The sequence below is a fragment of the Pragia fontium genome (assembly GCF_900638655.1).
Lineage (GTDB): Bacteria > Pseudomonadota > Gammaproteobacteria > Enterobacterales > Enterobacteriaceae > Pragia > Pragia fontium.
Map to the genome: position 1 here is coordinate 3863988 of NZ_LR134531.1, position 115343 is coordinate 3979330.

Consider the following 115343-nt stretch of genomic DNA (forward strand, 5'->3'; position numbering starts at 1 on the left):
GCAGAACGCAGCAAACTGACACCCATCCAGCATAAATAGGCACCACCACACACCACAATCAGGCTATGTAACCAGGCCATTTGTTGCAATAAAATATGCAGTCCCAACAGCGCGATCGCAGCCCATACCATAACACCACTGAAAATTCCCATTGCCGCATACATCGCTTCTTTACGGGAGCGGCTAACTGCGGTTTGCGAAACAAAAAAGAAATCAGGTCCGGGTGTGGCTAATGCAACAAGCTGCACCACCGCAACGGTTAAAAATAGCGTCATGGGATTCTCTTTAACTTAAAGGTTTTTCAAATTATTTTGACTACGCTGGCGACAAACCATCACCATACATAATACGGCCGTATTGTACGCTTACCTTCAAAAGATAACAGACTCGCCGGGTTTTGAGCAGCACCTTGAGCTGTACGGTAATCTTGCCAGTTTACACCGACATATCTTCAATCGCAGAAGCAGCTTTGTTGTGTACATCATGGAATAGAATGATGTACACAACAAAGTAATATCAGGCCTCTGGATTGATAATTATCTTATTCCATCGAACGATGGAGGACTAATGAAAAATGAAGGATGGTGATCAAAAAACGCTAATCTGGGCTGACTAAATGATCGCGAATCAACGTCAGGAATGGTTGCCCAAACCTCTCCAGCTTGCGATAACCCACTCCATTTACCGATAACAGTTCACTTTCACGGGTTGGCTGTTGCTCTGCCATTTCTAACAAAGTGGCATCATTAAACACCACGTAGGGCGGAATATTCTCTTCGTCCGCGATCGACTTGCGCAGCTTGCGTAATTTGGCAAACAGCTTACGGTCATAGTTGCCAGCAAAGCTTTTCGAGGCAGAACTGCTACGTGATTTAAGATTCAACAACCTCGGCACCGCCAGTTGCAGTGGCGTTTCACCACGTAAAACCGGACGCGCGGCCTCAGTAAGCTGTAATGCAGAAAACTGGGCAATATTTTGCGTCAGCAATCCCAAGTGAATCAGTTGACGTATCACGCTAACCCAGTGTTCATGACTCTGATCTTTACCAATACCGTACACCGGCAGTTTATCGTGGCCAAACTCGCGGATACGCATGTTATTAGCCCCACGTAGAATTTCCGCAATATAGCCAATACCAAAACGTTGACCCACTCGGTACACGCAAGAAAGTACTTTCTGGGCATCCACCAAACCATCATAGCGTTGCGGCGGATCGAGACAAATATCACAGTTGCCGCACGGTTGCTGCTTACTTTCACCAAAGTAGTTCAGCAGCACCAATCGACGACAGGTCTGTGCTTCGGCAAAGGCGCTCATTGCATTCAGCTTATGCCGTTCTATGTCCTGTAATGCCCCTTCCGGTTTTTCATCCAGGCAGCGGCGCAGCCAAACCATATCCGCTGGGTCATAGAACAGGATAGCCTCAGCAGGTAAGCCATCGCGCCCCGCGCGACCTGTTTCCTGATAGTAGGATTCAATATTGCGTGGGATATCAAAATGCACCACAAAGCGCACGTTAGGTTTGTTAATCCCCATACCAAACGCTACGGTAGCCACCACAATCTGTAGGTCGTCACGCTGAAAGGCTTCCTGAACCGCCTCTCGGCTATCGTTATCCATTCCGGCATGATAGGCCGCCACGCTGAGGCCTTTAGCCTTCAATCGTGCCGCCGCATCTTCTACTTTCTTGCGGCTATTGCAGTAAATAATGCCGCTTTTACCGCGCTGATCCTGCACATAGCGTAATAGCTGATCGGTAGGTTTAAACTTCTCCATTAGGGTATAGCGAATATTGGGACGGTCGAAGCTACTGATATGAATCAGCGGATCGCGTAAATCCAATAAGCGATTAATATCCTGACGGGTCGTTTCATCCGCCGTTGCCGTTAAGGCTATAAACGGTAGGTTAGGAAAATGTTTGCGTAAGGAGCCAAGGGCACGGTATTCCGGACGGAAATCGTGCCCCCACTGGGAAATACAGTGAGCTTCATCAACGGCCAGTAACGATGGATTCCAGCCACTAAGCTGTTCAAGAAAGTTATCCATCATCAGTCGCTCAGGGGCGACGTACAGTAGCTTCATCTGACCACTACGGCAGGCGGAGATCACCTCATACTGTTGCTCTCGCGTCTGACTGGAATTGAGGCAACCGGCAGAAACACCGTTTGCCCGCAATTGATCCACCTGATCCTTCATCAGGGAGATCAGCGGAGAGATAACCAGCGTTATACCGTCCAGCAACAGAGCCGGAAGCTGATAGCATAGCGATTTACCGCCGCCGGTCGGCATCACTACCAGACAATCGCGCCCCGAAACGGCCTCACAGACAATCTCCTGCTGACCTGGACGAAATTGATGATAGCCAAAGGTGTCACGTAATACCTGTGCGGCTAAAGCTTCCGAATTGATAACAACCGCAGTTGACACCTTAATCCCCTGTTACTGGTAATGGGGGGTATTTTAGGCTGATTCGCGGCGTTTGTCGTCCCTAATGGAAAGTAAAAAAATAAAAAGCAACGTACGCCGCAATATTCAGACAAAAAATATCACCGCCATACTTAAAAAGAGGGAACTAACCTGCAATTAACATGCTTATACATAAAGGATTTTAATCAACAAGTGATAAGCAGCATCGCCATACTGCGCTCAACAGATATCAGACGATATTTATAAAAATTTTCGCCATATCTCTACTCATTTATCCTATAACTCACCCAAATTTCAGTCATAAAAAAATAGGAAAAATAGGGTACACTAGCAAATTCTACTCTCTGTATATGCAAACAAGGTATTTCATGGAATCGCAACAAACTCGCCAAGGCATACTATTCGCTTTAGCCGCTTATTTTATTTGGGGAATCGCCCCCGTTTACTTTAAGTTGATTGAGAATGTTCCCGCCAATGAAATACTCACCCACCGTATTATCTGGTCATTTTTCTTTATGTTGCTGCTTATCACTTTCGGACGACAGTGGGGATCAGTTCAGCAGCTATGGTTAAACCATAAAAAGAAAATATTAATGCTGGCCATCAGCGCTGTGGTGATTGGCTGCAACTGGCTAACCTATATTTGGGCGGTGAATAACCATCATATGCTGGAGGCCAGTATGGGATACTTTATTAATCCGCTGGTCAGTATGCTGCTGGGTATGATATTTCTTAAAGAGCGATTTCGACGCATGCAGTGGGTCGCCGTAGCGCTGGCTTTTACCGGCGTTGCCATTCAGCTTTGGCAATTTGGCTCAATTCCCTATATCAGTCTGATATTGGCTTTTTCCTTTGGTTTTTATGCATTGATTCGGAAAAAAATTGCCGTGGACTCGCAAACCGGTATGTTGTTTGAAACGCTGTGGTTGCTTCCCGTCGCCATTATCTATTTGTTCTTTATTGCCGATACGCCAACCAGTCACTTAAGCCAAAATACCTGGTCACTGAATACATTGCTGGTTTCTGCTGGGGTGATAACCACCATTCCACTGTTGTTCTTTACCGCAGCAGCCACCAAATTACGCCTGTCGACGCTAGGGTTCTTTCAGTATATGGCACCAACAATGGTGTTCTTTCTGGCGATTGTTTTTTACGGTGAAACCATTGGCGCGGAAAAACTAATTACCTTCGGCTTTATTTGGGCGGCTCTGGCCATATTCGTACTGGATGCGTTGTACCATCAAAGAAGATTACGCTAATGGATCGGGCCGTCTCTGCGCGTGGCGGGAAATAAACTTCGCCATCGCCGGGCCGGTCATCAAAATACTAAACAAGCGTAGCGTCTGCATCGCCATCACAAAAGACATATCAGCCCCACTACCGGCAGCAATAATCGCCACGGTATCCAGCCCACCTGGGCTAGTCGCCAGATAAGCGGTCAAGAAATCCATATCCAATACTTTGGTCAACGCCAGCGCCATCAGGGCACATAACGACATCAGCCCTAATATTGATATGACGATTTGCGGCAGCGTTCTCAACGCCAGCAAAAAAACCGCGCGGTTAAAGCGCAACCCTACGCTCCAACCAATAAAAGCGTAAGCCATTGCCAGTAACCATTCCGGTAACTGTATCGTTAAAACATCACCGGCATGCAACCCCGCCCCAATAAGCATCGGAAACAGCATCGTTCCGGAAGGAAAACGCAACCGACGTCCCAACCACCCGGCGATTCCTGCCAATGCCAGCGTCGCAGCGAAGTCCCAGCTTAAAGGAGGAAACCAAACTAACTCCTGCACAATCTCCTGAGCGTTTCCCCCCATTGAGATACGCACCACCAACGCCGCAGAACCCGCCACAAACAACACTCTCAGGTATTGCATAAAGGCAACCAGACGCACGTCAGCGCCGTAATCCTCAGACATGGCGACCATAGCCGCAGCGCCACCCGGTGATGAACCCCACGCGCCGGTGGTGCCCGGTAAATGGCTAAAACGTACTAACAGCCAGCCAGACAAGCCGCTGGCGAACAACGTTGCCAACAAAATAAATAAAACAATCGGCCAATTAGCAGCGAGGGAGACCAGAATAGAGGAGGAAAGGTTTTGAGCAATCATGCAGCCAATAATGGCTTGGGAAGAGATAAAAAATCGATTATCGATACGCACCGTTGCGCCACAGAGGCTCATTGTCACCGCGACCACCATTGGCCCAAGCAGCATCGCGGCCGGTATATGAAACCGCAGCATAACCAATGATAGTGATAACGAAAGGACAAACAGAATAACCCATTGAAAAACGGACGAGCGCTTTGCCACGGTTACAAATCCCAATAACTAACGAACACGACGGTTATAACGTCAGCGGTATTACCAAAATAAAATTACCGCCGATCAATATCAAGCTGTTTTATACAAACCAACTTTAATACTCATCGTACGGTAATTCTTTGACAAAACAGGGTATCAGAGCCAATTACGACTTTTAAAATAAAGATAAGGTGCAAGTGCCGCAGCAACCATTAAGCCAATCGCCGCCGGATAACCAAATGACCAGTCCAGCTCTGGCATAAACTTAAAGTTCATCCCGTAGCTTGAAGCCACTAACGTTGGTGGCAGGAACACCACCGATACCACCGAGAATATTTTAATAATGCGGCTTTGTTCGATATTAATAAAGCCCATTGCCGCCTGCATCAAGAAGTTAACTTTCTGGAACAGAGATTCATTATGCGGCAGCAGCGATTCGATATCTCGCAACACTTCACGCGCCTGATCGAGCTGATTTCCCGGTAACCGCGCTTTACGCACCAGGAAGTTTAGCGCGCGCTGGCTATCCATCAAACACAGGCGAACTTTCCAACCGGTATCTTCAAGTTCAGCCAAGGTAGAGAGCGCTTCATCGTAACCCTCGCCCGGATGGCCTTCCATAATCACCCGACTCAGAGACTCCAGATCGCTGTAAATATTTTCGATTTCATCCGCCAGCTGTTCAATTTTCGTTTCAAACAGGTCGAGTAATAACTCATAAGCATTACCGTCAACCATCGCCCGATTACGGGCGCGCATACGGTAAAGACGAAATGCCGGCAGATCCCGCTCACGCAAAGTAAACAGGCGACCATCGCGGATGGTAAATGCCACCGTGGCGTTACCGCCGCGATCTTCAGCATCTTCATAGTAAAAGAAGGAGTGGATATGCAGACCGTCTTCGTCTTCAAAGAAACGTGCCGATGCTTCGATATCGTCCAGTTCTGGCCGCGTAGCCAAAGACTGGCCAAGCTCATTCTGAACCCGTTCCCGTTCTTCATCCTCGGGTTCCACCAGATCGACCCATACGGAATCGGTCAGCTTGTCACCTTCGTCCAGTTCTAAACGGGATAAATAGCACTTATTTAATTGAAATGCGCTTAACATCGCGTCATCCCTCTTTTGCAGTGGTGAAATGGACTACGCACATTGAACAATCTGAAGTGACGGCAATAACCGAGTCAATCAGACCTAGACTACATCTAGCTCACTAGCGACGGGATAATATTAGAGGTCGCTGACAACCACGAAGGCTATCAGCAAAAAGGGATAGCCTTAGAAGTTGAACTTAATTAAAAGATCATTGAGCCAGTATCGACTGGGAATGTCCAAAGCTGTTGCCCCTATAGGAAAATAGTGCGCGCATGTTACGCCTTCCGGAAAAACTCTGTCAACTACCGAACAACTTTTCTTGTACATTCATGCACCAAACTCAGTATATATCATAACCAGATAATATAATTTATCCATCAACTAATTAATTTATAAAGAATTTGCAGTGTAAATCACTGATACACATTAAATAGAATAAAAATAGGTGTGATTACGCTGAAGCTCGGGTATGAAAAAATCAAGAGAGGAAAGAAAACAGCGATCGGCGCCGTACCACGACGCCGATCGCCAAAACTACAGCACTTCCAGTCGGGCGTATGACGCCACCAGCCACTTAATGCCTTCACCCTGAAAAGCAATTTGCAGACGAGCATGTTCACCACTGCCTTCCAGATTAATAATTGTGCCTTCACCAAATTTAGGATGGTTAACCCGCTGCCCCAGCTTATAGCCACTATCATTCTGGCTGATTGGTGTGCCCATTCTGCTATGGCTAACCGGACGCGACACACTGGCACGCAGACGGACTTCTTCAATACAGTCTTCCGGCAGTTCACCAACAAAGCGCGATGGGCGGTGATAAACCTCTTTCCCGTACAGACGGCGAGTTTCCGCGTAAGTCAGCGTTAGCTTCTGCATTGCCCGGGTTACCCCAACATAGGCCAGACGGCGTTCCTCTTCCAGTCGGCCGCCTTCATCCAGCGACATCTGACTTGGGAACATCCCCTCTTCCATACCGACAATAAACACCTGTAGAAACTCCAGCCCTTTAGCCGAGTGTAATGTCATGAGCTGAACCGCATCCTGATAGGCATCCGCCTGACCTTCTCCTGCTTCCAGCGCAGCATGGGAGAGGAATGCCTGTAACGGCGACAGATCCATATCTTCGTCCTGAAAACTGAACTGACGGGTTGCCGTTACCAGTTCCTCCAGGTTTTCGACCCGAGTTTGGCCTTTCTCGCCCTTCTCCTGCTCATACATCTGACGCAGACCAGAATCTCGAATCACTCGATCGGTCTGAACATGCAGAGGCAATTCACCGGTTTCATTAGTTAACGCTTCAATCAGTTCAATAAATCGCTGAATTGCCCCGGCAGCCCGGCCCGCAAATACTTTCTCCTGCAATAAAGCAACCGAAGCCTGCCATAGAGTAACCTGACGATCGCGAGCCGCATGACGGATAACGTCAAGAGACCGATCGCCAATGCCGCGGGTTGGCGTATTTACTACGCGCTCAAAAGCCGCATCATCATTAGGATTGGAGATTAAACGTAAATACGCCAGCGAATCTTTGATTTCCTGTCGCTCGAAGAAGCGCATACCACCATAAATACGATAAGGCGTCGAAGCCTGCAATAACGCTTCTTCCAGCACCCGCGACTGTGCGTTGCTACGGTAGAGGATCGCGCAATCATTTAAAGCACCGCCGCCATCCTGAAAAGTCTTAATTCGATTAACCACAAAACGGGCTTCATCCAACTCATTAAACGCACAGTACAAAGAAATAGGTTCGCCCTGCTCACCGTCAGTCCAGAGTTCTTTCCCTAATCGACCGTCATTATTGGCTATTAGCGCGTTAGCCGCCTTCAGTATATTACTGGTTGAACGGTAGTTCTGTTCCAAACGGACGGTGACAGCACCGGGAAAATCATCCAGAAAACGCTGAATATTCTCTACCTGAGCACCGCGCCAGCCATAAATTGACTGATCGTCATCACCCACGATCATTACTTTGGAAGTGTCTCCGGCTAACATGCGGATCCAAGCATATTGGATGCGGTTAGTATCCTGGAATTCGTCCACCAGAATATTGGTGAAACGCTCCCGATAATGGTTGAGTATCTGAGGTTTATGCAGCCACAGTTCATGGGCTCGCAGCAGTAATTCGGCAAAGTCTACCAAACCGGCACGATCGCAGGCTTCCTGATAGGCCTGATAAATGCGTAACCAAGTACCTTCCGTCGGGTTGCCGTAAGTATCAATGTGCTGAGGTCGCAGGCCATCGTCTTTTTTATTGTTGATATACCACATGGCCTGACGAGGAACCCACTGTTTCTCGTCCAGATTCAGCGCTCGAACAATACGCTTAAGCAAGCGGTGCTGATCTTCACTGTCCAGAATCTGAAAATCCTGCGGTAGATTGGCATCAAGATGATGAGCCCGCAGCAAGCGATGAGCCAGACCATGGAACGTCCCGATCCACATTCCCCCTTGGCTGGTACCAATCAGCTGTTCAATACGATGACGCATCTCCGCCGCAGCCTTATTGGTAAACGTCACCGCCATAATGGAATAAGGAGAACAGTGCTCAACCGATAGCAGCCAGGCAATACGATGTACTAATACTCGAGTTTTCCCACTGCCCGCACCGGCAAGCACCAGCATATTGGTACGGGAAGCCGCAACGGCTTCGCGCTGTTTGTCATTTAAACTGTCTAGCAGGTAGGAAACGTCCATTATTAGGCCATATACTGGTAATTTATACAGATGAATGGATAGATTATATCAACCGACACAATGAATCCAACCGAGAAATTTCAATATGCGGTAATAAACAGCCAGTGGATTCATGCATCAGGTTACGATTTCGGTCATTAATCCAGCATGCCTGAAGACCGTGGCGAATCGCACCGGCCACATCGGTGATTAAATCATCCCCAACGTGAAGTAAATATTCTGGTGCCAGCTTTAGCTGGCTAGCGGCGTTTAAATACATATCACCAAAAGGCTTAGCGCGACCATCCGGACCGGCCCGCAGCACTAATTGGAAATAGTCTCCCAGACCAAACAGCGCAGGGTTAGCATTGCCGTTAGTGACTGCCACCAACGGATAACGCGTTGCCAATAGGCTTAAGGTGGTATGGGTGGATGGTGGTACTTCAATGCGGCTACGCCAGTAACTGAAGTGATCCATCGTCAACGCCGCACCGTCAGCCGCATCGCTATCGCTGTAACCGTAAAGCCGTAAAGTGACCTCAAATGAACGTCGCCGCCATTCGCTGACGTCATGATAAATATCCGGTTCCTGCTCCAGTAGCTGTGCACGGATTTTGCTAAACCCTTCGCGATCCATATCGGCCAGTTGGGGAAACTGCTGCCGCAGAAAGTTAATCACTTCTACTTCAGTACGTTCAATAACCGGACGGTTGTCGTAAAGCGTATCATCAAGATCGAAGGTTAAGGCCTTAATCGGCCCCAAAGGCCGGTAAAAATGCATCAGGGCTTCCCTCTTTTAGCTCGCGGATGAGCAGCATCGTAAACCTTAGTTAAATGCTGAAAATCCAAATGGGTATAGATTTGAGTGGTTGTCAGGTTCGCATGTCCCAACAATTCTTGTACTGCGCGCAGATCACCGCTGGATTCCAGCATATGAGTAGCAAATGAGTGTCTGAGTTTATGTGGGTGAACATGACTACTTATGCCCTGCTTAACGCCCCATTCCGCAAAGCGCTTTTCAACATTACGGGCGGAGATGCGGTTGCCGTGTTTAGAAACAAACAGCGCATCATCGTCGGGAGCATAAAATTCACGCATCGGCAGCCAACGGTTTAACCAAGTAACCGCCATTCGTCCAATCGGTAGCTTGCGTTCTTTACTGCCTTTACCCACCACTCGAATTTCACCCGCATCCAGATTAACCTGACGGCAGTCCAGTCCAATCAACTCTGACAGTCGCAGTCCGGCACCATACATCAACTCCAGCATGGTGCGATCGCGCACCGCTAATGGGTCATTAAGGTCAATATCCAGCAGATGATTAACTTCATCAACATCCATATTCTTGGGTAAGTGCCGACCTTTACGCGGGGTAGAAATACCTTTAGCCGGATTAGCACCGATTATCCCCTGACCAACTAGCCAGTCTAAAAAGCTACGCAGGGCAGATAGCCTGAGCGCCAGGCTGGCTGACTCCAAACCTGAACGCTTACTGCGTGTTACCAGCATACGCACACCTGCCGCATCCAACTTAGTCCAATCGGTGAGACCAATATTCACCAGTAGGTCAATAAGTGCCGCCAACTGTCGCTGATAGCTTTTTAATGTGTAGGGGCTAAGCTGGCGTTCAACCCTGAGATAACGCAGAAAGTTATCGACGGGCTGTTGTAAAGAGGGGCAGGTTAATGGTTCAGTTCGTTCACTCATATCGGCTCTATCCAACGGGACAGCAAGCCGGGTAAAAAAAGACTCAACTGATCGAGAATCAGTGTTCCCATACCTTGCTGATAGTGCTGAGGATCGCGGCTGGTAAATATCACCATTCCCTGAGAGCCCCACTTACCCAACAAAGACAGCGCGACAGAGCCCACCATTTTAGCTTCTGGCATTAACAGTAGGATTTCCGGGCCATTAAGCTGCCCGAGATATTGATTGCGATTACCGAGCCGCTGAATTCTCATGGGCTCAAATGCCTGCTGAGAAATCGCCAAATGAGTAAAGTCGGAAGGAGCGCCCAATTTCCATTTATCACTGAACAAACGGATAGTCGCATCCGCCAGACCGAGTGAACGCGCCCAATGCTGTAGGCGATAGAGCAAGTTTTGCAGGCTGTCTGCCTGTACTAATTCACTCTGTAAATTGATCAGACGAGTAAACAAAATTTCATTGGCACTCGCCTGCTCCATCAACAGCGTAATCTCTTCTTCCAACTGCTGAATATGATTGCGCTGGCGGCTTAGTTGCCATTCAACTAAGGAAACGCTATCTCTGACTGGATGCGGCACCCGCATTTGCTCTACTTGCAAAGCATTGCGGATAAAAAAATCTGGATTATTCAGCAAAAACTGGCTGACCTGCTCATCACTAAGGCAAACCGACTCCGTTCCTGATGCTGTTCCATCTTCTTTTATTCCATTACTCATAAGTGAATAAACCCATCATAAACATGCGTTGCAGGACCAACCATATAAAGCGGATGTCCGGGGCCTTTCCAGGCAATCTGTAGGCTGCCCCCAGGAAGTTCAACATTCACTTTATCATCTAACAGCCCTTGGATCATTCCCACCGCCGCCGCTGAACAAGCGCCACTACCGCAGGCTTGCGTCTCTCCGGCACCGCGTTCATAGACTCTTAAACGAATGCTGCCGCGATGAAGAACCTGCATAAAACCAATATTTGCGCGTTCAGGAAAACGTTCATGGTTTTCCAACAGTGGGCCAAGCTGCTCGACATTAGCCAGATCCACATTCTCCACCTGCAATACGCAGTGTGGATTCCCCATCGAAACAACACCACCAAATACCGTGTGCTCTGCTGCCCGGAGAATATAAGTTTTTTCCATTTTAGCCGCACGGAATGGAATACGAGAGGGCTCAAAGTCAGGCTCCCCCATATTAACGGTTACCAGTTCATCTTCACTGACCGATAACGTCATACGGCCATTTTGGGTGCTAACCCGAATATCCCGTTTATTGGTGAGTCCTTTCAAGCGAACAAAACGAGCAAAACAGCGAGCGCCATTACCGCACTGGGCGACTTCGCCTCCGTCGGGATTAAAAATTCGGTAATGAAAATCCAAATCAGGATCGTAAGGCGCCTCAACAACCAATAACTGGTCAAAGCCGACGCCATAATGGCGATCGGCCAGACGGCGGATTAGCTCTGGTGAAAAATAAACGTTTTGCGTCACCGCATCGACAACCATAAAATCGTTGCCTAAGCCATGCATTTTGGAGAATTGCATTTCATACCCCACTTGCGACAACGTTATATCTCACCGATTGTCGCCGATTAAATTCTCGTCTTGCCGGGCCTGCTATCCTTTAGCGCGAAACCAGAAAACGTACTTCTATTTATATATTATTTCACCAAATGCTCACCGCGCCATAAATCTTCAAAGCGTTCGCGCTCGCGCACAAGGTATGCTTGATCGCCATCAACCATAACTTCAGCCGCACGACAGCGGGTGTTGTAGTTTGAACTCATACTGAAACCATAAGCGCCCGCGCTGCGTACCGCCAGTAAGTCTCCCTGATTTAAACTCAACTCACGCTTTTTACCCAAGAAATCACCGGTTTCACAAACCGGGCCCACAACATCATAAACCTGACGCTGTCCGGCCCCGTTTTCAATAACCGGAATAATCTTCATCCAAGCCTCATAGAGAGATGGACGAATCAGGTCATTCATTCCAGCATCCACAATGGCAAAATGATGGTCGTCCTGATCTTTCAGATATTCTACTTGGGTCACCATAATGCCAGCATTCGCTGCAATGGCGCGACCAGGTTCAAAACACAGTTCCAGATTTTCACGCCCTTTCAACTTCTCTAGCAGTGCAGTCGCGTACTCCATAGGTTCAGGCGGCGTTTCATCGTCATAGCGTACGCCTAACCCTCCCCCCAGATCCAGATGGTGAATAGTGATACCATCTTCAGCCAGCTGGTCTAATAGCACTAACATGCGATCGGCAGCATCAAGGAAAGGAGAAAGCTCAGTTAATTGTGAACCGATATGACAGTCTACGCCTTGTATATTGATATTTTCCATAGTACTCGCCAAGCGGTAAGCTTCACGAGCCATCTGATAGCTAATACCAAACTTGTTTTCTTTCAGACCGGTGGAAATATACGGGTGAGTTTTGGCATCAACGTCTGGGTTAATCCGCAGAGAAATCGGTGCCTTAAGCCCCATATCACCAGCCACACTATTCAAGCGGTGTAATTCGGGGATCGATTCCACGTTAAAGCAGCGAATCCCTACTTCCAGCGCCCGACGCATTTCCCCTTCGGTTTTTGCCACCCCAGAGAAAATAACTTTCGCGGGATCGCCACCGGCAGCCAGTACTCGTTCCAGCTCGCCCTGAGAAACGATATCGAAACCGGAACCTAAACGCGCCAGAATATTTAAAAAAGCCAGATTACTATTTGCTTTAGTAGCATAACAAATCAGATGTGGGTGGTTAGACAAAGCATTGTCAAATGCATGCCAGTGCCGCTCAATCGTCGCTCTGGAATAAATATAAAGCGGTGTTCCGAAGCGCGCTGCTAATTCAGCTACCGGCATATTTTCAGCGTATAACTGCCCATCTTTGTAATTAAAGTAATCCATAATGCTTTGCCTAATCTGTTTTATACTACGGGTATTACCCGAAATGCTTGTCTGTCGCCCTGTCCGTTAACAACTCCACAAGAATTAACCCATTGCTGATACTTGTTCAGCACTTATTTTGCAGAGGCGTTACCAACCTGAGTGTTATTTTCAGTTTGTTCAGGTTTCGGTTGCTCCGCTTTTAACGGAGATTCTTTTTTAGGCGGCTCATCGGATGGCATATATAACGGCCCCTTTAGACCACATCCGGCAAGCCAAAAGGTTGTTAGTACTACTAATGAGCAACGAAAAAGTGTATTCATTGAAATAAGCCTGTGATTCATTTTGTTTAGCCCTCTATAATCGCAGCTAGATCACGAAAAGCAATAGGAATTCTGAATATGAATGATACTGAGTTTCACCAATTGGCTGAGAAGCTAATGCACAACATCGATGAAGCGATTGATAATATTGACAGCGATGCCGACATTGATTGTGAAATCAATGGCGGGGTTATGTCACTTTCCTTTGATAATGGAAGTAAGATTATCATTAATAAACAAGAGCCTATGCATCAAGTATGGCTGGCAACCAAAAGTGGCGGATACCATTTTGACTATCGTGACGGTCAGTGGTTTTGCGATCGCAGCGGTCAGGAATTTTTCGCCGTACTGTCGGAAGCCTGTACTGAGCAATCTGGAGAAAATGTATTTTTACGCAATTAATCCTGCCACCATTCAGTATGATGACTGCCTGATAACTCAATGAGGTATTGGGCAGATTAAAACGTGTGACTGAGGATGATGTCTTTCTTGGTAACCGGTACCGTTGGCGCACTCAACGGAGAAATTGAGTTACTATTGAAAGGAACAATGCGTGATTCGCCATTTTCCTGCACAATTTGAGAGAATTGCGGCAGGTTAAAGTTGACTGAACCGGAGCCATAAGTAAACCGTTCATGGGAAGAGGCATAGAACCGGCTGACGTCACATACCAACTCTTCAATACATCCCTGACAGTTCAAATACACTTCAACCCGATTTAACTCATCAAGAATATAAATATTGAAGCCTTTCTCCGTATCTTCAAAGAAAAACTGAATAATCCCTTCACTGGCAGAACCATCAATAATTTCAGGTAGATGTTCTTCGCCGGTTTTTAGCTGAATCGGAATACCGTTCAGCTTATTGTTGGAGATAGCACCGTAAAATTCCACTGCATTCTCCAGCTTTTGTACCGATACGCTTAAACGTTCAAAAAACAAACCCCAGGTTTGGCCCGATAACCTTAACGCCTTAAAACGGTTTGGCTCTTGGCGATTGCTGGATAAACGTAGGCTAATACATTCAGAAACCAGCTGCTGTAGACGAGTCTGAATCAAACCTCTGAGATGCTGGCTGTAGCAGAAAACTTCAACTGATTCTGGCTGTTCGGCATCCTGATGCATTTTACCCAAAATCGTTTTCAGCGCTTCAATCACCGCCTGACTGCCGCTAAAGTGAAGAGTACGAACTTCATTCCATGAGTTACGATACAATAAATCTACACTACCAATCAGGCACTGTTCCTGTTTACCGAAGCTAAACACATCTAACTTACCCAGATCGAACGGCTGCGCGTCCTGAAACAGTGATTCAGTCGGATCGTTCTCAAGGTTAACGATTAGCGCTAAATGGCGAATCTCACAGGGGCTATACAACGCCTTAGGCGTGGATGCCGGCACTCTTAATGGGAAATGACGGGCAATATCAGCCACAAAAGCCTGTAGCTTCTCGGTATGACAGTATTGGCTATTCTTAACGTGTAGCTGGGTCTCTGGCGTTAGCAGGCCGTTAAAGTAGCTCCAGGCCACTAACTTACTTAGATAGCGGTTATATTCCAGAGGTTGGTGACCGATGATTGCATCCACCGTCGGCGCCTGATTATAAAGATACCAGCCTGCCCGATTCGCACGATCGATAGGCACCTGAATAAACGTCAGGTTTTTCTCTGATAAGTCAGGTGATATTTGGGGGTTAACCAAGGTCACTTTGCCCGGAAGCGCCTCAAAAGCCGCATACAACTTACGGGTCAGCACACCAATGTCCTGTGGACTTGCGCTCACGCTTAAATTGTTACGGCGGGCAAAGCGAATAAGATTGCGATAGCTTTGCATCAGGGCATCCAGCAGTTCGTTGTTGGCTTCTCGAACCCGCTCTATTTTCCAGTTTTCCCGATTATCCAATATCTCAAGACATTCGGAACCCCAGCCCCAGTCGTTGGTCAGCTGATTCAAAATTTCCCGCCGCCAGTTACCCTGGACAGGAATCACTGCAACGGGTTCAGACAAACGCTCACACACTTTCAAATAGAAACAACGGCGAACCAGATCCAGACGAACATCATCACCAATCGCCTGCAAATAGGTAGTCACCCGCTCCAGCATCATGTAGTAAGCATCCAGACTAAACGAGTCCAGCTCACCATTGTGCAACCTTCTTTTTATTTCCAGCGCCAGCAATTGAGACTGTGGGTATTCCCATGAATAAGTCTCCAGCAACAGCGTTTTCAATACCGCTTTATAAGGTGAATCTATACTTTTATACAGCTGCCATAAACTGGCACCAAAATACTCTTCGGCGGACAATGCGCCGAGACCACCAAGGTCAATCCACTCATCGCGCTTAAGTGAACCATCGGTAAACAGTTCTGAAACGTACTCTTCGTAGTCCATTTCACGATCGGCGGGAACCACATTCCATAATATCGGCTTACCGGCTAACCGCACCGCACTGCGATAAAACTCATCCAACAACAGAATATGTAACGTTGAACCACAGTCTTCGCTGTCCAATTTACCACTTAGATTTTGACGGAAGCGATTTTCATCAATCAGGAAAAAGTTAACTTCAATCCCTAAAGAAGCCGCCCACTGCTCAAGCAGTAAACATTTCGCCTGCAAAATAGTTAGTTCATTACTATTTAGCCATGACTGGTGGCAAATCCAGATATCCAAATCGGAAGATTGGCTTTGGCCCACAGAAGAAGTACTGCCCATACTGTAGACGCCAGTAATGGGTAACGCCTGGGTTGAATGGGGAGCCAGAGGAATATCATTCATCCGACAGAAATCTGTCAGATACAGCGCTTGAGCTTCGTTAGGAATATAAGCACAGATACCATGTGGCACGATGCCATCCTGATAACCAGGCATTTTCGGGTGATGATAATGCAGAAAAATAGGCAGCAGCGTATATACCTGCTGAAAAGCAGACCCCATATTCGCCATAGCACGATCGATACGCAATTGATTTAACGCATCCAACCGCTGTTTTAATAAAGTTATATTAGGGTGCAAGACGGTTTGCCTGATTAATTCCTACGCTGATTAAAGGAACCACATTCTGGTTGCTCATCAAATAGCAAAAACAATCGATCACTGATTGCCAAAAACGTGATCAATTTAACACCTTGTGAGGAAGGCGTAAAGATATTGGCACCTTGCCACATCAATTCCTACGCTATTTTTTGCATAGTTCAATACAACATTAGAGGTAAATTTCATGCCTTCGTGCTGAATAATAAATAGTTTCAGCAAAACTCCCTGATTTCAAAGCGTATGCAAATAGTGATAATTATTTAGGTGCGCTGACACTCCTGACACCAACTGATAGAATAACGCCATAAAATAACAAGGTAACGATAAAGCATGTCTAATAATATTCTCCGCATAGCAACCCGTCAGAGCCCTTTAGCGTTATGGCAGGCACACTACGTCCGGGATCGTTTACTCGCCTGCCATCCTGGTCTTACCGTTGAATTAATCACCATGGTCACCCGTGGCGATATCATTTTGGATACACCGCTGGCTAAGGTTGGCGGCAAAGGGTTATTTGTTAAAGAACTGGAAGTAGCCATATTGGAAGGTCGTGCCGACATCGCCGTTCACTCCATGAAAGACGTTCCTGTTGCTTTTCCTGAAGGGTTGGGCTTAGTCACGATCTGTGAGCGTGAAGATCCACGCGATGCGTTTGTTTCCAACCATTTCAACTCACTGGATGACTTGCCTGCAGGCAGCGTAGTTGGAACCTCCAGCCTGCGTCGTCAATGCCAATTACGTGCTCGTCGTCCAGACTTAAAGATAATCGACCTGCGCGGCAACGTAGGTACGCGTCTGAGTAAGCTGGATAATGGCGATTACGATGCCATCATTCTGGCAGCGGCTGGCCTGAAACGCCTGAAGATGGAAGATCGTATCAGCAGCTATATGACGCCAGAAGAATCTCTGCCGGCAGTCGGTCAGGGAGCCGTCGGTATTGAATGCCGCCTGAACGATGAAGTGACCCGTAAACTGCTGGCACCGCTGAATCATGCGATAACGGAAGTACGCGTTATGGCCGAGCGAGCAATGAATGAGCGTCTGGAGGGTGGTTGTCAGGTACCTATCGGCAGTTATGCTGAGCTGGATGGAGACATTCTTTGGCTGAGAGCATTGGTGGGCGATCCCGACGGCAGTAAAGTTATTCGCGGTGAACGTCGCGGACCAGCACTGGATGCCGAAAAAATGGGTATTGCTCTGGCTGAAGAGCTGCTGAGTCAGGGTGCAGATGAAATCCTACAGCGAGTTTATCAGGATAACGCCACGAAATGAGTATATTGATAACTCGCCCTTCACCTATGGGTGAGGCGTTAGTTAAACAACTCATAGAACAAGGGCGAGAGGCTTATCACACGCCGCTGATCACCTTTAGCCCAGGTCGCGAACTGGATAAATTACCTGATTATCTGGCCAATCTCCGGGAAGATGACATTATCATTGCCGCTTCTCAGCATGCGGTGCACTACGCACACGATTTACTGAAGCATAAACAGCAAAGTTGGCCTGAAAATTGTCGATATTTTGCCATTGGCTATAAAACAGCAACTGAATTACAGCAAGCCACACGCTTCACGGTTCATTGGCCTGAAGGTCGCGAAATCAGTGAGCAACTGCTAGAGTTACCTCAATTACAGCACGTGGCAGGAAAGAACATCCTGATATTACGCGGGAATGGCGGTCGTCAGCTTTTGGCTGAAACCCTGCAAAAACGCGGGGCGAGCGTAACTTTTTGCGAGTGTTATCAACGTAATCCAATCGCTTATCATGGCGACGATCTTTGTCAATATTGGCAACAGATAAGTATTAACATACTGGTAATTACCAGTGGAGAAATGTTACAACAACTGTACGAACTTGTTCCTACAGGTTATCGTAACTGGTTACTCAATTGCCATTTACTGATCGTCAGTGAACGGCTTGCCGACCAAGCCAAAAATTTAGGCTGGACGCAATGTCACATTGCAGATAATGCAGATAATGATGCGCTACTTCGCGCACTACAACAAATTTAACTATGGGATGTGCCAAGATGACGGATTCAACGACCCCATCAGCACCAGTTGAGCATAAGAAAGTGTCAACTGAAAAAGAAACGAGCACCAAAACACCTCCAGCTAAGCAGGGTAGCCGCTCAGGTGTTGCATTAGGCGCGATTGCTATAGCGTTGGTTATTGCGCTCGGCGGTGGACTCTACTATCACGGGCATCAACAGGCCATATCCCAACGAGCAACTATTCAGCAATTACAGGCTCAAATCGATGCTCTGAAATCAGGACAATCGCAAGAAGACAGCCGTCTGGTGACTGCACAAAATGAACTGACTCAACAATTAAAAGATACCGAGCAGAAATTAGCCACTCAGACCGGCCAACTCACTGCCCAGTCTTCAGTTCTGCAAGAATTACAAAACAAAGTCAGCGCAATTGCCGCCAGTGATGCCAAAATATGGCATTTATCGGAAGCGGATTTTCTGGTCAAAATGGCAGCCCGTAAATTATGGATTGATCAAGATATCGCCACCGCGGCTAATATGCTGAAAAGCGCGGATAAGTCGCTGGCAGAGATGAATGATCCTAGCCTGAATGAAATACGTCAGGCAATTATTCAGGATATCAACGCCATTTCTAACGTTAGTCAGATTGATTTTGATGGTATTGCTTTAACGCTGAACGAACTATCCGATCAGATTATGAACCTGCCATCTGCCAGCACCGACTGGGATAATACCCCACTGGAGCAAGGTGCAACTCAGGTTAGTGAGAATATTAAAGACTGGCGCCAAAATCTGAAGCACAGTTGGAATAACTTCATGTCCGAATTTATTACCATTCGTGCCCGTAATGTGCCGGATAACGAGCTGACCAGCCCGCTATTAACTCCGGATCAGGACACCTATTTAAGAGAAAACCTACGCTTAAAGCTGCTGATTGCCGCCCGCGCAGTTTCTCGTCATCAGGGTGAAATTTATAAGCAATCCCTGGAAAGCGTATCGACTTGGGTTCGCGCCTATTTTGAGCCAGATCATCCATCTACCAAAGCATTTTTGAGCCAGCTTGATGAGCTTAGCCAACAATCAGTGAATTTGGATTTACCTAAAGAATTAAAGAGCCTAAGGCTACTGGATACGGCAACCAGAAATCGTACCCGCGATATTTCCCCTGCCGCTCCGGCACCAGAGCCAGCAGCAGCAACTCCTGCTCCAGCCAGTAATCAGGAGGGTTAAGCATGTTGCGACTACTCTTTTTACTGTTAATACTGGTTGCAGGCATAGCGTTGGGCCCCATGTTGGCCGGACATCAGGGCTCGGTACTGATTCAAACCGATAACTACGATATTAAAATGAGCGTCACCGGTCTGGCTATTCTCATTGCGATACTGTTTATTGCTCTGTTTTGTCTGGAATGGGTTTTACGCCGCGTATTCCACACCAGTTCACGCACTAAAGGCTGGTTTATTGGCCGTAAAAGCACTCGGGCCCGTAAACAAACTCGTGCAGCGATGTTAAAACTCACTGAAGGTGACTTTAATCAAGTAGAGAAGTTGCTGACGCGCAACGCCGATCATGCAGAACAGCCAGTGGTTAACTATCTGTTAGCGGCAGAGGCTGCTCAGCAAAACGGTGATACCAAACGAATTAATGATTACCTGACCCGCGCAGCAGAACTGGCCGATACTGACCAGTTACCGGTCGATATCACCCGCGTACGCATTCAGCTGGCGCAGGGGGAATACCATGCCGCACGCCATGGTGTCGATCAGCTCTTAAACGATGCCCCACGCCATCCTGAAGTTCTGCGTCTTGCTCAACAGGCCTATCTGAAAACCGGTGGCTACGCTTCCCTATTGGAGATTATTCCCTCCATTGAGAAAGCCAAGCTTTACGATGAAGATACGTTGGAAACATTACGCCTTGATGCTTATATCGGTTTAATGAACCAAGCGATATCTGAAGGGGGCAGCGAAGGTCTAAAACAGTGGTGGAAAGATCAGCCTCGTAAAGTCCGCAATAACCGAACCTTACAGGTTGAACTTGCCTCGCACTTTATTGATTGCGATGACAATGAACAAGCCCAAAAAATCATTCTGGACGGTCTGAAACATCAATATGATGAAAAACTGGTACTGTTAATTCAGAAGCTGCACACGGGTAACCCTGAGCCATTAGAGAAAGAGCTCAGAATGCAGATTAAAGAACATGGTGCCACACCATTATTAAACAGCACGCTGGGGCGGTTACTAATCCAGCATGGCGAATGGCAGCAGGCTAATCAAGCGTTGAAACAGGCTATTGAACAACAGCCAAATGCTAAAGATTTCGCCTTACTGGCTGATACCTTCGATAAGCTTAATCATCCCCAAGAAGCCGCTCAAATGCGTCGACAGGGGCTAGCGTTAACGGTTAAATAAAACACCAGAGCGGGCTATTCAGCCCGCTTTTACTTTTCTGCCTTCCTCTAAAATTTCCCCATCAATCTGATAAAAATCACAGTGTTGCTGAATTTCAGGCAAAAAAAACACTTGCCTATTTAGGCAAGTGTGAGAAAAAAATCAGGTCAAAGGACAACATGGCGGTGTCTCACTCAACGTTATGTCTAATGTTTGATGACAATGTCATCATAAGGCTAGACGATAGACACCATTACTCGGCTCTGCATCATTCGATAGGCTTATGAAGCGATCCTTAAATCGACTATCATAAAAAGGTGAATGAGCATCTACAAACTAGATATTGCATGGTTCGTGCCAGTTTTCTCATTATTTATAATTTTCCCTGAAAAAATCATATAACAAATTGATTAATAATGATTAATTCTTTATCTTCATCCAAGAAGAAATTATGGTGTTTGTCATACCATACTATCGGAAGAATAAATAAGTCGTCTCCGTTTAGAGACAGCGTATAATCATTATATATTTTTCATTTATAATCAATACGTTAAATGTCTTTAACCGGCGACAATTCAAAATAAAAAGCATAAGGATCAACGACACATGAGTAAACCGACTCACCCATCCTTCGATAAAGGAATAATGCTTTTTGTTGCTGTCTTTGCCCTTGTTATCGCGGTAAGTTTCTGGCTTGGCAAAATTCCTGTCACCCTGCTCTTTTTATATATCCTTTCCAGCCTGCTGGCTTTTATCTTTTATCTCAGAGATAAAATAGCTGCAAAAAACGATGAATGGCGGGTAAAAGAAAGCACGCTACTATGGCTTGGGCTTATTGGTGGATGGCCGGGGGCCCTGGTAGCTCAGCAGATATACCGTCACAAAACCAGTAAAACCAAATTCCAACTGCTGTTCTGGCCAACGGTGATTATCAATTGTCTGGCGTTGGCCTGGTGGATAATACAGCAGCCGATGGCGGGATATTAAAGTAGGTTTTCTTGAATTGATCGGTGGGAGAGGATTCACTCGTATCATCCTGATACTCGCCCTACGGGCGTCACTACGTGACGTGCAAATCCGTTCCCAACGGATTTGTCGACCTCCTTCCGGAGCTTCTCATCCTCAATAAACCACAGACGTAAAAAAACCTGCTATTAAAGCAGGTTTTCTTGAAATTGGTCGGCGAGAGAGGATTCGAACCTCCGACCCACTGGTCCCAAACCAGTTGCGCTACCAAGCTGCGCTACTCGCCGATTCTGTTACTTCTTTTTCTTTCTTATTCATAAGAATCTAGACATTCGTGTGGTGCGAAGAGAGGGACTTGAACCCTCACGTCCGAAGGACACTAACACCTGAAGCTAGCGCGTCTACCAATTCCGCCACCTTCGCAATAACACAAAAATATCTAACTCTAACAAATAATGGGGTGGCTAATGGGACTTGAACCCACGACAACTGGAATCACAATCCAGGGCTCTACCAACTGAGCTATAGCCACCATAAATTCTTGCTCAACCCGGTATCCAAACCTCGGATATCATCTCAGCCCTGTGCACTGTTTTATGGTGCGCCCGACAGGATTCGAACCTGAGACCTCTGCCTCCGGAGGGCAGCGCTCTATCCAGCTGAGCTACGGGCGCGCAGTGCGCCGTTGCGGTGAGGATAGTACGGATTTCAGAACCATCTGTCTAGCCCTTTTTTCAGGAATTTTATTAATTGCTCACTTCATCAACGATCCGGCCATTTTTTTATCATAAAACAAAGCCAAACCTTCCTTTTTAGATAATTAATTTATCATTATGACTAATTTTACTTCCAGAAAGCGTCAACCTCTTTTAAAGTCTGCCCTAGCGGGTAAAAAAGACCATCCGCATAACTTATAAAAGCAAACACACATTTCCCGTCAGACAATATCACCCTTATGCGGTGCTGAAATGTTATTGACTATAAAATCTGTCGGGAAGTATAGGCTTAGGAAATATATCTTAGGGATCCATCCATAGTGAGTACTTTAAACAAACCATTACGCTTTCTTCGCGGCAGCCTCGTTACCCAAATTCTAATCGGACTACTGGCAGGTATAGCTTTATCGCTGCTATCTCCCTCCACTGCTCAGTCAGTTGGTCTTTTAGGTAGCCTGTTTGTCGGTGCCCTGAAATCCGTAGCCCCCATTCTGGTTTTTATATTAGTGGCGTCCTCCATTGCTAATCATAAGCAAGGACAAAAAACCAATATGAAACCCATTGTCGTTTTATATCTGATTGGTACCTTTTCCGCCGCCCTGATCGCGGTACTGGGCAGCTTTCTGTTTCCATCTACGCTAATTCTGGCCAATACTGAGGCCTCTATCACACCGCCAGGCAGCGTAGTAGAAGTTCTGCATGCAGTCCTGTTCAAAATGGTTGATAACCCGATTAGAGCCCTGCTAGAAGCAAACTATATCGGCTTACTGGTTTGGGGAATCGCTTTAGGCGTCGCACTACGCCATGCCTCCGATTCAACAAAACTGGTGGTCAGCGACCTCTCATACGGCATCACCTTTATTGTCCGTCTGGTTATTCGTTTTGCGCCAATCGGGATTTTTGGTTTGGTTTCAGCGACGCTGTCCGATCCAGATACCGGCTTCTCCGCGTTTCGCGGCTATGCTCATCTGCTAGCTGTACTTATTGGCTGTATGGCAGTGGTTGCCCTGGTGCTAAACCCGCTGATTACTTTTGTCATTACCCGTCAAAATCCTTACCCACTGGTACTAACCTGTCTGCGCGATAGTGGTATTCCGGCATTTTTTACCCGTAGCTCCGCCGCTAATATTCCAGTGAATATGACGTTATGTAAGAAACTGAAGCTAAAAGAAGAAACCTATTCCGTTGCCGTACCACTGGGCACGGCAATTAATATGGCTGGTGCAGCAGTGACTATCACTGTGTTAACCCTGGCAGCAGTTAACACATTGGGCATTGAGGTTGATATTCCAACGGCGCTGTTATTAAGCATCATCGCTTCAATATGTGCCTGTGGCGCATCGGGCGTTGCCGGTGGTTCTCTACTGCTTATCCCAGTCGCCTGTAGCATGTTTGGTATTCCAAACGAAATTGCTATGCAGGTTGTCGCCGTTGGCTTCATTATTGGCGTACTTCAGGACTCTGTAGAAACAGCGATTAACTCCTCCACCGATGTGGTATTTATCGCCGCCGTGTGCATAGCTGAAGAACGCAAAGAAGCTGATGCAGCATCCGTGAACTCGGTTGAAGTGAAAGAAAGCTGATTTATTCTGGCAATTCAAATCTGCCGCTCTCTATTCGGTGAGAGCGGCAGGTCTTTCATCTAAGATCCAGCAAATATTCTGCCAAACTTTTATGACCCCAATATCCAAAAAATTAATGACAAAGTCCTCATATTCTCAACCTGAGGGAGAGGGTTCTGTTGGGGTCGTAGCAGCTTTAGCTGCCGGAGTGCCCCTAAGAAACCTAGGCCCGAAGCACTCTGTAGCCGAAATATACGCTTAACCGGTCGCTCGTGATGATCATATTTCTCAACATAAGTGACGACCGGAATATTCACTACATCTGATTTAAAAAAAAGGCCCTATGGCCTTTTTTATTATATTTAATAGCAAAATTACAAACGATTGGTGTAGTGATAAACCACATACTTAAGTAGCTTAAACTGACGACGCCAGCGCGTTGGTTGCGACAATAAACGATAAAGCCACTCTAACCCCATATTCTGCCAGGCTTTCGGTGCGCGTTTTACATGACCAGTAAATACGTCATATGTACCGCCAACGCCCATATATAAAGCATCCGGGTACACTTTGCGGCAGTCTCGCATCCACATCTCTTGTTTTGGCGAGCCCATTGCTACGGTTACAAATTTAGCGCCACTGGCCCAAATTCGCTCAAACAGGGCATCACGATCTTCTGGCTTAAAATACCCATCCTGACTACCAACGATATTCACATTCCATTGGCTTTTTAGCTTCTGTTCGGTTTCTGCCAGTATTTCCGGCTTACCACCAACCAGAAAAACCGGTATCCCTTTTTGCCCCGCACGCTCCATTAGCGCTTCCCAGAGATCGGCGCCGGCAATACGTTGCAGGTTTGCATCCGGGTACTTACGACGGATAGAGCGAACAATACTAATGCCATCGGCGTATTTATATTCTGCAGCATCAATTAACTCACGTAAGGGCTTATCCTGCTCGGCTGTCATGACTTTCTCTGCATTTATCGCCACCAGCGTGCCATTTTTCATATCGCCATCGCTAAACAGATAATCGACAAACTGGGACATATCGCGAAAGCCCGATATATCAATACCGCGAATACTATACTTAGTGATATTCACACCCTTCTCCTAAACGACTTTCGCCTTATCAATCTTCACCTGTCTGGCATTAACCGATTTACTGACCCGCTGACGAATCATTCCACAGGTATCAAAAGCCCAATACAGCAATTTAGCCAAGATCAAACATAGCCCAAAAATTAATGCAAAAAATACCACCCGTGAGACAAATGAATCCACTCCCTCACGCGTTAAAACAATAATATTAAATACCGCACCGAAGCAGAAAGCCTGCATGATGGCGCCTTTATAACGGTTTGACTCAGCTTTTCCCTTCTCGTAGACCCAATCAAACCATTTAATAATTAAACCGACTAAAACAGCACCTAAAGGAATAAACCACACGCCGCCCATCACAATCAGTGAACCAATTAACGTTGGCGATATTGCTAACCCGGAATGATAATCCAGCACTTCCCAAGTAAAATAGTTCGCGGTATTCACCACTAGATTCGGTCTGTCCGGCCATACCCAGCTCGGAATAAACACATAAAAATCACGAACAATCGGTGCTAATCCCTGAAACTCAATCTTGTCGTAATTTTGCAGTAACAGCGCTAAATTCTCCCATGGAGAGAAGGTATCGCGCGTTAAATAAAGGAAAGTATAGAACGCTTCTGCGCCGGATACATTCATGCCATAGCGTTTTAATGCCAACCAGAACATACCAACTACACCAGCAACGCCGGCCATAACCAGCATCCATAGAGTAATATGCCCTCGAGCTATACCTATAAATAAAAATAAAGAGAAGGCAATCAGGATATTGGCTCGAGTGCCTCCCACAACAACATAGGTCAAAACACCAAATGCCACCGTGCTGATTAAAAACAGGAACCAACTACGGGTATTTTCTTTTAGGAAATAAACAATCAGCATCGCTGGAATAAAGAAATAGAAGAAACGCTTTAATGCCACCCCGGAAACATCGCTGGAAAAAATCTGGCTGTATTTTTCTAATTTAAACAGTAAGAAACCGTTTTGCAGGAAGAAAATCCCGACGGTTGAAATTGCCACTAAGGCCAACAATATCCAAGTCAGGTTAGTCTCTACCCGATTCATGGTGAATAATGCCGGACGAGGTGTTGCGTTAGCTTTTATCAGTCGGGTTTTATAGCAAATATAGTAAATGGCATAAAAACAGGTAGCGGACAGTAGCGCATTAAGTAATGAATCAACTTCAACCACCTGTACATCAAACTGAAAAACCAACAAACAGGTCAACGGAAAACCAAAGTAAAAAGTTAATAAATAAAGCAAAGAAAACAAAACGTTAAAATTGAAACGTACTCGCCGAAACTCTTTATAAGTTAGGGTCAAAATGAATACCAGCGAAATCAGGTAAACAACAAATAAGCCAGCAAACTGTGTGGGCTCCATTATTTACCCTCCTCAGCGGCAATACGCAAAGCCTGCTTCCAACCATCAATATAGTTTGGATTAAAGAAAGCGATCTGACTTTTATTCATAGCAGCCAGCTTTGTTTGTGTCTCGCGTACAACGTCTGTATCCACTTTATCTCCGTAGAACAGGAAAGGAATCTGCTGTTCCTCAAGATCGTGCCAAAATGGGTTTTTACGACTGACAACAAAAGGCACCCCGCTTTGAATCAGTAAACAAAGGGTGCCAATACCCTGCTGACGGTTAAAAATGAAATAACCTAAATCGCAGCCGGAAAGAATGGTTAAATACTCATCAAAAGGAATCTGCTCGGTTAATAGAGTAACCTGACCCTGTGGAAATAACGCCTCGGCTTTCGCGCGGATTTCAGCAATATAAACCTGATTATTCGCTGGATAGCCTAGCGGAATAATGATGTTGATATTGTCGGTGCCAAACTTCTCGTAAATTTCCTGCAACGCTTCAATGTGCCGATTAGTACGGTCACCAGAATTCCCCAACAAAATAGTCAACGTTTGCCGAGGGTACCTATCGCTGGTTTCAGGACGATAATTCGCACCCATCCGGGTTGGAAAATAAAGCAGAGTGCATGGGACATTCGCATGCCGCTGTTGATAATGAATCAGATCGCCGCGGGTAGCAAAAACATGCCCCACTTTTCCCTGAGCAAAACGACGTAAGCGGTAAAAAAGGCGAAACTTCCAGTTGGTTGAATCCTCGTACAGATCCGCCCCCCAAACGTGCCAGCTAACACGCTTGGTATCCATTTGATTAAACAACAGCGCTAACCACAGTTTAGTATTGAATTGACCATGGAATAAGAAACGGGTTTCACGATCCGCTTTACTTCGCTCAATGACCGCCTTAGCGAGTGCGCTTTTATCGGCATAGCTTTCTATCTTCAACTGATTAAATACATCAAATTGCGCGCTATCCCGTGCGGCTACCATAAAATGTTTCGCAGACTCAGGCTCTGTCTGTGATGACAAAACATCATTAAAAAAACGCAACACCGTCAAATTATGATGGGGGATATCCGAACCTAATATATGAATCAACATTGTTATGATCGTCTACGATAAATAAGGAAAACGCAGCTACAAAGCACAAAATAAATAATATAACTGGCCATATAAGATTGAGCTGCTCCCAAGGCACCATTCTGCGGTATTAACCAGTGGGAAAAACCGGTCAACAATGCAAACTGACTCACCTCAGTCAAAATATAGAATCTGAGTGATGCCTTCGCGATAACTAAATAGCCAAAAACATAAGAACCGACTTTTAACACATCGCCAACCAGCTGCCAGGCAAACAAATCACGCATAGCTACAAATTGACTGGAAAACAGCAGCCAGATAGCAAAGTCACGCAGTAGCCAAACGCAGAAACTTACCGCAGCCACCACAGGTAACACAAAACGCAGTGAGCGGAGAATTTCTCGAGACAGCTCCTGCTTGCTGGTTAATCGTGAAAGGGTAGGCAACAAATAAACGGTAAACGATGCGGTAATAAACTGCAGATAAGCATCAGAAATACTGCTTACCCCTTGCCAAATACCCACATCACTCCAACTATAGTGTTCGGCCAGTAAATTACGCATCATCACATAAGCCACCGGTAACGTTACCGATGTAATCAACGCCATAATGGTAAATTTACCCAGATTGCTCGCGATAGCCTTATCCCACATCGGCTTCAAATAAGCCAAAGGCATCGTTTTTCTACGCCAGAGTATCAAGCCAGCGGGAATAACCACCAGAGCAGGTACTAAAGCCAACCCAGCCAAAGCACCTTCATAACCGCCCAAATAGAAGCAAATCAGATAACCCGCAACGCCAAACAAACTCCCGCCAATCACCCCCAGGGCATTACCTACCGCATCACGATAGCCTTTAAGAATAGCCAGAAAGAAGTTGGCATAAGCAATCCCCATTTGAATAAACGCTACCGCACGGACAACGCTCTGATATTCAGTATGATCAAACAGGGCAAGACTTATCTGCTCAGAAAAAAGCAGAAAGACCACCGCCAAGAGCGTTGAGAAGCCCAGAATAATGCTGGCAGAGGTTCCCACCGCTTTACGCAACTGCTGTGGTTCCTGATGATATTGAGAAACATAGCGAGTAATACCGTTAAAAATACCGGCGCCGGATAACACGCCTAAAACGGTAATCAACTGACGAAAGTTACCCGCCAGACCAACACCACTAGGTCCGAAAGAAACAGCGAGCAGCTTCACGATCAACAGCCCTACGCCAATCTTAATCAGCGTAGAGCCGGCAGTCCAAATTGATGCTTTAGCCAGAGACATATCAGGCAAAGTAGCTCAGGATGGTGCTGATAACCGTGCGTTGATTAATATCCGTCATGTTATAAAACAGCGGTAGACGAACCAGACGATCGCTTTCTTTGGTGGTATAGCGATCTTCACCGTGGAAAACGCCGTATTTCTCTCCAGCAGGACAGGCATGCAGCGGGATATAATGGAATACCGCCATGATTTCAGCCTCTTTCAGATAGCTGATAAAGTTAGTGCGGTCTTCAACATTTTTTAACTTAACATAGAACATATGCGCATTCTGACGACAGTTAGCCGGGATAACGGGTAACTCAATACGTCCACTATCCGCTAGTGTCTTAAACGCCTGATAATAATTATGCCACAGCTCCAGACGACGCTGATTAATCTGTTCTGCAACTTCCAGCTGGCCCCACAGGTAAGCGGCCTGTAGATCTGCCATCAAATAGCTGGAGCCGATATCGCGCCAGGTATACTTATCAACCTGACCGCGGAAAAATTGACTGCGGTTAGTCCCTTTCTCACGAATAATTTCTGCACGCTCAATCAGAGATGGATCGTTAATTAACGTTGCTCCACCCTCACCGCCAGCAGTGTAGTTTTTAGTCTCGTGGAAGCTAAAGCAACCAATATGACCAATAGTGCCTAACGCTTTACCCTTATAAGTCGACATTACGCCCTGAGCAGCATCTTCCACCACATAGAGGTTATATTTCTTCGCCAGCGCCATAATGGTATCCATTTCACACGCTACACCAGCATAGTGAACAGGGACAATCGCTCTGGTTTTGTCGGTAATGGCGGCTTCAATTTTAGTCTCATCGATATTCATGGTATCCGGACGGACATCAACAAACACCGCTTTAGCACCGCGTAGAACAAAAGCATTGGCGGTGGAAACGAAGGTAAAACTCGGCATGATCACTTCATCGCCAGGCTTGATATCCAACAGCAACGCGGCCATTTCCAACGATGCGGTACAGGATGGTGTTAACAGGACTTTATGACTGCCGAAATGTTGTTCCATCCACTGCTGACAACGGCGAGTAAAGCCACCGTCACCACATAACTTACCGCTACTCATGGCGGCCTGCATATATTCGAGTTCTGTACCTACAACCGGAGGAGCGTTAAACGGAATCATCTTTCTCACCTTACCTGTATAACCAATATGCTGTGCCATGAATTGAGGCACCACTACGAACATAAAGACGTAAAGCCGCCATATTTCCCATCTGGGTCGCGACGTAAAGGCGATTTAGCCCTCGTTCTGCACACCAGCGTTTAGCTGCCTTCATCAACTTAAGACCCACACCTTTATTGCCACATCCCGGCCAGACGGCTAATAAACCAATACGTGCCTGCTGTTCATCAAGATGACGCAATGTTACAAAACCCTGAGGGTTTCCCTGTTCATCTTCCAATATCAAACATTGATGATCAAAGGTGCCCAATACCGCCTTCTCTACCCATAAAGCATAAAAACGACCGCTATCACCAGGCTGATACCAGGGAGCTCTAAACCGACTTAAACTAAAAACGTCTGACGCCGTGTTGCGTAACGCCGGAATATCGCTTTCTGCTGCTAACCGGCAGGAAAACGTCGGCGCTAAAGCACTTTCTATCGCAAGATCGATCGATAAAATAAAATCGACCTCTCCTTCAACCAGTTGAAAACCTGCTCGACTTAAGGCATCAACCACATCTAACCGCTGAGCAGGTACTTTCGCCTGAACCAGTTGAAATTGGCCAAGGGCGTCTTCATCGGGCAACGTCGTTACCGACTCAGCAAAACTCAACTTAGCCGTAGAGAGAGCAAAAAACTCGCTCTCCCACTCAAGGCGATCAATACTGGCGCGGGCGGACATTCAGTAAATCCTGTAAATACTTACCGTATCCGGTTTTTGACAGTATGTTTGCCGTTTTCAATACGCTGGCATCATCTAACCATCCGTTACGCCAAGCAATCTCTTCCAAACAAGCAACTTTAAAGCCTTGTCTTTTTTCCACCGTTTGTACAAAGGTGCTGGCTTCAATCAGGCTATCGTGAGTTCCGGTATCCAACCAAGCGAATCCCCTACCCAGCAACTCAACATTCAGGGTACCCTGTTCAAGATACATCTGATTAATACTGGTAATCTCCAGCTCACCACGCGGGGATGGCTTAACCTGTTTTGCCAAATCCACTACTTGGTTATCATAGAAGTAGAGGCCAGTAACCGCCCAGTTTGACTTCGGCTTCGTTGGTTTTTCTTCAATCGATAAGGCTCTAAAATCCTGATCAAACTCAACCACACCAAAACGCTCTGGATCCATTACCTGATAACCAAACACCGTCGCCCCTTGTTCACGCGCAGCAACACTACGTAACTTAGGGCTAAAGCTTTGACCAAAAAAGATATTGTCACCCAAAACTAAACAACAGGCTTCACCGTTAATGAACTCTTCACCAATCAGGAAAGCCTGTGCTAACCCATCAGGGCTAGGTTGAGCGGCATAGCTCAACTTAATACCAAATTCATCACCGGTTCCCAGTAAACGTTGAAAAGCCGGTAGGTCATCAGGGGTGGAAATAATCAGAATATCGCGAATGCCCGCCAACATAAGAACGGACAACGGATAATAAATCATAGGCTTATCGTAAATCGGCAGCAGTTGCTTCGAAACACCGCGCGTTATCGGATATAAGCGCGTGCCGGAACCGCCCGCAAGAATAATGCCTTTCATTGACTTCACCATTTTATTTAAGAGTGATGGCTAAATGCCAACGCCCTTAAAGCTAATGTTAATAAAAATAAGTGGGTACATGACATCATCAAGTACCCAGTCTATTGCAGAATTAAAGTGACGACTTAAGCCCAATTCGCTCTCGGGCATAAGAGCCATCCAGAACTCGTTGCCACCAAACCTGATTTGCCAGATACCAAGATACGGTTTTACGCATACCTGACTCGAAGGTTTCCTGCGGTTTCCAGCCCAGTTCACGCTCTATTTTGCCAGCGTCAATGGCATAACGCATATCATGTCCCGGGCGATCGGTGACATAGGTAATTAAATCTTCATATTTTGCTACGCCAGCAGGTTTTGATGGTGCTAACTCTTCCAGCAGTTGGCAAATGGTATGCACAACTTCAATATTTTTGCGCTCATTATGACCGCCAATATTATAGGTTTCACCGATAACACCCTCGGTTACCACCTTATAAAGAGCCTTGGCATGATCTTCAACAAATAACCAATCACGAATTTGCGCACCATTACCATAAACCGGCAGTGGCTTGCCTTCCAGAGCATTAAGAATCATCAATGGAATCAACTTCTCCGGGAAGTGATATGGGCCATAGTTATTGGAACAGTTAGTCACAATGGTCGGGAAACCATAGGTACGTAGCCAGGCACGTACTAAATGATCGCTGGACGCTTTAGACGCTGAATAGGGGCTGCTTGGTGCATAAGGCGTGGTTTCTGTGAATAGATCATCAGTACCATGCAGATCGCCATAAACCTCATCGGTCGAAATATGGTGAAAACGAAATGCCTGCTTGCGCACGGTATCCAATGCCATCCAATAATGTCTGGCCGCTTCAAGCAATGTATAAGTACCAATAATATTGGTCTCAATAAATGCTGACGGACCATCAATGGAACGATCGACGTGACTTTCCGCGGCCAGATGCATCACAAAATCTGGCTGATGCTTGGCAAACACCTCATCCAATGTAGAGCGATTGCAGATATCGACCTGTTCAAAGGCGTAGCGTTCATTGTCCGCAACATCAGATAACGAATCGAGATTTCCCGCATAAGTCAGCTTATCGACGACCACTACGCTATCTTTAGTGTCTTCAATAATATGCCTTACTACCGCAGAACCAATAAAACCTGCGCCGCCGGTAACCAGAATTTTTCTCAACGCCATACTCCTTTCGTATCGACAATCCACTGCTGTTTCACCTGCTCCGGACTCACAACCTTAAACTGACGATGGTCAACCAACATCACAATAATATCTGCGTCGTTAAGGGCATCGGAAACATCCGCTAACACCGCTTTATTCATTAAAACTTTCGGCACTTCATGGATATTAGGTTCAACAACTAATGTTGTTCCTACATGCCAGTCGGCAATCATATGTGTGATTTCTAATGCCGGACTTTCACGTAAATCATCAATATCAGGCTTAAATGCCAGACCAAAGCAGGCGATTTTGACTTCTGCAGCGCGTTTACCGCTCTCTGCCAGACAGTCCGCCACAGCACTCTTCACTTTATCCAGCACCCAATAAGGCTTGCCGTCATTCACTTCTCGGGCAATTTTAATCAGGCGAGCTTCCTGCGGGTTTTGTGCCACAATAAACCATGGGTCAACGGCAATACAGTGCCCACCAACGCCAGGACCAGGTTGCAAAATATTGACCCGCGGATGGCGGTTAGCCAAACGAATCAACTCCCAAACATTGATCCCCTGATGGTCACAAATCAGCGACAGCTCATTGGCAAATGCAATGTTGACATCACGGAAGCTATTCTCGGTTAACTTACACATTTCAGCGGTGCGTGAGTTGGTGATAACACACTCACCGTTTAAGAAAATTTTATATAGTGCGCTGGCACGTTCTGAACAACGAGGGGTCATTCCACCAACCACACGGTCGTTTTGAATCAGTTCAACCATCACTTTACCCGGCAGTACACGCTCAGGGCAGTAAGCAATATTAATGTCCGCAGACTCACCTGCCTGCTGTGGGAATGTCAGATCCGGGCGAGCTGCAGCTAACCATTCAGCCATTTGTTCCGTTGCACCAACCGGAGAAGTCGATTCCAGAATCACCAGATCGCCTTTTTTCAGCACCGGTGCAATGGACTTAGCCGCCGCCTCAACATAAACCATATCGGGTTCATGATCGCCTTTAAACGGGGTCGGTACCGCTATCAGAAACGCATCAGCGGGTAATGGCTTAGTCACAGCCCGTAAACATCCCGCCTCAACGGCATCTTTAACCACTTTGTCCAGATCGGGTTCAACAATGTGAATCGCTCCGCGGTTAATGGTGTCTACCGCATGTTGATTAACATCCACACCAATAACCTGTTTTCTACACGATGCAAATGCTGCCGCCGTAGGTAAACCAATATAGCCCAGACCAATAACTGAAATCGTTTCAAAACTCATAGCTTCACCAGATTATTTTTTCAAAGCATCGAGAATACGCTGACAGGCTTTGCCATCACCGTAAGGATTATGCGACTTGCTCATTAAGTGATATTCGTTTTCATCCGTTAATAAGCGACTCACTTCTTTAATAATTAATGCAACATCTGTGCCAACCAATCTCACCGTACCGGCTGCTAAAGCCTCTGGACGTTCAGTGGTATTACGCATCACCAAGACTGGCTTACCAAGAGAAGGAGCCTCCTCCTGGATACCACCCGAATCGGTTAATATCAAATAGGCGTGATCCATCAGATAGACAAACGGTAGGTAATCCTGAGGTTCTATTAAGGTAACGTTATCAATATGGCTTAAAATGCGCTTAACCGGTTCACGAACGTTAGGATTAAGATGGACCGGATAAATAACCTGAACATCAGGATGAGTACGAGCTATATCCGCCAGCGCACCGCAGATACGCTCGAAACCATCACCAAAACTTTCGCGTCGATGCCCGGTCACTAAAATAATTTTTTTATCTTTTTGTAGGAAAGCGTAACGTTGTTCCATTTCCTGACGCAGTACAGAGTCAGTACGGATCCGATCGCGTACCCAAAACAGCGCGTCAATAACGGTATTACCGGTAACAGTAATCTGTTTGTCGGCTATCGCTTCAGCTAACAAATTTTGTTTTGAGGTTTCCGTTGGAGCAAAATGGTACATCGCCAGATGACCAGTTAACTTCCGGTTCCCCTCTTCTGGCCATGGGGAATAAAGATCGCCAGTGCGCAAGCCTGCTTCAACATGCCCTACCGGAATGCGCTGATAAAAAGCGGCCAGACTGGTTGCCATCGTGGTGGTGGTATCACCATGAACCAAGACTACATCCGGCTTAAACTCTTCCAATACTGGCTTTAGCCCTTCCAATATACGGCAGGTAATTTCGGTTAGCCCTTGCCCTGGACGCATAATATCTAAATCGTAGTCAGGCTTTATATTGAACAAATGCAGTACCTGATCCAGCATCTCCCGATGCTGGGCCGTCACACAAACTTTTGATTCGAAATAATCATCGGCCGCCAATGCATGCACCAGCGGCGCCATTTTAATCGCTTCAGGTCGTGTGCCAAACACAGTTAACACTTTCACAAAGCTATCTCTTCAGTCAATTATCACGACAGTAAACTGCCATTCAGGTACGCGAGAGTACCTGGCCTTAATTATTATTCTGACGTCTACGGGTTAACGCAATACCAGCACCAACCAAGCCACCGATACCACCCCACATAATCAACAAAAACATTCTGCGAGGTTTATCGCGAGTAATTGGATCTTCCGGCGTCCGTAAATAACGGTAAGTTTTAAATTGGGTATCCAGTTTTACACCATCATCCAATGAGGAAAGTACCGCACGATCGTGATCGTAATCGTTATCAAAGTCGGGACCGCTAGCTTGTAAGGTCTCATATCGAGCCTGCAGCATTGGCTTGCCAAGTAAAAATAGCTCTGAGTTGGGTAGCTGATCGACGGGCACGTCAGTCTGTGAACGAGTGATACCTTGCTGCTCTGCAATACTCAGGGCGTGCTGAACACGCTTGAGTTCACGCTGATAAACGGCATTAGCAATCTCTTCCTGACGTTTCAGTTGATTAGCTAAGGTTGTTTTACGCACAAGCCACGTCCCCTCCAGCTCTTCATTCAAGCCAGATACCGCTTTTTGGTTGGTAAAATTAATATATTGACGTAAAAGCTGATTAGCATCGCTTGGTGTTTCAGCCGTCAACTTAATACTGTCATTCATCCCTTTTTTATCATCCTTGGGAGTGAATACAATGTTGTTAATCAATTCATCCAGTAACACGGCATCAGCGCGAGGTTCTCCCTCCTTGCGCTGCTTATAATAATCAGACTGCAACCAGAAATCGCGGCGCGAGTCATAAGAGGAAAGCTGCATAATAAACTCGCCATACACATCCTCAGTAATCGGAGTTTCAGTCGTTACCCCACTACTACTATTATTTCGAGTAAGGCCTCGCAGAAACTGCTCTTGTGAATAATAACCGCCGAGCATGCTCACTGTCGGTTTGTCGGTAATCGCCGTAGTACTCCATTCCTGTTTCACAAGATAGGAATAGGCTAATGCCACCATGGCAAAAAAAGCAGCAATACCAACAATCCATAATTTGCCATACCACAATGAATAGCACAGACCACGGATATCTAATTCATTCTCAACTGACTGCATATCTGGTTTCATGTCTAAGACAAAAGCCTCTGGTTAGGAATTACGCTGGTTATCATGTGACCGCCGCATGCGACGCTTGATACGCTTAATAAAGCGAGCAACGCGCCAGGCATGTTTAATACAGTAGCCATACAATATAAATGCAAGCAAAAATAGTGCCAACATCATCCATTCAGAGACAAATGGAATGTGTTCACCGATAACACCAATAGCCGCCAATATTGCGGCAGCCAAAGTAATTAAAACGAAAGCCTGACGGGAAGTGAATCCGGCCCGCATAATAAGATGATGAATATGTTGCCGATCGGCAGAAAAAGGACTCATACCTTTACGTAAACGACGATACATAATGGCAATCATATCAATCAGAGGAATAGCAATAACCCACAGCGCCGTCACCGGGTTCATTGGATGCCCAACACCTTGGGTACTTTGCAATAAGATCCAGATTACCGTAAAACCAATAAGTGTGCTGCCGGCATCCCCCATAAACACTTTATAGTGTTTACCAAAGGCCCCAAGGTTGAGTAACAGATAGGGAATAATCGCGGCAATAATAGCAAAACACCAGTAGCCCAAAAACGCCTGCCCATCTAAAACCAGCAAAATCCCTAGCGCTCCGAAAGTCACGCAGGCTAAACCGCCAAGCAAACCATCTATGCCATCTACCATATTAAAAGCATTGATAGCTCCCCATACGGCAAACAGAGTGAGCAAATAACCAAAAGGTCCAAGAACTAAATCCCATGGTCCAAAAATATGTCCCAGACTACTTAAATAAAGCCCGGCAAAAAACATCATGGCTATCGCAACAAGAGCCTGAATGGATGCCCGAAATTTAACGCTGATATCAAACCGATCGTCAAAAGCGCCAACAACAACCAAAACGCCAGCGCAAATAAGATAAATGCCGGGTTGCTCCATCTCATTCCAGTTAAGAAAAAGATACAGACAAATCCCGGCATAAACAGAAATACCACCGACTAAAGGAATCAGTCCCTGATGACGTTTCCGATAATTAGGCTTATCAACTAAACCAATTCTTTGGGCTACTTTGCGAATAACAAGCAAGAAGACCAGAGAAAACAAAAAAATGACGATAAGATCGCCACTCATACCGAGGAAATTCACGATTAACGGCTCTCAATAAAATTAATGAGTATCAGGATATTAACCTAATACTCATACTATTTAATCTATTATTACGAACGCTTCATCATATCGAAGAATTCATCATTGGTTTTCGTCATCGCTAACTTATTAATGAGGAACTCCATCGCGTCAATTTCACCCATAGGATGAATAATTCGGCGCAGAATCCACATTTTTTGTAATTCTTCAGACGTTGTCAGCAACTCTTCTTTACGTGTACCTGAACGGTTGTAATCAATGGCTGGGAACACGCGCTTTTCCGCAATTTTACGGGATAAATGCAGTTCCATATTACCGGTACCTTTAAATTCTTCGTAGATAACTTCATCCATCTTAGAACCGGTATCTACCAGCGCAGTAGCAATAATGGTCAGGCTACCGCCCTCTTCCACATTACGTGCAGCACCAAAGAAACGCTTAGGACGATGTAACGCATTAGCATCCACACCACCGGTCAATACTTTACCTGAAGCAGGTACAACCGTGTTATAAGCGCGAGCCAGACGGGTTATTGAATCCAGCAGGATAATAACGTCCTTTTTATGCTCAACCAGACGTTTAGCTTTTTCGATAACCATCTCAGCGACCTGAACGTGGCGAGAAGCTGGCTCATCAAAAGTAGAAGCAACCACTTCACCTTTAACCAAACGCTGCATTTCGGTAACTTCTTCCGGACGTTCATCGATTAACAACACCATCAAAACGCAATCCGGATGATTATAGGCAATACTTTGCGCAATATTTTGCAGCAGCATGGTTTTACCGGCTTTTGGCGGCGCAACGATCAGACCACGCTGGCCACGACCGATAGGTGAGGCTAAATCCAGTACTCGCGCAGTTAAGTCTTCTGTTGAACCATTTCCCCGCTCCATACGCAAACGAGAGTTGGCATGTAACGGCGTTAAGTTTTCAAACAGAATTTTATTACGGGCATTTTCCGGCTTGTCATAGTTAACTTCATTCACTTTCAACAGTGCAAAATAACGCTCACCTTCTTTAGGCGGACGAATCTTGCCAGAAATGGTGTCACCAGTACGTAAGTTAAAGCGGCGGATTTGACTAGGAGAGACGTAAATATCATCGGGACCTGCGAGGTAAGAACTGTCTGCAGAACGGAGGAAACCAAATCCATCCTGTAGAATTTCCAACACGCCATCGCCAAAAATATCCTCTCCACTTTTTGCATGCTGTTTGAGGATTGAAAAGATAATATCTTGCTTGCGCATACGAGCTAGATTCTCTAGCCCCATATTTTCGCCGAGAGTAATTAACTCAGAGACCGGCGTATTTTTTAGTTCGGTAAGATTCATAATGGTGGGTTCTTTAACTTGGGGTCTGTCTCGAAAAGTCTTGATGAATAGCTGACGGTGCACGCCACGCTCGTATTATTAGAATATCCAATTCACTATTTTTATATCAGAAAAGTATCATGACGAAGCCTGACTACATAATCAGAAAACTTAGAAATAGTGCATGGATATACATTCTAAAACCTGTTTTAAAATCATAGCATCTACAGTCTATAAATGATGAGTAAACTGCACAAAGCTCTTTTAAGCTACGATTTTAAAACGAGTACGTATTACGTAATAGATAAGATTGCATGAAGCGAGATTAAAGGTAGCATGCTTTATTACCATAGTCTACGGTTGCACTAACAAAATACCCTATATACCCCTATTTTTTGCGTAAAAAACGCAAATAAAGCGTTCATCCATCTCAATACATTGTTGGGATATCCCTTGTTTATCCATGCAAACCTGATGGATAAACAAAGAGCTATCACCAAAAAATCATTTAACTCTCAATTAAATGCTGTTATCCAAAAACTCTTTCAGCTGAGATTTTGATAACGCGCCCACTTTAGTTGCAGCCACAGCACCGTCTTTAAACAGTAAAAGAGTTGGAATACCACGGATACCATATTGAGGAGCCGTTGCCGGGTTTTGATCAATATTGAGTTTTGCAACCGTCAGTTTACCTTCATATTCAGCCGCTACTTCATCCAGAATAGGGGCAATCATTTTGCATGGACCACACCACTCAGCCCAAAAATCCACCAGCACAGGACCTTCAGCTTTTAGAACATCAATTTCAAAGCTGCTATCGGTTAAGTGAATAATTTTTTCGCTCATGTTTGACTCCACAGGATTAGATATTGTTTCATTGGTGTTATATTAGCCAACGAAACGTTGAATATATGATGACTTTATTTCAACGGATACGCATTCGTAAAGCAATACTTTCGTGAATACTAGGTTAACTGATATTCTACACTACTATGAGCAAAACACACTTAACTGAACAGAAGTTTGCCGACTTCGCACTAGACCCTTCGGTAGTAAAGGCCCTTGAAAATAAAGGTTTTCATTACTGTACACCAATTCAGGCATTGGCGCTTCCTCATACGGTTGCAGGGCATGATGTTGCAGGACAGGCACAAACGGGTACCGGAAAAACATTGGCTTTTCTGGCATCAACCTTTAATTATTTACTAACACATGCACCTGACAGCAACCGCCAGGTCAATCAACCACGCGCCTTAATTATGGCCCCAACCCGCGAACTGGCGGTACAAATTCATAATGACGCTGAAGCATTAGCTCATGAAACAGGTTTAAAGATCGGTCTGGCTTATGGCGGTGACGGTTACGATAAACAACTCAAAGTATTAGAGGCTGGCGTTGATATTCTGATCGGTACCACCGGACGTCTTATCGATTATGCCAAACAAAATCATATCGATCTGGGCGCTATCCAAGTAGTGGTACTTGATGAAGCCGATCGAATGTTCGATCTTGGGTTTATTAAAGACATCCGTTGGATATTTCGTCGCATGCCTGCGACTAACCAACGATTGAATATGCTTTTTTCTGCCACCCTTTCTTATCGGGTACGTGAATTAGCCTTTGAGCATATGAATAACCCACAATATGTTGAAGTTGAGCCAACCCAAAAAACTGGCCATCGAATTAAAGAAGAGCTTTTCTATCCGTCTAATGAAGACAAAATGCGTTTGTTACAAACGTTGATTGAAGAAGAATGGCCCGATCGCTGCATTATTTTCGCTAATACCAAACATACCTGTGAAGATATCTGGGGCCACTTGGCTGCCGACGGTCACCGGGTTGGCTTATTAACCGGTGATGTTGCCCAGAAAAAACGCTTACATATCCTTGATGACTTTACCAAAGGCAATCTGGATATTTTAGTAGCGACCGATGTTGCCGCCCGCGGTTTACACATCCCTGAAGTGACTCATGTATTTAACTACGATTTACCTGATGACTGTGAAGATTACGTTCACCGCATAGGTCGTACCGGACGTGCTGGAGCCAGTGGTCATTCCATTACATTAGCCTGTGAACAGTACGCCTTAAACTTGCCAGCGATTGAAGAGTATATCGAACATTCAATTCCGGTCAGTCGTTATAATTCAGATGCGCTGTTAACCGATTTTCCTGCACCAAAACGCCTTCCGCGTCCACGTAATGCAGGTGGTCCAAGACGCAGTAGTGGCCCACGCCGTAATGGTCCACCACGTAACAGAAAACGCCCTGGATAATATTAATGAAGCCTACACGGGTAACTAATTAACCATATGAATAGACGAACAGGTGAATCGCCTCTCTATGCTGCCATTGACCTTGGTTCAAACAGCTTTCATATGCTGGTTATCCGTGAAACTGCAGGGACGATTCAAATCCTCGATCGCATCAAACGTAAGGTCAGATTGGCTGCCGGACTAAACGATCGAAATGACTTGTCAGAAGAAGCCATGCAGCGTGGCTGGCAGTGCTTAAAATTATTTACCGAGCGTCTGTATGACATTCCGTCAGAGCACGTACGCATTGTTGCAACAGCAGCATTACGTACGGCCAGGAATGCCGATCGATTTATATCCGAAGCAGAAAAAATCCTTAACCTTCCAATTAAAATTATCAGCGGGGAAGAAGAAGCCCAGCTGATCTATCAAGGTGTTTCTCATACTACCGGTGGAGCAAAATCCCGACTAGTTGTCGATATTGGTGGCGCAAGTACCGAGTTAATCACCGGAAATGACGACCAAATATCTCAACTGGTCAGTTTACCAATGGGCTGTGTCACTTGGCTTGAACGTTATTTTAGTGACCGAGTCCTCAGCGCAGATAACTTTTATCAGGCTGAACTCGCCGCCAGAAACCATTTACAGCGCACCGCTGAGACAATGAAGCATCAAGGTTGGCAAATCTGCGTTGGTGCATCAGGCACCGTTCAGGCGCTACAGGAAATTATGGTCACTCAAGGCATGGATGAACAAATCACCCTTGATAAACTTCTACAATTGAAAGCGCAGGCGATTCAATGCGGCAAGCTGGAAGAGCTGGAAATAGAAGGACTGACATTAGAAAGAGCGTTAGTATTTCCCAGCGGCCTTTCTATCCTGATTGCTATTTTTCAAACCTTTGATATTAACAGCATGACTCTGGCCGGTGGCGCCCTTCGCGAAGGGTTAGTCTATAGCATGCTTAATCGCCCGGTTGATAAAAATATTCGTCAGAGAACAGTACAAGCTATTCAGCATCGCTACGCTATCGATAAAAATCAGGCAAATTTGGTCAGCCAACTGGCAAACAACCTTTGCCAACAGTTGAAAGAGAGTTGGCATATCAATGAAGCCATGTCAGATCTATTGCATTGGGCAATCCAACTGCATGAGATTGGACTTAGCATTGATTTTAAGCAATCAGCCCAACATGCATCCTACCTGTTAAGCCATATCGAAATGCCTGGTTTCACACCGGCACAGAGAAAACTTCTGGCCGCTTTGCTCCTGAACCAAACCAATACCATTAACGTATCGGTACTGGCAGAACAAAATGCATTATCGCTACCTCAGGCTCAAAAGTTAGTTCGTTTATTACGCATCGCTATTTTATTTTGTCGAGCCCGTCACTCTGATTTAATACCAGAAATATGTATCAGTAGTGTTGGTGAACAATTAAACATCCAGATAGATAATGCGTGGTTTTCATTGTATCCTCTACAGGCTGAAGCGCTGCAACAAGAGAGCCGTTGGCAAACCAACAGCCACACTCCCCTCTTAATAACGACGATTTAAGCCGTTAAGTTCCAGTCATTCACTAACTCATATATTACAGCCAAGATCTTCAATGGCTGGCGATATATTTAAAACAAATATGCTGATGAAAGGATTCTATGAATGAATAAATTAACGATAACTAAAAGACTACTGTTAGCATCATTAATCGCCGGTTTGCTTGCAGGATGTGATGATAAAGATGCAGCTACCTCTGGTTCCCAGCCACCAAAAGTCGTTGAATCAGTACCGTCAACACCAGCAGAACCTAAAGTTGTTGAATCAGTCCCAGCATCAGCGACTCAGCAGAGCACTAGCGTTGATCAAACAGCGCAAGAAGCTGAAAAAGGTAACCTGTGGCTTGATGTATTCAACAACAAATCTTCCATTGATGTGAAAGGTGCTGATGGAAAAAGAATTGGTGGCTTAATCGCTTTCAATAATCTTTCCCGTATTCCTGATGCTGTTGAAAAGTACATGGAACTCACCGAAAAAAATGGCAAATTTTCACTAAAAAAAATCAGAGCCAAAGAAAATACGCTGGATCCATTCTTTACCATGCGAGCCTTTAGTCCCTTAGGAAAAGTTAGCTCAACTGAACTAGAGAATTACAAAAAAGCAGGCGAAGCCATTAAAAATATGAAGCCAGCGATGCCTGAAATTGATGAAGCTGGTCTTATCTACATCAGTAGCGTTATTGCCATGAGCAAAGCAACAGATACGCTCATCGATTACTACAAAACCAGCGAAGAATTTAAACTGGATGACTTCAAAAAGGCACCAGAACTACATAAAACCATGGCTGAAGCCTACAAAAACTACGAAGCCGCTAAAGATGCCGCTCGCGTAGCCCATAACAATCTGTATGAGCAACTTCATGCAAAAGAGTTAGCGTCGCTAAAAGCCAAAGGCTTCGATACCATGGTGGTGATTTACACCAGTATCGATGATGTTTCTGCTATTTTTGACGGTTTGGTTAACGATTACAACAAAAATGGTAACCTGAAAAAATCAGATAAAGCCGCTTATGAAGCGAAAGCAAAATTGATCGAAACCGCGCTGGATGAACTGAAAAAAGCTCAAGAAAATCCAGCCACGCTGATTAAAGAAAGCTTAAAAGAAAGTAAACTCAGCAGATATATCGAAGCATTAAATGCCTTCAATATTTCAGCCAAAGTTGCTGTACGTGACATGGGTAAAAACAAAGATGAAAATCTTTTAAATGACCTACAAAACAAACAGCTAAGGGTTATTGAGCGTTATAATGATATCGTTCAAGGATAAATAAAAATACACATTTATCCATCCTAAAAATACACTAAATATTAATCCCGATAAGCATTGTTTATCGGGATTATTTTTTAAAGCCTGTCATTTATCTGGCGATTTAGCTTTAGCCAACTGCTCGCGAATATTCGCCAAATGCCCTTTTCCCTTCTCCATACGTTCTTCGGCAGAAACCACTTTGCGCGCACGTTCCCAGGCTAAGTCGTCCTGAGGAAGTTCCAGCAAGAACCGGCTTGGCTCAGGCCGAACTAACTCACCAAACTGACGACGCTCTCGACAAAGGGTAAAGGTCAGCTCTTTCTGTGCCCGAGTGATTCCGACGTAGGCTAAACGACGTTCCTCATCGACATTATCCTCATCAATACTGCTTTGGTGAGGAAGTAGCCCCTCTTCCATACCAACCAGATAAACATAAGGAAATTCAAGCCCTTTGGAAGCGTGTAACGTCATCAATTGAACCTGATCCACATCTTCCTCACTTTCTCCGCGCTCCATCATATCCCGCAGAGTAAAACGGGTAACCACCTGCGTCAGGGTCATCGGTTCATCAAGATCGCTTCCTTCCAACATTTCAGTCATCCAGCCAAATAGCTGATTGACATTTTTCATGCGCATTTCAGCGGCTTTAGCGCTGGGAGAGGTTTCATATAGCCAGCTTTCATAGTCAATGCCGTGAATCAAATCCCTGACGGCGGCAATCGGTTCTCTTTCCGAAGTTGCGGTAACACCAGCCAGCCAGTGAGTGAAACGTTGTAACGACTCTAATCCTCGTCCGGTTAGATGCTGCTCCAGACCCACGTCAAAACTGGCTCGATATAAACTTACCGCCCGCTGATTAGCCCAATTACCTAACTTTTCCAACGTTGCCGGACCAATTTCACGCCTCGGCGTATTAACAATGCGCAAAAATGCACTGTCATCATCCGGATTGGTTAACACCCGCAGATAGGCCATCAAATCTTTAATTTCAGGTCGAGAGAAGAAGGATGTTCCGCCCGAAATACGATAAGGAATACGATTCTGCATCAGCACTTTTTCAAAAATGCGCGACTGATGGTTGCCACGATACAAAATCGCATAATCCTGATAATCAGTTTTATTAATAAAATGATGAGCTATTAGCTCACCAACAACCCGCTCAGCCTCATTATCTTCGTTATTGGCAGTAACAACTTTTAATTCTTCGCCGTATCCCAGCTCAGAAAATAATTTTTTCTCAAACGCATGGGGATTATTAGCAATAAGGATATTAGCGGCTTTTAATATGCGCCCGGATGAACGGTAATTCTGCTCAAGCTTAATCACCTGAAGTGCAGGGAAATCCTGACTTAATAGCACCAGATTCTGAGGCCTGGCACCACGCCATGAATAAATAGACTGATCGTCATCCCCTACCACCGTGAATCGTGCCCGATTGCCAACCAGCAGCTTAACCAGTTCATACTGACTGGTGTTGGTATCCTGATATTCATCCACCAGAAGATAGCGCAATCGGTTTTGCCAGCGCTCACGAACTTCTTCATTACGCTGCAATAATAAAGTCGGCAATAAAATCAGATCGTCAAAATCAAGAATGCTGCACGACTTAAGCTGTTTATCATACAGATCGTAACAGTGGGCAAATAGCTTATCCCGCTCAGACTTGGCTGAAGCTGCGGCTCCAGCAGGGCCAATTAAATCGTTTTTCCAATTGGAAATGGTTGAAACTAACTGTGATAACAGCGTCTTATCATTTTCCAGCCACTTTTCCGTTAGGTCTTTCAGCAACGCCATCTGATCCTGATCGTCAAATAAAGAGAAATTCGACTTCATATTCAGCGCAGCGTGTTCACGCTTAATAATCTCAAGACCCAAGGTGTGAAAGGTAGAAATCATCAATCCGCGCGCTTCCTTACGCCCCAGCGTTTGTGATACCCGCTCTTTCATCTCTCTGGCGGCTTTATTGGTAAAGGTCACCGCTGCAATATGGCGAGCCTGATAACCACACTCACGGATCAAATAAGCTATCTTATTGGTGATAACTCGGGTTTTACCTGAACCTGCTCCGGCTAAAACCAGGCAAGGCCCGGTAACAAATTCAACGGCTTGTTGTTGACTGGGATTTAGACGCATAAACAGGACAATTAACCAATGGAAATAGGGGAAGAGAAGTATAACAAAAACGCGGCTAACCTAACATGCTTGGAAAACGGCAATAAAAAACCCGTACAGTTAAAGGTACGGGTGGATGATTCAGCAATAAGAATCTATATTTATTTTGGTGATGGACCATAAGTATTTGGGCCAGCAGTTCCTTCCAAAATAGTAAACACTAGCAGAACCAGTGAACCAAATGGAATAAATACCAGCAGATACCACCAACCGGTTTTATCAGTATCATGCAGGCGGCGAACCGTAACAGATAAGCTTGGAATAATAATCGCCAAGCTATATACAATCAGTAAAATACCAGTTACTGCACCGTTTGAACCAAATACTGAGTCTAAAATACTACCGACAATCGCTAATACGATAATGGCCAGTAAATTAAAAAGAGTAAACATCCAATACTCTTTACGACGAGCTCGGCCTGAAAAATCTGCGTACTGAGTAAAACACTTTTTATACCATTCCATTGTTTCTATTCCTTGCATATAAAATAATAAAAACGAAAGACGGCAGTATAATAGAACGGGTAATAATTATAAATACGATTTATATAAACAATCGAAAATATTAACTCAATCTAGTTATGCAAAACTTTCAATAAAAAAGCCGGAAATTTCCGGCTTTTAAAACGCTAAACAGATAATAGATAATTAACCGGCAACGGCAATACGCTTCATATCCGTCATATAACCACGAAGTTTCTTACCAACAACTTCAATTGGATGGTTACGGATAGCTTCGTTAACGTCACGCAGCTGAGCATTATCAATTTCAGTTGCTGCAACCACTTTACCTAAATCCCCAGCCTGTAGTGAAGCCATGAACTTCTCACGCAGTAACGGCACTGCAGCATTAGAGAACAGGTAGTTACCATATTCAGCCGTATCTGAGATAACGACGTTCATTTCATACAGACGCTTACGAGCGATAGTATTCGCTATCAACGGAAGTTCATGCAGTGATTCATAGTAAGCTGATTCTTCGATGATGCCTGAAACAACCATCGTTTCAAACGCCAACTCAACGCCGGCTTTCACCATGGCAACCATCAGTACGCCGTGATCAAAATATTCCTGCTCGCTGATTTTACCATCCTGTTGCGGGGCATTTTCAAATGCACTGCGGCCGGTCTCTTCACGCCATCCTAATAGATTTGCATCATTATTCGCCCAGTCAGCCATCATGCCTTCAGAAAAATGACCGGAAATGATGTCATCCATATGCTTTTGGAATAGCGGTGTCATCAGACCTTTCAGCTGTTCAGACAAAGCAAACGCACGCAGTTTAGCCGAATTGGACAGGCGATCCATCATCAGGGTAATTCCGCCTTGCTTCAGCGCTTCTGTAATCGCTTCCCAACCGAATTGAATTAATTTTTCTGCATATGCCGGTGAAGCACCGTCAGCAACCATCTTGTCAAAGCACAGCAGTGAACCCGCCTGTAACATACCGCACAGAATTGTTTGCTCACCCATCAGGTCAGATTTTACTTCTGCAACAAAAGAAGACTGTAGAACGCCAGCACGATGACCGCCAGTTGCCGCTGCCCAAGCTTTAGCAATTGCCATGCCTTCGCCCTTCGGATCGTTTTCCGGGTGAACGGCAATCAGAGTTGGAACACCAAAGCCGCGCTTATATTCTTCACGAACCTCAGTTCCCGGACACTTCGGTGCAACCATCACAACGGTGATATCCGCACGAATTTTTTCACCGACTTCAACAATGTTGAAACCGTGAGAATAACCTAACGCAGCACCTTGCTTCATTAATGGCTGAACCGCCTGAACTACTGAAGAATGCTGTTTGTCTGGCGTCAGGTTAATCACTAAATCTGCCTGTGGAATCAGCTCTTCATAAGTACCGACTTTAAAACCGTTCTCAGTCGCTTTGCGCCATGAAGCACGCTTCTCATCAATCGCTTCTTTACGTAATGCATAAGCGATATCCAAACCAGAATCGCGCATGTTCAGACCTTGGTTAAGACCCTGAGCACCACATCCGACAATAACGATTTTTTTACCTTTCAAAAAACCGGCCTCATCAGCAAACTCATCGCGGCCCATAAAACGACACTGACCTAATTGAGCCAGCTGCTGACGCAGGTTTAACGTATTGAAATAGTTAGCCATTATTATTCTCCATTATGCATTGTTATGCTGTGTTCTGTTATGTTGGTACTTACCGAAAAGCAAGTACGCTTGAGATCCATAATAAGACAAGAACTACATTGCTTAAATTGATATATTAAGAAGATGATATTGCAATTTATGCAACGTAATAATCGGTAACTCAATGTGGATCTACGTGATTTAAAACTGTTTCTTCATCTGGCGGAAAGCCAGCACTTTGGCAAAACCGCTAAAGCGACCTATGTTAGCCCCTCAACCCTATCGCGGCAGATACAAAGAATAGAGGAAGAACTGGGGCAAATCCTTTTTTTACGTGATAACCGTACCGTGCAATTAACCCAAGCCGGCCAGCAATTGAAAGTCTTTGCTCAACAAACCTTGTTACATTACCAACAATTGCGCAATGCCCTGGCACAAAAAGGGGAATCTCTCAGCGGTGAATTACGTATCTTTTGCTCGGTTACCGCAGCCTATAGCCACTTACCCACGATCCTTGACCAATTTCGAGCGCTGCATCCTAATGTAGAAATTAAACTCACTACCGGTGATGCTGCCGATGCCGTCGACAAAATTCAGTCCAATGATGCTGATTTAGCCATTGCCGGGCGACCAGAAAATTTACCTTCTACGATCGATTTCACAAAAATAGGTGAAGTGCCTCTGGTGCTGATTACACCAGCGTTACCCTGCCCGGTGCACACGCAAATGTCGGAACATAAACCAGACTGGGCCAATATTCCTTTTATTCTGCCAGAGCATGGCCCTACCAGAAGGCGTATCGATCAGTGGTTTCGACGTCATCACATCAGTAACCCGCAAATTTACGCCACCGTTGCTGGTCATGAAGCCATTGTTTCAATGGTGGCTTTGGGATGTGGCGTCGCATTAATCCCGAGTGTCGTATTGGATAACAGCCCGGAAACGATACGCAGCCGAATTACCGTTGCCAACAATGTTACGCTCACTTCAGCGTTTGACCTCGGGGTTTGCGTACAGAAAAAACGGCTCGGTGAACCATTAATTCACGCTTTCTGGCAGTTAATATAACCGCCAGATAAGGTTATTCATCCGGATTCCGCTTCATCACTTCAACGCGCATCAAATAGTGATAAAGCGGTGCCAGTTGCTGAAAACCTTTCTCCAAATGGGAAACCAGCCCGTCAGTGAACACCGTTTCCATATTCTGGCTGGTACACATAACGGCAAAACTTTTGCGATTATACCAATCGGCAATTTGGGCATCTTGCTCTTTCACCAGCGGGCGTTTATAGCTTTCACCCACCAGCTCAAACGGTGTTTTACAACGCTTGGCTACGGCTAAAAATGCTTTGGGTTCGGTACGCATCAGCAAACGCAGTAAATCCATGGTTTGTCTGCTGGCGCTGTAATAACCAAGTCCGTAACGATAAAAATCGGGGGCAATCTCAAAAAAGTAAACCGGTGCATCTTTCCAGTCTTTACTCGCACGTTTAAACGTCAGCCACATCTGACTGCGATAGCGGGATTTATCATGACTGAAGCGAGTATCGCGATGAATTCTGGACAAGGTTTTGCCAATGGCCGGGCGAGTTTCAAATTCAGGATCAATCAGCACCATACTTTGGCTGAGATCGTCCACCAGATGACGAAATGGGGTAACAATCTGCTGGTCGTAAATGTGTCGATGTTCGTCAAACCAATCTTTACTGTTGTGGATTCTGACATCCTGTAAAAAGGTTAAGCCCTGCTGAGTAAACCCGTTGAATTGCGCCATGTCATCTTCCACCCATAAGCTATTATCTGAACAATAAAAGCCGCTGAATGACGTATTCAGCGGCTTTCAGACACCGTTATGATTATCCAGCAAGGAAAAAACGGAATGCCGGATTGTCTGTCTCATCGTGGTAATCGTATCCCAGCTGTTTAAGATGCTGTTCAAATTCAGCATCATGCCCGGCCAGCTCAAATGCGGCTAAAACGCGGCCATAGTCAGTACCGTGGCTACGATAATGGAATAGAGAAATATTCCAGAACGTCCCTAACGTTTGTAAAAACTTCAGTAACGCTCCCCCTGACTCAGGAAACTCAAAACTGTATAGTTTTTCACTAAGCGGCTTGGCCGGTCGACCACCGACCATATAACGCACATGCAGCTTCGCCATTTCATCATCAGATAAATCGACAACCTGATAACCGCCATTTTGCAGCTCACTGATGATATCTTGTCGTTCAGACTGCTCACCGGTTAATCGGACACCAACAAAAATACAGGCGTTTTTATCGCTGGCATAACGATAGTTAAACTCGGTAACGGAACGTCCACCTAATAACTGACAGAACTTCAGAAAACTGCCTTTCTGTTCCGGAATAGTGACGGCAAGCAGTGCTTCTCTCTTCTCACCTAATTCACAACGCTCGGAAACATAGCGTAAACCATGGAAGTTCAGATTAGCTCCGGACAGAACACAGGCTAAGCGTTCCCCTTGCAGATTATGCTGCTGCACATATTTTTTCAGGCCAGCCAGCGCCAAAGCGCCGGAAGGCTCAGCAATAGCACGCACATCTTCAAATAAATCTTTTACTGCTGCACAAATGGCATCGCTATCAACCGTGATAACATCATCCAGATATTCGCGACATAAGCGGAAGGTTTCATCACCGATACGTTTTACTGCAACGCCATCAGCAAACAGCCCCACGCGATCAAGATCAACCGGTTGACCTGCCTTTAATGCAGCAACCAGACACGCGGAATCTTCAGTCTCAACGCCAATCACTTTGATCTCTGGCATCAGTTGCTTAATCAGTACGGCCACACCAGCAGCCAGACCGCCACCGCCAACCGGAACAAAAATGCGATCGATATGTGCATCTTGCTGAATCAGCTCTATACCAATAGTGCCTTGTCCGGCAATCACCGCCGGATGGTCAAACGGCGGAATGAAGGTATAGCCTTGCTGTTGAGAAAGCTCAATGGCTTTAGCTTTGGCTTCATCAAAATTAGCGCCATGCAACAGCACTTCACCGCCAAAGCCACGCACCGCATCAATTTTGATGTCCGGTGTCGTCATAGGCATCACAATTAAAGAGCGGATACCCAGCCCTGAAGCTGAAAGTGCGACACCCTGCGCATGATTACCCGCTGAAGCGGCAATAACGCCATTTGCTTTCTGTTGTTCGTTAAGCCCGGCAATCATGGCGTGTGCACCACGCAGCTTAAAGCTATGTACTGGTTGTCTGTCTTCCCGTTTAACTAATACGGTATTTTTCAGACGCGCTGAAAGTTTATTCATTTCCTGTAACGGTGTGACCTGAGCGACATCATACACAGGCGAACAAAGCACAGCGCGTAGATACTCTGCACCCGTAGGTGCAGAAGAGAGCGGCGATGGAACAGCCATAATATTTAGCCTCCCAGCTTACTTTTATCCCGTACAGCACCTTTATCGGCACTGGTTGCCAAACTGGCGTAGGCGCGTAATGCAAATGAAACCTGACGGTCGCGGGCTACTGGTGTCCACGCTTTATCACCACGAGCAACTTCTGCCTGCTGACGGCTAGCCAGTTCATTATCTGCAACGTCCAATACAATGCTGCGTTTAGGAATATCGATATCGATCATATCGCCATCACGCACTAATCCAATCAAACCGCCGTTAGCCGCTTCCGGAGAAATATGGCCAATCGATAATCCCGATGTTCCACCGGAGAAACGGCCGTCGGTAATCAACGCACAATCCTTACCTAATCCCATCGATTTCAGGAATGTGGTCGGATAGAGCATTTCCTGCATACCCGGTCCACCTTTTGGACCCTCATAGCGGATAACGACCACATCACCCGCAACCACTCTGCCACCAAGAATTGCATCAACGGCATCTTCCTGGCTTTCATAAACTTTTGCCGGACCACGGAACACTAAGTGCTCATCATCAACGCCCGCTGTTTTCACAATGCAGCCATCAATCGCCAGATTACCGTTCAGAACAGCCAAACCACCTTCCTGGCTATAAGCATGTTCTTTACTGCGAATACAGCCTTCAGCGCGATCGTTGTCCAGCGAATCCCAACGACAGTCCTGAGAGAAAGCTTCGGTGGTACGGATACCGGCCGGACCTGCGCGGAACATGGTTTTAACCGCTTCATCGTTGGTCTGCATAATATCGAACTTAGCCAACGTATCCGTCAGGTTCAGTCCCAGAATATTGTTAGTATTACGGTTTAACAGCCCTGCACGATCCAGTTCACCCAGAATACCGATCACGCCACCTGCGCGGTGCACGTCTTCCATATGATATTTCTGCGTACTTGGCGCAACCTTGCATAACTGAGGAACTTGACGCGACAGGCGATCGATATCGGTCATCGTGAAATCAACTTCGCCTTCCTGAGCCGTAGCCAGAAGGTGTAATACTGTATTAGTTGAACCGCCCATGGCGATATCCATGGTCATGGCATTTTCAAATGCGGCTTTATTAGCAATAGATCGAGGCAGAACGCTTTCATCATCTTGCTCATAATAACGTTTGGTTAATGACACAATTTCTTTACCAGCGTTCAGGAAAAGCTGTTTACGATCTTTATGCGTCGCCAACAAGGAACCATTTCCCGGCAGCGCTAAGCCCAACGCCTCAGCCAAGCAGTTCATTGAGTTAGCAGTAAACATACCAGAACAAGAACCGCAGGTTGGACAGGCCGAGCGTTCAATTTGTGCGCTGTCTTCATCACTCACGTTTGGATTCGCGCCCTGAATCATGGCATCGATCAAATCAAGCTTAATAATTTTATCCGATAGCTTGGTTTTTCCAGCCTCCATCGGACCACCTGACACAAAAATCACCGGGATATTCAGGCGTAAAGAAGCCATTAACATGCCCGGAGTGATTTTGTCACAGTTGGAGATACACACCATGGCATCAGCACAGTGGGCATTCACCATATATTCCACGGAATCAGCAATCAGCTCACGTGAAGGAAGAGAATACAGCATGCCGCCGTGACCCATTGCGATACCATCATCCACTGCAATGGTGTTAAATTCTTTCGCCACACCGCCTGACGCCTGAATTTGATCGGCAACTAATTTACCTAAGTCACGTAAATGGACATGGCCCGGAACGAACTGAGTAAATGAGTTCACCACGGCAATAATCGGCTTGCCAAAATCGGCATCGGTCATACCGGTAGCACGCCATAAAGCACGGGCTCCTGCCATATTCCGACCATGTGTAGTTGTAGCTGAACGATACTTAGGCATGCTTTATTCACTCCCGTTGTCTAATTGCGGGCGGAATGGAATCCGCCCGTTATTGCATTATGTTTGCTTTTTTGTTTTTAGTTATTGGTTTACCAGATCTAACCAGCCGTACTTGTCTTCAGTCTGACCATTGAACAGTCCAAAGAAACTTTGCTGAATTTTCTTGGTGACCGGACCACAACGACCAATACCCACCTGAATACCATCAACGCTGCGTACTGGTGTAATTTCGGCGGCGGTACCAGTCATAAAGACTTCATCGGCTAAATAGAGAGATTCGCGAGACAGAACCTGTTCACGCACTTCAATACCGAGATCTTTAGTAAGCTTCAGAATGGCATCACGCGTAATGCCTGGTAAGGCAGCTGAGGTCAAGGTTGGGGTAAATACCACACCGTCTTTAACCAAGAAGATATTCTCACCGGCACCTTCAGAAACATAACCGTGAACATCCAAAGCGATACCTTCGCTATAACCATGACGGCGAGCTTCACTACCCACCAACAATGAAGAAAGATAGTTACCACCGGCTTTAGCTGCGGTTGGAATGGTATTTGGCGCAGAACGGTTCCATGAAGAAACCATGGCATCGATACCCTGATCCAACGCTTCTTCACCTAAATAAGCACCCCATGGGAAAGCGGCAATGATCACGTCAGTGTTGTAACCTGCAGGTGGATTAACGCCCATACCCACATCACCAATAAAGACTAACGGACGAATATAAGCGCTTGCCAGATTATTTTTACTTAATGTTTCACGGCAGGCGGCCATCAATTCATCAACAGAATAGGAAACCGGCATACGATAAATTTTCGCAGAATCACGTAAACGCTGCATATGTTCGCGATGACGAAAAACAGCCGGGCCTTTATGGGTATCATAGCAGCGCACACCTTCAAATACCGATGTACCATAGTGCAATGCGTGTGACATAACGTGAACTTTGGCATCAGCCCATGGAATCATGTCACCATTGAACCATATATAATCTGCTTTTTTCGTGCTCATTGTTTCTGTTCCTTGTCGCGCTATGCGCGTATTTGTTGTGATGTTTGATTGAGGATCTCAACGCTGCTGACATCCGCAAGTTTCTTTAACTGGGAAAATAGTAAGTTTACCGGTCTCTCACTGGAAACGGTTAAATAAATGCTTATGTTATCCCCATTAGCCATTTGATTCATGTCCATTTTGCATACCCGAAAACCTCGGTGGCGAACAACGCGCAGTAAACGTTCCAAAACTTCTGAGCGGAATCGGGTCTGAATGAAAAGTTGATGTTCTGTCATGATACTTCCTCCAGCATTGTTTCGTTACCGGCGCCCGGTGGAACCAGAGGCCAAACATTTTCTAATTCATCGATAGAAACGTGAAGCAAATAAGGTCCTTCACTGGTAAGTAAGGTATTAAGTGCATCATCAACCTGATCTTTGCGGGAAATACTCTGCCCCGGAATACCGAATGCCTGAGCCAGCATTAAAAAATCGGGATTGTCCGATAAATTGGTTTCGCTATAGCGAGAGTCAAAAAACAGCTGTTGCCACTGTCTGACCATTCCCAAACGCTGATTATCGATTAAGACGATTTTCACCGGTAACTTTTTACGTTTTATGGTGCCCAGTTCCTGCACATTCATCATAAAAGAGCCATCGCCGGAAACACAGATTACCATATCGTCAGGGCGGGCCATTTGTGCACCCACTGCAGCAGGAATACCAAATCCCATGGTACCCAGCCCGCTTGAAGTAATGAAGTTTTCCGGGCGGCCAAATGTCATATGCTGCGCACTCCACATCTGATGTTGACCAACGTCAGTGGTAATGACCGTATTTTCAGGTTTTCTTTCAGAAAGTTGCTTTAACAACAGCGGGGCAAAAATAGGTTGTCCGGGATGATCGTAACGAGCGGCATAATCAGTTTTCATTGCTATTACCGTGTTACGCCAATTATTGATATCCATTGGCTGCTGCAGAGCAGGTAATATCTTGTTTAAATCTCCCTGTAACGCAACGTGAGGCGTTCGTAATTTGCCTAACTCCGCCGGATCGATATCCATATGAATAACTTTTGCGTGAGGTGCAAAGGTATTCAATTTTCCTGTAACCCGATCGTCAAAACGCACCCCGATAGCCACCAGTAAATCACAGTCCTGAACTGCCAGATTACCAGCTTTGGAGCCGTGCATACCCAGCAAGCCCAAATAACACGAGTCATCTACCTCAGCGGCACCGAGTCCTTTTAACGTTGAAACGCATGGCATGCCAGTGACTTTGGTGAATGTCCGTAGCGCCTCAACCGCGTTAGCCATACCCACACCACCACCAACGTATAACATTGGTTTATGAGATTCAGCGATCATTTCTCTGGCTGCTTGCAAATCCTCATTGGCAACCTGAGCCATTTCTTCGACCGGTAATAACCCTGGCTTTAAATGCTCTCCGGCCGCTAACTGGATATCTTTAGGAATATCAACCAAAACAGGACCAGGACGGCCGCTACAGGCAGTAGCAAATGCCTGAGCAATAATGGAGGGCAACTCTTCTAATGATTCCACCAGATAACTGTGCTTAGTACAGGCTAATGATAATCCTAATACGTCAATTTCCTGAAAAGCATCAGTACCTATCAGCGGGGAAGCAACCTGACCAGTAATAGCAACAACAGGAACAGAATCTAACAGCGCATCAGCCAACCCGGTGATAAGATTCGTTGCTCCTGGGCCAGAGGTGGCGATACAAACGCCAACTTTACCGGTTGCTCGAGCGTAGCCTAAAGCGGCAATAGCGGCACCCTGTTCATTACGACACAGCAGATGCTCAACGCCACCATCATATAGCGCATCATAAACCGGCATAATTGCACCGCCAGGATAACCAAAAACAGTGTCAACTCCCTGTTCGCGTAACGTATGTACTACCCACTGCGCCCCATTCATCATTCTTACCCCGTCGTATTGTGCTCTTAGCCGATGCTTATAGCCGTATGCTTTGTTGTGTTTATTATTTGATATTGATTAAATTTTTATCATCCATAAAAAAACCCCCGACTTCTCAGTGCGGGGGTTCTTGAATTTGGGACCTCTAATCAGGTCTTTCTTTGTCCAAGTGCTGCCCCGCACGGTGGGAGAATAATCACCACCACACTAATAATCACGAGGCTAATCACTTGGCTTACAGACTTCATAGTTTCAAAGAAAATTCTTTATCAGTCGAACGAATGTATACAGAGTTATCATAGTTTTATATTAAGTGACAACTTATTTTTTCTTTCCGTTTTCTTTATCAAAACAAAATTCATTAAAAACGCCATATTTATCATATAAATGAAAAACACTGACTGACTTGAAAATATTTTAATTAGATGTACCCCACATAAAATCGCCTATATAGACTGCAAAACAGGCAAAAAATTGGAATATATCTCTATGTTTTAAGCAAAATACAAAAAATAGATAAATTGATATGCACTGACTCTGACAGGATTATCTAAAAATAAAGATGGGTAACTTGGCATGTCACTAGCAATTATTTATACCCGAGCTTCAATAGGTGTACAGGCTCCATTAGTCAGTGTTGAAGTACATATCAGCAACGGAATGCCTAACTTTACGCTGGTTGGCTTACCGGAAACAACCGTAAAAGAAGCAAAAGATCGCGTGCGCAGCGCATTGATAAACAGTGGCTTTACTTTTCCACCGAAAAAAATCACGGTTAGCCTGGCCCCCGCAGACCTGCCAAAAGAAGGTGGTAGGTTCGATCTACCCATTGCACTGGCTATTTTAGCGGCATCAGAACAGATAGCCGTTGATAAACTTGAGTATCATGAATTCTTGGGTGAATTGGCCTTATCCGGAGCAATAAAAAACGTTAATGGTGCAATACCCGCGGCTCTGGCTGCATCAAACAACCATCGTTCTCTGATTCTATCTATAGATAATGCCAGTGAAGTTGCACTCATTAAACAAAGCCAACATCTGGTAGCCGATACGCTACTTGATGTCTGTAAATTTTTAGCCGGTGAAGAAAACTCACTATCTGCGCCACAGCAAGCTGCCAGCCTTGACCACCAAGAGTCATTACCAGATCTAAAAGAAATTATCGGCCAAGAGCAAGCTAAAAGAGCACTCGAAATATCCGCTGCCGGCGGGCATAACTTACTCCTGCTCGGCCCGCCAGGGACAGGTAAAACCATGCTGGCTACTCGTCTGAATGCATTATTGCCGCCTCTGAGCGATCAGGAGGCACTGGAAAGTGCTGCTATAGCAAGTCTGGTTCATACGCCACAAAATGCGTCAAACTGGCGTAAACGGCCTTTCAGAGCACCTCATCACAGCGCATCAATGGCTGCTCTGGTTGGTGGAGGCTCAATCCCTCGCCCCGGAGAAATATCTCTGGCACATAACGGCGTACTTTTTCTTGATGAATTACCTGAGTTTGAAAGAAAAGTACTGGATGCTTTACGTGAACCGCTGGAATCCGGTGAAATTGTTATTTCACGCGCCAGCGCCAAAGTTTGCTTTCCGGCCAAAGTACAGCTCATTGCTGCAATGAATCCCAGCCCAACAGGGCACTATCAGGGAATTCAAAGCCGTTCAAATCCACAACAGGTTATGCGCTATTTAAACCGACTATCCGGACCATTTCTCGATCGATTCGATTTATCTATCGAAGTTCCTTTACTACCGCAAGGCATATTAAGCCAGCGCAGGGAAGAGAGTGAATCCAGTCAATCAGTACGCTTAAGAGTATTTAATGCCAGACAAGAACAAATAAAACGCAACGGAAAGGTTAATGCGCAACTAACCAGCAAAGAAGTAGAGAAAATTTGTAAGCTGGAAATTAACGATGCTCTATTTCTTGAGCAGGCTCTGACCAAACTGGGTTTATCCGTTCGGGGATGGCACCGGATTTTAAAAGTATCGAGAACAATCGCTGATTTATCAGGCAATAAAAATATAAAAAGGGAACATATTGCCGAAGCGTTAAGCTATAGAAGTATGGATAGACTGTTACTACAACTTTATAAAGCCGTTGGATAAAAAAACGGGGCCTAAGGCCCCGTTAATCAATCGTCAGAGTCATTAAAGTCTTCAACGATATCTACCTGAGGTTTACCACCAGATAAGGTGTGAAAGCGTTTAGGTCGACGAATACGGTTGAGGTATTTAGCCCATACTTTTTCAGACTCTGTCGCTGGCTCGCGTTCACCTTTACAAACGGCAACAAATAGTTTCTCTTCGTCCGTTGTTGGTTCACGCTTACCTAAATCAAGCTCATTAAAGGCATAGCCTAAACGCTCTAGTAATTGCGCTTCTTTAATGGTGAAATCCCCATGACGGGAAAAACCGCGAGGGTAATTTTTATTGTCAAAAAAACGATGCGTCGTGGAGAAGCTTTCCGCCATCTGACATACTCCTAAGTATCTAAATTAATGCCGTTATGGCGCGGAGTATTAGTGAGGCTAAGCGGCGTGTAAAACAAAAAATTTGAATCGTAACGATAGATTTATTTGGAGATTGAGTGGATACCGAATTACTAAAAACATTTTTAGAAGTCAGTAAAACCCGTCATTTTGGTCGAGCGGCTGAATCACTCTATCTTACACAATCAGCGGTTAGCTCACGGATAAGACTGTTAGAAAGCCAGCTAGGAGTTAATCTTTTCACCCGACACCGTAATAATATTCGGCTCACATCTGCCGGAGAACAGCTTTTACCTTATGCTGAAAATATGATCGCCACCTGGCATCAGGCTCGAAATTCGATAGTTAAAAACAGTCAAAAGAAAAATATGTTATCTATCGGAGCACTATCTCTGATCTGGGAAAGCTATCTAACTGACTGGCTTGAATTACTATATTCACAACATAAAAATTTACAGTTTGATACCCGCATAGCAACACGAAATTTGTTGGTTCAACAGCTACATGAAAGGCAATTAGACCTGTTGATTGCCACAGAACCCTCTAAAATGGATGAGTTGATTAGTCAGCAGATAGGCGTCATACCGCTCCGTTTATTTACCGCCGAGCGAAAAATTAATGATAAAAAACGGACTTATATCTCTTTAGATTGGGGAGTGGAGTTCGTACAACAAGAAAAGACCATCATTTCGCAGGAAAGTATTATCTCTCTTACCGGTTCTTCAGCTCTAATGGCCAAACAGTTACTAAAAAATACCGATGGCTGCGCATTTTTACCTGAATCATGGAAAAAACAGTATCCAGACCTAAAGCTTATTCCATCATCGCCAACAATAGATATTCCTGTTTATGCTATCTGGCTGCAAAACAGTGAATATGAACAGTTAATCCATAAATACCTTGCAACCTCTGCCACAGAGAAAGAATAAGCTTAAATTAATCTACAGAACGGTTAACAGATATAAGATGAAATACTAAATTTTAGATAACAAAAAACCCTTTGCTTTCACAAAGGGTTTTCTATTTTATGGCAGGGGCGGAGAGACTCGAACTCCCAACACCCGGTTTTGGAGACCGGTGCTCTACCAATTGAACTACGCCCCTAAAAGGGTGGCGGAACGGACGGGACTCGAACCCGCGACCCCCTGCGTGACAGGCAGGTATTCTAACCAACTGAACTACCGCTCCACCGATTCTGTATCGTTATTAAGTCAATCACTTAATAACCGAGTCTTACTTCTTCCTTTGTTTACTCACAAAGGTTTACTAATTTGGAGCCTGGCAGTTTATGAATGACTTCGTCATTCCCCTTCCAGGCCGTTGCAAGCAACGTTCAAAAGACTTTGTCTTTTGTCCTACTCTCTATCGAGTAGAGAACTGCCCTACAACTATGGACTACTTCTTAAATTTGGAGCCTGGCAGTTCCCTACTCTCGCATGGGGAGACCCCACACTACCATCGGCGCTACGGCGTTTCACTGCTGAGTTCGGCATGGGGTCAGGTGGGACCACCGCGCTATCGCCGCCAGGCAAATTCTTTGAATTCTTATTATTCGCATCATCCTGATGCTCACCCCTTTGGGGCCAACGCTTCGCGTTGTTCAAAATCGTTCCCTACGATTTTGTCTGTATTGTAAACCGTCATGCCCGTCTCTCAACGCACACAACCATTCACTTCAATCCGTTCACAAGCTGAAAATCTCTCAATCAAAACACCTTCGGTGTTGTAAGGTTAAGTCTCACGGTTCATTAGTACCGGTTAGCTCAACGTATCGCTACGCTTACACACCCGGCCTATCAACGTCATGGTCTTTAACGTTCCTTTAGTGGACTCAAGGTCCAAGGGAAGACTCATCTCGAGGCAAGTTTCCCGCTTAGATGCTTTCAGCGGTTATCTTTTCCGCACGTAGCTACCGGGCAATGCCATTGGCATGACAACCCGAACACCAGTGGTGCGTTCACTCCGGTCCTCTCGTACTAGGAGCAACCCCTCTCAATCTTCCAACGCCCACGGCAGATAGGGACCGAACTGTCTCACGACGTTCTAAACCCAGCTCGCGTACCACTTTAAACGGCGAACAGCCGTACCCTTGGGACCTACTTCAGCCCCAGGATGTGATGAGCCGACATCGAGGTGCCAAACACCGCCGTCGATATGAACTCTTGGGCGGTATCAGCCTGTTATCCCCGGAGTACCTTTTATCCGTTGAGCGATGGCCCTTCCATTCAGAACCACCGGATCACTAAGACCTACTTTCGTACCTGCTCGAGCCGTCACTCTCGCAGTCAAGCTAGCTTATGCCTTTGCACTAACCTCACGATGTCCGACCGTGATTAGCTAACCTTCGTGCTCCTCCGTTACTCTTTGGGAGGAGACCGCCCCAGTCAAACTACCCACCAGACACTGTCCTCAACCCGGATCACGGGCCAAAGTTAGAACATCAAACATTAAAGGGTGGTATTTCAAGGTTGGCTCCACGCAGACTGGCGTCCACGCTTCAAAGCCTCCCACCTATCCTACACATCAAGGCTCAATGTTCAGTGTCAAGCTATAGTAAAGGTTCACGGGGTCTTTCCGTCTTGCCGCGGGTACACAGCATCTTCACTGCGAGTTCAATTTCACTGAGTCTCGGGTGGAGACAGCCTGGCCATCATTACGCCATTCGTGCAGGTCGGAACTTACCCGACAAGGAATTTCGCTACCTTAGGACCGTTATAGTTACGGCCGCCGTTTACTGGGGCTTCGATCAAGAGCTTCGCGTTGCCGCTAACCCCATCAATTAACCTTCCAGCACCGGGCAGGCGTCACACCGTATACGTCCACTTTCGTGTTTGCACAGTGCTGTGTTTTTAATAAACAGTTGCAGCCAGCTGGTATCTTCGACTGGCTTCGGCTCCATCCGCAAGGGACTTCACCTAATGCCAGCGTGCCTTCTCCCGAAGTTACGGCACCATTTTGCCTAGTTCCTTCACCCGAGTTCTCTCAAGCGCCTGAGTATTCTCTACCTGACCACCTGTGTCGGTTTGGGGTACGATTTAATGTTACCTGGAGCTTAGAGGCTTTTCCTGGAAGCAGGGCATCAACTACTTCATCTCCGTAGAGACTCGTCATCACGCCTCAGTGTTTAATAGTCGTCCGGATTTACCTAAACAACCCACCTACACGCTTAAACCGGGACAACCGTCGCCCGGATAGCCTAGCCTTCTTCGTCCCCCCTTCGCAGTAACACCAAGTACAGGAATATTAACCTGTTTCCCATCGACTACGCCTTTCGGCCTCGCCTTAGGGGTCGACTCACCCTGCCCCGATTAACGTTGGACAGGAACCCTTGGTCTTCCGGCGAGCGGGCTTTTCACCCGCTTTATCGTTACTTATGTCAGCATTCGCACTTCTGATACCTCCAGCAGACCTCACAGTCCACCTTCGCAGGCTTACAGAACGCTCCCCTACCCAACAATATTTTCATATCGCTGCCGCAGCTTCGGTGCATGGTTTAGCCCCGTTACATCTTCCGCGCAGGCCGACTCGACCAGTGAGCTATTACGCTTTCTTTAAATGATGGCTGCTTCTAAGCCAACATCCTGGCTGTCTGTGCCTTCCCACATCGTTTCCCACTTAACCATGACTTTGGGACCTTAGCTGGCGGTCTGGGTTGTTTCCCTCTTCACGACGGACGTTAGCACCCGCCGTGTGTCTCCCGTGATAACATTCTTCGGTATTCGGAGTTTGCATCGAGTTGGTAAGTCGGGATGACCCCCTAGTCGAAACAGTGCTCTACCCCCGAAGATGAGTTCACGAGGCGCTACCTAAATAGCTTTCGGGGAGAACCAGCTATCTCCCGGTTTGATTGGCCTTTCACCCCCAGCCACAGGTCATCCGCTAATTTTTCAACATTAGTCGGTTCGGTCCTCCAGTTAGTGTTACCCAACCTTCAACCTGCCCATGGCTAGATCACCGGGTTTCGGGTCTATACCTTGCAACTATGACGCCCAGTTAAGACTCGGTTTCCCTACGGCTCCCCTATTCGGTTAACCTTGCTACAAAATATAAGTCGCTGACCCATTATACAAAAGGTACGCAGTCACACCCCTAAAGAGTGCTCCCACTGCTTGTACGTACACGGTTTCAGGTTCTGTTTCACTCCCCTCGCCGGGGTTCTTTTCGCCTTTCCCTCACGGTACTGGTTCACTATCGGTCAGTCAGGAGTATTTAGCCTTGGAGGATGGTCCCCCCATCTTCAGACAGGATATCACGTGTCCCGCCCTACTCATCGAACTCACAATCTGTGCATTTTGGTGTACGGGACTATCACCCTGTATCGCGCGACTTTCCAGACGCTTCCACTAACACACAAACTGATTCAGGTTCTGGGCTGCTCCCCGTTCGCTCGCCGCTACTAGGGGAATCTCGGTTGATTTCTTTTCCTCGGGGTACTTAGATGTTTCAGTTCCCCCGGTTCGCCTCATAACACTATGTATTCATGTTATGATAATGTGTCGAAACACACTGGGTTTCCCCATTCGGGTATCGCCGGTTATAATGGTTCATATCACCTTACCGACGCTTATCGCAGATTAGCACGCCCTTCATCGCCTCTGACTGCCTAGGCATCCACCGTGTACGCTTAGTCACTTAACCTCACAACCCGAAGGTGTCTCTTACAAGACGCATTCGTGCTGTAAATATTGAGAGACTCGCTCAGTTCAACAATGTCAGTGTAAAACTCATTGTTGCTGAGGATTCAAATTTCAGCTTGTTCCGGATTGTTAAAGAGCAAATATCTCAAACATCACTCTGCCGCATTCACAGCAAAATCAGTTTTGAGATATTAAAATAACCTGACTCAACAGGCTATCATCGATAATGGCTTTCACCCATCATCAGCAATTGGCGTCCCCTAGGGGATTCGAACCCCTGTTACCGCCGTGAAAGGGCGGTGTCCTAGGCCTCTAGACGAAGGGGACACTGAAGTCGACTTCGCAGACGCATTGCTCTCTTTTCATTTCATCAGACAATCTGTGTGGACACTGCACTTAACTGCGTATCTTTTAGGTAAGGAGGTGATCCAACCGCAGGTTCCCCTACGGTTACCTTGTTACGACTTCACCCCAGTCATGAATCACAAAGTGGTAAGCGCCCTCCCGAAGGTTAAGCTACCTACTTCTTTTGCAACCCACTCCCATGGTGTGACGGGCGGTGTGTACAAGGCCCGGGAACGTATTCACCGTGGCATTCTGATCCACGATTACTAGCGATTCCGACTTCACGGAGTCGAGTTGCAGACTCCGATCCGGACTACGACGTACTTTATGAGGTCCGCATGCTCTCGCGAGTTAGCTTCTCTTTGTATACGCCATTGTAGCACGTGTGTAGCCCTACTCGTAAGGGCCATGATGACTTGACGTCATCCCCACCTTCCTCCGGTTTATCACCGGCAGTCTCCTTTGAGTTCCCGACATGACTCGCTGGCAACAAAGGATAAGGGTTGCGCTCGTTGCGGGACTTAACCCAACATTTCACAACACGAGCTGACGACAGCCATGCAGCACCTGTCTCAGAGTTCCCGAAGGCACCAAAGCATCTCTGCTAAGTTCTCTGGATGTCAAGAGTAGGTAAGGTTCTTCGCGTTGCATCGAATTAAACCACATGCTCCACCGCTTGTGCGGGCCCCCGTCAATTCATTTGAGTTTTAACCTTGCGGCCGTACTCCCCAGGCGGTCGACTTAACGCGTTAGCTCCGGAAGCCACTCCTCAAGGGAACAACCTCCAAGTCGACATCGTTTACAGCGTGGACTACCAGGGTATCTAATCCTGTTTGCTCCCCACGCTTTCGCACCTGAGCGTCAGTCTTTGTCCAGGGGGCCGCCTTCGCCACCGGTATTCCTCCACATCTCTACGCATTTCACCGCTACACATGGAATTCTACCCCCCTCTACAAGACTCTAGCTTGCCAGTTTTAAATGCAGTTCCCAGGTTAAGCCCGGGGATTTCACATCTAACTTAACAAACCGCCTGCGTGCGCTTTACGCCCAGTAATTCCGATTAACGCTTGCACCCTCCGTATTACCGCGGCTGCTGGCACGGAGTTAGCCGGTGCTTCTTCTGCGGGTAACGTCAATGTAAGCACGTATTAAGTACCTACCCTTCCTCCCCGCTGAAAGTGCTTTACAACCCTAAGGCCTTCTTCACACACGCGGCATGGCTGCATCAGGGTTTCCCCCATTGTGCAATATTCCCCACTGCTGCCTCCCGTAGGAGTCTGGGCCGTGTCTCAGTCCCAGTGTGGCTGGTCATCCTCTCAGACCAGCTAGGGATCGTCGCCTAGGTGAGCCATTACCCCACCTACTAGCTAATCCCATCTGGGCACATCTGATGGCGAGAGGCCCGAAGGTCCCCCTCTTTGGTCTTGCGACGTTACGCGGTATTAGCCACCGTTTCCAGTAGTTATCCCCCTCCATCAGGCAGTTTCCCAGACATTACTCACCCGTCCGCCGCTCGCCGGCAAAGTAGCAAGCTACTTTCCGCTGCCGCTCGACTTGCATGTGTTAGGCCTGCCGCCAGCGTTCAATCTGAGCCATGATCAAACTCTTCAATTAAAAGCTTGATGCTCAAAGATTACTTTCAATAATTCACAAATGAATTACTGTCTGGTCACTCTTTAAGACTTGGTATTTTTTTGTGCTGAACACCGAAGTGTCAGCGTGAGATACCGTCTTGTGAGTGCCCACACAGATTGTCTGATAAATTGTTAAAGAGCATGGCCAACAGTAAGCTTCGCTTGCCGTGGCACGGGCTGCGTATACTACGCTTTCCCGCTACAGAGTCAAGTGTTAAATCACAGATTTATTCATCTTAACCTCTGTCTTCGCCGGCTGTTGCCGGGTCAGTGGAGGCGCATTATAGGGACTCAGATTTATCTGGCAAGCGCTAATTGCAAAAAAGTGACTGAACGCTCTAATTTTCACCAAAATGGCCTAATTGATTAAATAGTGTCTGGTAAGTTCACAGTATTCAATAATACTGACTAAATGAAATCTCATTTAGTTACATAGATAAAAACACATTATCTACTTTCTATAGTTCATAATATAAAGATTACGTTATTACTTTTCCTATTATTAGGACAATAAGGCTTCTCCATCTATCCGGCTCGTTATACATTACCTATAAAAAGAAACAGATTTACCTAATATCTGCTACTAGCTACTACTCGCATAAAAGGATAACAAAATAATGCAATTTAACGTTCAGCAACAAGCTGCCCATCGAAATCTGTCTTATCTTGTGGCAGAAAAAATAGCGCATCGTATTCTTTCAGGTGAATTTGCCGCCGAAAGTATACTCCCCGGTGAAAATGAGCTCTGTGAAATATACAGCGTAAGTAGAACAGCTATTAGGGAAGCAGTAAAAATGCTAACGGCAAAGGGAATGTTACTCGCCAGACCACGCATAGGTACTCGAGTCATGCCTCAGTATTATTGGAATTTCCTTGATAAAGATCTGCTATCTTGGTGGATAACTAAGGATAACTTTTTTGAAGTCACCCAACATTTTGTCGTATTACGCCGAGCGCTTGAGCCACAGGCTGCGGCATTAGCAGCCATCAATGCCAGTAATGAACAACGCTATCAACTCTCACTGCTGATGGCTGAAATGCGTTCGTTGCACAAGGCGTTTGATGCTGAAAAATGGGTAAACGTTGACACCGAATTCCATAAGCTCATCTATAATGCGAGCTGCAATCCACTATTAACTTCATTTTCCAGTTTATTCAGTTCGATTTATCAAACGTACTTTAAATCCGTTACCAACAATGAAGTTATAAAATTAGAACATCACCAGTCTATTGTTGATGCAATTCTGAAGAAAAATAGCGCTGATGCACTCAAGGCAACTCAGGACTTATTAGAGAAGGACATAAAAGTTTATAATATTTAACTCCGGCAGGCCAAATAGAGCAATGAATGACTCAATTAGCTCATAATGTCGTTGGCCTACCCTAAGTTGCGACAACTAAATAAAGAAAAGAGTGCTAAGAAGCTCGTGAGCTTTCTAGATATGATTTCAAAGAGAAGCCAATAAAGTGCTTCTCCTTTCAATTCTGGATTAGATTTTTCTAATTTATAACTATTTTAAAATTAAATATCTATTTGGGTACCTAACTCAATAACCCGGTTAGGCGGTATTTTAAACTGATCGGGTGCCCGCAGCGCATTACGGTTAAGCGCCAGAAACAGTTGCCCCCTAACCCTTAAATACCATGGTCGTTTACTCAATTTAACCGACTCATGAGACAAGAAGAATGATGTTTCTTCCATGCGAAACGACAATCCTTCCAACCCACATAAATAGAAAATATTCTCAACGTTTGGTGTTTCTTTATAGCCATAACGAGTGACTACACGCCAAAATGTTGGCGATAACTGCTCAATAGTTACTCGTTGCGCATTATGTACATAAGCGGTATCCACCGTCTTGATAGTCATCAAAACGACTCTTTCATGCAATACCTTATTGTGAGTTAAATTATGCAGTAATGAGAATGGAATAACATTGGTTGTTCGTATCATAAATACCGCCGTTCCTTTAACTCTGGTAGGCGGATTTTTTTCTAATGAGGCAATCAATGCTTCCAATGAATTACCGTGTTCATTTAGTCGACGCAGCAACCGGAAACGCTCACTTTTCCAGGACGTCATAATAATAAACATACACAGCCCCAGCAACAATGGGAGCCAACCACCAGAGAACACCTTAATCAGGTTAGCGGTAAAAAGAGGTACATCAATGCACAGTAAAATAGTCAGAATGGTGACAGTAGCAATTTTAGGCCAGTGCCAGTTTTGGTAGGCCACGGTGCAAGAAAGTATCGCCGTAATAACCATGGTTCCGGTTACGGCAATACCATACGCAGCGGCCAAATTACTTGAGTGCTTAAAGGTAACAATAACCATAACAACAGCAATAAACAGCAACCAGTTAATGACCGGAATATAAATCTGCCCGGCCTCCATATCAGAGGTGTGTAAAATGCGCATTGGTGGCAGATAACCCAAATGTACTGCCTGCCGGGTCAGGGAAAATACGCCGGAAATAACCGCCTGAGAAGCAATCACCGTGGCTAACGCAGCCAAAATAAGCAAAGGTATTAATGCCCAGTCAGGCGCTAGCAGGAAAAATGGATTTTTAATCGCTTCTGGATTTCTTAACAATAATGCCCCTTGGCCAAAATAGTTCAGAACCAGACAGGGCAACACTACGGTAAACCAAGCATAACGAATCGGCATTTTGCCAAAATGTCCCATATCAGCATACAAGGCTTCAACCCCGGTAATCGCTAATACAACAGCACCTAAAGCAAAAAAAGATAATGATTTGTACTGAAGAAAAAATCCTATCGCCCAAGATGGATTAAGTGCATAAAGAACTTGAGGACTGGCAAGAATACTGCGGAAGCCTAGCAAGCCAATAACAATAAACCACAGCAGCATAATCGGCGCAAAAACCTTACTCACGCCCCCCGTTCCATGCTTTTGAATACAAAAAAGAATCGTTAAGACGACAACAGCACAAGGAACAATATAGGCTTCAAGAGAAGGCGCTAATATTTCCAAACCTTCCAACGCAGACATAACAGAAACGGCTGGAGTAATTACAACCTCACCATAAAAGAAACTACCGCCGATCAGTCCGATAACCACCACTAGCGCCGTTTTTTTATCGCTGGCATATCTTCCTGCCAGTGACATTAAAGTCAGAATACCGCCTTCACCCGCGTTATCTGCCCGCATAACAAAACTAAGATACTTTAGGGAAACAACAATAATTAACATCCAGAAAATTAAAGATAAAAAACCAAAAATAACATCTGGTTGAACGCTAAATCCATAATAGCCAGAAAAACATTCTCTTAATGTATAAAGAGGACTGGTACCTATATCACCATATACAACACCAATTGTTGCTAACATCGCGGCTGGTAATGGGCGTTTATTATCTGTACTCATCATTATTTTTTGTTGTCCGCAGTTTACACGGTCGTTCCATAACCCAAAGGTATAACAATATGTTTGGCTTTAATATAAACCAGATTTCAATAGTATGTTCCGGCTGCTATTTTTACAAAAAAATAAATGTGTTATCTGATAAAGCGCTTTTAATTCTAAGATAAAAGCATTATTAATCATATATCTGCTATAATTTTCTAACTTTATATTATTTAGTTATATTTATTATGCTTAAACCTAAAACACTATCTGAAAGGATGACTCACCTAAGTGCTATTTTGGAAACCGGACTCTATGAACGACAGCATGTCGTCAGGTTATGTCTATTAGCGGCACTCTGTGGAGAAAGTGTATTTCTACTTGGCCCACCAGGAATAGCAAAAAGCCTGATAGCACGACGTTTAAAGCATATGTTTAAGCATGCCAATGCTTTTGAATACTTGATGACGCGTTTTTCAACCCCAGAAGAAGTATTTGGCCCCTTATCTATTCAGGCCTTAAAAGAAGATGGGCGCTATATCAGGTTAACCAAAAACTACCTTCCTGAAGCAGAAATCGTTTTTCTGGATGAAATATGGAAAGCAGGTCCGGCAATACTCAACACATTATTAACGGCAATAAATGAAAGGCGATTTCGTAATGGTGATACAGAATCCCCTATTCCAATGAGATTATTGGTCACGGCATCCAATGAACTGCCAGAAGATGATAATAGCCTGGAAGCGCTCTACGATCGGATGCTGATCAGATTATCCTTAAATAACATACAAGAAAAAGCTAACTTTCTGTCACTGATCGGTCATCAGAATGATGAAAAACTGAATCCATTAATCGAGTCACTTAGCATTAGTGATGAAGAGTATCTCCAATGGCAAGAAGATATTAATCACATTAAATTACCTAATGATGTTTTCGAGCTTATTTATAAACTACGTGAGAATATTAATGCATTAGATAATGGCCCTTATATTTCAGACCGACGTTGGAAAAAAGCGATTCGTTTATTGCAGGCCTGCGCTTTTTTCAACGATAGAGAATCCATTAATCCAGTCGATATCATTTTATTAAAAGACTGTCTCTGGCACGATATCAATTCATTAGGCTTAATAGAACATCAAATAGACCAGTTAATCACTGAACAGGCATTCCAACAAAAAAGTATTCTTTTACAAATTCAACAAATTAATAGTGACTGGTTAAAATACAAACAACAACAATCAAACCAGTTATCACTCAAGGTTGAGCGTAAAAATACCTTATTTAATCGTAAACAAATCTATGCCTTATCTACCATTATCGATGAACCAAAGATAACTTTAATGTTAGAAACCCCACTGAAGTTACACGGTATGGAAGTCACCCATATAATCATTGAAAAACAGCAACTTGATTTATGGTTAACCAAAGGTGAAACCTTAAAAGGCAAACTAAATGGCATTGGTTTTTCACAATCTCTGGATATTAGCGTTGATGATAAACAACAGTTGATTATTCGCGATTTGTCCCTTGCCTCTTCAACATTACACTTATCAAACAAGACGTTTCATATCGAACCAACCAATGAACTCTCCCAACGCCTGCAAAATGTACAATTTAGATTGAACGAGCAGCGTAAACGTTTTATGGATGTTCAACCTTGTTTGTTTATCAATAAAGAGTGGCTTGCCAGAATAGAGGCTAGTTTACTGGCGGTTAATGACGAAATAGACAAACAAAAACAGCGCTTTACTGGGGCTGAAATATAATTATGAGTCTACAAACTATTGAATTATTACTCTCTATTAGCGAGAGCGAAATAGTTGAAGAATTAATTATAAGTCTGTTAGCTGCTCCTCAACTGGTTATTTTCTTTGAAAAATATCCCAAAATTAAGCATGCCTTCAACAAAGAAATTACCGCATGGAAGGCCAAATTAGGTTATACGCTACAACAATCTGAAATTCCGCCAGCAATATCAGCAGAGTTTTCTTTATATAAAGAAACCTTATTGTTGGATAACCTTTCATTTTTTAACCAACTGAATAATCTTGTCCTAAAGCTTGAAGATATTGGCTCCTCCTTTGCCCAACAGGCTAAAAAGCTGGCATCGACTTCTGAACACCGCAACGATAGCTTCCAAAGCCTATTTTTACGCGAATGGCGAAAAAGCTTCTCAGTTCAAGTAACCTCATTGCACAAATCCCTAATAGAAGAAGATTGGGAACAATTAATGTCTCAACTTCAGGAGCGTCTGGCAATAAACAGTATGCTGGAACCTTTTCTGGTAGAGAACGATAGAAGTTCAGGTCACTTATGGGATATGAGCCGCGGTGAAAAATACCGATCGGACTGTAATCTACTCATTGAATACGGCAAGTTTTTATCTCAACAGCCTGAATTACAAAAACTGGCTGAACAATTAGGTCGAAGCTATCAGCCAACGTCCATCGCTCGTAAAGATACCCAGTATGAAAAATATCGTATCATGGTCAGAGAACCCGCTACGCTACCGGAAAGCGTCAACGGTATTTATCAAAGCAACGATATTATTCGTATGCTGCCCACCGAAATGACGCTACTGAATATTGATGAGCTGGAACTGGAATTCTATCGCCGATTTCTGGAACAGCGACTACTCACCTATCAGCTCAAAGGTGAAGTTTGGCGCGAACAGGTGAAAACCCGGGCAATAACCAAAACGGTAAATGAACAGCTCCCCAAAGGACCATTTATTATTTGCGTTGATACTTCCGGTTCTATGGGCGGTTTTAATGAAAAATGTGCCAAAGCATTTTGTCTGGCGTTATTACGTATCGGTATGGCTGACAATCGGCGTTGCTATATTCTACTATTTTCAACGGAAGTCATTCACTATGAACTGACTTCTCAGACCGGTATCAATGAAGCTATCCGTTTTCTTAGCCAAAGTTTTAGAGGAGGTACCGATCTGGCCGCCTGCTTATCAGAAACACTGGAGAAAATAGATCAAAAAGCGTGGCAGGATGCAGACGTTGTCATTATTTCAGATTTTATCGCTCAACGTTTACCGGAAGATTTGATCGCTCAAATAAAACTAAAGCAGAAAAAACATAGCCACCGTTTTCATGCGGTGGCTATGTCAAAACACGGTAAACCTAACATTATGAAGATATTTGATCACGTATGGCGGTTTGATACCGGTATTAGCCAGCGGCTACGCCGCCGCTGGAATATGAATGCCGATTAAAGCATGCAGTCTACAGATTCACGTAATTCAGGAGACCAAACACCACACTGAACCTGACCAATATGCTTCTGCTGTAGTAACAGCATAACCAAACGAGATTGACCAATACCACCACCAATCGTTTGAGGCATCTCTCCTTTGATTAAAGCTTTATGCCACTCTAACTGTAAACGATCTTCATTATCTGTCATGGCCAGCTGGCGTTTCAGCGTTTCAGCGTCAACGCGAATTCCCATTGAAGATAATTCAAAAGCATCTTCCAAAACAGGGTTCCATACCAGAATATCCCCGTTCAGACCTTCGCCATCTGCGCCAGGTGTTGTCCAGTCATCATAGTCAGGTGCACGCACATCATGTGATTCACCATGAGATAACTTAGCCCCAATACCAATCAAGAATACTGCACCCAGCTCTTTTGCTATTGCACGTTCACGGCCTTTAGCATCCAAATCGGGATAACGTTGTAGTAACTCTTCACTATGCACAAAATGAATTTCTGCGGGTAAAAATGGCTTCAAACCAAACTCCTGAGCTACCGCAGCTTCAGTTTCTTTTATTGCAGCGTAGATAGTACGAACCGTTTGTTTAAGATAATCAGAGCTGCGTTCTGAATCAGACATAACGCGCTCCCAATCCCACTGATCAACATAAACAGAATGAATTGGGCTTAAACGATCTTCATCAGGACGCAGAGCCTTCATGTTGGTATAAATACCTTCACCGGCAGTAAAACCAAAACGCCCCAGAGTTTGGCGCTTCCATTTAGCTAATGAATGAACCACTTCAAAGGTTGCACCAGGAATGGCTTTAACTTTTACCTGAACCGCTTTCTCAGATCCGGACAAGTTATCCTGAGTACCATCACCAACACGACTTAAAATAGGTGCCTGAATTTCAACCAGACCCAATTTTTTTTCCAACTGGCGGGAGAAGAACGATTTTACAAAACTGATTTGTTGCTGCTTTTGAATAAAGGGCTGTTTCATTATGGTTATCTCAATACTGTGATGTCATTGCTAAGTATTAAGCAACAAAACAGGTACACAATTCAATATTCAATAGCAAATATAGCCAAACAGATTTCAATTATTCATTTTTTTAGCTAAATTTATAACAATCATGCAAAAAAGGGGATTAAAAATGGCCGATAATTACCAGATCGATAATTTGGACCGTGACATACTTAACAAATTAATGAAAAACGCTCGTATTCCTTATGCTGAATTAGCTAAAAATTTCAGCGTTAGTCCAGGAACAATCCACGTCCGAGTGGAAAAAATGAAACAAGCGGGAATCATTCTGGGCACACAAGTAGAAATCAGCCCAAAACAGCTTGGATATGATGTCTGCTGTTTTATCGGCATTATTTTGAAAAGCGCCAAAGACTATCCCTCTGCATTAACCAAACTGGAAAACCTGGAGGAAGTGGTTGAAGCCTATTACACCACTGGCCACTACAGTATCTTTATTAAAGTCATGACCCGATCGATTGATGGACTACAGCAGGTACTTATCAACAAGATCCAGACCATTGATGAAATACAATCTACGGAAACACTGATCTCTCTTCAGAACCCAATCATGCGGACGATCCGTCCTTAACATATTTTTACTATACCCACATTATCCACAGGTAGATCCCAGCTCTTTCACAGCGTACAATAATCAGCAAATGAAAAAAGAAAGAGCCTTTATGTCAGAAATAACCTTAATCAGTGGCAGTACATTAGGTAGTGCCGAATATGTTGCCGAACATCTTGAAGAAAAACTTACGGAAGCAGGTTTTTCTGCAGAAGTTCTTCATGGCGCAGAACTGAATGAATTAAAGCATGAAGGTATCTGGTTAATAGTGACATCAACTCACGGTGCTGGTGAGATCCCCGAAAATCTACAACCGTTATTTGAACAAATAGAAGAAGAGAATCCGGATCTCAGCAAAGTCAGATTTGGTGCCATCGGTTTAGGAAGTAAAGAATACGATACATTTTGCGGTGGAATAAAAACTGCAGATCGCATTTTGCAGGATCATGGGGCAAAAAGGATCGGCGATCGTCTGGAAATTGATGTCACTGAACATGAGATTCCGGAGGATCCGGCAGAAATTTGGCTACAAGATTGGATTATTTTACTCAATAACGATTAAATAATACGCAGTCAGTTGTGTATAAGTCTGGTCTAAAGCAGGGTTTAACCTGTAGTTATCCAAAGAATAACTTTATCATGAAGACCACCCTGTGGATAAAGAGTCATATTGCACCCAGCTTATACGAGGTAAGATCACCGATCTTCCACAGTAAAAGGATCCCATCAATAAATTGATCCTTAAAGCAAATTATTCCTTATCCACAACATGGAAGGATCCTAATAGTAGATCTAATAAGAAGATCTCTAAATAAAAAGATCTTTCTTTAATTAACCAAGATCCAAGGCAGTTGGACTAAACTTCAAAGTTAAGTAGAATCGCTGGCTCAAGATCATTTATCTCGATCGTTCGTACATCCTGAGGTGTCATACCATGTTTTATCCAGATTCCTTTGACGTCATCGTTATTGGCGGTGGTCATGCCGGAACTGAGGCCGCGATGGCTGCAGCCCGTATGGGGCAACAAACACTTTTATTAACCCATAACATTGATACTTTAGGATTAATGTCTTGTAATCCGGCTATCGGTGGTATTGGTAAAGGACATTTAGTCAAAGAAGTGGATGCTCTGGGCGGCTTAATGGCACATGCCATTGATAAAGCAGGGATTCAATTCAGAATACTCAATGCCAGTAAAGGACCAGCGGTCAGAGCAACTCGTGCTCAAGCCGATCGAGCTTTATACAAACAAGCGGTAAGATCCGCCTTGGAAAACCAACCCAATTTGATGATCTTCCAACAACCAGCAGAAGATCTGATTGTCGAGAATGACAAAGTGACCGGAGTTGTCACTAAAATGGGATTGAAATTTAGATCTAAATCCGTCGTTCTGACAGTAGGTACTTTTCTGGACGGTAAGATCCATATTGGTTTGGAAAACTACAGCGGTGGTCGTGCAGGAGATCCTCCTTCCATTGGCTTATCCCATCGCTTACGTGAACTCCCTTTACGCGTTAATCGCTTAAAAACCGGAACACCACCAAGAATTGATGCACGTACGATCAACTTTGATATTTTGCAGCAACAACATGGTGATACACCATTACCTGTTTTCTCATTCATGGGAAATGTGGCTGAGCATCCAACTCAGATCCCGTGTTACATCACTTATACCAATGAAAAAACTCATGATGTAATCCGTAATAATCTGGATCGTAGCCCAATGTATGCTGGGATCATTGAAGGGATCGGTCCACGCTATTGTCCATCGATCGAAGATAAAGTTATGCGTTTTGCCGATCGAAATTCACACCAGATCTTCCTTGAACCAGAAGGATTAACCAGCAACGAAGTCTATCCAAACGGGATATCAACCAGCCTACCGTTTGACGTACAAATGCAGATCGTTCGCTCTATGGTGGGAATGGAAAACGCAAGGATCGTTCGCCCAGGTTACGCTATTGAATATGATTTCTTCGATCCTCGCGATCTCAAACCAACGTTGGAAAGCAAATTTATCAGCGGATTATTTTTTGCCGGACAGATCAACGGAACAACTGGATACGAAGAAGCTGCGGCTCAGGGAATACTTGCTGGATTAAATGCTGGTCGTTTCTCATCAGAAAAAGAAGGATGGTCACCGCGTCGCGATCAAGCTTACATGGGCGTTTTGGTTGACGATCTTTGTACCTTAGGTACTAAAGAGCCCTATCGTATGTTTACGTCTCGTGCTGAATACCGTCTGATGTTACGTGAAGATAATGCTGATTTACGTTTAACCGAAATTGGACGTGATTTAGGTTTGGTAGACGATCAACGTTGGGAACACTTTATCCGTAAGCAGGAAATTATTGAGCTGGAACGCCAACGACTGAGAAATATTTTGGTTCATCCTAACTTACCTCAAATTGAAGAGATCAATGCGCTATTAAAATCACCGCTCTCCAAAGAGGCAACTGGCGAAGAGCTGTTAAAACGCCCTGAAGTGGATTATGCCACGTTATCAACCTTATCCCTGTTTGCACCTGGGGTAGAAGATCCACAGGCTGCTGAGCAGGTTGAAATTCAGGTTAAATACGAGGGATACATCGCTCGTCAGCAAGGTGAAATTGATAAACATCTGCGCAATGAAAGTGCGGTACTGCCAGCCGATCTGGATTACTATCAGGTTCCAGGACTTTCCAATGAAGTCAGGGCTAAACTGATCGACCATAAACCAAGCTCTATTGGTCAGGCATCTCGGATTTCAGGTATTACACCGGCTGCAATCTCTATTTTGCTTATCTGGCTGAAAAAACAAGGGATGCTGCGTCGCAGCGCTTAAGGGAACTACGTTTTGCAAAATCAATTTGATCAACTGCTTAAATCGGCTGAAATAGACATTACCGATCGCCAGAAGCAGCAGCTTCTGGCCTATGTCGCTTTGTTGCACAAGTGGAATAAAGCCTATAATTTGACTTCTGTCCGCGATCCTCAACAAATGCTAATTCGTCACATTATGGATAGCATTGTGGTTAATTCTTATTTGCAGGGCGATAGTTTTATTGATGTTGGAACGGGGCCTGGTTTACCAGGGATACCTTTAGCCATTGTTCGCCCCAACGCACAATTCACTTTGTTAGACAGTCTGGGAAAACGCATCCGTTTTATACGCCAAGTTCTGCATGAATTGGAGATGACTAATGTCACTGCTGTTCAGAGTAGGGTAGAGGAATTTTCTGTTCCTGACGGTTTTGATGGTGTGATTAGCCGAGCTTTTGCCTCTCTTCAAGACATGCTGACTTGGTGTCATCACCTACCGGCTAAGCCACATGGTAAGTTTTATGCGCTTAAGGGAATGATTTCACAGGAAGAGCTAAAACAGATCCCTGAAGGATTTATTGTGCAAGATATTATTCGACTGAACGTTCCTGAACTGGATGGTGAACGTCATTTAGTGATAGTGAGTGGTTAAATTACCACCGATGGGTTTAATTATTTGTGCGATAAATGAATAAATAGTGCTCTTACAAAAAAATTTTAAAAGTTAAAATTAATAAGAATTTCTAAGTAAAATCAGTCTTGAATAATGCCTGTTTTTAACATTTTGACCACAACTCTAGTTCTTATTTGCGTGTGCTTGATTGAGTTGACCAATAGTTATCGAACAAGCCTTTGAAAAACCATTAAGAATGTATGTTTTGTGTTGAATCCATTCAGGTCATTGATTTTATATAAATTCACTAATAATTAATAAGATATGTGATCTTTGGTTAGCCTGGTTAAGCTAAATTATTTATGTGACTAAACTCACAAAAGGATAATTAATCGAAACATATTTAACTTTATTAGTAATAATAGGCCCCGTTTTGATTAAAAACGGTGAAAAGTGAACATTTGGGAATTTAAACATTTGTTCACTTTTTTGTTACTTAAATATAGAATTAGCCGCGTTTGTTCGTATCATTTACTCGCTTTTTCTGGCTTGACTCTAGCGGATAAAGGCAGTTTTATACACGACTCGGTTTCTACTTTTTAGGTAGAGAGATAGCTAACGCTCAAAGAGATAACAACCATGTCTGTAGCGCTTTATGATTCAGTAGCCGCCCGCAGACTTCTGTTAGTTCAATTTATCGTCGTTGTTTTACTTAGCGCGGTTTTTTGTCTTAACGGTCAAAAATGGGCTATTTCTGCTTTTTTGGGTGGTTTATCAGCTTGTTTACCCAATGCGCTGTTTTTACTGTTAACATGGCGGCAGAAGGACAACAATCAGGCTAATGGACGGCTGGCTTGGTCGTTTTTTATCGGCGAGATAGTAAAAATTATTATGACCATCGCTTTACTGGTTGTTGCGTTGGGCATTTTTAAGGCAGATTTTTTGCCTCTTTGCGTGACTTATTTAGCGGTGTTAGTGGTGCAAATACTGACGCCTGCTGTAATGAATATTTTTCGTAACTAATTGATAACAAAGAGTGAGAGGCATCATGTCTGCATCAGGGGAAATCTCTACTCCACAGGATTACATTGGCCACCATCTGAATAACCTTCAGTTGGATCTACGTAGCATGGAACTCGTTAAATCTGGCGTTGATTCGCCCGGTTTTTGGGCAATTAACATCGACTCGATGTTCTTTTCTATTGTGCTTGGTTTATTGTTTTTGCTGGTTTTCCGTCGCGTTGCGGTGAAAGCCAGTAGCGGTGTACCAAGTAAATTCCAGTGTGCGGTAGAGCTGATAATTGGTTTTGTTGACGGTACGGTTAAAGATATGTACCACGGCAAAAGCAAGGTTATCGCGCCATTGGCACTGACGGTATTCGTTTGGGTTTTCTTAATGAACCTAATGGATTTACTGCCGATCGATTTACTACCATATCTTGCTGAACACGTTCTGGGCTTACCTGCTTTGCGCGCGGTACCGACAGCGGACGTGAGCGTTACCCTTTCAATGGCAATAGGCGTATTCATTCTGATTCTTTTCTACAGTATCAAGATGAAAGGCGTTTCAGGTTTCGTAAAAGAACTTACGATGCAGCCGTTTAATCACTGGGCATTTATTCCAGTTAACCTTATTTTGGAAGGCGTTAGCTTGCTATCCAAACCTGTTTCCCTCGGTCTTCGACTGTTCGGAAACATGTATGCGGGTGAGTTAATTTTCATCCTAATTGCTGGTCTGCTTCCGTGGTGGTCACAGTGGTTACTTAATGTCCCTTGGGCAATATTCCACATACTGATTATTACGTTACAGGCCTTTATCTTTATGGTTCTGACGATTGTCTATCTATCGATGGCTTCTGAAGAACACTAATATTCACAACTTGCTAAGTTTTAACTGAAATAAACTGGAGACTGTCATGGAAAACCTAAACACGGATCTGCTGTACATGGCTGCTGCTGTAATGATGGGCCTTGCAGCTATCGGTGCTGCTATCGGTATCGGCATTTTGGGTGGTAAATTCTTGGAAGGTGCTGCTCGCCAACCAGATCTTATCCCATTATTACGTACACAGTTCTTTATCGTTATGGGTCTGGTTGACGCCATCCCGATGATTGCTGTTGGTCTGGGTCTGTATGTCATGTTCGCTGTTGCGTAGCATTACACATTGAAACCACACCAAACTGTTAAATTAACAAGAGGCATTGTGCTGTGAATATTAATGCAACAATCCTCGGCCAGGCGATAGCGTTTGTCCTGTTTGTCTGGTTCTGTATGAGGTTCGTATGGCCGCCGATTATCTCTGCCATCGAAAAACGTCAAAAAGAGATTGCTGACGGTTTAGCTTCTGCAGAACGGGCGAAGAAAGATCTGGATTTAGCGCAAGCCAATGTGACCGACCAGTTAGCTCAAGCCAAAGCTGACGCTCAGGTAATTATTGAGCAGGCGAATAAGCGTAAGGCTCAAATAGTTGACGAAGCTAAAGTTGAAGCTGAACAAGAACGCGCTAAGATTCTTGCTCAAGCTCAGGCTGAAATAGACGCAGAGCGCAAACGAGCGCGTGAAGAATTGCGTAAGCAAGTAGCTATGCTGGCGATTGCTGGTGCTGAGAAAATTATCGAACGTTCCGTGGATGAAGCTGCTAATAGCGACATCGTTGATAAACTGGTCGCTGAACTGTAAGGAGGGAGGGGCAGATGTCTGAATTTATTACTGTAGCTCGCCCCTACGCCAAAGCAGCTTTTGACTTTGCCGTTGAGCAAAACGATCTTGATAACTGGCAGCAGATGCTGGCATTTGCTGTAGAAGTCAGTCGTAATGAGCAGGTTGACGATTTACTATCCGGCGCAATGGCACCGGAACATTTAGCAAACATATTTATTGCTATTTGTGGTGAACAGCTCAACGAAAATGGTCAAAACCTGATAAAGGTCATGGCCGAAAATGGACGTTTAATCGTGCTTCCTGACGTGTTAGAACAGTTTATTCAATTACGTGCAGAGCAGGAGTCAACCATTGATGTGGATGTTACTGCTGCCGCTCCGTTGAATGACGCTCAGTTGGCAAATATTGCCACCGCGATGGAAAAACGTTTGTCACGCAAAGTTAAGCTAAATTGCAAAATTGATAAGTCTGTTATGGCCGGTTTTATCATCCATGCGGGTGATATGGTTATAGATGGCAGTATACGTGGCCGTCTGGAACGTTTAACAGACGTCTTGCAGTCTTAAGGGGACTGGAGCATGCAACTGAATTCCACCGAAATCAGCGAACTGATCAAGCAACGCATTGCTCAGTTCAATGTAGTGAGCGAAGCTCACAATGAAGGTACTATTGTTTCCGTTAGTGACGGAATTATTCGTATTCACGGTTTAGCCGATGTTATGCAGGGTGAGATGATTGCACTGCCTGGCAACCGTTATGCGATTGCGCTGAACCTTGAACGTGACTCCGTTGGTGCGGTAGTTATGGGTCCGTACACCGATCTTGCTGAAGGCATGAAGGTTAAATGTACTGGCCGTATTCTTGAGGTTCCGGTAGGTCGTGGTTTACTTGGTCGTGTAGTTAACACGCTGGGTGCCCCAATCGATGGTAAAGGCCCGGTTGAAAATGACGGGTTCTCTGCTGTTGAAGCTATCGCTCCAGGCGTAATTGAACGTCAGTCGGTAGACCAGCCGGTACAGACCGGTTATAAGTCTGTTGACTCCATGATTCCAATCGGCCGTGGTCAGCGTGAGCTGATTATCGGTGACCGCCAGACAGGTAAAACTGCCATGGCTATCGATGCAATCATCAACCAGCGTGACTCTGGCATTAAATGTATTTATGTGGCTATTGGCCAGAAAGCTTCAACTATCGCGAACGTTGTGCGTAAGTTAGAAGAACATAATGCATTAGCTAACACTATCGTTGTGGTTGCATCTGCATCTGAATCAGCGGCTCTGCAATATCTGGCACCGTATGCTGGATGTGCAATGGGTGAATATTTCCGTGACCGCGGTGAAGATGCTCTGATTATTTATGATGATCTGTCCAAGCAGGCCGTTGCATATCGTCAGATTTCTCTGTTATTACGTCGTCCACCTGGACGTGAAGCATTCCCTGGTGATGTGTTCTATCTCCACTCCCGTTTGCTGGAGCGTGCGGCGCGTGTTAATGCGGAATACGTTGAAGCCTTTACCAAAGGTGAAGTGAAAGGTAAAACCGGTTCTCTGACCGCTCTACCGATCATCGAAACTCAGGCGGGTGACGTTTCTGCGTTCGTACCGACTAACGTGATTTCCATTACCGATGGTCAGATCTTCCTGGAATCTAACCTGTTCAACGCAGGTATCCGCCCAGCGGTTAACCCAGGTATCTCTGTATCGCGTGTTGGTGGTGCTGCTCAGACTAAAATCATTAAAAAACTGTCCGGTGGTATCCGTACCGCGCTGGCACAGTATCGTGAACTGGCGGCGTTCTCTCAGTTTGCGTCTGATTTGGATGATGCAACGCGTAAACAGCTGAATCATGGTCAGAAAGTTACCGAATTACTGAAGCAAAAACAGTATGCTCCGATGTCAATTGCTAACCAGTCTCTGGTGCTTTTTGCAGCTGAACGTGGTTATCTGGAAGATGTTGAATTAGAAAAAATCGGTAGCTTTGAAGAGGCATTATTAGCTTATGCCGAGCGTGACCACGCTGAGCTTTTACAGCAAATCAACCAAACCGGTGGTTACAATGATGAGATCGAGGCAGGGTTTAAAGCCATCCTCGAGACTTTCAAGGCAACCCAGTCTTGGTAATACCCAACGGCCTTTAGGGGCCGTCAGGTAGTGAGGAGAAGCTTAAATGGCCGGCGCAAAAGAAATACGTAGTAAGATCGGCAGCGTACAAAATACGCAAAAGATCACCAAAGCGATGGAGATGGTTGCTGCTTCTAAAATGCGTAAATCGCAAGAACGCATGGCGGCAAGCCGTCCTTATGCTGAGATGATGCGCAAAGTGATTGGTCACCTTGCGTTGGGTAATCTTGAGTATAAGCACCCTTATCTGGATGAGCGCGAAGTTAAACGCGTTGGTTATCTGGTAGTGTCTACTGACCGTGGTTTATGTGGTGGTTTGAATATTAACTTATTCAAGAAACTGCTGAATGAAATGAAAGAGTGGAATGATAAAGGCGTTAGCGTTGATTTAGCCGTAATCGGTTCTAAAGGCGCTTCATTCTTCTCATCGGTAGGTGGAAATATTGTGGCTCAGGTCACCGGTATGGGCGATAGTCCTTCGGTATCTGAACTGATAGGCCCGGTAAAAGTTATGCTACAGGCCTATGACGAAGGTCGTTTAGACAGACTGTATGTTGCCAACAACAAGTTTGTTAACACCATGTCGCAATCACCAGAAATCGGACAGCTGTTACCATTGCCGCAGTCAGATAACGAAGATCTCAAAAATAAGTCCTGGGATTATCTATACGAGCCCGATCCGAAGGCGTTACTAGATACCTTGCTGCGCCGTTATGTCGAATCGCAGGTTTATCAAAGTGTAGTAGAAAACCTGGCCAGCGAGCAGGCCGCACGAATGGTAGCGATGAAAGCCGCAACCGATAACGGTGGTGAGCTGATTAAAGAGCTTCAGTTAGTTTATAACAAAGCGCGTCAGACCAGCATTACTCAGGAACTTACCGAGATTGTCTCGGGAGCCGCGGCGGTCTAGGGCTTGGTTTAGGAATTACGTAGAGGATTCAAGATGGCTACTGGAAAGATTATCCAGGTTATCGGCGCCGTAGTGGACGTCGAATTTCCTCAAGACGCCGTACCAAAAGTGTACGACGCGCTTGAAGTTCAGAACGATGCCAAGCTGGTGCTGGAAGTTCAACAACAGCTCGGTGGTGGTGTCGTTCGTTGTATCGCAATGGGTACTTCCGATGGCTTAAGCCGCGGTTTAAAAGTGCTTGATTTAGAACATCCTATCGAAGTACCGGTTGGTACTGCGACGCTGGGCCGTATTATGAACGTGCTCGGTCAGCCAATCGATATGAAAGGCGATATTGGTGAAGAAGAGCGTTGGGCTATTCACCGTGAAGCACCAAGTTATGAAGATTTATCTGGCGCCAATGAACTGCTGGAAACGGGTATCAAGGTTATCGACCTGATTTGTCCGTTTGCTAAAGGTGGTAAAGTTGGTCTGTTTGGTGGTGCGGGTGTAGGTAAAACCGTAAACATGATGGAGCTGATTCGTAACATTGCGACTGAGCACTCAGGTTACTCCGTATTCGCCGGTGTAGGGGAACGTACCCGTGAAGGTAATGACTTCTACCACGAAATGACCGAATCAAACGTACTGGATAAAGTATCTCTGGTTTATGGCCAGATGAACGAGCCACCAGGAAACCGTCTGCGCGTGGCGTTAACGGGTTTGACCATGGCTGAAAAATTCCGTGATGAAGGTCGTGACGTTCTGTTATTTATCGATAACATTTATCGCTATACCTTAGCCGGTACCGAAGTATCAGCACTGTTGGGGCGTATGCCATCAGCGGTAGGTTATCAGCCAACGTTAGCAGAAGAGATGGGTGTGTTGCAGGAACGTATTACTTCAACCAAAACCGGTTCAATCACTTCTGTACAAGCAGTATACGTACCAGCGGATGACTTAACTGACCCATCACCGGCAACAACCTTTGCCCACTTGGATGCTACCGTTGTATTAAGTCGTCAAATCGCCTCTCTGGGTATTTACCCTGCGGTTGACCCACTTGATTCAACCAGCCGTCAGTTGGATCCATTAGTTGTTGGTCAAGAGCACTATGATTGTGCCCGTGGCGTTCAGTCTATCCTACAGCGTTATCAGGAACTGAAAGACATCATCGCCATCCTGGGTATGGATGAATTGTCAGAAAGCGACAAACTGGTGGTATCTCGTGCTCGTAAGATTCAGCGCTTCCTGTCTCAGCCATTCTTCGTTGCTGAGGTATTTACCGGTTCTTCAGGTAAGTATGTATCGTTGAAAGATACTATCCGTGGCTTTAACGGCATCATGAATGGTGAATACGATCATCTGCCGGAGCAGGCTTTCTATATGGTTGGTTCCATTGACGAAGCTGTGGAAAAAGCCAAGAAACTGTAAGCTGCAATAGGAGGGCTACATGGCTGTATCAACTTTCCATCTGGATGTGGTGAGTGCGGAAAATAATATGTTTTCCGGCGAAGTACAAAGAATCCAGGTGACGGGTAGCGAAGGTGAATTGGGAATTTATCCTCAGCACACGCCGTTGCTCACTGCCATCAAGCCGGGCCTGATTCGTATCGTTAAGCTGAACGGTGATGAAGAGTTTATCTACCTTTCTGGTGGTATTCTTGAAGTCCAACCGACGATTGTCACCGTTTTATCTGATACGGCTATCCGCGGACAGGATCTTGATGAAGCTCGGGCAATGGAATCCAAGCGTAAAGCGGAAGAACACATCCGTAATTCGCATGGTGACGTAGATTATGCACAAGCATCCGCTGAGCTTAGTAAAGCGATTGCAAAACTGCGCGTAATTGAATTGACCAAGAAATTGATGTAATAACTTATATACGGTATTTGTTGTCACATTCGTTATAAAAAGCCAATCTGTTTACAGGTTGGCTTTTTTACTATGGGATAATAAGGATGTTACCTAATGAGAAACGTTGTTTTTGCCATTATTTTGCTGCTGATTGCCATTGTTGGCTATCTGATATATCTCAATATTTCCCAATATCTGGCAGTGACAACCAGCCCTGATGAAGAGATTGAACAACGACAGCCGATGCAGCCAGTCAAACAGATAAAATCAGGCGATCGCCTGTATATGCGGTTATTGAAAGCCGAAGATAAGTTTGAACTGTGGTTTAGTTCAGAAGGTAAACCTTATGAGCTATATAAAACCTATGTTATCTGTACCTATTCAGGCGGACTTGGCCCCAAGAAGAAAGAAGGTGACAGGAAGAGCCCGGAAGGCTTTTATTCTACTCATAGAGGGATGCTTAATCCGAATAGCCAATATCATCTCTCTTTTAATATTGGTTTCCCCAACGCCTATGATAAAGCCCACGGCTATACCGGTAGTTTCTTAATGGTTCACGGTGGCTGCGCCTCTATTGGCTGTTATGCCATGACCGATCCAGTGATAACCGAAATATATGGGCTGGTGGAACAGGCGATTGATGGCGGTCAGAAAACTATTCCTATTCATATTTTTCCGTTTGCCATGACACCACAAAAAATGAATCAGTATAAGGATTCCGCCGATTTCAATTTTTGGCAGTCGCTGAAACCTGCCTATGATTATTTTGAACAGCACCATCAAGTACCGGTAATTGAAGTTAAAAATAAACGTTATGCGGTGCGTGCTGGTTGATGTAATAAATAAACCAACAATCATCATAATCAGTCATTGCTGCATTTTTATTTACAACATGGTTTTTATTCGTTGGCTAAGAAAATCAAGAAAGCAGGTAATCCGAGCAGATAGCTGAGTATTTCGGTAATAAACCGCATTAATGGGTTGCATGATCTTTACTGTTTGCTGCGGTAATATTTCTATCAATTTTCCATTTTTCATGTCGTTATGGGTCATGAAATCAGACAAACAGACAATACCTTCTCCAGCCAGCGCAAGCTGCCTTAACGTTTCCCCACTCGATGCAGATAGGTTAGGCGTAATATGTAACAGATGGCCATTTTCATCATTAAAAGGCCAGTCGTTTAGCCGGTCTACTTGGGTAAATCCGAGTAATTGATGATGCTGAAAATCTTCAGTGCAGGTAATTGGTGGTTTATTAGCTAAATATTGTGGGCTTGCCAGTACACGCCTTTGGCTGGAGCCTAAATGTCGGGCATGTAGCGTTGAATCACGTAATTCACCAATGCGGATCGCGATATCCGTTTTGTGTTCCAGTAAATCAATAAAATGGTCGTTGGTGTTTAATTCCAGCTCAATCTGCGGATAAAGCTGCCGAAAATCGCCAATAATAGGAACAATAGAGTGGGACATAAATGGAGATGCGGCATTGATACGTAACAGCCCCGATGGCTGCTGACGGCGAATAGCCATTTGATCTTCTGCTTCATCAACAGAAGACAGAATTTTTCTGGCATGAACCAGAAAAGCTTCACCTTCTTCCGTTAATACCAATCGGCGAGTTGTACGGTTCAGTAACGATGTTTCCAGCTTATCTTCTAATCGTCCTAAAGCCCGGCTAATGCCAGAAACGGTTTGATTTAACTTAACCGAGGCTTTGGTGATGGAATGACAATCAACAACGGTAACAAAGGCCAGAAGCTCTTCAAGGGTAGTTTTCATTTTGGATTATTGACTGTTTATCAACGATAATAACTATATAGGTTTCTTCAGTGCAAAAAGCAAACAGATAGTTTAGTGCACGGTGGAATAATGAATAGAGATAGTTGGCTGGATTGCTTCTTTTTGGCTGTAACCGATATATTCTCTCTATTCTACTTACTTAATATGCGTTAAGAAAAAAGTGGTTTATCCCCTGTTATAACGCGTTATGATCGTGCCATTACATCGGAAAACTTGTCGCCGAACGCAGACAGTTTTTCGATTATTTTTCGGTAAACCTGTTTTTTCCATCAAGCCTTGTCGCATAAGGTGTTGCAGCGTTTTTTGATGAAAAATAAGTAGCAATTTTGTTGTTAAACATGTTTACTTTCGCCAATCAATTTTTTAGCAGGTTGTTTATGTCAAAGTCTCAACTTAGCGTGGTTATCCTTGCCGCAGGCAAAGGTACACGTATGTATTCTGACCTTCCTAAAGTGTTGCACCTGTTGGCTGGTAAGCCAATGGTTCAGCACGTTATCGATACTGCGTCTAAACTGGGTGCACAACAGGTTAACGTGGTTTACGGCCACGGTGGCGATCTGTTGAAACAAACTTTAGCCGGTCAGCCGATTAATTGGGTGTTACAGGCTGAACAGTTGGGAACTGGCCATGCCATGCAACAGGCTGTTCCTTATTTCGCCGATGATGAAAATATTCTGATGCTGTATGGCGATGTTCCACTTATTTCGGAAGATACGCTGCGTCGTTTGGTTGATGCCAAACCGGAAGGTGGTATTGGATTGTTGACGGTGAAACTGGACGATCCAACCGGCTATGGCCGCATTGTGCGTAAAGACGATCGTGTGGTGAGCATTGTTGAACATAAAGATGCTACTGCGGAGCAGCACAAAATCAATGAAATCAACACCGGTATTTTGGTTGCCAGCGGCAAAGATTTAAAACGCTGGTTAGGTAAGCTCAACAACAATAATGCTCAGGGTGAATATTATATTACTGACATCATTGGCTTAGCCTATGATGAAGGTCATCGTATTGAAGCCGTACACCCTTCTCGCTTAAGTGAAGTAGAAGGGGTCAATAACCGCTTGCAGCTTTCTCGTCTGGAGAGGGAATACCAGTCAGAACAGGCTGAGCGTTTATTACTGGCTGGCGTAATGTTGATAGATCCAGCCCGTTTTGATCTGCGCGGCGAGTTGGTTCACGGTCGTGATGTGGTAATCGATACTAATGTGATCGTCGAAGGTAGAGTGGTGTTAGGCGATCGTGTCCGTATTGAAAGCGGCTGTGTACTGAAAAACTGTGTGATTGGTAATGACAGTATTGTCAGTCCTTATAGCGTTATTGAAGACTCAACCCTTGGCGTTGGCTGTACCGTGGGTCCATTTGCCCGCCTACGTCCAGGCGCTGATTTGCTGGATGAAGCTCATGTTGGCAACTTTGTTGAAATCAAGAAATCGCGTTTGGGCAAGGGCTCTAAAGCCGGACATTTGTCCTATTTAGGCGATGCTGAAATTGGCGATCGGGTAAATATTGGCGCTGGTACCATTACCTGTAACTACGATGGTGCTAACAAGTTTAAAACCATTATTGGTGATGATGTGTTTGTGGGCTCTGATACGCAACTGGTGGCACCGGTTAGCGTAGCGAATGGCGCTACCATTGGTGCAGGAACCACCGTAACGCAGAATATCAATGAAAATGAGTTGGTGATTAGTCGAGTAAAGCAACGGCATATTACCGGCTGGCAGCGCCCGGTGAAGAAGAAGTAATTCATCCGATACTTATCATCCCGATTTTATCGGGATGATAAGCCAGCATCTTGTATTTTGTTTTGCTGCTACCCTTAGTTTCGTAAGAGCAACAGCAAAACATAATAATCCCCAACTCTACAGGCTCGGGGAAACCGGAAAAACCGGTATCAAAGGTCAAGGTCATCGCAGAACTGGATAAACCCAGTTCTTAAATCAGGAATAGAAACGATGTGTGGAATTGTTGGTGCAGTAGCACAACGAGATGTAGCTGAAATATTATTAGAAGGTTTACGTCGTCTGGAATACCGTGGATATGATTCAGCGGGTTTAGCGGTGGTTGATGAAGCCAATAACCTACAGCGGATTCGTCGCTTGGGTAAAGTTAAAATGCTTAGCGATGCCGTAGATGAATACCCATTATCTGGCGGTACCGGTATTGCTCATACCCGCTGGGCTACCCATGGCGAGCCTTCTGAAACTAATGCTCATCCTCACGAGTCCGGTTTTATTGCCGTGGTTCATAACGGTATTATCGAAAACTATGAATCCCTGCGTAATGAATTAGTCGCGAAAGGCTATGTATTTACTTCAGAAACCGATACTGAAGTTATCGCTCACTTAGTGCATGAAGAGCTGAAAAATAATACAGAACTTAGCCTGATTGAAGCGGTACAGCGGGTACTAAAAGTATTACGCGGCGCTTACGGTACCGTGATTATGGATCGCCGTAATCCAGATATTTTAGTGGCTGCCCGTTCTGGTAGTCCAATGGTGATTGGTTTGGGACTGGGTGAAAACTTTATTGCTTCTGACCAGTTGGCCTTATTGCCGGTAACCCGCCGCTTTATTTATCTGGAAGAAGGAGATATTGCCGAAGTTACCCGCCGTTCAGTGACTATTTTTGATAAAGCAGGCTCATTGGTGGATCGCCCATCGATAGAGTCTACCAGTCAGTATGATGCCGGTGATAAAGGCATTTACCGTCATTACATGCAAAAAGAAATTTACGAACAACCGCTGGCGATTAAAAATACCCTTGAAGGCCGTATTAGCCATGGTTTGGTTAATTTGGATGAACTGGGTCCATCAGCAACGACGCTGCTGGAAAAAGTACAGCATATTCAAATTGTTGCCTGTGGTACCTCCTATCATGCAGGTATGGTAGCTCGTTACTGGTTTGAAGCAATTGCTGGTGTACCTTGTGATATCGAAATTGCGTCAGAATTCCGCTACCGCAAGCCGGCAATGCGTAAAGGTAGTTTGCTATTAACCCTATCCCAATCTGGTGAAACGGCGGATACGCTGGCTGCTCTACGTTTATCTAAAGAGCTGGGCTATTTAGGTTCTCTGGCTATTTGTAACGTGAATGGTTCTTCGCTGGTGCGTGAATCAGACATTTCTCTGATGACCCGTGCGGGGGCAGAAATTGGCGTTGCTTCCACTAAAGCATTTACCACTCAGTTGACAGTTTTACTGCTGCTGGTTGCACGCATTGGCCGTTTACACGGTATGTCAGAACAGGCTGAACACGATATTGTTCATGCTTTGCAAGCGCTGCCTAATCGTATCGATCAGATGCTATCACTGGATAAATCCATTGAAGTATTAGCGGAAGATTTCTCAGAAAAACATCATGCTTTATTCCTGGGACGTGGCGATCAGTATCCTATCGCTATGGAAGGGGCGCTGAAGCTGAAAGAGATCTCCTATATCCATGCAGAGGCTTATGCCGCCGGAGAGCTTAAACACGGCCCATTGGCGCTGATTGATGCTGATATGCCAGTTATCGTGGTTGCACCAAATAATGAGCTGTTAGAGAAGCTGAAGTCTAATATCGAAGAAGTCCGCGCACGCGGTGGTCAACTTTACGTTTTCGCTGCGGAAGATGCTGGATTTACCAGTATGGAAGGCATGACTATTATTCCTCTACCCTACGTAGAAGAGATAGCGGCACCAATTTTCTATACCATACCGCTTCAGTTGCTTTCTTATCACGTAGCATTAATCAAAGGTACTGACGTTGACCAGCCAAGAAATTTGGCTAAGTCTGTTACCGTTGAATAATTAGTCTTTATTCAGTTAGAAAGGCCCGTTAATGGTGTAATGCGATTAACGGGCTTTTTACTTGATTTTTCTGCCAAAAATTCAGCCTTCTGACCCTCATCTATTCTCGTTATTTATTCGGCTACGTTTAACCGCTAAATAGCGGTTTTTTCTTTAAGCGGAATATTTTGCTATACTCGAGTATATTATTTTTAATTTTATTGGTTTTTTATGCTGATATAAAAATAACTGGTTTATTTTATCTTGTTGTTTTTAATAATGAAATTATTTAATAAGGAATAATTAACGCCATTACTTTTCATTGCTTTTATCATAAGGAGAAACGCGTATATGAGTCATCAGGAAGAGCCTGAATTAGCCTCCCCCCGCAGCAAAATTAATGCTCCCGTATTCTTTACTGCAGCAGTATTAATATTGCTACTGGTTCTCTATGCGGTACTAAACCCAGAGAATGCCAATTCACAATTTAGCTATGTACAGACGCATATCGTTGATAATTTTGGCTGGCTATATGTTTTAGCCGTTGCCTTAATTCTGATTTCTGTCACCTACCTGGGATTATCCCGCTACGGCAACATTAAACTGGGACCGGATCATTCCCAGCCAGATTTTAGCTATCCTTCTTGGTTTGCGATGTTGTTTTGCGCCGGCATGGGTATTGGCCTGATGTTCTTTGGCGTTGCTGAACCGGTGATGCACTATCTGGCTCCGCCAGTCGGTGATGCCGGAACCATTGAAGCCGCTAAAGAAGCCATGAAGCTGACCTTTTTCCATTGGGGACTGCATGCCTGGGCTATTTATGCCATCGTTGGCCTGATATTGGCTTTCTTTAGCTATCGCCATGGACTACCGTTGACGCTGCGCTCAGCTTTGTACCCGATTATCGGCGATCGAATCTATGGGCCGATTGGCCATGCAGTGGATGTTTTCGCCATTCTGGGTACGGTATTCGGTGTTGCTACATCAATGGGTTATGGCGTTTTACAGGTGAACTCCGGGCTGAATTACCTGTTTGATATACCGGTTAATGCAACGACCCAAGTGATTCTGATAGTGATCATTACCACCATAGCAACCCTGTCTGTTGCCAGTGGGTTAAACGGCGGATTGCGTCGCCTGTCAGAGTTAAACCTGATTTTGGCTTTCATTTTGTTGGTATTGGTAGGTGTTTTAGGCCCAACGGTATTACTCATGAAATCGTTTGTGCAGAATACTGGCTCCTATCTGTCTGAGATTGTTAGTAAAACCTTCAATATGTATGCTTACGAACCGTCTAAAGGTACCAAAGATTGGTTAGGCGGTTGGACCTTGCTGTATTGGGGATGGTGGCTGTCCTGGTCGCCTTTTGTCGGTATGTTTATTGCCAGAGTCTCTCGTGGGCGTACTATTCGACAGTTTGTTATTGGCGTGATGTTTGTACCCGCAGGTTTCACCTTATTATGGATGACATTCTTCGGTAACTCGGCAATTAATCTGATTATGAACGGCGCAACCGATCTGGCTACTGCGGTTCAGGCCGACTCCTCAGTTGCCCTGTTTAAGTTTTTAGAATATTTCCCGTTTACTCAGGTCTTGTCGATATTTGTCATGATAATGGTCATTGTTTTCTTTGTGACCTCGGCGGACTCAGGTGCAATGGTTGTTGATATGTTGGCATCCGGTGGCGATGATGATACCCCGCTCTGGCAGCGTATTTTCTGGTCGGCGCTGATGGGTGTGGTCGCTATTTCCCTGCTATTTTCCGGTGGGTTAAGCGCATTGCAAACCATGACAATAGCCTCGGCGTTGCCTTATTCAATGGTATTGCTGCTCTCGATATATGGATTGCTGAAAGCGCTACGGATAGACGCCTATAAACGAGATAGCCAGCAAACAACGACATTGGCGCCTAGCGGTAACCGTAACCCTATTCCGTGGCAGCGCAGAATTAGAAATATCGCCTATTTCCCCCGTCGCTCTCACGTAAAACGCTTTGTTGATGAAGTGGTGGCGCCGGCTATGCAGATGGTTGGAGATGAATTGCAGAAGCAAAACATCACCTCGCAGGTTGTAGAAGGCGATAATGATAAAAAGATGATTGAGGTCGATCTGGGTGAAGATTTGAACTTTACCTATGGCATAAAGCTAAGATCGTATATTCAACCGGCATTCTCTCTGCTTGATATTAAGGATGAAGATCGTAACGAAGAGCAGAAATATTATCGGGCGGAGGTCTTTTTACGGGAAGGCAGCCAAGACTATGATGTGATGGGCTGGACCAAAGAACAAATCATTAACGATATTCTCGATCAGTATGAAAAACATCTCCACTTCCTGCACTTAGTCAGATAACAAGTCATTAGCCAATATCACCGATGCTGGTGATATTGGCGCGTATGATTATGTTAAGCTCCAGACAAAAGTATGCTTGTCACAGTTGCTGTTAGGCTGATACAGCGCGGCTATTCTGCCTAATCCACCTTCAGGTAATCCTTGTCCAACTTCCTCGAGTAAATCCGCCGAAAGAATACGTCGGCGAAAGGATTTCTTCTCAATACGCTTTTCTAGCAGCTCTTCAAAAGTCTGCTGTAGCTGAGTTAAGGTAAAAGGCGTATTCAATACGTGAATAGGAAGAATGGTATAGGCGGTCTTATTTTTTAATCGCGCTCTGGCTGTTTCTATTAGCTGATGATGATCGAAAGCCAAATCTAATTCCAATGCCTGTTCGTAGGGCCACCAGCGAGCATCGGTAACGGCCTCAACAAACTCAGAGGTTGGAGAGTAGGGAATCAGCGCCATATACAGAGAGGTGACTGACCAGCCGCGGGGATCGCGAGTTTGGTTGCCGATGGTTTCAACTTGCTCCAAATGCGGGGCTGTTACCCCAGTTTTTTCCGTTAGCTTTCTTAATGCACAGGCGTGTAAATCCTGATCTTGCTGCTTATCAATAAATCCGCCGGGAAGTGCCCAAACGCCCTTAAAAGGATAGTCGCCACGCTCAACCAGCAAAATGTGCAGTTTCCCTTCAATCAAGGTAAATATGGCAATATCAATGGATAACAGCGGAATATCATAGTGATGGATACTGTAATTGTTTAAGTATTCTTGTTCTGATGAGTACATGGTTTGGATCATCCATTTACGATAAAAATTGTGCTTGCCAATATAGTGGCTATAAGCCAATAATAGAGTTAACGGAACCCGATCACAAGGTTTATCCATTATTTGTTTTATCCGGCGGAGAGATAGACTCACCGCTTATACTTATCCGCAAGGAGCTTGCGATATGAACAAACCCTATGATTTCACAGTTTTTATTGGTCGTTTTCAGCCTTTTCATGCCGGTCACTTAAGGGTTGTGCGTGAGGGATTAAATCAGTCAGATAAAATGATTCTGCTGATTGGTTCGGCATGGGAGCCGCGTAATCCGCGCAATCCCTGGACCCATCAGGAAAGGGAGGACATGGTACGTGCCTGCCTGACCGAAGCAGAGAATGCTCGCCTGCTGTGTTTGCCGTTAATGGATGTATTGTATAACGATGAACTTTGGGTGCGGAATGTCCAGTCAACGGTAAATGGGTTAGTAACTGCTCACCATATTGTGCCTCATCGACCGGCAAAAATAGCGCTTATCGGCCATCGGAAAGATCAAACGGGCTTTTATCTCAGCCTGTTTCCGCAGTGGCACAGTATCAGTATTGAAAACTATCGTGCCATCAGTGCTACACCAATCAGGGAATCTTTCTTTATTGATAATCCTCAGCAAGTGGTTGAAGAATTAGTCAAAACTGAAATTTTGCCTGAGCAGGTAGCAAACTATCTAATCCGTTTTTCTCAGAATAATGGCGGATTTCAGCAGGTTCATGACGAAATACTGTTTATTAAAAAGTATCAGCAAGCCTGGAGCGTCGCACCTTATCCACCGGTTTTTGTCACCGTAGATTCAGTAGTGATTCAGTCCGGCCATATTCTGTTAATTGAACGCAAAGCCCGGCCGGGAAAAGGGCTGTGGGCTTTACCTGGTGGCTTTGTCGATCAAGGTGAGCGCTTACTGGAGGCCTGCCTGAGAGAACTAAGGGAAGAGACACGGCTAAAAGTACCGACCCCAGTACTAAAAGGCTCAATCCGCCGTCAGGCGGTATATGATGCCCCTTACCGCTCAGCGCGTGGCAGAACCATTACCCATGCTTTCTGTATTGAGCTAGAACCGAGTACAGCGCTGCCAAAGGTAAAAGGTGGCGACGATGCCAGAACGGCTCGCTGGGTTCCCCTTAGTGAACTCGATCCACAGGAGATGTTTGAAGATCACTACTTTATTATTCAGGATATGCTGGGCGCGGTTTAAGTCAGGTATTAAGCTGATAAAGTGTGAGAGCCTTATTTCTATTCCATGCCTTTCAAAACAAGCGCTGAAACCAGCTGACGACTGAATGAGGGTAGCATGAGCAGCAAGGATGCTGCGAAAGGGCGTTCGCCTTAACGCCCTTTACTCGCCGCCGATACGGTTATAGAACTATGCAATGAACTTATGGCGGCGAAATAATCGCTATTTCTAATGCCTACGGCGATTTTTTTAAAAAGTTCAGCAATAGTCTTTAAACTTCGATACTAATAATCAACCATACCCCAACATTTGAGCCCCGATCACCACTATGCTGGAGAAAATAAACAACAGCAGCATAAAACGCCAACTAAAACGTATCCAGTTACCCCAATCGACTCGACATACGCCCAGCGTGCCCATCAATGAAGCGGATGTTGGTATAACTACGTTAGTGAAACCATCCCCTAGCTGGAACGCCAATACTGATACCTGACGGTTTACTCCAACTAAATCACCCAAAGGCGCCATCAGAGGCATAGTTAATGCGGCCTGAGCGGAACCTGAAGGCACAAAGAAGTTAAACACTGACTGGAATAGATACATACACCACGCGGCAAAGATATCGTGCATACTGCTAATTGCACCGGCGGCACTGTTTAGAATGCTGTTTAATACGCTTGGTTCTGTCGAATCAGCGCTGCTGATTAACAGCATAATACCTTTAGCAAAACCAACCAGTAGCGCAGGGGTAATCATAACCGTAGCCCCTTCTTTAAACGCATCGGCCATATCGTTTAGCGTCATATCATTGAGCTTAAATATCACGCCAATCAGACCGGCAATTAACCCCATGGTAAAAAACTGCCCAGCGATTTCCGGGATATACCAAGAATGAACCAGAACACCCCAAATGACCCAAACCATAACGCCAACAATGGTTATCAGCACCAGCCAGTAGCCTAAACCAAATGAGGTTTTCCCAATATCAACGGACTGGGAGCGAAAGTGCATATCACTCTGATAGCTGTAGGATTTTTCCGGTGATTTTTTAATTTTTTGGGCATAGAGTATGGTGAAGAGAATACCAAACAGGGTAAATCCAACCCATAAAGCAATACGTAAACCCGCGCCTGATAACACAGGCACATCGGCAATTCCTTGGGCAATAACGACGCTAAACGGGTTCATCCATGAAGTCGCAAAACCGACTTGGGTAGCGACATAGGTCACCATCACAGTGGTAATGCTGTCATAGCCTAAGCGAACCATCAGCGGGGCGATAATAATCGCAAAAGCGATGGCCTCTTCCCCCATACCAAATACTGCTCCACCGAGTGAAAACAGAAAGAACATAGCAGGAACAAATAGAATCTCATTACCGTGGGTTTTATCGATTAGCCGCAGAATACCGTTATCAATGGTACCGGTACGCATCACAATGCCGAATGCACCACCGATAACCAGCATAAACATGATAATCCCGATGGCTGAACCAAATTTGCTACCGGAGGCTAATCCTTCAAAAGGAAAATTCAGCAGGCCAACGTCATCACCACTGGCAAATAGAGAGACTTGTTTATACAGCGGTTGGCCTTCGGCATCGGTGGCATAGGTAAATGAAGCAGGATCAACGACTTTACGCGTTTTCTCTACCCCTTCAACTAAATAGTGAACCTCTTTGCTTTGGAAAGTGCCGACGGGAATAAGATAAGTCATTGCAGCAGCGAAAATACCGATAAAAAAGATAATTATCAGCGTGTCTGGCATTCTACTGCGTGAGTTGGGTTTTGAGATTGGCGGGTGCGAATCTTCAACGTTTCCCTGAGGTTGTAGTGTGTTATCCATTGTTTGATTTATAAGTTTTGTAGAAAAGGAGCAGGAATAGTAATCAAGGTGGGAGCATGCTTCAAGCATAGATATTCATGGATATTGCATGATTTATGCAAAAAAACAGCCAACCCCTAGGTTATTTCTCGGGGTTGGCTGGATGATAAAACAAGAAAAATTAACCAACAGAGACGCTATCGTTCATCGCTAATAAGCGAATGTTATCCAAAGAGTAGTCCATGATTAACTGTCCATCCCGATATATCGGAATTAACAGATTTTCTGATGGGTCTACGCTATTACGTGAAACCGTTTTAAATTCGCCCCGCTGGTTAATTAATGCTAAACGCCCTTTTTTAGAACGCTTAACCCGGTCAGTAATCGGATCTTTATAGACATCCTTCCATTCACCATCGATACAGATAGCGGAGGCTTTCATGGCAAACCGTTGTGTATCGCGATTGACTTTCTGTAGTAGCTCTCCCCCCATACCGAAAGAGACATTTTCAGCGCTTAGCTTACGCTTTTTCATTTCGCATAGAATCTCCTCGATGGAGGTGACGGATACACCATCTCCCTGAATCAGGCGGATAAAATCGGGTAATACCTTGTAGCCTTTACTGTTGATGGTATAGCCAAATTTAGCCATTAAACGTTCAATCGCTTCCGGCACGATTTCTACCGGTTCACCGGAGTCGGGGCGTATTACCAGCGTTCCGCCATTGTTTTCGACCTGCGATTTCAGTTCACCGCCCCAAATATTATCGATAGCATTCCAGATGTCATAAGAATCGCTAACCACGGCAACGGTTTTACCTTTTCCGCCAAAGCGTCTTAGCATATTGGCGTAGGCTGCGGCCTCACCTTCACGCCCCCAACTGGTAATTGTACTGTGCTCGGCTGCGGGAATAGAGAACCCGGCCATTTCTTTATGATAATAACGGCGGGCCGCCATAACGCCTGACAGGCTATCGGTACCCATAAAGTTAACCAAATGAGCCAAACTACCAATGGCTACGCTCTCTTCTGAACTGGCGCCGCGCGCACCGAAGTCATGCAGCTTAAACGGTAGGCTGTTCAGGTTATCTGCGGTTTCCGACAGATAGGCGTCCAGAATGGTATGGCAGGCTTTTGAAACCGTGGCAACGGTGGTCGGATACCAGATTGCGCGCAGTAACGCAGTTTCAATATAGCTGGTTAACCAGGCACATTGAGGGTCGGTATTCACTACCTGAACCAAAACATTACCGGTTGGTACCAATGTTCCTTCAGGCACCGCTTCAATCTCCAGCGGTAAATAACCGTTATGCTGTTTCAGAATATGCATCCAGCCTTCATAGTTAAAAGGCAAACCGTGCATCGCTAACACTTCTTCAGCTTCGTTAATATCCGTCAGGGTGATGGGTTTGGTCAGATACTGTTTAATGAAAATTTGTAAACCGAAAAACAGGGTTTTCGGATAAGAACCGCCGCGGGATTCAATGTAGCTGGATACATATTCTGTTCCCTGTGGATACTGAAGGAAATGTGAAGTTTTATAAGAGTCGGTGTTCAGTATTAGGTTATGCATGATGGAAATCCTCCAATCAATTGATGTTCTATGCGGGTCTGTCCTGCATAGTTATTAGGGTAGTTCATACCGTTGAAATATATAGTGGCATATAGACACTATAGTGGTCAATAATAATTAGTGTCATGAAGCCACTATATTGTTATTTTTTGTTTAACTTATTAAATTATATAAATAAATTATTTTAATTAGGCTTGTTTTTTACTTTGGGTAATCAAGAAGATTATTGGCAGTAACAGAAAATACAGAGTTTGCCGGTGGATAAACTATCTGGATATATCCACTCGGCATGATGCGGCGGGTTGATTAGGAAAGAGGAATTTCCAGAATCAAAATATACTTCTTCAATTTACTACGGCTGGAAAAACTACGCAGAAATTGGTCGCGCTGATGTTTATCCGCCAGATTGCGACGATACACTTTTCTGGCTTTTCCAGTAGTCTGGTAAAGCCAGATCTCACCTTTATCATTCACATAAATTAGCCCGACGTGATAATGCTGTATGCCCGGTGCTTTGCCAGAGTCACGGTTAAAGCTGACAAGATAGAGGTTATCCGGTTTTAGTCTGGAGGGTAATTCATCCCATGTTTGCTGAGAATGCAGATCGAAACCACGGGGTGAAAACCCGTTGACCTGTGGGTCGTTTTTATCGCGACGTTCGCTGTTGGGGAGAATAAAAGTAGCGGGGGAATCTTGTGCAATATTTAAGATAAGATCCCAGCCAAAGTCCCAGTCTTCACTATAGGGGGAGTTTTTAGTGCTATTCAGTAAACGATCTACCTTGGCGGCGGATACGGTTATATTTTTATCTAACAGAAAGCGTGAGGCTTCAAGAACAAAACCGCTACAGTTCAAACCTGGGGTGGCTAAATAGGTATTAGGCTTAGCAAAAAGCGCATATTTTCCGGTTTCAGTAATTACCCCATCAATCCGATAAGAAATTCCCAATAAACCGTTTAATTTTTTTTCAGGCGTATCTTGCGACTCGATGGGATACTGCATTCCCGCAGGTAATGGGATACTTGATTCGGCGAAAGGACTTGCGGTGATGGTATGGGTAACCAATAGCCCACAGCATAAGCACAAAAACAGCATCCATTTTCTATATTTATTCCTGCTACTGCGGATTAAACTCATTTTTTCCTCAAAATTTTATTGCCGAGTAGTGCTACTGCTGCACCCATTCCATTTGTGCGCCTCAACTTAACATTATCAACTATAGTTGTAGTGAGGAACATACCCATATCATTCAATTGTCAGTGAATATGTTTTGTTTAATCGCAGATAAGACCCGAAGGCATTTTTTTCGTTTATTTCAGTAAATCTCTCATCGTCATAAAACTGTAATAAAGCTGACATTATACTGTCATTAAACGGTCTTATATTTTCGCTTGTACTCATCACCAGTCTGATTATTAACCGAACAGATCCAAACAAATTCCTTCAGGAGGAATGATGAAATTGATACGTACAACAATTGCTTATGGTATTGCCGTCACCGTTTCTATCAGTGCTCTGTCAGCCCTAGCGGCGGAAAATATTACCGGTGCAGGTGCAACGTTCCCCGCCCCGGTTTATGCCAAGTGGGCCGATAGCTACCAAAAAGAAACCGGCAACAACATCAACTACCAGGGAATTGGGTCGTCCGGTGGGGTTAAACAGATTAATGCCAATACCGTCGATTTCGGTGCATCAGATGCGCCTCTGGATGATAAACGTCTGGCTGAAGATAATCTGTTCCAGTTTCCAACCGTCATTGGCGGCGTAGTGTTGGCGGTTAACCTTGAAGGGATTAAATCCGGCCAGCTAACGTTAGATGGTAAAACTCTGGGCGATATCTATCTGGGCACCATTAAGAAGTGGAATGACCCAGCGATTGCTAAGCTTAACCCTGGGGTTAAATTACCAGACCAAAACATTGCTGTGGTTCGCCGTGCTGATGGTTCCGGTACTTCGTTTGTATTTACCAGCTATTTGGCCAAAGTTAATGCTGAATGGAAAGAGAAAGTTGGCGTAGGTTCCACGGTTAAATGGCCAGTAGGTTTAGGTGGTAAAGGCAACGACGGTATTGCTGCCTTTGTTCAACGTTTACCGGGTTCCATTGGCTATGTTGAGTATGCTTACGCTAAACAGAACAACTTGGCTTATACCAAACTGATTTCTGCCGACGGGGAAGCGCTCAGCCCAACTCAAGGCTCATTTAGCGCAGCCGCAGCCGGTGTTGACTGGTCTAAATCATTTGCCCAAGACCTGACCTTCCAGAAAGGGAAAGGTGCATGGCCGATTACATCAACCACTTTTATACTGGTACATAAAGATCAGAAAGATGCGAAACGCGGCGCAGAAGTGCTGAAGTTCTTCGATTGGGGTTATGCCAAGGGCGGCGCACTGGCCAAAGAGCTGGATTATGCCGTACTGCCTGACTCTGTGGTTGAACAAGTCCGTGCCGCATGGAAAACCCAAGTGAAAGATAGCAGCGGTAAAGCGCTTCGTTAATTATCTTCTTGCCCTCTCTCGTTGATGGAGAGAGGGCTAAAGTTTTAAAGAGAGACTCAATGGCGGAATATAAGCCGGTAATGAAAGCTCCAGGAAAACAGGGTGATATTATCTTCGGCGCGCTGGTTAGACTGGCTGCGCTGATTACCCTTTTATTATTGGGCGGCATTATTGTTTCACTGATAATTGCTTCATGGCCCAGCATTCAAAAATTTGGTATCGGTTTCCTCTGGAATAAAGAGTGGGATGCACCCGCCGGAGAGTTTGGTGCGCTGGTCCCTATTTACGGCACCATTGTCACTTCTATTATTGCCTTATTGATTGCTGTTCCGGTTAGCTTTGGTATTGCTCTATTTCTCACCGAGCTGGCACCAGCATGGTTAAAAAGACCCTTAGGGATAGCCATTGAACTGTTAGCGGCAATTCCCAGCATTGTATATGGTATGTGGGGGTTGTTTATTTTCGCTCCGCTATTTGCTGAGTATTTTCAGCAGCCGGTGGGGAACGTAGTCGCGAATATTCCCATTATTGGCACGCTGTTTTCCGGTCCGGCGTTTGGTATCGGTATTTTGGCTGCCGGTGTTATTTTAGCCATTATGATCATTCCCTATATCGCCGCAGTTATGCGCGATGTGTTTGAACAAACGCCGGTGTTATTAAAAGAGTCGGCCTACGGTATCGGCTGTACTACTTGGGAAGTGATTCGGCGGATTGTGTTGCCGTATACCAAAAATGGGGTGATTGGCGGTATCATGCTTGGTCTGGGTCGTGCACTGGGTGAAACCATGGCGGTAACCTTTATTATTGGTAATACCTACCAGCTCGACAGCTTCTCGCTGTTTATGCCGGGTAACAGCATTACTTCTGCGCTGGCTAATGAGTTTGCTGAAGCCGAATCCGGTCTGCATACCGCCGCGCTAATGGAGCTAGGGCTGATACTGTTTGTGATCACCTTTATCGTTCTTTCCTTGTCCAAGTTGATGATTTTAAAACTGAACCGCAATGAGGGGCGCTAAGATGAGCATAATAAATCAATCTGATAGTGCTTTCTCTGATACCAGCCGTCAGCGTATGCAGGCGTGGCGTCGTCAAAAGAATCGGTTAGCGCTGTTTGTCTCAATGATGGCCATGGCCTTCGGCCTGTTCTGGTTAATTTGGATCCTGTTTTCCACCATTACCAGAGGTATTGATGGCATGTCGATGGCGCTGTTTACCGAAATGACACCGCCGCCGAATACCACTGGTGGTGGATTAGCCAATGCGCTAGCGGGTAGTGGCCTATTAATTCTGTGGGCAACGGTTATTGGAACGCCCTTGGGCATTTTGGCGGGGATTTATCTGGCTGAATATGGGCGAAAATCGCTGTTAGCCTCCATTGTGCGCTTTATTAATGACATTTTGTTATCGGCACCTTCCATTGTGGTTGGCTTGTTTGTCTATACCATTGTGGTCACTCAAATGGAGCGCTTTTCCGGCTGGGCCGGGGTGATTGCTTTGGCGCTGTTGCAAGTACCGATTGTTATCCGTACGACGGAAAATATGCTGCGCTTGGTACCGGATACCCTGCGGGAAGCCGCTTATGCTCTGGGTACACCCAAATGGAAAATTATATTATCCCTGACGCTGAAAGCGTCGGTTTCAGGGATAGTGACCGGTGTTTTGTTGGCGATAGCGCGTATTGCCGGTGAGACGGCACCATTGCTGTTTACTGCGTTATCCAACCAGTTCTGGAGCCTCGACCTGAGTCATCCAATAGCTAACCTACCGGTCACCATATTCAAGTTTGCGATGAGTCCGTTTGCCGAATGGCAACAGCTGGCGTGGGCAGGCGTATTGCTGATTACCCTATGCGTTTTATTGTTGAATATTCTGGCGCGTGTGATTTTTGCCAAGAAAAAATACTAAGAGAGACTGTTTAATGAATTTAGTGAGTGATAACTCAACCGATAGCAAAATTCAGGTACGCGATCTGAACTTTTATTATGGGAAATTCCATGCGTTAAAGAATATCTCATTAGATATTGCCAAAAATCAGGTAACGGCGTTTATCGGCCCGTCCGGCTGCGGTAAATCTACCCTGCTACGCACCTTTAATAAAATGTATCAGCTTTACCCTGAGCAAACGGCTACCGGCGAAATTTTGCTGGATGGCAAAAATATCCTTGAGGATAATCAGGATGTGGCGCTGCTGCGTGCGAAAGTTGGCATGGTTTTTCAGAAACCAACGCCATTCCCTATGTCTATTTATGACAATATCGCCTTTGGTGTTCGCCTGTTTGAGCGCCTTCCCCGCACTGAAATGGATGAAAGAGTGCAGTGGGCATTAACCAAAGCCGCGCTGTGGGATGAAACCAAAGATAAGCTTAATCAAAGTGGTTACAGCTTATCTGGTGGTCAGCAGCAACGTTTGTGCATCGCCAGAGGGATTGCTATTCGTCCGGAAGTACTGCTGTTGGATGAACCTTGTTCGGCTCTTGACCCGATCTCTACTGGTCGAATCGAAGAACTGATCAGTGAACTGAAATCAGACTATACCGTGGTGATTGTTACCCACAATATGCAGCAGGCGGCGCGTTGTTCAGACCATACGGCGTTTATGTATCTGGGGGAGCTTATTGAATACGCTGACACCGATATGATGTTCACCGCACCGCAAAAAAGACAGACAGAAGACTACATTACCGGTCGCTACGGTTGATAACGGGGAACCCACATGGAAAACCTTAATTTAGGCAAACATATTTCTGGTCAGTTTAATGCGGAACTGGAACATATCCGTACTCAGGTGATGGTCATGGGTGGGCTGGTGGAACAGCAGCTAACCGATGCTATCAACGCCATGCATCAGGCCGATGAAGAATTGGCTCGGCGGGTGATTGAGGACGACCGTAAGGTCAATAATATGGAAGTAGCTATCGATGAAGCCTGCGTGCGAATTATTGCCAAACGTCAGCCCACGGCCAGCGATCTGCGTTTAGTGATGGCAATAACCAAAACCGTTTCTGAACTGGAACGTATCGGTGATGTGGCGGATAAAATCTGTCGTATGGCGCTGGAAAAATTCTCCCAACAGCATCAGCCATTGCTGGTGAATCTGGAATCACTGGGGCGTCATACGGTACAAATGCTGCATGATGTGCTGGATGCCTTTGCGCGTATGGATATTGATGAAGCAATTCGTATTTATCGTGAAGACCAAAAGGTCGATCAAGAATATGAAGGCATTATTCGTCAGTTAATGACCTATATGATGGAAGATCCACGCTCTATTCCCAGCGTATTAACCGCATTGGCCTGTGCCCGATCCATTGAACGTATTGGCGACCGCTGCCAGAACATTTGCGAATTTATCTTCTATTTCGTCAAAGGCCAAGACTTCCGCCACCGTAGCGGTGATGAAGTTGAGAATTTATTGGCTAAAAAATAATTAATACTCCAACGCCCTTTCCATTAATATGGTTGGGCGTTTCTATTAATTTTGTTTTTTTATCTATTAATCCCCTTCTTATTTATATTCCGCTCATTATTCATTCCGTTATTTGTTTTTTAATTGATTTATACTTTTCTTTTAACTTTTTTTATATGGTTTTTATTTGATTAATTCGTTGTTTTATATCTAAACCTGTTAAATATACCAGTATTGATGGGGTGTCTGGTTGTGTGTTATTTTTTGTTTAACTTATGGGGTTAATTATAATTAATGTTAGTTATTAATGACTTTTTAATAAAACCCTAGCGTTAAGGAATATTAAGCTTTTAATATTAAATAATGAATAGGGATATTATTTATGGATACTGGTTTATATTTCTCCTGTAAAATTGGAAGTCTGTCTGATTCAACTTTTGATGTAGTTGATTTCACGCTGGAAGAAGCATTATCAACCTTATTTAAACTGGAAGTTAAGGTAGCCAGTAACGATGCCAGCATCGATATGGATGGGCAGTTGCTACAGAAAGCATCACTGGTTATCAAGGTTGATGGGCAGGTTCAAAGAACTATTAATGGCATTGTGGCAGAAGCATTCTATGGTGATAGCGGCTTCCATCGCACCTACTACACCTTTACTATTCGTCCTGAGCTCTGGCTGCTTACTTTGGCACAGGATAATCGAATTTTTCACTTCAAATCGATCCCTAATATTTTAGATGAACTATTAAAAAAACATAATGTTAGGGCTGAATCTAAACTGCTCGACTCCCATAAACAGTGGGAATATACCACCCAACGTGATGAAACGGATTATGACTTTTTTAGTCGGCTAGCGGCAGAGGAAGGGATTGTTTTCTGGTTTGAAGAAAATAATATGTTCTATAGCGATAGCCGGACAGGAATGACCGGTGGTGAATATCTACTGTATAACGCGCATGTTCAAAGCGCTAACCGAGAACAGGTAATCCATAAACTCCAGTATGGGGCTAAAATGAAGCCCAATGCTGTTCACCTTAAAGATTATAAATTCTCTCACCCTGATGTTGGGCTGGATTCTAAAGCGAAAAAATCCAGTAAGCGTCCTTTATATACGATTTATGAAAGTTACGGTCGTTATGATGATGATGCTGTTGCTCAGCAATATGCTAAATATCGTTTGGAAGCCTACCAGGCAAATAGCCTGTCAGGTAAAGCCGAAAGTAATAGTATTCATTTAATGCCGGGTAAGATGTTCACGATTGCCGAACACCCGTCAGAGGCGATTAATAGTAACTGGCAGATTGTCAGCATTGTTCATCGGGGAACATTACCGCAGTCTGTAGCAGAAGAATCTTCCGGCGGTACTGCCGCAATAACCAACCAGTTTACCTTTATTCCCGGCTCTGTTGATTGGCGAGCACCGTTTAAGCCCAAGCCAACGGTATTTGGCGATGAAACCGCCACAGTTGTTGGGCCGGCGGGAGAAGAAATTTATGTTAATGAGTTTGGTCAGGTAAAAATTCACTTTCACTGGAATAAATATGATGCGCCAGATGAAAATGCATCCTGTTGGATCCGTGTAGCACAAAACTGGAATGGTGATGGTTTTGGCTTTCTGTCAACGCCTCGGATAGGCCAAGAGGTGGTTGTCTCTTACTTAAATGGTGATATTGACCAACCCATGATCATGGGCACCACCTATAACGGCAAAAACAGTCCTCCGCTAGATTTACCCGCTGCGAAAACTCAGATGTCGATAAAATCGAAAACCCATAAGGGCGAAGGTTTTAATGAACTGCGCTTTGAAGATTCAGACGGCAATCAAGAAGTGTTCATGCACGCCCAGCGCGATATGAATACCAGCGTGCGTAATAACCGCACCACCGATGTCGATATGGACCATACGGAAAACATTGGCCAACACCAGACAATAAACGTAACGGGTAATCAGAGTACCAATGTCACTGGTGACCAGTCGATCGATGTGACCGGCCAGCGAACCGACCACGTGGTTAAAGATGAAACGGTAAATATTGATGCTAATCAGAAGATTACCGTGGGGGCTGACCAAACGATTGACGTTACCGGTAGCCGTACCGATCACGTTAAAGTTAATGAAACTGTGAATATTGATGGTTTTCAAAAGACAGAGATTAAAGGGTATCAAACGGTTGATGTGACTGGTTACCGAAATTTGACGGTGACCGGAGCACAGACAACAACTTATAAAGCTACGCATACAGTAAATATAACGGGAGTACAGACCATTACGGCGAAGTCGGCCAGAAATCTGACGGTGAATGGTTTATTTACCGAAACATTGACTGCTTCTCATCAGGTGGATGTAACCGGTAATCAAAAAATTGATATCAGTGCTTTGTTAGATACCCATGCTCAGAAAATTATTATGAAAGGTGATACTGAAATCACGATTGAGTGCGGGTCGTCAAAAATCAATATGACTTCCGGCGGGAAGATTGATATCAGCGGAGTGGATATCACGATAGATGGTAAGAACATTACCGAAACGGCATCGGCCAAACATAATATTTCTGCTGCCAAAGTTCGTTCTAATGGCTCATCGGAAAATATTGTTGAAGGTGGCGTTGTGAAAATTAACCCATAAGGAAGTGTGTTAAATGGATCCTATTCGCCCAACCAACTCTGTTGAAAGAAGAATGCTGAAAATCAATGATGATTGGCGGTATTTTACTGAGCAAACAGATGCCAAATTACTCTATTGGCAATTACCTGAAGCCGATCATGCCCTGTTAAATACCTTTTTTCAGGTTCAGGGAGAATATGCTCGTGGGGTACAGGTGTATGCCGGTGAGTTTAACAATGCCTTACAATACGTTACCGATACGCTTAATCAGCTTTACCATTTTTATGATGGTAGAAGAGAGGGGGCTCTTGCGCAGGGAATCAACGCAAACTGGATTTTGCCTGAACGAGAAAGTAACGAAACGGATATCAATTATTTATTCCGAGTATTATCTGAATTGTCTGCTTATCATCCTGATATTTTTACTTTTTTTACTCTGGTTTTAGTTCCTTATCAGGTGACTTCTTACACTTTATTTAGTGAGTGGATTACTGAACTTATCGCCAAAATGCACACCAACCGCTGGATAACCGAGCATGTGCGTATCGTATCATTTGGTGAACAAGGGGACTGGTTACAGCCGTTGATGAAAAGCGATCCAGATAATATCTGTTTTTTACAGCGCGACTATCAGTCAAAAAATATTCCTCGTGAGCTATTAGCGGAATCGTCAGATCGAGGTGCGGGAGCCGATTTCCGACGTATTTTTATTGAATTATTCAGCGTAGTGAAAGATAAGGATCCAAAAAAGCTCGCTAAATTAGTTGAGCAGGGAATAAATATCAGCCAAAAACAACGCTGGTTTGATCAAATGGTGGTTATTCAGTTAACTGCCGGGGCAGCGTATTTAAGTTGGGGTGATGATAAACAATCGCTGCACGCCTACCAACAAGCGGTTTTTGCCGGAGAGCAAGCCATCAAAAAGCAGCATCCTGCTGGGGAAAAGCTCGTCGCCAATGCTTTATTTGGCATGGCCAGCGTTTACTTAAAGAGTAAGTATTATCAGGATGCCGCCCAGTGTTATCAGTTAATCCCTCCATTCACCATAAAAGCCGAAGATTATATTCTGACCGTTGAAGCTTGGCGGATGGTGGCATTTTGCTGGCAGAACGCCAAAGAAAAAGAACAAGCGATTCAGGCCGGACTGCAGGCATTAGAGAGTGGATTGTTTCTGGATGAACCTCTGCGGCTTAACAGCAGTTTACCTATAGCAGCCAACTCACTACTTGAGGTGATACCTGATAATCATCAATGTATTGATGATATGGAGGAAAAGCTTCAGCAGCTATTTGGTGAGGATTGGTCAGAGATACTGGCTTCAACACACGACGTCGGTTCAAACGGCGATAACAACGTATAATAAAAGGATTTATTTATGTTACATGTTGTCAAACATCTCGATCCGGTTATTGGCCTTGATGTTCATACGGTTTTTATTCCCCCTAGCCCCACACCAGTGCCTATTCCTCATCCCCATGTGGGCGCTGTACTTGATTTGCGTGAACAGGTTAATGCAATTTGTCCGGCTATTGCTAGTGCGGTTAGTTTTGTTGAAGCCAGAGCTGGGAAAGTAAGCCAGTTAGCTAATCTGGCAAAAAATCCTAAGGCGGCTTTAATTGGGATGGCTTCTTCAGCAATCGGTAATGCGGTAGCGACAGCGGTATGTGGTGCTCGTGAACCTGGGGGCAATGAGCCGGTTAAAGTGAACGGTATTCTACGTGCAACCGTAGGTACCCATTCATTTCATATTCCCGGATTGCATTTTCCGTTAGGTACCGGTTTTGGCCCACCGGATCCGCTTCCTTCTCAGGATGCGGAAGCTTTTATGGGCAGTAAGACCGTATTAGTAAACGGCGATCCGCTTTCTTATGCTGCTTTGCCATCCATGAGCTGTTGGTATGTGGGATTACCGCCTGGGGGCAAAAATTCGCCACATACAAATCGATCCCATAAATCTTTGCCGACTTCAATACAGCTTCCTATTCCTTTAGGGCGACAGGTATTGGTGGGTGGGACACCAGTGCCGGACATGTTTGCGATTGTTGCGGGACTGGCTGCAGCTTTAGCTGCTAAAGCGATGTCTGCGGCATCCAGCAAAGTGCAGAAAATGGTGAATAATAGAAAAAATAATAAAAAGTCACCGAATAATAAAACCGAGAATGAATGTAAGAATGACCCGGTTAACGTTGTAACGGGCGAAGTGGTGGTTGAGGATTTGGACTTTGTGGTATCTGGTCGGGTACCGTTGGTTTGGGCGCGAAGCTATGCGGGTCAGTATGAGACCGATGGTCAAATAGGGCACAACTGGGAAAGTCTAGCGGATACTCGGCTGGAGGTGAGTAAAGAAGATAACCAATTGGTGGTGGTGGCGACCTTTTGTGATTATGAAACGGCATTTGGTGGTTTTCCACTTGATGAGGGATGGGAACATCGTATTTACGATGGGCAGAATGGCCATGCGTTGTATTTAAGCGATGGTCATTTAATCTTGCGCACCAGTAAGCAGCAGGAATATATTTTCCCAGTCAATCAGCATACTTTGCATCAACAGCTTATTGCGCTAAAGGAAACGGAGATACTGACCTACCATTTGTCCAAGTTGTTAGACAGATTGGGGAATGGCTGGCTGTTTGAGCGTAACGATAATCTAATACTCAGACAAATTACGGAAGTGGGCTTAAATCAACCTACCGGGCGTTACATAGAATGTATTAGTAATGCAGAAATCACTGGTGTACCGAGATTAACCGATTTAATACTGCGTTATTCAAGTGAACAATCTTTCGCCCATACGCTGGTGCAGTACCGCTATGATGATGAAGATAACTTAGCTGTGGTTATGGATGCTAACGGTCATCCTTATCACTATCGTTATTCTGCATCGCACCTGATGATACAGCATACTAATCGTACTGGTTTTTCATTCTACTATCAGTATGAACCTCAATCTGATGGCATTGAGCGTGTAGTTAAAGCCTGGGCGGATGATAACAGCTACGGTTATCAGTTTGTTTATCATCTGGACCGACAGGAAACCCTGACAACGGATTCGCGTGGGTATACGGAAACTTTGCAATATGATGACCGTAAGTTACCCATTGTCTGTATTGATGCATTAGGCGGTGTGACCAGCTATGAATATGATGGATTATGCCGGTTAATTGCGGAAGTCGATCCTATCGGTGGTAAAACAGAGTGGATCTATGATGCTCAGGGCCGCATTATTGAAGAGTGCTACCCTGATGGCGCTACGCTGAGTATTACCTATGATGAACAGGATAACCCGATCTCAATCAGCGATCCGTTATCTAATCAGTGGCAACAGCAATATGATGATGTCGGGCGTGTCACGGCTCAGTTCACACCGACGGCGTCAGAAAAGCGTTATCAGTATGATCAATACGGCCATCTGGCTAAGTCGGTAGATGGTGAAGGACATGAAACAACTTACCGTTATGATGATTTTGGCTTCTTAATTCAACTGACCGATTCGCTAGAACAACCTCTCTATTTTAAACGCGACTATTTAGGCAATATTACTGAACGGATTATGCCGAATGGTGAAGTCACCCGTTATTTATATGATAACGAAGGCTTACCGGTTTATTGCCGTTATCCAGATAACCGAACCATTGCCTGTCAATATGATAAGGCTGGTCATCTGGTTAAATTTATTGAGAATGATCGGATAGAGACTCGTTTTAGTTATTGGGGAGTTGGGTTACTGACCGAGCGTATCAACCCTGATAACAGCATGGTACGTTATCACTATGACACTGAAGGCGATTTGGTGGCGGTAGAAAATCAGAAAGGGGAAAGTTGGCAGCTAAAACGGGATGAGCTTGGGCGCCTTATTGAAGAAGTAGACTACTGGGGGAAGAGCCGACATTATCGCTATAACCAAGCAGGACACTTGCTGGAAAGCCTTGATCCGCTGGGTAATCGACTGGCGATTGTTTGCGATAAAGTTGGGCGTATTTTGTCGAAAATTGCCAATGATAATCCAGACAGTGAAGAAACCTATCGTTATGATCCGCGTGGTTATTTAACTCAGGCCATTAATCAATCGAGTGATATAAAGCGTATTTATAATGCTGATGGTTTATTAATAAAAGAAACTCAGCAACAAGCGGATATCAACGCGGAACTCGACTATCGTTATAATCGCTGCCACCAGTTGATTCACCAATCACACCAAATCCGGGGACGTGAGCGGCTGTGCTTTGAGCAGAATATTGACTATCAATATAATCAAGCTGGTCAATTAATTGCTCAGCAGGTGGATGATCATGAGCCTATTCAATTTAGCTACGATCGGAATGGCCGACTGATCCAACAACAATTCAACAGTACGCTGGCAAGTACTTTCTCTTATAACCAGTCAGGTCAGATACAGCAGCAGAGGTTGAGTCACTCAGAACAGCAGATTGATAATATTGATTATTACTATGACGATCAGGGAAATTTAATTCGTCGGGATGACGTGCTGATAGGCGTCGATCGCTACCAATACGATCGAGCTGGGCAAATTGTTGAGCATACTGACCCGATGAATAAGGTTAGTCGGCTGGTTTATGATGTTGCCGGTAACCGCTATCAGCCTAAAGAGAGCGGAGATGAAGGACGTCATATTGAGTTTAGTGGGGATATTCATTATCGGTTAGATAATGCCGGACAGCTGGTGTATCGACATACACCGGAAAGCAGCTATCAGCTAAGCTGGGATGAACTGGGTCGACTAACCACGGTGATAAAAGGGGATGAGAAATACGCTTATCAGTATGATGCTCTCAGGCGGCGGGTTAATAAACGCTTATACAACGCCCAAGGACAATTAAGCAAAACGGTCTATTTTCTGTGGGATGGTGATGCGTTAATCGGGGAGGTGGAGGTAGCAGAGAATGTTTCTTCCTCAGCACAGCAAACGGCTCAACTAACCTTTTTTGTGTACCATCAAAATACCTTTATTCCATTAGTATTGCAGAGTAAACAGCAAGGTATAGGTAGTCTGGCGCCACCAAGAGAAACGGGTTACTACTTTTACCAGAATGACCCAAATGGTATGCCACTGCGGCTGAGGGATGAACAGGGTGAAATAGTTTGGTTGGCACACTATACCGTGCTGGGACAAACGGACAGGTTGGAAGCCATTAAGGTTAAACAACCTCTAAGGTTACAGGGTCAGTACTTTGATGAGGAAAGTGGTTTACACTACAACCGTCATCGATATTATGACCCGCAGACGGGAATATTTATAAGTCAGGATCCTATTGGATTACTGGGTGGATTAAACCCCTATAACTATGCTCCGAATGTGCTTGGGTGGGTTGATCCGTTGGGGTTGGTCTGTGATGCACGTTATGAAAGATATAAGGATTTTAGAGCTCAAGGATATACAGCGGAAGAAGCTGCGAAGCTTTCTAAATTAAATATGACTGATCAACAATTAGTTCAAAATATTGCTGATATTTCAGAAAAACGTGGTATACAAAATGGCTTAAAACCCGCAGGGGGAGGGCATGTGCAAGGGTCGAAAAAACATAACGAAGCTGATAACATAATGCAGGATTATAAAAATATTACAGGGGAAAAAACAGACTTAGTTACAGAACAGCCGTATTTGAATGGGCAACCAATAAACAATCGAGAAAAAGGGAGCTCTGTTCCTGACGTATATAATACAAAAACAGGTGATGTTTATGATTATAAGTATACAAAGGATCCAAACAGTCCAATTCCAACTAGCCAACAGAATAAAAATACGCAGAATCTACCTAAAGTTGGTTCTCAGACAGCGGTGCATCCGAAATAGAAGAAAATATTATGAATAATATATTGAGTCAAAAAGAAAAAAAAATTATTTTTAATGATTGGAGGAGTAATCTTAAGGTATATACTCCCAATAAACCGATGCATTTATTAAAAAGAAATGGACCTATTTTAACAGGAATATATTTTCGTATAGTTTATGGAAAACAACATTACTCTCCTGAGTTTCATACACATTCATTGTTTTGCTCGTTCCCTGTTATTACATCAACATCTACCGTACAGTTAAAAAATAATAAAGGAGCAATAGAGTCATTTAGCTTTTTTGAACATGAAAAAAATTTTGATAGCATCATTGAACGCTTTAAGGGAATGAGCCAAATTATTTCTGAGGGTGAAATTAGTTGTTCACAGCTGATAGAGATTTATGAACATGCTTTTCATAACCCATGTGCGACCCCTTATCAGTTTCAATTGTTAATGGATCATGTTTTAGTTCTGTGGTGGTGTGAAAAATTTGAATTGGCAGAGGAAAAATTAGAGCAATATAAACCAATTATAAAAAAATGGGAATTAGAGGGAGTTAACATTAAATATAATGATTGGCTAAGTAAAATTGAAAGTCTTATGAACAAAAACATTATGGAAAAAATAATAGAGGAAGAGGTAAATAAATTTAAATTAATTGAACTAAAGGATTACGGATTAATTTGCGATGGTTAGTTTTTAATTAATTCTAAAATGATTTTGATCAAACAGGCTAGTTAATTTATCAGCAGGTGTATGACCATACGCCATTGTAGTTTGGTTTTGATGAGATTTGTCGTCTGACTCGACAACAACAAAGTAAAACTCCGTCAGTTTCATTTGAATATACATAATCTGCTTAGCTAAAGCGTTAGAGAGAGCGAAGAACGCAGTGACCGGCTGGACTGGGATGAAAACGAGTGCCTGAGTGATTTTTACGGGAGTATCGTTACGATGCTCTGTGGCGGAAGTGAGTTTTGCTCCGCTATCAGATAAAACAGAAGCTAAACTGGATGCCCGCTTCTTTGTGTATTATCTGAATACCTTTGAACCGTTAATTCTTCAGTGCAAGCAGCAGGGTATTGGCAGTCTGGCTCCGCCAGACGAGACAGGGTATTACTTTTATCAAAACGACCCGAACGGTATGCCGCTGCGGCTGCATGATGCACAGGGTGAAATTGTCTGGTCAGCCCACTATACTGTTTTTGGTCAGACCGACAAACTGGATGAAATCAAGGTTAAACAACCGCTGCGTTTGCAGGGGCAGTATTTTGATGAGGAATCGGGGCTTCATTACAATCGTCATCGGTACTATGATCCGGCGACTGGGGTGTTTGTTAGTCAGGACCCGATAGGGCTGGTTGGGGGATTAAATCCGTATCGGTATGCGGCGAATACCTTCGAATGGTGTGACCCATTAGGTCTCTGGAAGAAACATCGTAAAAATGGGCAATTTGCGAAAAAACCAGGGCGTAAAAAGAAGAAAACGTGTAATTCTGCGCATGGTAATAGTCACGATACTGATAAACCAGCGGAAGGTTATACCTTACGCGATCGTGATTCTGGAGATGTCGCAAAATATGGTGAAACCACTCAAGGTGATAAGCGATACTCTCAGAAATATTTGGATGATAATAATGTAGATATGTTCTTTGAAGAAAAAGGAACTAAGAAAGAAATGCACTCTTGGCAGCATGATAAGATATTAGATTATAAGGCTAATAATGATGGCGAACGCCCTCGACTGAATAATTCGGACTATTAAATTATGAAATTATGGATATCATCTGAAGCTGATGTTGATGTTGCAGAGTTATATAGAGAGACAAGGATATATATCGAAAAAGAAGTCAATGATCAGTTGGGTGAAGTTAAAGTTGATAATTTATATGAAAAGTGGGCTTTTATTGCCATGATTCGTGAAAATAAAGGTTGGGCTGATGAAATTGCTAAGCGACATGTGAAGCGTAAAGTTTTGGAGTTTAGACTAAAGATCGAACATGATGTTTTTTTGAATGGTGACTTTAATGCCAGAGCTAATCTATTTTTAGATTCTTTACGTCTTTCAGTCGATAAAATGGAAAGGCTAGGTATTTCATCGGATGATAGAAATAAATTATATTCAGTTTTAGAGAGTGTCAGAAACGACTTGTAATCAATTTTCTTAAAAAGCCAGAGTGATCCCTAAAAGATCTTCTGGCTTAGTTATTTAGGTTATATTTATACCTGATACTCTCTCTGAATAACTAGCCGCCCCTGCTCAACGGTGACGGTAATAGCCTGCCCGGAGAAAAAGCCCAGTTCTTCCAGCCAGCGGCCTTTAATATTAATCGCCGGTGGTGGGTTGGGCTTACCGTTTTGCGGGACGTATCCAACAGTGTAGTAACGCTCTGTTTTAACTGCTTTATTTACAGTAGTGCCTTACTTAGAATGTGCCTTAGCCATATTCAACTTCTGTGAATAAATTGGCCGTTTAACCCGCCAGCAGCAGAGTGAAGCTCTGTCAGTTTCATTTGAATATACGCAATCCGGTCAGCTAAAGCGCCAGAGTCTGCATCGAACAGATAGTATTCACAGTGACTATATTGAATATCATTATGACAGCGCCGGAAATCTGGTGATGCGTAATGATAGTCGGTCAGGTACTGATAATTATCACTATGATGTTTTGGGTCAGATAACAGAACACAGTAACCCGATGGGGAAAATCCAGCGCTATGTGTATAGCGCCAGCGGTGACCGATTTGTGGAAAGTACCAGCGTAGACGGTGAAAGGGAGCTGACGTTTAATGATGGGGTGCGTTACCGGTTAAATCAGGCAGGACAGCTGGTGGCCAGAGAGAGCGAAGCACGCAGTGATCGGTTGGACTGGGATGAAAATGAGTGCCTGAGTGATTTTTACGATATTGGTGAGCGGGAGCCTCGCTATCAGTATCGTTATGATGCACTGGGTGAAATTGTTTGGTCAGCCCACTATACATATCATCCAGATGCTGGCCCTATGAAGCAAGTCCCTGCTTTAACCGCTAAATCTATCCAACACCACTCCAACAACCTCACCTCCGCAAACAAACCTGCGGTACCCCACCATCTTCCGGATGATGGCAAACGCATAAGTCCGCCTGATACCAGCGGGTGAGCAGTTCATTATTCAGGACTTCTGCCGGTGTACCACAGGCCACCAGTGAGCCTTGATGTAACATCAGAATGCGATCGGAATACAGCGCTGCCAGATTTAAATCATGCAGCACGGTACACACGGAAAATG

The 115343-nt window shown here is 44.8% G+C and carries 92 protein-coding genes, 7 tRNA genes, 3 rRNA genes and 1 pseudogene (2 of these 103 cut by a window edge); 47 read left to right on the forward strand and 56 right to left on the reverse strand.

Translation table 11 applies throughout. The features are described 5' to 3' along the window. Positions 1-275, reverse strand: partial view of a threonine export protein RhtC gene (rhtC, locus tag EL341_RS16730; protein WP_126468183.1) — the start only. The gene continues 352 nt to the left of window position 1, outside the view; only the first 275 of its 627 coding nucleotides appear in the window; it begins with the start codon at positions 273-275; its stop codon lies off the left edge, out of view. 323 nt (positions 276-598) lie between these two features. Next, positions 599-2428: an ATP-dependent DNA helicase RecQ gene (gene recQ, locus EL341_RS16735; RefSeq protein WP_074824613.1), complete on the reverse strand. Its 1830-nt coding sequence runs from the start codon at positions 2426-2428 to the stop codon at positions 599-601. Positions 2429-2796: 368 nt separating this feature from the next. On the opposite strand from recQ, the gene rarD reads away from it, so the two are divergent. After that, positions 2797-3687, forward strand: coding sequence for an EamA family transporter RarD (rarD, locus tag EL341_RS16740; protein WP_047782361.1), 891 nt, complete (start codon positions 2797-2799; stop codon positions 3685-3687). Here the strand turns inward: rarD and EL341_RS16745 are convergent. The 9 genes from EL341_RS16745 to lptM form a co-directional block, all read right to left on the reverse strand. Next, a complete protein-coding gene (locus tag EL341_RS16745; RefSeq protein ID WP_232036623.1) occupies positions 3679-4677 on the reverse strand; it encodes an AbrB family transcriptional regulator in 999 nt (332 codons plus the stop codon). The two genes, rarD and EL341_RS16745, sit on opposite strands and share 9 nt — an antisense overlap. Positions 4678-4893: 216 nt before the next feature. Continuing rightward, positions 4894-5844, reverse strand: coding sequence for a magnesium/cobalt transporter CorA (corA, locus tag EL341_RS16750; RefSeq protein ID WP_047782363.1), 951 nt, complete (start codon positions 5842-5844; stop codon positions 4894-4896). A gap of 519 nt (positions 5845-6363) precedes the next feature. Next, complete coding sequence (gene uvrD / locus EL341_RS16755; RefSeq protein ID WP_047782364.1) at positions 6364-8526, reverse strand: DNA helicase II; 2163 nt, start codon at positions 8524-8526, stop codon at positions 6364-6366. A 43-nt stretch (positions 8527-8569) separates the two neighbouring features. Beyond that, positions 8570-9286, reverse strand: coding sequence for a 5-amino-6-(5-phospho-D-ribitylamino)uracil phosphatase YigB (yigB, locus tag EL341_RS16760; RefSeq protein ID WP_047782365.1), 717 nt, complete (start codon positions 9284-9286; stop codon positions 8570-8572). Next, a complete protein-coding gene (xerC, locus tag EL341_RS16765) occupies positions 9286-10212 on the reverse strand; it encodes a tyrosine recombinase XerC (protein WP_074824603.1) in 927 nt (308 codons plus the stop codon). The genes yigB and xerC overlap by 1 nt, the downstream gene beginning before the upstream one ends. After that, entirely contained in the window at positions 10209-10928 is a 720-nt protein-coding gene (locus EL341_RS16770; protein WP_126468184.1) for a DUF484 domain-containing protein, read from the reverse strand. Before EL341_RS16770 ends, xerC begins: the two co-directional genes overlap by 4 nt. Beyond that, the gene (dapF, locus tag EL341_RS16775) at positions 10925-11749 is read right to left on the reverse strand and encodes a diaminopimelate epimerase (RefSeq protein ID WP_126468185.1); all 825 of its coding nucleotides are present in this window, start codon (positions 11747-11749) and stop codon (positions 10925-10927) included. The genes EL341_RS16770 and dapF overlap by 4 nt, the downstream gene beginning before the upstream one ends. A gap of 116 nt (positions 11750-11865) precedes the next feature. Then, positions 11866-13116, reverse strand: a complete 1251-nt coding sequence (gene lysA / locus EL341_RS16780; protein ID WP_047782369.1) for a diaminopimelate decarboxylase — start codon at positions 13114-13116, stop codon at positions 11866-11868. Between the two features lie 113 nt (positions 13117-13229). Beyond that, a complete protein-coding gene (gene lptM, locus EL341_RS16785; protein ID WP_074824592.1) occupies positions 13230-13418 on the reverse strand; it encodes an LPS translocon maturation chaperone LptM in 189 nt (62 codons plus the stop codon). A 78-nt stretch (positions 13419-13496) separates the two neighbouring features. On the opposite strand from lptM, the gene cyaY reads away from it, so the two are divergent. Beyond that, positions 13497-13820, forward strand: a complete 324-nt coding sequence (cyaY, locus tag EL341_RS16790; protein ID WP_047782370.1) for an iron donor protein CyaY — start codon at positions 13497-13499, stop codon at positions 13818-13820. A gap of 56 nt (positions 13821-13876) precedes the next feature. Here the strand turns inward: cyaY and EL341_RS16795 are convergent, their stop codons facing one another. Beyond that, positions 13877-16432, reverse strand: a complete 2556-nt coding sequence (locus EL341_RS16795) for a class I adenylate cyclase (protein WP_126468186.1) — start codon at positions 16430-16432, stop codon at positions 13877-13879. 351 nt (positions 16433-16783) lie between these two features. On the opposite strand from EL341_RS16795, the gene hemC reads away from it, so the two are divergent. From hemC to EL341_RS16820, 5 genes are all read left to right on the forward strand, one after another. After that, a complete protein-coding gene (gene hemC / locus EL341_RS16800) occupies positions 16784-17725 on the forward strand; it encodes a hydroxymethylbilane synthase (protein WP_074824586.1) in 942 nt (313 codons plus the stop codon). After that, positions 17722-18465, forward strand: coding sequence for a uroporphyrinogen-III synthase (gene hemD, locus EL341_RS16805; RefSeq protein ID WP_126468187.1), 744 nt, complete (start codon positions 17722-17724; stop codon positions 18463-18465). The genes hemC and hemD overlap by 4 nt, the downstream gene beginning before the upstream one ends. A 17-nt stretch (positions 18466-18482) precedes the next feature. Beyond that, the gene (gene hemX / locus EL341_RS16810; protein WP_047782374.1) at positions 18483-19676 is read left to right on the forward strand and encodes a uroporphyrinogen-III C-methyltransferase; all 1194 of its coding nucleotides are present in this window, start codon (positions 18483-18485) and stop codon (positions 19674-19676) included. 2 nt (positions 19677-19678) lie between these two features. Further along, positions 19679-20860 (forward strand): protoheme IX biogenesis protein HemY, encoded by a 1182-nt coding sequence (gene hemY / locus EL341_RS16815; protein ID WP_074824577.1) that lies wholly within the window; start codon positions 19679-19681, stop codon positions 20858-20860. A gap of 585 nt (positions 20861-21445) precedes the next feature. Beyond that, positions 21446-21826, forward strand: a complete 381-nt coding sequence (locus tag EL341_RS16820) for a DUF1294 domain-containing protein (protein ID WP_126468188.1) — start codon at positions 21446-21448, stop codon at positions 21824-21826. Positions 21827-22015: 189 nt separating this feature from the next. Here EL341_RS16820 and EL341_RS16825 read toward each other — a convergent pair. From EL341_RS16825 to EL341_RS16840, 4 genes are all read right to left on the reverse strand, one after another. Next, positions 22016-22092: transfer RNA gene (locus EL341_RS16825), tRNA-Pro, on the reverse strand. 50 nt (positions 22093-22142) lie between these two features. Then, positions 22143-22228: transfer RNA gene (locus EL341_RS16830), tRNA-Leu, on the reverse strand. A gap of 33 nt (positions 22229-22261) precedes the next feature. After that, a tRNA-His gene (locus tag EL341_RS16835) sits at positions 22262-22337 on the reverse strand. Between the two features lie 65 nt (positions 22338-22402). Then, positions 22403-22479: transfer RNA gene (locus EL341_RS16840), tRNA-Arg, on the reverse strand. Positions 22480-22841: 362 nt separating this feature from the next. On the opposite strand from EL341_RS16840, the gene sstT reads away from it, so the two are divergent. Then, positions 22842-24104, forward strand: a complete 1263-nt coding sequence (gene sstT / locus EL341_RS16845) for a serine/threonine transporter SstT (protein ID WP_047782377.1) — start codon at positions 22842-22844, stop codon at positions 24102-24104. A 353-nt stretch (positions 24105-24457) separates the two neighbouring features. Here the strand turns inward: sstT and wecG are convergent, their stop codons facing one another. From wecG to trxA, 14 genes are all read right to left on the reverse strand, one after another. Further along, on the reverse strand, positions 24458-25186 hold the full coding sequence (wecG, locus tag EL341_RS16850; RefSeq protein ID WP_047782378.1) for a lipopolysaccharide N-acetylmannosaminouronosyltransferase: 729 nt from the start codon (positions 25184-25186) through the stop codon (positions 24458-24460). A gap of 9 nt (positions 25187-25195) precedes the next feature. Continuing rightward, positions 25196-26566: an ECA oligosaccharide polymerase gene (gene wzyE / locus EL341_RS16855; protein ID WP_047782379.1), complete on the reverse strand. Its 1371-nt coding sequence runs from the start codon at positions 26564-26566 to the stop codon at positions 25196-25198. Beyond that, the gene (locus EL341_RS16860; protein ID WP_408634865.1) at positions 26566-27648 is read right to left on the reverse strand and encodes a TDP-N-acetylfucosamine:lipid II N-acetylfucosaminyltransferase; all 1083 of its coding nucleotides are present in this window, start codon (positions 27646-27648) and stop codon (positions 26566-26568) included. The genes wzyE and EL341_RS16860 overlap by 1 nt, the downstream gene beginning before the upstream one ends. Positions 27649-27650: 2 nt before the next feature. Further along, the gene (wzxE, locus tag EL341_RS16865; protein WP_047782381.1) at positions 27651-28901 is read right to left on the reverse strand and encodes a lipid III flippase WzxE; all 1251 of its coding nucleotides are present in this window, start codon (positions 28899-28901) and stop codon (positions 27651-27653) included. A 1-nt stretch (position 28902) separates the two neighbouring features. Next, positions 28903-30033: a dTDP-4-amino-4,6-dideoxygalactose transaminase gene (gene rffA, locus EL341_RS16870; protein WP_047782382.1), complete on the reverse strand. Its 1131-nt coding sequence runs from the start codon at positions 30031-30033 to the stop codon at positions 28903-28905. Positions 30034-30043: 10 nt separating this feature from the next. Next, complete coding sequence (gene rffC / locus EL341_RS16875) at positions 30044-30757, reverse strand: dTDP-4-amino-4,6-dideoxy-D-galactose acyltransferase (RefSeq protein WP_126468190.1); 714 nt, start codon at positions 30755-30757, stop codon at positions 30044-30046. Then, on the reverse strand, positions 30735-31616 hold the full coding sequence (rfbA, locus tag EL341_RS16880) for a glucose-1-phosphate thymidylyltransferase RfbA (protein WP_047782384.1): 882 nt from the start codon (positions 31614-31616) through the stop codon (positions 30735-30737). Before rfbA ends, rffC begins: the two co-directional genes overlap by 23 nt. Positions 31617-31728: 112 nt before the next feature. Further along, positions 31729-32808 carry a dTDP-glucose 4,6-dehydratase gene (rffG, locus tag EL341_RS16885; protein ID WP_074824559.1) on the reverse strand — a complete coding sequence of 360 codons (1080 nt, stop codon included), beginning with the start codon at positions 32806-32808 and terminating at the stop codon, positions 31729-31731. Further along, a complete protein-coding gene (gene wecC / locus EL341_RS16890; RefSeq protein ID WP_047782386.1) occupies positions 32799-34061 on the reverse strand; it encodes a UDP-N-acetyl-D-mannosamine dehydrogenase in 1263 nt (420 codons plus the stop codon). Before wecC ends, rffG begins: the two co-directional genes overlap by 10 nt. A gap of 12 nt (positions 34062-34073) precedes the next feature. Beyond that, positions 34074-35189 carry a non-hydrolyzing UDP-N-acetylglucosamine 2-epimerase gene (gene wecB / locus EL341_RS16895; protein ID WP_074824556.1) on the reverse strand — a complete coding sequence of 372 codons (1116 nt, stop codon included), beginning with the start codon at positions 35187-35189 and terminating at the stop codon, positions 34074-34076. A 67-nt stretch (positions 35190-35256) separates the two neighbouring features. Continuing rightward, positions 35257-36297, reverse strand: coding sequence for an ECA polysaccharide chain length modulation protein (gene wzzE, locus EL341_RS16900; protein WP_047782388.1), 1041 nt, complete (start codon positions 36295-36297; stop codon positions 35257-35259). A gap of 21 nt (positions 36298-36318) precedes the next feature. Further along, complete coding sequence (gene wecA / locus EL341_RS16905) at positions 36319-37416, reverse strand: UDP-N-acetylglucosamine--undecaprenyl-phosphate N-acetylglucosaminephosphotransferase (protein ID WP_047782389.1); 1098 nt, start codon at positions 37414-37416, stop codon at positions 36319-36321. A gap of 71 nt (positions 37417-37487) precedes the next feature. Beyond that, positions 37488-38747 (reverse strand): transcription termination factor Rho, encoded by a 1260-nt coding sequence (rho, locus tag EL341_RS16910; RefSeq protein ID WP_047782390.1) that lies wholly within the window; start codon positions 38745-38747, stop codon positions 37488-37490. Between the two features lie 498 nt (positions 38748-39245). Continuing rightward, positions 39246-39572, reverse strand: a complete 327-nt coding sequence (gene trxA / locus EL341_RS16915; protein ID WP_047782391.1) for a thioredoxin TrxA — start codon at positions 39570-39572, stop codon at positions 39246-39248. A 146-nt stretch (positions 39573-39718) separates the two neighbouring features. Here trxA and rhlB point away from each other — a divergent pair, with 146 nt between their 5' ends. The 3 genes from rhlB to EL341_RS16930 all read left to right on the forward strand — a co-directional run bounded on the left by rhlB (position 39719) and on the right by EL341_RS16930 (position 43801). Further along, entirely contained in the window at positions 39719-41002 is a 1284-nt protein-coding gene (rhlB, locus tag EL341_RS16920) for an ATP-dependent RNA helicase RhlB (protein ID WP_047782392.1), read from the forward strand. A gap of 36 nt (positions 41003-41038) precedes the next feature. Next, entirely contained in the window at positions 41039-42538 is a 1500-nt protein-coding gene (gene gppA / locus EL341_RS16925) for a guanosine-5'-triphosphate,3'-diphosphate diphosphatase (RefSeq protein WP_074824554.1), read from the forward strand. A 102-nt stretch (positions 42539-42640) separates the two neighbouring features. Next, positions 42641-43801 (forward strand): DUF3829 domain-containing protein, encoded by a 1161-nt coding sequence (locus tag EL341_RS16930; RefSeq protein WP_047782394.1) that lies wholly within the window; start codon positions 42641-42643, stop codon positions 43799-43801. A gap of 87 nt (positions 43802-43888) precedes the next feature. Here EL341_RS16930 and rep read toward each other — a convergent pair whose 3' ends face one another. From rep to ilvC, 3 genes are all read right to left on the reverse strand, one after another. Then, entirely contained in the window at positions 43889-45916 is a 2028-nt protein-coding gene (rep, locus tag EL341_RS16935) for a DNA helicase Rep (protein ID WP_074824553.1), read from the reverse strand. 140 nt (positions 45917-46056) lie between these two features. Then, positions 46057-46419: a DUF805 domain-containing protein gene (locus tag EL341_RS16940; RefSeq protein WP_047782396.1), complete on the reverse strand. Its 363-nt coding sequence runs from the start codon at positions 46417-46419 to the stop codon at positions 46057-46059. Between the two features lie 183 nt (positions 46420-46602). Then, on the reverse strand, positions 46603-48081 hold the full coding sequence (gene ilvC, locus EL341_RS16945) for a ketol-acid reductoisomerase (RefSeq protein WP_047782397.1): 1479 nt from the start codon (positions 48079-48081) through the stop codon (positions 46603-46605). 165 nt (positions 48082-48246) lie between these two features. Here ilvC and ilvY point away from each other — a divergent pair, with 165 nt between their 5' ends. Further along, positions 48247-49128 (forward strand): HTH-type transcriptional activator IlvY, encoded by an 882-nt coding sequence (ilvY, locus tag EL341_RS16950; RefSeq protein WP_074824551.1) that lies wholly within the window; start codon positions 48247-48249, stop codon positions 49126-49128. Positions 49129-49141: 13 nt separating this feature from the next. Here ilvY and EL341_RS16955 read toward each other — a convergent pair whose 3' ends face one another. The 7 genes from EL341_RS16955 to ilvL form a co-directional block, all read right to left on the reverse strand. Beyond that, positions 49142-49834, reverse strand: a complete 693-nt coding sequence (locus tag EL341_RS16955) for a DUF2461 domain-containing protein (RefSeq protein WP_074824547.1) — start codon at positions 49832-49834, stop codon at positions 49142-49144. An 82-nt stretch (positions 49835-49916) separates the two neighbouring features. Beyond that, positions 49917-51461 carry a threonine ammonia-lyase, biosynthetic gene (gene ilvA, locus EL341_RS16960; protein WP_047782400.1) on the reverse strand — a complete coding sequence of 515 codons (1545 nt, stop codon included), beginning with the start codon at positions 51459-51461 and terminating at the stop codon, positions 49917-49919. A gap of 5 nt (positions 51462-51466) precedes the next feature. Next, a complete protein-coding gene (ilvD, locus tag EL341_RS16965) occupies positions 51467-53317 on the reverse strand; it encodes a dihydroxy-acid dehydratase (protein WP_074824544.1) in 1851 nt (616 codons plus the stop codon). Positions 53318-53398: 81 nt separating this feature from the next. Beyond that, positions 53399-54328 (reverse strand): branched-chain amino acid transaminase, encoded by a 930-nt coding sequence (locus EL341_RS16970; protein WP_047782402.1) that lies wholly within the window; start codon positions 54326-54328, stop codon positions 53399-53401. Between the two features lie 20 nt (positions 54329-54348). Further along, positions 54349-54606, reverse strand: a complete 258-nt coding sequence (gene ilvM, locus EL341_RS16975) for an acetolactate synthase 2 small subunit (RefSeq protein WP_047782403.1) — start codon at positions 54604-54606, stop codon at positions 54349-54351. Further along, positions 54603-56252 (reverse strand): acetolactate synthase 2 catalytic subunit, encoded by a 1650-nt coding sequence (gene ilvG, locus EL341_RS16980; protein WP_074824638.1) that lies wholly within the window; start codon positions 56250-56252, stop codon positions 54603-54605. Before ilvG ends, ilvM begins: the two co-directional genes overlap by 4 nt. Positions 56253-56401: 149 nt before the next feature. Then, positions 56402-56500, reverse strand: coding sequence for an ilv operon leader peptide (gene ilvL, locus EL341_RS16985; protein WP_071845532.1), 99 nt, complete (start codon positions 56498-56500; stop codon positions 56402-56404). 328 nt (positions 56501-56828) lie between these two features. Between ilvL and EL341_RS16990 the strand changes: the two genes are divergently transcribed. Further along, positions 56829-58355, forward strand: a complete 1527-nt coding sequence (locus tag EL341_RS16990) for a YifB family Mg chelatase-like AAA ATPase (RefSeq protein WP_047782404.1) — start codon at positions 56829-56831, stop codon at positions 58353-58355. A 26-nt stretch (positions 58356-58381) separates the two neighbouring features. Here EL341_RS16990 and EL341_RS16995 read toward each other — a convergent pair whose 3' ends face one another. Further along, entirely contained in the window at positions 58382-58720 is a 339-nt protein-coding gene (locus EL341_RS16995; RefSeq protein WP_047782405.1) for a DUF413 domain-containing protein, read from the reverse strand. A gap of 116 nt (positions 58721-58836) precedes the next feature. On the opposite strand from EL341_RS16995, the gene hdfR reads away from it, so the two are divergent. Continuing rightward, entirely contained in the window at positions 58837-59667 is an 831-nt protein-coding gene (gene hdfR / locus EL341_RS17000) for an HTH-type transcriptional regulator HdfR (RefSeq protein ID WP_074824541.1), read from the forward strand. Between the two features lie 99 nt (positions 59668-59766). Here hdfR and EL341_RS17005 read toward each other — a convergent pair. From EL341_RS17005 to EL341_RS17030, 6 genes are all read right to left on the reverse strand, one after another. After that, a tRNA-Trp gene (locus EL341_RS17005) sits at positions 59767-59842 on the reverse strand. Positions 59843-59849: 7 nt separating this feature from the next. Next, a tRNA-Asp gene (locus EL341_RS17010) sits at positions 59850-59926 on the reverse strand. A gap of 225 nt (positions 59927-60151) precedes the next feature. Next, positions 60152-60267: ribosomal RNA gene (rrf, locus tag EL341_RS17015) — 5S ribosomal RNA — on the reverse strand. Between the two features lie 198 nt (positions 60268-60465). Beyond that, positions 60466-63376, reverse strand: a 23S ribosomal RNA gene (locus EL341_RS17020). Between the two features lie 250 nt (positions 63377-63626). Further along, positions 63627-63702, reverse strand: a tRNA-Glu gene (locus tag EL341_RS17025). 89 nt (positions 63703-63791) lie between these two features. After that, positions 63792-65334, reverse strand: a 16S ribosomal RNA gene (locus EL341_RS17030). Together the 16S, 23S and 5S rRNA genes with 3 tRNA genes alongside form the textbook arrangement of a ribosomal RNA operon. Before the next feature lie 637 nt (positions 65335-65971). On the opposite strand from EL341_RS17030, the gene EL341_RS17035 reads away from it, so the two are divergent. Further along, positions 65972-66676: a FadR/GntR family transcriptional regulator gene (locus EL341_RS17035; protein ID WP_047782407.1), complete on the forward strand. Its 705-nt coding sequence runs from the start codon at positions 65972-65974 to the stop codon at positions 66674-66676. Between the two features lie 200 nt (positions 66677-66876). Here the strand turns inward: EL341_RS17035 and kup are convergent, their stop codons facing one another. Next, positions 66877-68745 (reverse strand): low affinity potassium transporter Kup, encoded by a 1869-nt coding sequence (gene kup, locus EL341_RS17040; RefSeq protein ID WP_074824992.1) that lies wholly within the window; start codon positions 68743-68745, stop codon positions 66877-66879. A 227-nt stretch (positions 68746-68972) separates the two neighbouring features. Between kup and ravA the strand changes: the two genes are divergently transcribed. Together ravA and viaA are read left to right on the forward strand one after the other, a co-directional pair. Then, positions 68973-70490, forward strand: coding sequence for an ATPase RavA (gene ravA / locus EL341_RS17045; protein ID WP_126468192.1), 1518 nt, complete (start codon positions 68973-68975; stop codon positions 70488-70490). Then, entirely contained in the window at positions 70490-71950 is a 1461-nt protein-coding gene (gene viaA, locus EL341_RS17050) for an ATPase RavA stimulator ViaA (protein WP_074824983.1), read from the forward strand. Before ravA ends, viaA begins: the two co-directional genes overlap by 1 nt. Here viaA and asnA read toward each other — a convergent pair. Continuing rightward, a complete protein-coding gene (gene asnA / locus EL341_RS17055; protein WP_047782410.1) occupies positions 71947-72936 on the reverse strand; it encodes an aspartate--ammonia ligase in 990 nt (329 codons plus the stop codon). The genes viaA and asnA overlap by 4 nt on opposite strands. A 154-nt stretch (positions 72937-73090) precedes the next feature. Between asnA and asnC the strand changes: the two genes are divergently transcribed. The 14 genes from asnC (at position 73091) to EL341_RS17125 (ending at position 85309) form a co-directional block, all read left to right on the forward strand. Then, positions 73091-73552 (forward strand): transcriptional regulator AsnC, encoded by a 462-nt coding sequence (gene asnC / locus EL341_RS17060; protein WP_126468193.1) that lies wholly within the window; start codon positions 73091-73093, stop codon positions 73550-73552. A gap of 91 nt (positions 73553-73643) precedes the next feature. Further along, a complete protein-coding gene (mioC, locus tag EL341_RS17065; protein WP_074824979.1) occupies positions 73644-74093 on the forward strand; it encodes an FMN-binding protein MioC in 450 nt (149 codons plus the stop codon). Between the two features lie 372 nt (positions 74094-74465). Beyond that, positions 74466-76355 carry a tRNA uridine-5-carboxymethylaminomethyl(34) synthesis enzyme MnmG gene (gene mnmG, locus EL341_RS17070; protein ID WP_126468194.1) on the forward strand — a complete coding sequence of 630 codons (1890 nt, stop codon included), beginning with the start codon at positions 74466-74468 and terminating at the stop codon, positions 76353-76355. Positions 76356-76367: 12 nt separating this feature from the next. Further along, complete coding sequence (rsmG, locus tag EL341_RS17075; protein ID WP_047779402.1) at positions 76368-76985, forward strand: 16S rRNA (guanine(527)-N(7))-methyltransferase RsmG; 618 nt, start codon at positions 76368-76370, stop codon at positions 76983-76985. Positions 76986-77585: 600 nt separating this feature from the next. Beyond that, entirely contained in the window at positions 77586-77969 is a 384-nt protein-coding gene (gene atpI, locus EL341_RS17080) for a F0F1 ATP synthase subunit I (protein WP_047779403.1), read from the forward strand. A gap of 25 nt (positions 77970-77994) precedes the next feature. Beyond that, the gene (atpB, locus tag EL341_RS17085) at positions 77995-78816 is read left to right on the forward strand and encodes a F0F1 ATP synthase subunit A (protein WP_126468195.1); all 822 of its coding nucleotides are present in this window, start codon (positions 77995-77997) and stop codon (positions 78814-78816) included. A 46-nt stretch (positions 78817-78862) separates the two neighbouring features. Continuing rightward, positions 78863-79102, forward strand: coding sequence for a F0F1 ATP synthase subunit C (gene atpE / locus EL341_RS17090; protein WP_047779405.1), 240 nt, complete (start codon positions 78863-78865; stop codon positions 79100-79102). 53 nt (positions 79103-79155) lie between these two features. Beyond that, positions 79156-79626, forward strand: a complete 471-nt coding sequence (gene atpF / locus EL341_RS17095) for a F0F1 ATP synthase subunit B (RefSeq protein ID WP_047779406.1) — start codon at positions 79156-79158, stop codon at positions 79624-79626. Positions 79627-79640: 14 nt separating this feature from the next. Continuing rightward, a complete protein-coding gene (atpH, locus tag EL341_RS17100; protein WP_047779407.1) occupies positions 79641-80174 on the forward strand; it encodes a F0F1 ATP synthase subunit delta in 534 nt (177 codons plus the stop codon). Positions 80175-80186: 12 nt separating this feature from the next. Beyond that, positions 80187-81728 (forward strand): F0F1 ATP synthase subunit alpha, encoded by a 1542-nt coding sequence (atpA, locus tag EL341_RS17105; protein WP_047779408.1) that lies wholly within the window; start codon positions 80187-80189, stop codon positions 81726-81728. A gap of 46 nt (positions 81729-81774) precedes the next feature. Then, positions 81775-82638, forward strand: a complete 864-nt coding sequence (gene atpG, locus EL341_RS17110; RefSeq protein WP_047779409.1) for a F0F1 ATP synthase subunit gamma — start codon at positions 81775-81777, stop codon at positions 82636-82638. A 33-nt stretch (positions 82639-82671) separates the two neighbouring features. Next, entirely contained in the window at positions 82672-84051 is a 1380-nt protein-coding gene (gene atpD / locus EL341_RS17115) for a F0F1 ATP synthase subunit beta (protein WP_047779410.1), read from the forward strand. 19 nt (positions 84052-84070) lie between these two features. Next, positions 84071-84493, forward strand: a complete 423-nt coding sequence (locus EL341_RS17120; RefSeq protein ID WP_047779411.1) for a F0F1 ATP synthase subunit epsilon — start codon at positions 84071-84073, stop codon at positions 84491-84493. 96 nt (positions 84494-84589) lie between these two features. Further along, on the forward strand, positions 84590-85309 hold the full coding sequence (locus tag EL341_RS17125) for a L,D-transpeptidase family protein (protein ID WP_074824974.1): 720 nt from the start codon (positions 84590-84592) through the stop codon (positions 85307-85309). Between the two features lie 51 nt (positions 85310-85360). On the opposite strand, the gene EL341_RS17130 is transcribed toward EL341_RS17125, so the two are convergent. Beyond that, on the reverse strand, positions 85361-86254 hold the full coding sequence (locus EL341_RS17130; protein ID WP_074824970.1) for a LysR family transcriptional regulator: 894 nt from the start codon (positions 86252-86254) through the stop codon (positions 85361-85363). Between the two features lie 398 nt (positions 86255-86652). Between EL341_RS17130 and glmU the strand changes: the two genes are divergently transcribed. From glmU to betT, 3 genes are all read left to right on the forward strand, one after another. Next, the gene (gene glmU, locus EL341_RS17135; RefSeq protein ID WP_047779413.1) at positions 86653-88023 is read left to right on the forward strand and encodes a bifunctional UDP-N-acetylglucosamine diphosphorylase/glucosamine-1-phosphate N-acetyltransferase GlmU; all 1371 of its coding nucleotides are present in this window, start codon (positions 86653-86655) and stop codon (positions 88021-88023) included. A gap of 210 nt (positions 88024-88233) precedes the next feature. Next, positions 88234-90069 (forward strand): glutamine--fructose-6-phosphate transaminase (isomerizing), encoded by a 1836-nt coding sequence (gene glmS / locus EL341_RS17140; RefSeq protein WP_047779414.1) that lies wholly within the window; start codon positions 88234-88236, stop codon positions 90067-90069. A gap of 330 nt (positions 90070-90399) precedes the next feature. Further along, entirely contained in the window at positions 90400-92400 is a 2001-nt protein-coding gene (gene betT, locus EL341_RS17145; RefSeq protein WP_074824965.1) for a choline BCCT transporter BetT, read from the forward strand. Positions 92401-92448: 48 nt separating this feature from the next. Here betT and EL341_RS17150 read toward each other — a convergent pair whose 3' ends face one another. Next, positions 92449-93270: an NUDIX hydrolase gene (locus EL341_RS17150; protein WP_074824962.1), complete on the reverse strand. Its 822-nt coding sequence runs from the start codon at positions 93268-93270 to the stop codon at positions 92449-92451. A gap of 64 nt (positions 93271-93334) precedes the next feature. Between EL341_RS17150 and EL341_RS17155 the strand changes: the two genes are divergently transcribed. After that, complete coding sequence (locus EL341_RS17155) at positions 93335-94393, forward strand: bifunctional nicotinamide-nucleotide adenylyltransferase/Nudix hydroxylase (protein ID WP_074824960.1); 1059 nt, start codon at positions 93335-93337, stop codon at positions 94391-94393. 270 nt (positions 94394-94663) lie between these two features. On the opposite strand, the gene yfcC is transcribed toward EL341_RS17155, so the two are convergent. The 3 genes from yfcC to EL341_RS17170 form a co-directional block, all read right to left on the reverse strand. Beyond that, on the reverse strand, positions 94664-96139 hold the full coding sequence (gene yfcC, locus EL341_RS17160) for a putative basic amino acid antiporter YfcC (protein ID WP_211201781.1): 1476 nt from the start codon (positions 96137-96139) through the stop codon (positions 94664-94666). 238 nt (positions 96140-96377) lie between these two features. Then, on the reverse strand, positions 96378-97769 hold the full coding sequence (locus tag EL341_RS17165; RefSeq protein WP_126468196.1) for a nicotinate phosphoribosyltransferase: 1392 nt from the start codon (positions 97767-97769) through the stop codon (positions 96378-96380). Between the two features lie 306 nt (positions 97770-98075). Continuing rightward, a complete protein-coding gene (locus EL341_RS17170) occupies positions 98076-98906 on the reverse strand; it encodes a hypothetical protein (protein ID WP_126468197.1) in 831 nt (276 codons plus the stop codon). A gap of 318 nt (positions 98907-99224) precedes the next feature. Between EL341_RS17170 and pstS the strand changes: the two genes are divergently transcribed. The 11 genes from pstS (at position 99225) to EL341_RS17225 (ending at position 114230) form a co-directional block, all read left to right on the forward strand. Further along, positions 99225-100265: a phosphate ABC transporter substrate-binding protein PstS gene (gene pstS / locus EL341_RS17175; RefSeq protein WP_074824950.1), complete on the forward strand. Its 1041-nt coding sequence runs from the start codon at positions 99225-99227 to the stop codon at positions 100263-100265. A gap of 59 nt (positions 100266-100324) precedes the next feature. Then, a complete protein-coding gene (pstC, locus tag EL341_RS17180; RefSeq protein WP_047779420.1) occupies positions 100325-101281 on the forward strand; it encodes a phosphate ABC transporter permease PstC in 957 nt (318 codons plus the stop codon). A 1-nt stretch (position 101282) separates the two neighbouring features. After that, a complete protein-coding gene (gene pstA / locus EL341_RS17185) occupies positions 101283-102170 on the forward strand; it encodes a phosphate ABC transporter permease PstA (RefSeq protein WP_047779421.1) in 888 nt (295 codons plus the stop codon). A gap of 13 nt (positions 102171-102183) precedes the next feature. Further along, positions 102184-102963, forward strand: a complete 780-nt coding sequence (gene pstB, locus EL341_RS17190) for a phosphate ABC transporter ATP-binding protein PstB (RefSeq protein ID WP_047779422.1) — start codon at positions 102184-102186, stop codon at positions 102961-102963. Between the two features lie 15 nt (positions 102964-102978). Continuing rightward, the gene (gene phoU / locus EL341_RS17195) at positions 102979-103692 is read left to right on the forward strand and encodes a phosphate signaling complex protein PhoU (protein WP_047779423.1); all 714 of its coding nucleotides are present in this window, start codon (positions 102979-102981) and stop codon (positions 103690-103692) included. 361 nt (positions 103693-104053) lie between these two features. Beyond that, positions 104054-106300 (forward strand): type VI secretion system Vgr family protein, encoded by a 2247-nt coding sequence (locus EL341_RS17200; RefSeq protein WP_126468198.1) that lies wholly within the window; start codon positions 104054-104056, stop codon positions 106298-106300. Between the two features lie 13 nt (positions 106301-106313). After that, on the forward strand, positions 106314-107639 hold the full coding sequence (locus EL341_RS17205; protein ID WP_126468199.1) for a tetratricopeptide repeat protein: 1326 nt from the start codon (positions 106314-106316) through the stop codon (positions 107637-107639). A 15-nt stretch (positions 107640-107654) separates the two neighbouring features. Beyond that, entirely contained in the window at positions 107655-112091 is a 4437-nt protein-coding gene (locus tag EL341_RS17210) for an RHS repeat-associated core domain-containing protein (protein ID WP_126468200.1), read from the forward strand. A gap of 11 nt (positions 112092-112102) precedes the next feature. Next, positions 112103-112771 (forward strand): hypothetical protein, encoded by a 669-nt coding sequence (locus EL341_RS17215; RefSeq protein ID WP_126468201.1) that lies wholly within the window; start codon positions 112103-112105, stop codon positions 112769-112771. 265 nt (positions 112772-113036) lie between these two features. Further along, on the forward strand, positions 113037-113840 hold the full coding sequence (locus tag EL341_RS17220) for an RHS repeat domain-containing protein (protein ID WP_232036577.1): 804 nt from the start codon (positions 113037-113039) through the stop codon (positions 113838-113840). A gap of 3 nt (positions 113841-113843) precedes the next feature. Then, positions 113844-114230, forward strand: a complete 387-nt coding sequence (locus EL341_RS17225; RefSeq protein ID WP_074825160.1) for an Imm44 family immunity protein — start codon at positions 113844-113846, stop codon at positions 114228-114230. A 65-nt stretch (positions 114231-114295) separates the two neighbouring features. Here EL341_RS17225 and EL341_RS17230 read toward each other — a convergent pair. Then, positions 114296-114520: pseudogene (locus EL341_RS17230) on the reverse strand (SymE family type I addiction module toxin). A gap of 172 nt (positions 114521-114692) precedes the next feature. On the opposite strand from EL341_RS17230, the gene EL341_RS17235 reads away from it, so the two are divergent. Next, complete coding sequence (locus EL341_RS17235) at positions 114693-115214, forward strand: hypothetical protein (RefSeq protein ID WP_126468202.1); 522 nt, start codon at positions 114693-114695, stop codon at positions 115212-115214. Here EL341_RS17235 and EL341_RS17240 read toward each other — a convergent pair. Then, positions 115132-115343: the 3' end of a heme ABC transporter ATP-binding protein gene (locus tag EL341_RS17240; RefSeq protein WP_408634906.1), read on the reverse strand. It continues 550 nt past the right edge of the window; the window shows 212 of its 762 coding nt (coding positions 551-762); its start codon lies off the right edge, out of view — the gene reads right to left on this strand; the stop codon is at positions 115132-115134. The two genes, EL341_RS17235 and EL341_RS17240, sit on opposite strands and share 83 nt — an antisense overlap.

Coding starts and splice junctions, on each gene's coding strand:
- EL341_RS16995 (WP_047782405.1), bottom strand. CDS start 58,720: ATGGCGGAAAGCTTCTCCACGACGCATCGTTTTTTTGACAATAAAAAT.
- EL341_RS17205 (WP_126468199.1), top strand. CDS start 106,314: ATGGATCCTATTCGCCCAACCAACTCTGTTGAAAGAAGAATGCTGAAA.
- ilvM (WP_047782403.1), bottom strand. CDS start 54,606: ATGACAGAACATCAACTTTTCATTCAGACCCGATTCCGCTCAGAAGTT.
- EL341_RS16955 (WP_074824547.1), bottom strand. CDS start 49,834: ATGGCGCAATTCAACGGGTTTACTCAGCAGGGCTTAACCTTTTTACAG.
- wzyE (WP_047782379.1), bottom strand. CDS start 26,566: ATGGAGCCCACACAGTTTGCTGGCTTATTTGTTGTTTACCTGATTTCG.
- gppA (WP_074824554.1), top strand. CDS start 41,039: ATGAATAGACGAACAGGTGAATCGCCTCTCTATGCTGCCATTGACCTT.
- ilvC (WP_047782397.1), bottom strand. CDS start 48,081: ATGGCTAACTATTTCAATACGTTAAACCTGCGTCAGCAGCTGGCTCAA.
- phoU (WP_047779423.1), top strand. CDS start 102,979: ATGGAAAACCTTAATTTAGGCAAACATATTTCTGGTCAGTTTAATGCG.
- rffA (WP_047782382.1), bottom strand. CDS start 30,033: ATGATTCCGTTTAACGCTCCTCCGGTTGTAGGTACAGAACTCGAATAT.
- pstA (WP_047779421.1), top strand. CDS start 101,283: ATGAGCATAATAAATCAATCTGATAGTGCTTTCTCTGATACCAGCCGT.
- lptM (WP_074824592.1), bottom strand. CDS start 13,418: ATGAATACACTTTTTCGTTGCTCATTAGTAGTACTAACAACCTTTTGG.
- atpH (WP_047779407.1), top strand. CDS start 79,641: ATGTCTGAATTTATTACTGTAGCTCGCCCCTACGCCAAAGCAGCTTTT.
- yigB (WP_047782365.1), bottom strand. CDS start 9,286: ATGCATTTTTACCGGCCTTTGGGGCCGATTAAGGCCTTAACCTTCGAT.
- EL341_RS17225 (WP_074825160.1), top strand. CDS start 113,844: ATGAAATTATGGATATCATCTGAAGCTGATGTTGATGTTGCAGAGTTA.
- EL341_RS16990 (WP_047782404.1), top strand. CDS start 56,829: ATGTCACTAGCAATTATTTATACCCGAGCTTCAATAGGTGTACAGGCT.
- EL341_RS16770 (WP_126468184.1), bottom strand. CDS start 10,928: ATGAGTAATGGAATAAAAGAAGATGGAACAGCATCAGGAACGGAGTCG.
- hemY (WP_074824577.1), top strand. CDS start 19,679: ATGTTGCGACTACTCTTTTTACTGTTAATACTGGTTGCAGGCATAGCG.
- rhlB (WP_047782392.1), top strand. CDS start 39,719: ATGAGCAAAACACACTTAACTGAACAGAAGTTTGCCGACTTCGCACTA.
- asnA (WP_047782410.1), bottom strand. CDS start 72,936: ATGAAACAGCCCTTTATTCAAAAGCAGCAACAAATCAGTTTTGTAAAA.
- EL341_RS16860 (WP_408634865.1), bottom strand. CDS start 27,648: ATGTTGATTCATATATTAGGTTCGGATATCCCCCATCATAATTTGACG.
- EL341_RS17125 (WP_074824974.1), top strand. CDS start 84,590: ATGAGAAACGTTGTTTTTGCCATTATTTTGCTGCTGATTGCCATTGTT.
- rep (WP_074824553.1), bottom strand. CDS start 45,916: ATGCGTCTAAATCCCAGTCAACAACAAGCCGTTGAATTTGTTACCGGG.
- corA (WP_047782363.1), bottom strand. CDS start 5,844: ATGTTAAGCGCATTTCAATTAAATAAGTGCTATTTATCCCGTTTAGAA.
- mioC (WP_074824979.1), top strand. CDS start 73,644: ATGTCAGAAATAACCTTAATCAGTGGCAGTACATTAGGTAGTGCCGAA.
- ilvL (WP_071845532.1), bottom strand. CDS start 56,500: ATGAAGTCTGTAAGCCAAGTGATTAGCCTCGTGATTATTAGTGTGGTG.
- lysA (WP_047782369.1), bottom strand. CDS start 13,116: ATGGATTACTTTAATTACAAAGATGGGCAGTTATACGCTGAAAATATG.
- ilvG (WP_074824638.1), bottom strand. CDS start 56,252: ATGAATGGGGCGCAGTGGGTAGTACATACGTTACGCGAACAGGGAGTT.
- atpE (WP_047779405.1), top strand. CDS start 78,863: ATGGAAAACCTAAACACGGATCTGCTGTACATGGCTGCTGCTGTAATG.
- cyaY (WP_047782370.1), top strand. CDS start 13,497: ATGAATGATACTGAGTTTCACCAATTGGCTGAGAAGCTAATGCACAAC.
- glmS (WP_047779414.1), top strand. CDS start 88,234: ATGTGTGGAATTGTTGGTGCAGTAGCACAACGAGATGTAGCTGAAATA.
- EL341_RS16970 (WP_047782402.1), bottom strand. CDS start 54,328: ATGAGCACGAAAAAAGCAGATTATATATGGTTCAATGGTGACATGATT.
- asnC (WP_126468193.1), top strand. CDS start 73,091: ATGGCCGATAATTACCAGATCGATAATTTGGACCGTGACATACTTAAC.
- hemD (WP_126468187.1), top strand. CDS start 17,722: ATGAGTATATTGATAACTCGCCCTTCACCTATGGGTGAGGCGTTAGTT.
- uvrD (WP_047782364.1), bottom strand. CDS start 8,526: ATGGACGTTTCCTACCTGCTAGACAGTTTAAATGACAAACAGCGCGAA.
- rffG (WP_074824559.1), bottom strand. CDS start 32,808: ATGGCGTTGAGAAAAATTCTGGTTACCGGCGGCGCAGGTTTTATTGGT.
- hemC (WP_074824586.1), top strand. CDS start 16,784: ATGTCTAATAATATTCTCCGCATAGCAACCCGTCAGAGCCCTTTAGCG.
- EL341_RS16745 (WP_232036623.1), bottom strand. CDS start 4,677: ATGCTGCGGTTTCATATACCGGCCGCGATGCTGCTTGGGCCAATGGTG.
- rho (WP_047782390.1), bottom strand. CDS start 38,747: ATGAATCTTACCGAACTAAAAAATACGCCGGTCTCTGAGTTAATTACT.
- EL341_RS17200 (WP_126468198.1), top strand. CDS start 104,054: ATGGATACTGGTTTATATTTCTCCTGTAAAATTGGAAGTCTGTCTGAT.
- ilvA (WP_047782400.1), bottom strand. CDS start 51,461: ATGGCTGTTCCATCGCCGCTCTCTTCTGCACCTACGGGTGCAGAGTAT.
- EL341_RS17155 (WP_074824960.1), top strand. CDS start 93,335: ATGAACAAACCCTATGATTTCACAGTTTTTATTGGTCGTTTTCAGCCT.
- atpA (WP_047779408.1), top strand. CDS start 80,187: ATGCAACTGAATTCCACCGAAATCAGCGAACTGATCAAGCAACGCATT.
- wecC (WP_047782386.1), bottom strand. CDS start 34,061: ATGAGTTTTGAAACGATTTCAGTTATTGGTCTGGGCTATATTGGTTTA.
- hemX (WP_047782374.1), top strand. CDS start 18,483: ATGACGGATTCAACGACCCCATCAGCACCAGTTGAGCATAAGAAAGTG.
- pstC (WP_047779420.1), top strand. CDS start 100,325: ATGGCGGAATATAAGCCGGTAATGAAAGCTCCAGGAAAACAGGGTGAT.
- EL341_RS16940 (WP_047782396.1), bottom strand. CDS start 46,419: ATGGAATGGTATAAAAAGTGTTTTACTCAGTACGCAGATTTTTCAGGC.
- EL341_RS16930 (WP_047782394.1), top strand. CDS start 42,641: ATGAATAAATTAACGATAACTAAAAGACTACTGTTAGCATCATTAATC.
- ravA (WP_126468192.1), top strand. CDS start 68,973: ATGCTTAAACCTAAAACACTATCTGAAAGGATGACTCACCTAAGTGCT.
- atpI (WP_047779403.1), top strand. CDS start 77,586: ATGTCTGTAGCGCTTTATGATTCAGTAGCCGCCCGCAGACTTCTGTTA.
- rffC (WP_126468190.1), bottom strand. CDS start 30,757: ATGTCCGCCCGCGCCAGTATTGATCGCCTTGAGTGGGAGAGCGAGTTT.
- rarD (WP_047782361.1), top strand. CDS start 2,797: ATGGAATCGCAACAAACTCGCCAAGGCATACTATTCGCTTTAGCCGCT.
- wzzE (WP_047782388.1), bottom strand. CDS start 36,297: ATGAAACCAGATATGCAGTCAGTTGAGAATGAATTAGATATCCGTGGT.
- atpD (WP_047779410.1), top strand. CDS start 82,672: ATGGCTACTGGAAAGATTATCCAGGTTATCGGCGCCGTAGTGGACGTC.
- wzxE (WP_047782381.1), bottom strand. CDS start 28,901: ATGTCTCTGGCTAAAGCATCAATTTGGACTGCCGGCTCTACGCTGATT.
- EL341_RS17215 (WP_126468201.1), top strand. CDS start 112,103: ATGAATAATATATTGAGTCAAAAAGAAAAAAAAATTATTTTTAATGAT.
- dapF (WP_126468185.1), bottom strand. CDS start 11,749: ATGCAATTCTCCAAAATGCATGGCTTAGGCAACGATTTTATGGTTGTC.
- atpB (WP_126468195.1), top strand. CDS start 77,995: ATGTCTGCATCAGGGGAAATCTCTACTCCACAGGATTACATTGGCCAC.
- pstB (WP_047779422.1), top strand. CDS start 102,184: ATGAATTTAGTGAGTGATAACTCAACCGATAGCAAAATTCAGGTACGC.
- EL341_RS17170 (WP_126468197.1), bottom strand. CDS start 98,906: ATGAGTTTAATCCGCAGTAGCAGGAATAAATATAGAAAATGGATGCTG.
- EL341_RS16820 (WP_126468188.1), top strand. CDS start 21,446: ATGAGTAAACCGACTCACCCATCCTTCGATAAAGGAATAATGCTTTTT.
- pstS (WP_074824950.1), top strand. CDS start 99,225: ATGAAATTGATACGTACAACAATTGCTTATGGTATTGCCGTCACCGTT.
- kup (WP_074824992.1), bottom strand. CDS start 68,745: ATGAGTACAGATAATAAACGCCCATTACCAGCCGCGATGTTAGCAACA.
- EL341_RS17130 (WP_074824970.1), bottom strand. CDS start 86,254: ATGAAAACTACCCTTGAAGAGCTTCTGGCCTTTGTTACCGTTGTTGAT.
- betT (WP_074824965.1), top strand. CDS start 90,400: ATGAGTCATCAGGAAGAGCCTGAATTAGCCTCCCCCCGCAGCAAAATT.
- glmU (WP_047779413.1), top strand. CDS start 86,653: ATGTCAAAGTCTCAACTTAGCGTGGTTATCCTTGCCGCAGGCAAAGGT.
- rfbA (WP_047782384.1), bottom strand. CDS start 31,616: ATGAAAGGCATTATTCTTGCGGGCGGTTCCGGCACGCGCTTATATCCG.
- EL341_RS17210 (WP_126468200.1), top strand. CDS start 107,655: ATGTTACATGTTGTCAAACATCTCGATCCGGTTATTGGCCTTGATGTT.
- EL341_RS17035 (WP_047782407.1), top strand. CDS start 65,972: ATGCAATTTAACGTTCAGCAACAAGCTGCCCATCGAAATCTGTCTTAT.
- EL341_RS17150 (WP_074824962.1), bottom strand. CDS start 93,270: ATGGATAAACCTTGTGATCGGGTTCCGTTAACTCTATTATTGGCTTAT.
- yfcC (WP_211201781.1), bottom strand. CDS start 96,139: ATGCCAGACACGCTGATAATTATCTTTTTTATCGGTATTTTCGCTGCT.
- EL341_RS17165 (WP_126468196.1), bottom strand. CDS start 97,769: ATGCATAACCTAATACTGAACACCGACTCTTATAAAACTTCACATTTC.
- ilvD (WP_074824544.1), bottom strand. CDS start 53,317: ATGCCTAAGTATCGTTCAGCTACAACTACACATGGTCGGAATATGGCA.
- xerC (WP_074824603.1), bottom strand. CDS start 10,212: ATGAGTGAACGAACTGAACCATTAACCTGCCCCTCTTTACAACAGCCC.
- EL341_RS17120 (WP_047779411.1), top strand. CDS start 84,071: ATGGCTGTATCAACTTTCCATCTGGATGTGGTGAGTGCGGAAAATAAT.
- trxA (WP_047782391.1), bottom strand. CDS start 39,572: ATGAGCGAAAAAATTATTCACTTAACCGATAGCAGCTTTGAAATTGAT.
- atpG (WP_047779409.1), top strand. CDS start 81,775: ATGGCCGGCGCAAAAGAAATACGTAGTAAGATCGGCAGCGTACAAAAT.
- mnmG (WP_126468194.1), top strand. CDS start 74,466: ATGTTTTATCCAGATTCCTTTGACGTCATCGTTATTGGCGGTGGTCAT.